The organism is Pedobacter psychroterrae (assembly GCF_004331695.1).
Classification (GTDB): Bacteria; Bacteroidota; Bacteroidia; order Sphingobacteriales; family Sphingobacteriaceae; genus Pedobacter; species Pedobacter psychroterrae.
Map to the genome: position 1 here is coordinate 1 of NZ_SJSL01000008.1, position 115,343 is coordinate 115,343.

Sequence of the window (115,343 nt, forward strand, 5' to 3'; positions counted from 1 at the left end):
TATCGGTGGTGTCCACCTCTTCCCATTCCGAACAGAGAAGTTAAGCCCACCAGAGCCGATGGTACTGCGGTAACACGTGGGAGAGTAGGTCGGTGCCAAATCTTAAAGAAAGCCTGTAGTAGAAATACTACAGGCTTTTCTTGTATATAAAAATCCCCTCCTAAACCCTAAACCAAACAGGGACAATAGAATAAAGACTTAAAGGTAATTCATTGGCACTGCTAAAGACGCTTCAATGGCAAAGTCCAACCACACCGATCCATTCAGACACAACAAAACAATGCAAAGTCTGTAGAAGATGTTTAAAAAAGGGTGATTTAAACATGGGCGTTTATTTGTTAAAATATGCTAAATTTTTAACCTGAAAATAATAAAACCGTATAATTGTATTTTACGTTTATTTTTTATAAAACACACGGGAATGAAACTTAAATATTTAGTTATTGTCATATTTTGCTTTTTTACCAATATTACGTTTGCACAAAGTAAGAAAGTTAAGCTACCTCCAAATTGGTATAATCTTGACCTTATCGAAGATGGATACTTTGGTATAAGTACCGAAAAAGCTTATAAAGAATTGTTAGTTAATCTTCAGCCAAAGCAAAAAGTGATTGTAGCAGTAATTGATGGAGGAGTTGACATCAATCACGAAGATTTAAAAGATATCTTATGGACAAATACCAAGGAAATCGCTGGAAATGGCATTGATGATGATGGCAATGGATTCATAGATGATGTACATGGTTGGAATTTCATTGGATCTAAGGCAGGTAACCTTGAATTCGATAACCTTGAATTAACAAGGATTAGGAGAAAGTTAATTAAATATATATCTACTACTAATTTAACAGTACTGGATAGTACGCAGAAGGAAGAATATGCATTGTATCAGCGCGTAACGAGAGAATTTGGTGAAAAGTATGATAATGCTCACGCTGCCTTTGGATTTATTTCCACAGTTACGAAAATTTTAGACTCTGTTGCATTAGTGAATAGTAAGTCTATTCCATCAGCAGACGATATTGAGAGGTATAAAGCTGATAGTGATGAGGAGGGATATTATGTTAAATATATAAAAAATGGAATTAAAGAAAACGGAAGCGTTGAGAAATTCTATAAAGAGATGAAGGATGCATACAAGCAATATGATGTAATGCTAAAGTACAACTTAAATATGAAATATGATCTAAGACAAGAATTGGTAGGAGATAATTACAGTGATGCTAAAGAGCGAATATATGGCAACAATGACGTAGTTGGCCCAAATGCAGATCATGGCTCCCATGTTTCTGGAATTATTGCGGCTAATAGAAATAATTCATTAGGAATCAACGGAATTGCCAACAATGTAAGTGTAATGGCAATTCGGGTAGTTCCTGAGGGAGACGAGCGAGATAAAGATGTGGCTAATGGTATTAGATATGCAGTTGACAATGGTGCTAAAATTGTTAATATGAGCTTTGGTAAAGGATTTAAGTGGAATAAGGAAATTGTGGATGACGCAGTTCGGTATGCTGAAGAACATGGAGTATTACTTATTCATGCAGCGGGTAATGACAACGAGAATATAGATGTCAAAGAAAATTATCCAAATAAATATTTTGATACTCCAGAGGCCATAGCCTACGCTAAAGAGAGCCGAAGGAAAAGTGTTGAGGCATTGAAAGATTTACTTAAACCTGGATCAGGGCAAATGCAAGGTCAGATGCAGCGTCCTGAAATGAGAAATCAAAGCAGTGCTTTCAAAAAAGCCCAGATTGATACAGCAAAATTTAATTTACCTCATGCCAATAACTGGATTGAAGTAGGTGCGAGTACGTATGCTAATGACAGTGAATTAAAGGCTTCCTTTTCAAATTATGGTAAATATAGTGTTGACGTGTTTGCACCTGGTTTTATGATAAATTCCACTGTGCCAGGATCGAAGTATGAAGAATTTGATGGAACCAGTATGGCAGCTCCTGTTGTTTCCGGGCTATCAGCACTTTTACTAAGTTATTATCCCGATTTAAAGCCTTACCAAGTGCGGGAAATTATTATGAAATCTGTAACTAAAGTCCAGCAAAAAGTGAAGTACAAGAATGAGAAGAACGAGACTGTAAGATCTTCATTCTCGGATATTTCTATAAGCGGTGGAATTGTAAATGCCTACAATGCACTAAAAATGGCGGCTTCATATTCCGTTAAATAATTACAAATTACTTTGGCAACTATTACTAATGTAAAATATGGAGAGGTTTACTAAAACAAAAAAAGCCCATCAACAGATGGGCTTTTAAGTAGCGGGGAGCAGGATCGAACTGCCGACCTCAGGGTTATGAATCCTGCGCTCTAACCATCTGAGCTACCCCGCCGGAATTCTTATTTTTAAAGAGTTGCAAATATAGAATAAATTACTTTTCTTTAGAAACAAATAATAAAAAATAGTCTAATAATTCAAGATATAAGTGTTTATCGATGTCAGAAAAGAAAAAGTTTACATTGGAATATGAATTGAGATCGTCTCCACGCATTTTGTTTAGTTTTATTAGTGAGCCAAATGGTCTTTCGCAATGGTTCGCAGATGATGTGATTTTTCGTGATCAAGTATATACCTTTACATGGGATGATGAAATCCAGAAGGCAAAACTATTAAGCATTAAGGAAAACAGATCAGTAAAGTTTAAGTGGGTAGATGACGAACCGCATTGTTATTTTGAAATGGAGATTGTCCAGGATGAATTAACCAATGATGTGGCGCTATCAATAACAGATTTTGCTACAGATGAAACCAGAGCAGAAAGAACATTAATTTGGGATAATCAGATAAACTATTTGCACAGTGTAATTGGTGCATAGTTTTTCCATAGCTTTGCCTACATTTGTACATTGAAAAAGATTCATTTACTTTTACTCAAAGCATTCATCCGGCCTTTCTTCGTCACATTTTTTATTGTGATGTTTATTTTGCTTATGCTTTTTCTATTTAAATATGTTGATGATTTAATAGGAAAAGGGTTCGAATGGTATATTATACTTGAACTGATGTATTATGCATCTGCAGCAAATGTATCCATGGCTTTGCCTTTGTCCGTATTGCTGTCTTCTATCATGACTTTTGGTACACTTGGAGAGAACTACGAACTAGTAGCTATAAAGTCAGCAGGGCTGTCTTTACAGAAGGCTATGATGCCGCTTCTGATGCTCATTATTTTTATTTCAATCAGTTCTTTTGTGTTTTCTGATTACATGCTCCCAAAAGCAAACCTTAAATATGGTTCGCTGCTTTGGGACATTACTAATAAGAAGCTGTCATTTTTAATAAAAGAAGGTGTATTCAACAATAGTATTCCCGGATATTCTATAAGGGTGAATAAAAAGGGCGAAGACGGAACGCTCCAGGATGTTATGATCTATGACCATACAAGTACAAGCGGCATAGCAAAAATTATCATTGCCAAAGAAGGTCATATGTCTAGCGATGAGAAGTACCTTCTCTTGAAGCTAAAAAATGGTGTCAGGTATGAAGAATCTTCAGGCAGAAACACTTATACCAACCAAAGGCAGGAACTCACAAGGATGAGGTTTTCAGAGACTGATCAAAAATTTGATATTTCAAGCTTTAAGATGAACAGGACTGATGAGCAAGATTTTAGCGGTAATACGCAAATGCTGAACCTAAAAGGTTTAGTTAAAAAACAGGATTCTCTTTCAAAAGATCTCGATAGCATAAACAAATTTTCTACTGCAAATATCAACAGCTATTACAAGCAGAGTAATTATGTTAAAGGCTATTCTAAAATACAAACGGAACCCAGGAAGTTCAAATCTGATGTGTTAAATTCCTTTCCGAAACACGACAGACTTACGATAGTACAAAGTGCACTGGATCTTGCCACCTCTGTTAAGCAAACTGTATCTGCCAGAATGGTTGATCACGAGGATAGGGTCAAGAACATTATTAAAGTCCAAATGGAATATCAAAGGAAATTTACACTGGCTGTGTCTTGTTTGCTTTTGTTTTTCATCGGGGCTCCGCTAGGTGCGATTATACGAAAGGGCGGATTGGGTTTGCCAGTTGTAATGGCAATTATTTTCTTCCTTTTATACCATATAATTGCCACAGTTTCAGAGAAATCAGCTTCAACAGGCTCACTTCTTCCTTTTTTCGGTATGTGGCTGGCAATAATTGTCCTATCGCCATTAGGTGCATTTTTAACTTACAAAGCAACTGTAGATTCAGCTTTGTTTGATGTCAATTATTTTAAGCAGTTACTCACAAATCTTTTCAAAAAGCAAGACAAGACAAATACCTCACCATAAAATTTGCTTATCTGGCATCCTAATAATATTGATTACTTATTTATGATAATATAATTTAATGATATTGAGCCTTTAGGTTGTAACTTTGTAATTCAACATTAAAGATCAAACTGCTTATTACGCAATTCGATTATTGACATATTCATAAAATGGAAATCAAGCTCAATGAGATAGAAGAAGCCATTGCTGAGATAAAGGCTGGAAAGGCCATTATTGTGGTGGACGATGAAGATAGGGAGAATGAAGGTGATTTTGTCACCGCAGCACGGAATGCGACTCCTGAAATGATAAATTTCATGGCAACGTATGGAAGAGGTTTGATTTGTGCTCCTTTGACAGAACAGAGATGCGATGACTTGGGGTTGGATGCGATGGTTGGAAAAAATACAGCAGTCTATGAAACAAATTTTACAGTTTCTGTTGACCTCCAGGGATATGGCTGTACTACCGGAATATCTGCATCTGACAGATCTAAAACTATTCTTGCATTAATTAACCATGAAATAGATCCGGCCGAGCTGGGCAGGCCCGGACACATCTTTCCGTTGAGAGCTAAGGATGGTGGTGTGCTGAGACGTTCAGGCCATACAGAGGCAGCTGTTGATCTTGCCAGGATGGCTGGAATGGAGCCGGCAGGGGTTTTAGTCGAAATATTGAAGGAAGACGGTGAAATGGCCAGACTTCCGGATTTGATGATCATTGCTGCTCAGCATAAACTAAAGATTATATCCATTAAGGACCTGATTTCTTACAGATTAAGCAAAGAAAGCCTAATTAAGCCAGAGGTGACTGTAAATCTTCCTACTCAATGGGGAGACTTTAAGATGACAGCATATACCCAACTTGATACAGGCGCTACACATCTGGCAATTAGTAAAGGTGAATGGTCGGAAGATGAACCTGTATTAGCAAGGGTTCACAGTTCATGTGTTACTGGCGACATATTTGGATCGTGCAGGTGTGACTGTGGTCCGCAATTGCATAAGGCGATGGAGATGATAGACAAAGAAGGTAAAGGTGTGATCGTTTACATGAATCAGGAGGGAAGAGGGATAGGTCTGGTCAATAAATTAAGATCCTATAATCTTCAGGATGCTGGTTTCGATACCGTTGAAGCCAATATTAAACTGGGATTCAAAGGTGATGAGCGTGATTATGGTGTTGGTGCACAAATATTAAGGGCTCAGGGTGTCACCAAAATGCGGCTGATGTCCAATAACCCCACAAAAAGAGCTGGTTTAATTGGATATGGTCTGCAGATAGTAGAAAATATTCCTATTGAAATTCAAAGTAATGTTCATAATGAGCTATATCTTAGAACTAAAAGAGATAAAATGGGACATCAGATCATGAAGGGGTAAGGAACCCACTATTTTTTCTTATTCTTTTTCTCAGTAATTACGGCTTCCTTATTTTTGGAAACTACAGCAGGTGCTGGTTTTTCTTCTTTAGCTTTATTTTGTTGATTCCGTCGGTATTCGCCTGTGATCTTTTGAAGAAACTCCCTGAAACTATCAAACTGCTGAGTATAGATTAAGCCAAGAGAAGTAACATTGGTATTCGGGTTAATTCCTCCAATGTTAAAGAAGGTGCTTTGCTGTGTAGGGGGTTTATTTGCCAGCTTACCAACCAGGGTGCCATCCTTTTTAATGAGCGTGAGTACCTCTACTTCGCCTCCTACATCATTTTTAGTAAATGAGAGATCGTTGGTGCTTCTTCGGTCAACAATACCGGCATTCAGAATTACCCTGTCGTTGAACAGCCTGAACGAGGCATTTGCTTCATTTAATGACCGGATGTTTATATCAACAAAGTCCAGATTTAATGATGAAAGCACATTGTTAAACTGGTTGAATAAGAGTTCAGTTACCGTACTTGCTACCCCCGATGTCAGCTGCTTTCCGAGTGCTTCCTTACCAGTTCCCGGAGCAAAGCTTCTTCGGATTATTAAACTAAGTGCTTGTAAGTTACGATTGTTGTCATCATTAAAATAAGACTGCAGGTCTTCTTTAATAGCCGGATTAGAAGGAAATAAGATATCCAGCTTAGGGTCTGGTTTTAATAAAGCACCTGTTAATCCCATCTCTACTTCAGTAAGCACCCTATCGTCAGAATTACTAGCCTCCCTGTTAGCTGCAGTATACAGATCGCTTAAGCTTGCTCTTAAAGAATAAATAGCTTTAAGATTAATTTGTGCATTAGTTGGATTGCCTGTCCATCTTATTGTTCCCCCTTGCCTGATATTAAATTTCTTATTGATAATCTCCTGAGCAGTGAAATCAAAGCTTCCGCTTTCAATAATATAATCTCCGGACATTTCAAAATCACCAAGGCTATTTATATTTAATGACAGATTTTTGGAATATCCCCTGCCGCTCAGGTTTCCAAGAGTAGTAAAGATATTAGCTGTACTATTGGCATCTACCACTAGTTTCAAGCTCATGGTAAGGCCATCAAAGTTTGTTTGCTTTTTGATTGAATTAGCCACTGTGTCTTTACTCACAAATGTGATAAAGTCTTTTTTAGAGACTGTTTCTGAACTATTTAGCGGCAGGTTAAAAACAGTTCCTTTTTCTGTACTAGCATCAATATCAATAAACATCTTATTGGTTGGTCCCTTAAACTTAAAAGTGCCCGTACCGTATGCTCTTCCAAAGTAGAGACTGTTGTCTTTTTCGGTAGTATTGAGCGCCATGAAATTTTTAGCTTCAATGGTAATATCTAGCGTTGGGGTGCTTATTTTATTTAGATCTACCGTACCATTTGCAATGGCCTCATTACCTTCAACATCTACTAGCTTAAGGTCATTGATGTCAATAACGCTGTTATTAACCGTAACTTCATCATTCAGAATGTAAGAGGTTTTCAAATAGTTGATTGTCACCTGGCCTTTATCAAACGATACCTCTCCGTTAATTCCTGGTTTTGTAAAAGATCCTTTAACGGTCAAATCTGCCGAAATCCGACCTTTAAGATCCGACACCAATACCTTTACAAAAGGTTCCAGTACCGCAAGTTCACTTTGATCTAATTTAATACCCAGATCAACCTCTTTCTTCTCCAGGTCAAGATTTCCGGATATATTTAGCGTCTCTTTATTGCCAGAAACTATAGTTGTATAGATGTTGGCTGCATTGTTTATTCGGTCATAAGAGGATGTATCTATCAAATTGCCAATAATTGTGTTATTAAAGGTAAGTGAGTCGATCTTAATATTATCCGAAATTCTTGGAGATTTTAAAATGTTATATAGCTTTGTATTACCATTTACCTTCCCTGATAATTTAATCCCGAGTGTTTTTACAAATGGATTCAGTGTCGTGAGGCTAAAATTCTTGAACCCAATCACCAATAAATCTTCTGGGTTGCTTGAAAGCACACCATCTACAGTAAGTAGCTGCTGTCCATTGCTCAGATCAAAATTGTTTATTTCAGTTTTGCCATTGTTAAAGTTGATATTCACTTTTTCCTGGATTTTCCATTCTTCATTGTTCACTTTCAGAATTGACGGCAAGATACTTACACGAACAGAAGTGTCACTGCCAAATTCCATCAGACCATTCAGATCCAGTTGATTTAAGTCATCTGAATTAGCGAGTTTTATGTTTAATGCAAGACTATCATTTCGCAGGATATTAGAAATGTTGACGTTTTTAATGTAGAGACTGTCATTTAAATCTATGCGGTCGGAAGTTATGATTGCCTGTAGTTGATTGGCAGATGTATTCTCATCTACGATCACATTATTTACAATTATGCCTTTGTAAGTTAGTTTCTTAACAAAGCCGTTCAAAGTTGCAATATTGTTTGGTGAATCGAAATTTCCGATGAAAACTGCTTCATCCTCGATTGCCAGTCCAGGCACCAACAACTCCGCTATAGGTTCAAACCTCTTTACCTTGAGGTCGAATTGAAAAATCTGATCATTGAACTTTACACCTGATGTTTTTAAAGATGGGATATATCTTTTAGCCAGTGCTTTATAATAAGATGGAATGGTGTTTAAATCATATTGCCCCTTAATACTTGCGTCTAAAATATCTGAATTTATAGTCAGACTTCTATTCCTTCCAATTCCGCCAGCTACTAGCTTAACAGAATCAATATTATATATTCCTTTAACATTGTCTAGTCTGATCTGCTGTATTGACAAACTTCCCTGAATATTGTTTAGGTTGTTTCCTGAAAAATTTGTGCTGAAAGTAGCGTCTATCATTAATGAATCTTTAAATAGATTCAGTTCCTTTAGTTTTGCCTTTTTGATGGATGCGTTAAAGTTAAACACCGGCAGCTTAGTATTTAAATTGACCCCACCGTCAAAAGCTAATTCAACATTTTTATCATGTATCTGGAGGCTTCCATCAAAATTTTTCTTTTCAAAAATTCCATCTATCTTAACGTTTCTATACCGGTAATTATTGAAATCAATATAATCTATTTTGCCGTTGAGCTGCTCAGACAGACTTTTTATTTCAGTTCCACGACCCTTTATATACAATGATGCGGATATTTTCCCCAGGGTTTTCTCATTGATCAGCGTGCCCAGATTAAAGTCAAAAGTCTTGATATTTCCCGAATAGGAGGGGATTCCCTGGTTATTGATCTTCATATTTACATCCGAAACCAATCTGCCAAGTTTTGTTTTGAACTCGCCATAAGCAATGAAATCATTTTGAAAGCCTGTAAAAGAGCCATTGAAGTTGATATTGCCAAACTTTGAGATCACTACTGGTATTAGCTTAGATTTTTTCCCTGTTATATCACTTAGTATTTCATCCAGATCTGTTTTATTTGTTCCGGCTATTTCAATCTTTAGGTCCATGAATGTCTCTTTGATATTTGGTAGCCCCTTCAAATTAAAATCTCCTTTTATATAAGTAGCTTTTCCTGTTTTTAGAGAAAGCTTTTTAGCTTTTAAATTATTTACCAGGCCTGAGAGCTGTCCGTCAACTTCAAGATCTAGCTTCATGTTATCCAGTTTTGATGTAAAGAAGGCGATGTCCTCAGAAGAAAGAAAGCTGTTTTTAAAATTCGCCTTCATGCGTACCTTATTAATGTAATCATTAAAGTCCTTGTAGCTCGCAAACCGCATCTGAAAATAATCTGATAATTTGCTTTTATTGGTTTCAAGCATCAGGTTCTTTAGCTCTATGCTGTTGGAGTCGACCGTAGTAAAGGCTGTAAGGTTTTTCAGGAAAAACCCACTCTTTTCCCTAAAGGTGAGGTTTTTGATGTCAGCCTGAAGTAGGTGGTCTTTTGTATTTAGCTTTTCAAATATTCCGTTTAGGTTACTTATGTGCAAGTCATCAAAGTTGACACCTTTTATTACAGTGTCCTTCCTTAAATTTTTATATCTGAAATTGAGGTTGTTTAATATTACTCTTCCGAATGAAATATGGGACGGTTTTCTTTTCTTTTTAACGGTTGTTCCAGGGTCAAAATAGTTAATAATGAAGCTGAGATTTGTTGATTTATCCTTGTAGGATTTTAAATTGAAAGTCCCGTTGTTAATTTGAACGGTGTTTATATCGATTATTCGTTGTTTTACAGATAGTTTATTGATATCTACCAAAAACTTTGGGGTACTTAGCAACGTGTCTTTTTGAAGATCAAGAACAAGGAGATCTTCTATTACCAGAGATTTAAATGGCTTGAAGTAAATGCCACTCAGAGAGATAGTTGTATTAAGTTCTCTTGAGAGATATGCAGATGCTTTTTTTGCAATGAAAGTCTGTACGGGTCTGAATTGAAGAGAAAATAGTATTACTGCAACAAGTAATATTACTGATGCAACAATCCAAAGAAGTATTTTTAATAGTTTTTTAATAGTTTTGCAGCTTAATAATAATGTACGTGTCAGTAATACTTGCTATAGAATCCTCTTGCGATGAAACCTCAGTTGCCATATGTAATAACGGCAAAATTACGGCCAATGTTATTGCAAACCAAACAATTCATGAAAATTATGGTGGTGTTATACCTGAACTAGCTTCAAGGGTACATCAGCAAAACATTGTTCCGGTAATTCAACAGGCACTGGTTGATGCTAAAGTTAACAAAAAAGAACTGGATGCTATCGCTTTTACCCGCGGACCGGGCTTACTAGGTTCGTTGCTTGTGGGTGTATCGTTCGCCAAGTCTTTTGCATTAGCATTAGACTTGCCACTCATCTCGGTCAATCATATGCATGCACACATTCTTGCTCATTTCATTGACGATCCTAAACCTGGATTTCCTTTTATTTGTCTTACCGTTTCCGGCGGGCATACACAGATCGTGCTGGTAGAGGACTATTTTGACATGACTATCATTGGCGAAACCCTTGATGATGCGGCAGGAGAGGCATTTGATAAAACAGCAAAGATTCTAAATCTACCTTACCCAGGAGGGCCATTAATAGATAGACACGCAAAAATGGGGAATCCATTGGCTTTCAAATTTGGCGAACCTCAGATTAAGGATTTAAATTATAGTTTTAGCGGATTGAAAACATCAATCCTCTATTTTATTCGCGACCAGGAAAAGGTCAATCCCAACTTCGTTACTGAACAGCTCAATGATATCTGTGCATCGGTGCAGCACAGTATAGTTACTATATTACTCGCTAAGCTAAAGAAAGCAGCAAAACAATACGGGATTAGTGAAGTTGCCATCGCTGGGGGTGTCTCTGCCAATAGCGGCTTAAGAAATGCATTAAATGCCCTGGCAGAAGAATTAAAATGGAATGTGTATATTCCTGCTTTTGAGTATTGTACCGACAATGCTGCGATGATAGCAATCGCAGGTCATTATAAATATATAAATAAGGACTTTGAGCACCAAGACGTTGCGCCCTTATCCAGAATGGAATTTTAAATTATAGATTGATTATGGTTACAATGAGCTTAGTTTTTTTTGGATTGATGCTAATTCCCTTGATAATTTTTCTGGTATGGATTATACGAAAGGATAAGCATAAAAGCTATTTGGGATTAATTATTTTAGCGATAATGATTGTCATAACAGCTTATATAATCGTTAATTTTGATAAAAAATTCATGGAGGCAAGGTCAGATGTCCCTGCCAAATCACATGCACCAAGCTACAGATAGCATAAAAATAAAGCGGTATAAATTAATTAACCGCTTTATTTTATTTATAATTTCTCTTCCAATTTATCACCAGTAACCTCAGCCCTGATCTTGCCTTCAATTTCTTCAGATAGCTCTGGATTATCCATCAGTAATTGTTTTACAGCATCCCTTCCCTGTCCCAGTTTTGTGTCGCCATAAGAAAACCATGATCCGGCTTTTTTAATGATATTAAAATCAACACCCAAATCAATTATTTCACCAGTTTTAGAGATTCCTTCTCCAAACATGATGTCAAATTCTGCTATTCTGAAAGGAGGAGCTACCTTGTTCTTTACAATTTTTACCTTAACCCTGTTTCCCGAAACTTCATCAGAGTCCTTTATTTGAGATGTCCTGCGGATATCTAAACGGACAGATGCATAAAATTTCAATGCATTACCGCCTGTTGTAGTCTCAGGATTACCGAACATCACCCCGATCTTTTCACGCAACTGATTGATAAATATACAGCAACATCCTGTTTTAGAAATTGTTCCTGTTAATTTACGCAATGCCTGAGACATTAAGCGGGCCTGCAATCCCATCCTCGAATCTCCCATCTCACCTTCTATTTCCGCTTTGGGAACTAATGCCGCAACAGAGTCAATCACAATTACGTCAATCGCACCAGATCTTATCAGATTGTCTGCTATTTCCAGGGCCTGCTCACCGTTATCAGGTTGAGATATCAATAAATTATCTACATCTACACCAAGCTTTTTCGCATATCCTTTGTCAAAAGCATGCTCTGCATCGATAAAAGCCGCCAGTCCGCCTTTTTTTTGGGCTTCTGCGATGATATGAGTGGCTAGAGTAGTTTTTCCTGATGATTCCGGGCCGTAGATCTCAATTACTCTTCCTTTAGGCACACCGCCAATCCCTAAGGCAATATCCAAACTTATAGATCCGGTAGATATGGATTCGATAGGTTCTACCGCACTATCTCCCAATTTCATGACCGTTCCCTTGCCGTATGATTTTTCCAGTTTATCCAGCGTTAACTGCAATGCTTTTAATTTGTCTGCGTTTGTGCTCATATTTATGTTTGTCAGTAACTACTCCTTTAAGATGATTTGATATACTAATTATATTAGCAAATATAAATAATATTTATAATCCAACCAATATTTAATCAAATATTTTTTATTTCTGTTGGCATATCACTAAATATTTTAGTTAATTTTTCATTTTTATGAAAGAATCTACAAAAGCTTGTGATCTCACAAATATTGCACTTAGGTGATCTTGCTACGCAAACATATCTGCCGTGCAATATTAGCCAATGATGGGCTACATGTATTGTATCCTGGGGTAAATGTCTAACCAGTTCCTTTTCTACTGCCAATGGAGTTTTACCATCGCTTAGGCCGATCCTGTTTGATACCCTGAATACATGCGTATCCACCGCCATTGCAGGTGCATTATAAATTACTGAAGCGATTACATTGGCCGTCTTTCTGCCCACACCGGGCATTTTTTGTAGCTCATCCACGTCAGCAGGTACCACGTTGTCAAAATCATTCATCAGCATATTGGCCATACCCACCAGATGTTTGGCCTTATTATTAGGGTAGCTTACGCTTCTTATATAATCAAACACAATATCAGGGGTGGCTTCTGCCAATGCTTTTGGGGTAGGAAAACGCTGAAACAGTGCAGGGGTAACCTGATTTATGCGCTTGTCGGTACATTGGGCAGATAGGATCACTGCTACCAGCAACTGAAACGGATTATTATAATGGAGTTCTGTTTCAGCATCAGGCTGCTTTGCAGAAAAATGAGACACAAAACGTTTATACCTTTCTTTTTTAAGCATACGCAAACTTAGATATAAACCCTATGAAATAAAAAAAAGCTGTCAGATTTTGACAGCTTTAATTCTTTGTAAATTACCTGGCCTTTGAATACGCTAAAATCTTGGAAATCGTTTCATCCGAAGGATTTTTTGACAAGCTATCCAGTTGTGATTTAATGGTGTCGTAAAAAACCAAATCACAAGACTCTAAATCTTCAGCAGGCATATTTTCCTGTTTTGATTGTGGATAATTTAATTTGTTAAATGAAGTAGAGGTTTCTATCATAAGCAATAACTGTGAATTAGTTTCCTAATAAACGTCATTGTTATAATTTTATTTTAACCCTAACAACAATTTTTTTGTTTTTTTAAATTCGCTATAAATTCGCCTGTAATTAAGATATCTCCTTGACTTTCATCATCTTCCTCAAGTTGCTCAGCGCATACCTCATTCTACCCAGTGCGGTGTTGATACTTACACCCGTCAGGTCTGCAATTTCTTTAAAACTGAGGTCTGCATAGTGTCGCATGATCAGCACTTCTTTCTGGTCATTAGGCAGTAAATGGATCATGGCCCGCAGATCTACATGCGTCTGCTCTCTCAAAATCCTGTCTTCCGCACTTTCTTCATGAAACTGCAGCATGTTAAATACATCAGTACCATCCGAACTCGTAATCACAGGTCCGCGTTTTTCACGCCTGAAATAATCGATTACCAGGTTATGCGCTATCCGCATTACCCAGGGTAAAAATTTGCCTTCTTCATTGTACCTGCCCGACCTCAGTGTATTGATCACCTTAATAAATGCATCCTGAAAAATATCTTCTGCAAGATATTGATCCTTAACCAATAAATAGATAGAAGTATAAATTTTCGACTTATGTCTGCGGAGAAGTTCTTCCAGAACGGATTCGTTTCCGGTAAGATATAACTTAACCAAATCTTGATCACTGTATTGTTGTAATTTCATAGGAGTATCCTTACTAATTTCCCTTGCCCTTGTTGCTAAAAAAATACTTAGTAGATGTTGTTTCTATATTTTTTCTCCTATTCGTTTTTAAGATGATGGTTTTATTTGTCAGTTAATATTTCAAAAGAAGCATTTTTTTATTACAATACAATATAAAAAATGTTAAAAAAATTTAAAAGTGGATTTAGAGCCTTATTTTTGCAGTTCCCGGGAAAAACCAATGTTGTCTTTTTTGGGTTATATTAGCAGCATTCTATCCAGAAATCAATGAATAAGGAAATCGATAAAGATCCACACAAAAATATTATCATAAAAGGTGCCAGAGTTCATAACCTCAAAAATATTGATGTAGCAATTCCCAAAAATAAACTGGTAGTAATCACCGGGATGTCCGGTTCGGGCAAGTCATCACTAGCATTTGACACACTATATGCAGAGGGACAGCGCAGATATGTAGAGAGCTTGTCTTCCTATGCCAGACAATTTATGGGAAGGATGAATAAGCCTGATGTAGATTATATTAAAGGCATAGCGCCTGCTATAGCGATAGAACAAAAGGTGATCACTTCCAATCCCCGTTCTACAGTAGGCACCTCTACGGAAATTTATGATTACCTCAAATTATTGTTTTCCCGTATAGGCAAGACCTATTCCCCCGTCACAGGCAAAATCGTAAAAAAAGATACGGTCTCCACTGTCGTAGATTTCATTTCTGAATTGGGCAGTGAAAGTGTAGTAACTATTTTTTGTCCGCTTTTCCCGCACAATAACCGTTCTATCAAGGAGGAACTTGCAGTCTTATTGCAAAAAGGATTTTTAAGGATCTCTTATCAGGATAAAATCCAAAAGATAGAAACCATACTGGAAGATGAGACCTTCAAAGACTTCGAGCTTACCGATGAAAACGCCGTACAGGTCCTCATAGACCGTATTGTGGTCAATACAGATGAAGAAACTTTAAGCCGTATAGCAGATTCTGTGCAGACCGCATTTTTCGAGGGAAAAGGTGATTGCTACGTAGATTATGAAGGCAAGCTTACCCATTTCTGTGATCGTTTTGAACTGGATGGTATCCGGTTTGAAGAGCCAACACCAAATTTCTTTAGCTTCAACAATCCATACGGTGCCTGCAAGCGCTGCGAGGGTTACGGCAATGTGATCGGTATAGACGAAGACCTCGTTATCCCGGATAAAAGTAAAAGCGTTTTTGACAATGCCATAGCTCCCTGGCGCGGAGAAAAAATGCGCGAATGGTTAAACAGGCTCATCAAACATGCTGCTAAGTTTAATTTTCCCATCCACAGGCCATTTAGCGAACTGACAGAGCAGGAACAGCAGCTCATATGGACAGGTAACGAATATTTCGAAGGCTTAGATGCCTTTTTCAAAGAACTGGAAGCGCAAACTTATAAGATTCAGTATAGGGTCATGTTGTCCAGATACAGGGGCAAGACTTCATGTCCGGATTGCAAAGGGTCAAGGCTGCGCAAGGATGCATCCTACGTAAGGATAAACGATAAGTCCATCATAGATATTGTGCTCATGCCATTATCTACCATACTCAGCTTCTTCGAAAACTTAAATCTTTCGGCTAATGATGAAAAGATAGCCAAACGTTTACTCGCCGAGATAGCCAACCGCGTGCTTTATCTGAACAACGTAGGCTTGGGTTACCTAACCTTAAACAGGTTGTCCAATACACTCTCCGGAGGTGAATCCCAAAGGATTAATCTGGCTACCTCATTAGGCAGCAGCCTGGTCGGCTCTGTTTACGTACTGGATGAGCCGAGTATAGGCCTGCACCCAAGGGATACCAATAAGCTGATCGAAGTATTGTTGTCACTCCGGAATGTGGGCAATACGGTGCTGGTAGTCGAGCATGAAGAAGAAATGATGAAGGCCGCAGATCACATCATTGATATTGGCCCAGAGGCGGGTACAAATGGGGGTAGCCTTGTTTTTAGCGGTACTTATGAGCAGATCATCAAAGACAAGAAAAGTCTGACAGGCAGGTACCTGTCTGGTCAGGAACAGATCGCTGTGCCGCAAAAGCGCAGGACATGGAAAGACCATATCCTGATCAAAGGCGCCAGAGAGAACAACCTTAAAAACATTGACGTAAAGTTTCCACTGGGTGTATTTACCGTAGTGAGCGGAGTATCCGGTTCTGGCAAAACGAGCCTGATCAAAAAGATCCTGTACCCTGCACTGCAAAAAGCCATAGGCAATTATTCAGGTGAACAAACCGGCGCTTACGATGGCATCTTCGGCAACTATGATCTGGTCAGCCAGGTAGAGATGGTTGATCAAAACCCCATCGGAAGGTCTTCCCGCTCCAATCCAGTCACCTATGTGAAAGCATGGGATGACATAAGGGCCTTATTTTCAGCCTTGCCTGGCTCCAAGGCCGCAGGTTTAAAACCAGCTGCCTTCTCTTTCAATGTCGAAGGCGGCCGCTGCGATGTATGCCAGGGTGAAGGCGAGGTTAAGATCGAAATGCAGTTCATGGCCGATATCTACCTGCCCTGCGAAACTTGTGGTGGCCGAAGATTTAAGCAGCAGGTACTCGATGTTACTTACCAGGACAAGAACGTAGCTGATATCCTCGATCTTACCATAGAAGAAGCAGTAGCTTTTTTCAGCAAAGAACCCAAAATATTAAATAAACTACAGCCCCTGGTAGATGTAGGACTGGGCTATGTGCATTTAGGGCAGTCGTCCAATACGCTTTCAGGTGGCGAGGCACAGCGCATCAAACTAGCCTCTTTCCTCATCAAAGGAAACAATGCCAGCAAAACACTTTTTATATTTGATGAGCCTACTACCGGCCTTCATTTCCATGACATCAAAAAGTTGCTCATCGCATTAAATACCCTAATAGAGCAGGGCAATACTATCCTCGTGATCGAGCACAACATGGACATGATCAAATCTGCCGACTGGATCATCGACATCGGCCCTGAGGGTGGGGATAAAGGGGGGGGTGTGGTATTTGAGGGTACACCTGAGGCGCTCGCTAAAGCAAATACCACTTCCTATACTGCGAAGTACTTAAAAGCACATATGAAATAATTGTATCTTCGCGCATGCTTTTTTTAACTCTGTTTCTTGGCATATTTTTAAATGCCCTGGGTTACATACCCCCGGGAAATATAAACCTAACGGTTGCACAGCTTAGCATCAACAAGGGGATGCGTCAGGCATGGTCATTTATCCTCTCTTTTTCCTGCGTTGAAGTTTTTTTTACTTTTGGAATGATGCGCTTTGCGCGGTGGCTTTCCAGCGATGTAAATCTCGATGCCAATTTTAATCAAGTTAGAATTGGTACATATATAGACGCTTTTATGGTGATGTTGTTCCTAATAATGGGAACCCTTACCTGGATAAATCGAAATAAACTTCCAAAAGCCAAAGATAACAATAGCAGTAAAAAAGGCAGCGTGCTGTATGGTATGTTGTTGGGTATTTTAAATCCTGTACAAATCCCCTTTTGGCTATTTTTTGGTAATTATGTTATTTTACACGAATGGATACAAACAGATTATCTTTCGCTTGTTGTTTTTAGTTTAGGCTCCGGTATGGGTTCGGGGTTGGCCTTGTATGGTTATTCATACTTTGCGCGTTATATTCAGGAAAAATTTGCCTTAAGCAGCCATTTGATCAATAAGTCCATTGCCATCTTTCTTTGGGCGCTGGCATTGTACCTGATCATCAAACAAGTGGTTCTTTATTTAAGATAGTCCATCAAGGGTTTTATCCTTCTTTCTTTAAAAACTCCAGGTTCCAGATCTTTTCTGCCTTACGGCCGATTAGCCAAAACGAAGTAGCCAGTACCACAAAAAATAATGTTTTATGCCAGGTATCCCAAAAGTATTCAAAATAGCGGGTGTATAGATTGATGAACAGAAATGTAATGCCAAATTCCCTTGCCACATCATCCCTGTATTTCAAACCTATGTAGATGCTCAGCACACAAAAAGCCGCAGATATCAGCCCCCAGTAAAACAGGTTGAGCTGCTTTACAGTATACCAGTCTTCCAGCGTACCAAAATTCCCAAACACCGAAAGCAGCCATAAAGAGATAAAAAGATAGACCATCCCGCAGAGGTAATTCGTCTGAAAGAACAGGCCCAGCTGTTTCTTGTTTCTAATAAAAAACGAAAATCCGGTGATCAGCAATCCAAACAGTACAAATCTGAGGGGATAGTTCATGCCAAGGAAATACCAGTTCCAGCGCGACAGATAACCTGTTTCCGTCCCAAACCAAGCACCCAAAGAGATCAGCATAAATGCCCAGATCAGTCTTGATTTAAAAATATAGGCCAATACGGCATAGATCAGTACTGAAGCCAAAATAAGCAATGAGAAATGCGAACTCCCATTGTCAAGCGCCTTACCCAGATAGGCCACTGCATTGGCAGTCAGCATTACTGCTATAAACACCATTGCTTCATTGCTAAATACCAGGTGCGACTGATGTTTTTTCCTCCTGAATCCAATTATATAAAGCGCCACAGCAGCAAATGCAGAAAATATACTGATCATCAAATCCGAAGCATCAAATAGGCTTTCCAGGTATTTCAGGATCTGGTCATCTATCAGTAATGCACCCAATGAGATCACTCCGCAGGCCATCGCTATCCAAAAGGAATATTGGGCCAGTCTGCGCCAGTCAAAACTTTTAGTCTCATAACTGCTGCGCAAGCGGCTTACTTCAGCATCGGTCAGCAGTTGCTCATCCCGCCAGTGGTTTAGCATATCATCCAAAAAATCGCTCTTTTCCTGATCTATCTTCATTGGCTTTTATTGAAGTAGCAATTTAGGGATTTGTACTTGGCTTTAGCAAATTAGGCACCTTTTTGTTGTTGCCCACTATCCATACTACATCGCCGTTCTCAAATACCAGTGTGGAGTCGGGATTAAGGATGCGCTCTCCTTTTCGTTCTATACCCACCACCAGGCCCTGTGTCGTCTCTCTTATTCCCGAATTCCGGATACTTTGACCAAATACCGGCGAACTGCTGTTGATCACTATCTTTTGCAAAGACATATCTTCCTTTGGAAAACTAATCTCCGCATGCTCATTAACGGAGCCTTCAAACATCTCTTTTACAGCGGCCAGCTGATCGTCAGTACCGATCAGCATCACTTTGTCATGCGGGTATAGCCGTTCATCCCTGTTGGGCGTAGGGATCATGATCTTGCCTCTTTCTATCATGGCTATATTTACACCGTATTTCTCTCTTACAGATAGCGCTATCAGTGTCTGGCCTACCAACTTGGATTCGGGCGCTACCGTAAGTTCCGCAAGGTGGGTATCCCATGGAAGTATTTCCGGCTGTTCATTTTGTGCCTCTCTGGCATTCAGGTTCAATAAAAATCTGCTTTCCAGCTTGTTATAAAAACTTTGAAGTTTTCTGGAGAAAATAAACATACCCGACACCATCAGGAACAGTCCAATGGTAAGGGCCACCCAGGTACTGTAAAACTGATAGATCAAAAAGCCAACAAAGAAGATGGCCAGTGCAATACGTAAAAACTCAATGGCAACCAAAGGCCCCCGCGTATATTTTTTATTCAGCCACAGATGCGTATAAGCTTTCCTTTCAATCCTCCTGATGGCCAGTGCCCATAAGAAAGGGGTCATAAATATCAAACTTGCCACCAGGCTGATAATAATTCCCTTGTGCCCGTTTATCAGTTTTTCAGTGACAAAAGGCTGGAGGTAGCGCGAACTTAACATCACAATTGCGGTGAGGATTACAGAGTGGATAATGGTATTGAAAGCATAAGATTTAAGTAATACCTTCCAGTCGCTCAGTGTGGTAATGCCTTGTGTTCCAGAACTGTACCTTCCAATAGCGTCAAGCCATTTTTTAGGAAGTATCTTTATAAGGAAATTATGAAAAGGATCAGAAAGTCTTATTAGATAGGGGGTGGTAAAGGTAGTAATTGCCGCTGCGACAACAGCGATTGGATACAGGAAATCACTAGTAACTTTTAATGTTGCTCCAAGGGTAGCGATGATAAAAGAAAACTCACCAATTTGGGCCAAACTCATCCCGGTCTGTACAGATGTTTTTAACGGTTGTCCGGCCAGTAATGCACCCAATATGGTAAAAATAATCTTACCTAAGATTATAACAAGGGTAACCAAAATGATGGGTGTGGCGTATTTGGTTAGCATAGCAGGATCTATCAGCATACCAACAGATACAAAAAAGACAGCGGAAAACAAATCCTTAACGGATTTAGTAAGATGTTCAATTCTTTCTGCCTGAGTCGTTTCAGCAAGAATAGATCCCATGATAAAGGCACCAAGCGCCGGAGAAAAACCTACTTCTACTGCGATCATCACCATTACTAAGCATAATGCCAATGATACAACCAGCATGGTTTCATCGTTCATCAACTTTTTGGTTGCTTTAAGGAATGTAGGAATGAGGAATATCCCGCCAAGAAACCAAAGCACTAAAAAGAAGCCGAGTTTTAGTATAGATAGCAGCATTTCATTTGCAGCAGATTGCTGGCTTACCGCTAAAGTGGAAAAAAGTACCAGAAGTAAAATCGCTACCAAATCTTCCACTATAAGAACCCCAAAAACCAGACCGGCAAATTTTTTATGTTTAATGCCTAGTTCTTCAAAGGCCTTCAAAGTGATCATAGTAGAAGAAATAGACAAAATTCCCCCCAGGAATAGGCTGTCCATATCAGCCCATCCCATCATCTTCCCAACACCATAACCTGCCAGGATCAAAAAAACGACCTTAACGACAGCGGTAATGGAAGCTGATCCACCTACCTTAACTAGCTTTTTAAAGCTGAATTCCAGGCCCAGACTAAAAAGCAGGAAAATTACACCTATTTCTCCCCAGATTTCAATACTTTTGCTGTCACTTATCGTAGGCAGGAAATCAAGATAAGGCCCGACAAGTATCCCGGCTAATATATAGCCCAGAACCAGCGGTTGTTTTATCTTTTTAAATACGAGGGTTGTAAATCCGGCAGCTGCAAGTATAAGTCCTAAATCGGCTATTAAATCTGGAAGATGTATCATGCAAAAGGGTTTTGCGGTAATATACAAAAAAAGAGGTTTTTTTTATCCCGAAAATGACAGGGACTAAGGGTTAGGGTGCTTTTTCGAAGTAACTCAATGTAGCTTCTTTATCTTTATGAAGCTGCTCTTTCAAAGCTTCCAGACCTGTAAATTTTACATCTTCCCTCAGAAACTGCAAAAAATTCATGGTAATGTCCTGTCCATAGATCTCCTGGCTAAAATCAAATATATTCACTTCTATGTTCCTGGTCATTCCGTTTATAGTAGGCCGCTGACCAATATAAGCCATTCCCTTATACAAGCCGCCATTTAATGCTACCGTTACCGCGTAGATGCCGTCCGAAGGGATCAGCTTATACGTTTCCTCAATAAAGATATTAGCCGTAGGAAAGCCGATGGTCCTGCCTATCTTATCTCCTTTTATTACCCTTCCGCTCAGCGAAAAATGATAACCCAGGTATTCCGCCGCCAAAGCAACCTTACCATTCAACAGTGCCTGCCTGATTTTGGTCGAACTGACTGCTACATCATTGATGTCCTGTTCCGGTATCTGCTCTATTTCAAAACCATACCTACCAGAGAATGCTTCCAGCTCTGTCAGACCTCCCTTCCTGTCCTTCCCAAACCGATGGTCATAACCCACAATCAGTTGTTTTATCCCAATCGTTTCTACCAGGATCTCCTTTATATAGTCCTGCGGGGTCAAATTGGAAAAGTCACGCGTAAACGGCGTAATGATCAAATGGTCTACACCCAAGCCCGCTAATATCTTTGCCTTTTCATTGATTGTATTGATCATTTTCATATCCTGGTTTTCCGGATCTATGATCAACCGCGGATGCGGAAAAAAGGTAAGGATCACACTTTCTCCGCCAGTAGATTTAGCCAGTTCACACAGTCTATTTATGATCTTCTGGTGTCCGTAATGCACCCCGTCAAACGTACCTATTGTGGCCACTGCATTTGACAGCCTTTTAAATTCGGAAAAGTGATTGTATATTTTCAAAAGATAATCTTATTAAGAATGATCGTGTCAGGTTTAATGTAGCGACGGGCGTTTTACCACGCCGCCTTTTATATCAGCTATCTGCTGCTGTACCACAAAAGCATCGGGGTCTATCTGTCTTATTTCGCCCTGCAGCTTACTCATTTCCAGTTTGGTCACTACCGTATACAAAATGTCTATGTCCTTCTTTATCCCGTATCCGCCCTCGCCTTTATAAATAGTCACCCCACGTTTCATATTGTCTATGATATAGGATTTTATCTCTTCGCTTTTATCCGAAATGATGGTGACCCCGGTATATTGCTCCAGACCGTTGACTACAAAATCAATGGTATTTGAGGCAGAAAGATAGGTCAGGATGGCATACATAGCCGTCTCGATATTTAAAAAATAAGCAGCAAATGCAAAGATCACAATGTTGAGGATCAGTATGATATTACCCACCGTCAGCATGCTGTTCCTGCTGATGTACAATGCCAGCACCTCCGTGCCGTCAATGACACATCCTCCGCGCATGGCCAGTCCGATGCCGCCACCCAAAAACAATCCCCCAAAAAAGGCAATCAGCAATTTATCGTGCGTAATCGGCTCAAACGGCACCGTCACCAGCATCACGGCAAGTACCGTAATCGCGATAGAAGTCTTAATGGCAAAGCCTTTACCGATCTGTTTGTAACCCAGAATCACGAAAGGGATATTGATGATGACAATCAGGTAAGAGAGTTTCAAACCTGTCAGGGTACTTGTCAGCAGGGAGATGCCCGTTACCCCGCCATCAATAAAGCCGTTGGGCATCAGGAAACTCTTCAGTCCAAAACAAGCCGAAATGATACCACAGGTAATCAGAAATATATCTTTGGTAAACCTAATGTTTCTGTTTTTGAAGTGAGTATGCATACTATTCTATGGCTGAATTAAGCGATTCCCGGTTATTCCTGAGGTAATTTACTAAATCTGCCACTTCATAGGCATTTTCCAGTAAAAAATTACCGCTTCTTGTTCTTGTTAGTTTAGAAAGATATGCCCCGTTGTTCAGCTGTTTTCCAAAATCTGATACCAGCGAACGGATATAGGTGCCTTTGCTGCAGACAATTCTAAAGTCTACCTCCGGCAATGCGACCCTTGTGATCTCATATACGCTGACTGTTACGTCACGCAACCTGAGTTCAGTTTCCTCGCCTCTTCTGGCCTTTACATATAGCCGCTCCCCATTTACCTTTACTGCCGAATGAGCAGGTGGATATTGTTGTATAGCCCCGGTAAAGGCTGCAGTGGCCGCGTAAATATCGGCTTCAGTAATGCCTTCCAGTGCAAATTCCTGGTCTGTCACCGTTTCCATGTCAAATGAAGGAGTCGTAGCGCCCAGTACCATTGTGCCTGTATATTCTTTTTCCTCTGCCTGAAAAGTATCGATCTGTTTGGTCAGTTTGCCTGTGCAAATGATCAGCAGTCCGGTAGCCAGTGGGTCTAAAGTCCCGGCATGGCCTACTTTAAGTTTCAGCGGTTTCAGCGAATTCCTGATCTTGCCAACCACATCAAAACTGGTCCATTTATAGGGCTTGTTGATCAGCAATAACTCACCTTCGGCAAAATTAAATTCTCTCTCTATCATTACATCACATTCATTTCTACACCTGCAAAGTACAGTCCCAGCAGCACTATGCCCAGCACGATCCGGTACCAGCCGAAAATGCGGAAGCCATGTTTGGACAAGAAGCCTATGAAAGATTTTATGGCGATAATGGCTACGATGAATGCAACTACATTTCCGAACAGCAGCAGCTTGATATTTTCAGCATTCAGCAGTTCATACCCTTTCAGTAGCTTATATCCTGTGGCAGCACACATAGTAGGTACTGCCAGGAAGAATGAAAATTCCGCTGCAGCATGCCTTGTCAGCTTTTGCTGCATACCACCAATGATGGTTGCCGCACTTCTGCTCAGACCCGGAAATACTACCGCAAGTACCTGAAAACAACCAATCTTAAAGGCAGAGAGGTTGCTGATATCACTTTCCTTCTCTATCTGCGGGTTTTTGAAAAACTTGTCTATAAACAACAGTACTATACCACCCAGCAGCAAAACTACTGCAATAAATATCGGATTGCCCAGTGTATTGTCAATAAAATCATTGAGTAAAAACCCGAAGAACAAAGCAGGGATCACGGCAATGATCAGTTTTACATAAAACTGCCATTTGCTGAAATCAAAGAATTTTTTCCAGTAAAGGACCACCACAGCAAGTATGGCACCCAACTGGATGGCTACTTCAAAAAGTTTCACAAAATCATCATGGCCTATTCCCATAAAGGAACTGGCAATCACCATATGGCCTGTAGAAGAAACAGGCAAAAACTCAGTCAGGCCCTCTATTACAGCGAGAATAAAGGCTTGTAAATAATCCATTAAACCTGCTTATTTCTTTAAGATGGCATACACTCCGAATCCAAAACCTGCCAGCACCGTCATAGGGGCAAGGGTAGTTTTTCTGAAATCATAGATGTCTGTAGTTCCGATCATCAAGGCAAAGCCTACCACCACTATCGCAATGCTGATTAGCAATAACTGGTAGTTTTTCTTTGTAAATACAAGTTCTGTTTTAGTTTCCTGCGTTGCAGGGTTTGATCTTTTTTCTGCCATTATCTGTAAAGGTCGTAAATTTTTAAACGTAAATACCGGCTCACTGCAAATGAAGTGCTGATGGCCGTAATAAATATCCCCAGGCCAACCAGACCAAGCAGTACAATGCCAAATTCAGTATAATTTCTAAGGATCACAATTTCAGGGATCTCTTTTTGTGCATAATACAATATGCCCAGCAAGATCAGTATTGCAATAAACGCTGCAATCAGTCCGTGCAATGCCGCCAGTAAAATAAATGGCTTACGGATAAATGCCCTTGTAGCGCCCACCAGCTGCATGCTTTTTATTAAAAACCGCTGAGAATAAATGGCCAGCCTGATCGTATTGTTGATCAGTGCTATCGAGATCACCAACAGGATCACTGCAAAACCCAGAATGATCAGTCCGATGGTGTTGATGTTCTTGTTCACCATGTCGATTAAAGAACTTTGATAGATCACTTCCTTAACCAGGGGGTTTTGTGCAATGCCAGCTTTAAGTGTGTCAATGCTTTTGTTATTTGCATAATCTGCTTTCAGATAGACATCAAAAGTAGAGCGTAGCGGGTTGTAACCTAAGAAATTAACGAAATCTTCGCCCAGGTCTTTGGTAAGGTTCCTTGCGGCCATTTCCTTGTTTACATACTGCGTGGTTTTTATGGCAGGGTTTGCATTCAGTTCTTTCTGAAACTGCAGTACATCTGTTTCTTTCGCACCCTCATCTACTATGATGTTCAGTACAATGTTCTCTTTCACGTAATTGGAAAGGTTCTTTGCATGCACTAGTATTAAGCCCAGCATGCCCAGCATTAATAAAACCAAAGCTATACTAAAGATGGTAGAAATATAAATGGTTTTAGTCTTTTTAGAAGCATCGCTTACTTCAAATTCTTCCATATACTTGTTTTTATATCTGCGAAAATAAAAAATATAAGCCAGTAAATTAAATTATATGGCTTTTATCGAGTTAATATGTAAATTTGCCTTACAGCCCGTCTCCTTAATAACGGTTCATTCCGTGATTTATTTATCCCTCTGCGTTTTTATTATTTCATTGGCATTGCAAGGCAGTAGTGGGAGTGTTGTATCAAGGTTGTATATGAGTCCCGTGTAATTAAGCTATACCTCCGGTGTGAGTCCGGTTTTTACTTGAAAAAACCGGACTCACACCGGACTCACTCGGCACTCAGACCGGACTCACATACAACTCTGGTAAAGCGCATGTCGAGCGCTGTCTCATCCGTCTATAGCTATACAAATTTAGCTTATAATACTTTTTTTGCTGCATACTAAATTACGCATTTTTGATGAAAAACACATCCCGAATATTTTTATTCAATTGCGGATGTAATATCAATTATCTAAGTTTGAAATCCTTACTATCCGGATGCAAAATTTAAATACCTATTTCTTTACGCTCTTTAAGTGGATTGTGCTGTTACTCCTAACCGGAATCGCTGCGGGAACATTGTCTGCGTTGTTTCTGGAATCTCTTAATTGGGTTACCGACTACCGCGAAGCACATAAATGGTTGATTTATTTATTGCCTTTAGGCGGACTGATCATTGGACTGGCCTACCATTACAAGGGGGTAAGTGTGGTTCGTGGCAATAACCTCGTTTTTGATACAGTTCACAATCCCAAAGATGTGATCCCTTTCAGGATGGTACCATTGGTCCTGGCCGGTACGCTGGTTACACATTTGTTTGGCGGTTCCGCAGGCAGGGAAGGTACGGCTTTGCAGATGTCGGCCGCTGCCGCAGATCAATTGCACAAGCCCTTTAAATTAACGTCAGAAGAGCGTACCATACTGCTGAAAGCTGGCTTAAGTGCCGGTTTCGCTTCTGTGTTTGGAACCCCGCTGGCAGGTGCAATTTTTGGGATAGAAGTGCTGCTGATCAATAAATTTCCTTATAAGGCAGTTGTTCCTGCGGTTATTGCGGCTTACCTGGCGGCCTATGTTACCGGGCTTTGGGGAGTGGGGCATACGCATTACCACATTGATGTTGTGCCTAAAGTTAGCTTTATGGGTTTGGGTTCGAGCACCTTGGCAGGTGTTCTTTTCGGAATAGCGGCTATTTTATTTGTAAGGACTACAGAGCAGGTTTCAGGCTTGGCTAAGAAAATTAAATATCCGCCACTGCGGCCGGTAGTCGGGGGTATACTGATTTTGGTTTTGGTGCTGCTGCTGGACACGCATAAGTACATAGGCTTGGGTATTCCTGTTATCCTTGATGCTTTTACTGTGCCTGCCGCTCCGCAGGATTTTATGATCAAAATATTGCTGACTGCTATCACGCTCGGCATGGGATTTAAAGGGGGAGAAGTGACACCGCTGTTTTTTATCGGGGCTGTTTTGGGTAGCGCATTGGCTGCGGTATTGCCATTACCCGTTGGCCTGCTGGCAGGAATGGGCTTCGTTGCTGTATTTGCCGGAGCTGCAAAAACGCCGCTTGCCTGTATGGTGATGGGGGCTGAGCTGTTTGGTATTTCAGGTTGTTTATACATCACGGTTGCTTGTATAGTTGCTTATTTTATTTCCGGGAAGCATAGTATTTATAATGCGCCGGAAAATAAAGCGCCAGGACACTTTCTGTTTAATTTTAAGTTGAATAAATAAATTTTGTTGTTTGGCAGCAAACACTTTTGTTGTCTGCCTGCAAACACTTTTACTAATCCCTTCCAAACCAGTCGATAATTACCTATTTTTGCCCATTAAATTTTTTTAAGAAAGATAAATCACGCTGTGCAGCGTAAATATAATATAATCATCAATGGATTACCAATTTAGAGAAATAGAGCAGAAGTGGCAAAAACACTGGGCTCAAAACCAGACGTTTAAAGCAGAGAAAGATACTACAAAGCCTAAATTTTATGTGCTGGATATGTTCCCTTATCCGTCAGGTGCGGGACTGCATGTGGGCCATCCGTTGGGGTACATTGCTTCTGATATATTTGCAAGGTATAAAAGATTGAAAGGGTTCAATGTGTTGCACCCGATGGGATATGATTCATTCGGATTGCCGGCTGAGCAGTATGCGATACAGACAGGCCAGCATCCGGCATTGACTACTGAAACAAACATCAATACGTACCGGACACAGCTGGATAAGATTGGGTTTTCGTTCGACTGGAGCCGCGAAGTGCGCACCAGCGATGCGGGATATTATAAATGGACGCAGTGGATCTTTATGCAGTTGTTCAACTCCTGGTATAACCTGGAGACTGACCGTGCAGAAGATATTACCACTTTGATAGAGAAGTTCAATGCATCAGGCAGTGCCGATGTAAGGGCGGTATGTGATGAAGAAGTAAAATCTTTTATGCCGAGCGACTGGGCGACCATGACGGATGAAGAGCGGCAGGAAGAGTTGTTGAAATACCGGCTGACTTATCTGCGTGAGAGTACGGTGAACTGGTGCGCGGCACTGGGTACCGTACTGGCCAATGATGAGGTGAAGGACGGATACTCTGAGCGTGGCGGGCATCCGGTAGAGCAAAAGAAAATGATGCAGTGGAGCATGCGGATCTCGGCTTATGCAGAGCGCTTATTGCAGGGGTTGAACACGATAGACTGGCCTGAGCCGGTTAAGGAGATGCAGCGCAACTGGATCGGTAAGAGTGTGGGTGCTTCGGTTAGGTTTAAAATAGACAATGCTGATGCGGACAGGGTTTTGTCTGCAGATTATATAGAGGTGTTTACCACCCGTGTAGATACCATATTTGGGGTTTCTTATTTGGTGTTGGCCCCAGAGCATGAGCTGGTTACGGCATTGACTACGCCGGCGCAGCTGGAAGCAGTGAATGGGTATATAGCACAGACTAAGAAGAAATCTGAGCTTGACCGTATGGCCGATATCAAAACAGTATCAGGTGCTTTTACGGGCAGTTATGTGATCAATCCGGTTAGCGGCGAGCGTGTGCAGCTTTGGATAGCAGATTACGTACTGGCGGGTTATGGTACCGGTGCGGTGATGGGTGTGCCAAGTGGCGACCAGCGCGACTGGTTGTTTGCTACGCATTTTGGCTTGCAGATCGTGCAGATCCTGGATGGGCAGAAGGATATTGAAGTTCAGGCTGATGCTACTAAAGAAGGTTTGTATATCAATTCCGGTTTTATCAATGGGATGACTTATGCGGAAGCTACAGCTACGCTAAATGCATGGCTGGAAGAGCAGGGTGTGGGTAAAGCAAAAGTAAATTACCGCATGCGCGATGCTATTTTTGGTCGCCAGCGTTATTGGGGAGAGCCAATTCCTGTATATTTTAAAGATGGCTTGCCTTATTTGGTGAAGGAAGAGGAATTGCCTTTGGTGCTTCCGGAAATAGATAAATATTTGCCAACCGAGACGGGAGAGCCGCCATTGGGAAGGGCAGAAGACTGGAGTTACGATGATCAGTATGAGTATGAACTGAGCACCATGCCAGGTTGGGCAGGTTCCAGCTGGTACTGGTACAGGTATATGGATGCACAGAATTCATCGGATTTTGCGTCGAAAGATGCCATCGCGTACTGGAAGGATGTGGATCTGTATATAGGTGGTGCGGAGCATGCTACGGGTCACTTATTGTACAGCCGCTTCTGGAATAAGTTTTTGAAAGATTTGGGTTATGTGCAGGAAGAAGAGCCGTTCAAGAAGCTGATCAACCAGGGAATGATACAGGGCAGGAGTAATTTTGTCTATCGTGTGGTGGATGAGGAAGGCAGAGGTACCAATACGCTTGTGTCCCAGGGACTGAAAAAAGAATATAAAACATCTGCATTACATGTGGATGTAAACATAGTAGAGAATGAGGTGCTGAACATAGAGAAATTCAAATTGTTCAGACCGGAGTTTGCCGCCGCAGAGTTTATTCTTGAAAATGGTAAGTATATCTGTGGAGTGGAGGTTGAAAAGATGTCCAAGTCTAAATTCAACGTAGTAAATCCTGATGTGCTGATCGAGAATTATGGTGCTGATACCTTGAGGATGTACGAAATGTTCCTTGGTCCGCTGGAACAGAGCAAGCCATGGAATACCAATGGTATTGAAGGGGTGTTTAAGTTCCTGCGTAAATTTTGGAGATTGTTCCACAATGATCAATGGGTGTTTAATGTGGAAGACGATATTCCTGCTAAAGCCGAACTGAAAGCCTTGCATAAGATCATTAAAAAGGTACAGGATGACATTGACAGGTTTTCTTTCAATACTTCTGTGTCGAGTTTTATGATCGCGGTAAATGAGTTAACGGATCTGAAGTGTAAGAACCGTCAGGTACTGGAAGATTTGGTGATTGTACTTTCGTCTTATGCACCGCACATTTGTGAAGAGCTTTGGTCGTTATTGGGGAATGAAGCGGGAAGTTTGTCGTTTGCGAAATATCCGGTATTTAATCCGGAATACATGGTAGAGGATGAGTTTAGTTACCCGGTTTCGGTAAATGGCAAGACTAGGCTGAACCTGAATTTGAGTCTTTCACTGGAAGCTGCGGAGATTGAAGCTGCTGTGCTTTCTAACGAGGATGTGCAGAAATACCTGGAAGGCAAGGCACCGAAGAAGGTGATTGTGGTGAAGGGGAGGATTGTGAATATCGTAATTTAAAATTGAAAAATAAGTGATCTCTTCGAAGACTGGATATCGCGCGTTGAAGGAGCGCGCAATTTCCTATGTCTTCTCTGAGACACTGATTTTTCTTTGAGCAGGGTGGATATAGCAGTGTGGATATATATTCATTCTGTAACTTATGGGCTTATCGGACATCAAAAGCTCAACATGAACTGGACACGGCGCAAATTTATCCTGAGCGGAATGCTTACTGCATTTGTACTGATCGTTTTAGATGCTTTCTGGTTTGAGAAAGCTTTTATTGAGTTCAAGGAATATAGCTTAACGCCTAAGTCGGGTCGGGAAGGCAGGCTTAAAATTATGCAAATATCGGACTTGCACCTTAATTCAGTGAATAGGCAATTGAAGCGGTTGGCTCGTAAAGTGAACAAGGTGAAGCCCGATTTGCTGTTTATAACGGGCGACTCGGTTGATAATGCAGCTAATCTCCATATTCTTGAAGAATTTATGCAGCTGCTATCCCCGGCCATTAAAAAGGCCGCGATCGTAGGAAACTGGGAGCATTGGAGTGGAATAGATCTGACTGAACTTAAATCGCTTTACAAAAGACATAACTGTGATCTTTTAGTTAATGAGGCAGTCCAATATCAGGTATCAGGAATAACGGTTCTCGTGTCAGGCATAGATGATTTTATCAGCGGCAGTGCAGATATCACTAAAACCTTGCTGCAATACAAGCCAAGTGATTATCATATTGTATTGAACCATTGCCCTGAATATTCCGCTGATATAATTGCAGGCTTAGATAGCTACCCCGCACCTGATTTAATTCTGTCCGGACATACCCATGGTGGTCAGATAAATGTACTGGGATTTGTACCATTCAAGCCCCAGGGAAGTGGCAGGTATTTAAAAGGATGGTATGATCTAGGCCGGACTAAAATGTATGTTTCCAAAGGAGTCGGGACAAGCATTGTTCCAATAAGATTTGGTGCGCGGGCTGAAGTAGCTATTTTCAATATTTAGGTTAACAGGATTTAGCCAGAGCGGGTTCGCAGAAGTAGCCAGCGCATGGTTGTAAGTTTAGCGTCATATCCTTAAATCGACAGTGTTTTGATTGGAATAGGCAGTAATTTTGTTGCGTTGTCATAACATTGAAGTTGACAATTACCTCATGAAGAAATCACTCAGCACTACACCCTATTCCTTATTAGATCTTGCTACTGTTATACAGGGCAAGAAACCCGCAGATACATTTAAGACGAGTTTAGACCTGGCACAGCATGTGGAGGGCTGGGGTTATAACCGGTATTGGCTGGCTGAGCATCATAATATGATCAGTGTGGCGAGTTCGGCTACATCAGTAGTGATTGGGCATATTGCTGCAGGTACGAAAACCATGAGGGTTGGTTCAGGAGGGATTATGCTGCCCAATCATTCTCCTCTTGTGATTGCCGAACAGTTTGGTACACTTGAGTCGCTGTTTCCCGGTCGTATTGATCTGGGACTGGGCAGGGCACCAGGTACGGACCAGGTAACCGCAATGGCCATCAGGGGTGAGCCGCGGTTGCAGTCGGCCATGAGTTTTCCGCAGGATGTAAAAAAGCTTCAGCAGTATTTTTCTGCAGAAAACAGCAGCAGTAGCGTGCGGGCTGTTCCGGGTGAAGGGTTGGATATTCCTATCTGGATATTGGGTTCGAGTACAGATAGTGCGCATCTGGCTGCATCAATGGGTTTGCCCTATGCATTTGCCAGTCATTTTGCTCCTGCACAGTTTATTACTGCCATTAACATATATAGACAAAACTTCCGCCCATCCCAATATCTGGACAAACCCTACGTATTGGCATGTGTCAATGTAGTGGCGGCGGATACGGATGGCGAAGCAAATAAATTGGCCACTTCACTTTATCAGCTGTTTAAGGGCGTGATTACCGGAAAACGGGAACTGTTGCCGCCTCCGGTAGACAGCATGGAAGGGATCTTGTCAGACTATGAAGAAGAACAACTGAACCAAATGCTGGCATGCACTTTCATTGGCAGTAAAGCGACCGTTCAGCAGGATCTTCAACAATTTCTGGAGCAGACCCAGGTAGACGAGATCATGGCTTCATCGCATATATATGACCATCCGGCCAGGTTACGTTCGTACGAAATACTGGCTGAGGTATTCACCGGTTAATTCCCCGGATTCTGTTATTTGTTGGTATTTGAGCTGATAATTGCTATGCCTACTGATCTGCAAAAGATTTTCCCGATACCTTTTAACATTTGACACCCTATTTCTAATCAATTCAGGTGTATCTAAACAATATTTTTATGACTTCAATTATAGCTAACCAATATAAACATGAGGTCATTCAAATTGCAGCAGCACTTAGTATTGTTTTGCATATTCTTTATCGCAGCTTCTTCCTGTAAGAAATCAAGTACCCCTGCCGAAGAAAAAAAGCCGGTAGTGGTGACAGAACGCTTTAACATAAATGCCACTTTAGTAACTCCCAGTCCTTCATTTGAAGCAAATAAGCTGTATCAGTTTCTTAAAGAAAACTATGGTAAGCAGGTGCTGTCGGGGGTGATGACCTTGAACAGCTTTGATGAGACCAAATGGCTGAAAGACAATACCGGCAAGGAACCCGCCATCATTGGACTGGATTTCATGCACTGCAACAGGAATTATAACTGGTATGATAACAAGGCACCTATCAAAGATGCCAAAGCATATTGGCTCAGAAATGGCATACCGGTTTTCGTATGGCATTGGCGTGACCCCTCCAGAAAGACCGAAGAATTTTATACAGACAAGACTACGTTTGATATCTCTAAGATCAATGACCTTGAGTCGGCGGAATATAAAGCGATGATCGCTGACATTGACTATATTTCAGGACTGTTGAAGGAACTGCAGGCAGATAAGGTGCCGGTGATCTGGAGGCCGTTGCATGAAGCCGCCGGAGGATGGTTTTGGTGGGGTGCCAAAGGTGCCGCAGCCTGCAAAAAGCTGTATCAGGTAATGTACGACCGTATGGTTAACCACCATAAGCTGAACAACTTAATCTGGGTGTGGACCAGGGAACCCAACGACGATGCCTGGTATCCTGGTGATCAGTACGTAGATATCATAGGAAGAGATATTTACAAACAAGGCGATCATGGTTCACAAGTAGCTGAATTTACTGCCCTGAATGCGCTTTATGGCAGTAAAAAAATGGTAGCGATTAGTGAGTGCGGCTCCATGCCGGATGTGGCTAACTTAACCAAAGATGCTGCGGCATGGTCCTGGTTTATGCCCTGGTATGGAGATTTTACGAGAAACAGTGCGCACAATTCCCTCGACCTGTGGAAAAAGATGTTTGCCAGCAGCTATGTGATCACCCTTGATGAAATGCCTTCTTTAAAAAATTAGTAAATTTAATATATGAATGTGAAGTATTTATTGCCGGTAATGATGTTGCTATGTGCCAGTGCAGGATGTGCGCAACAGATGACGTTGACTGATCGCATGGCAACAAAAGAGACAAAAGCACTATTTAAAAACCTACATAAACTGTCAGAAAAACATACCCTGTTTGGGCACCAGCATGCTACAGAATATGGAAAGGGCTGGTCCGGCGAGGCCAACCGCTCTGACGTAAAATCAGTAGTAGGTGATCACCCTGGGGTAATAGGGGTAGACATATCCGGTTTATCGGGACGGTCGCCGGCTGAAATAGCGAAAACAAAAGAGCAGCTGCGAAAAAATGTAACGGATACCTACAACAGGGGCGGTGTGACTACTGTAGCCTGGCATTTTTCTAATCCGGTATCGGGTGGCGCGTTCTATTGGAAAGATTCCATTTCACTGCCCGCGGTAAAGTACATTATACCTGGAGGCGAAGCACATGGGAAATACAAGGCCATTCTGGATGATGTAGCCGGATGGGCAAAGAGCCTGAAAGGAAAAAATGGGGAACTGGTTCCGGTGATCTTCCGTCCTTTTCATGAATTTGACGGCGATTGGTTCTGGTGGGGCCGTTCGCATTGCACAAGTGATGAATTTAAAGCATTGTGGAAATTTACGGTTTCATACCTGAGAGATACTGCCGGGGTGCATAATTTCATCTATGCCTTTTCTCCTGATAACATCTTTGACACGGAAGAAAAATATACGGAGCGCTATCCGGGCAATGAATGGGTAGACATGCTGGGGATGGACAACTATGGCGATATGGGCAGGTACGGCAAATATAATCTGGATGCTGCGGTAAAGAAATTGCAGATTGTATCTGCATTTGCAGAAAAGAACAGGAAGCTGGCCGCCTTTACCGAAACAGGATTGGAGTCACTGGTCAATCCCAACTGGTGGAACGATGTGCTGCTCAAGGTAATGAAAAGCGGAAAGATAAAAATGAGCTATGTGCTCGTATGGCGCAATGACATCAGCAGCCCCACGCACTACTACGCCCCGTACCCCGGCCATCCAAACATACCCGACTTTAAGAAGTTCTACGACGATCCCTATACGCTTTTTGAAAAGGACCTTAAAAACATTTATAAAGAATAACAGAGATGTGATAGCGGTAATTATTTTCGTAAATTGACCAACAGCAGCCAAATAGCAGGAATGAAATCTAGATTGATCACAGGAGTTTGTATATGGATAGTGTGGCTATGCATTGGTCTGCCGGCTGCTGCCCAGTACAATCAATACCAATTCTCCCATCTGGATATCAATAATGGCTTGCCACATAATCAGGTCAATTGCTTTTATAAGGATGTAAGGGGTTTTATCTGGCTGGGTACATTGTCGGGACTGGCACGCTATGACGGCTATAACTTTAAAATATACCGGCATAAGATCAAGGATAAATCTACTATAAGCGATAGTGATGTGCGCAGCATTACAGAAGGGCCGGATAATAAACTGTGGATAGAAACAAGGGCCGGAATGAATATTTATGATCCTGATACAGAGTTGTTTGATCACAATATACAGCCTGAGCTTAAAAAATACGGCATACATGAAAGTGCTGTCAGGATGCTGAAAAAAGGAAAATCAGGTATATTCTGGTTTATCCCTACTGCAACTGGCGTATACCGGTATGACTCCGGGTCGAAAACTACGATCCGGATAGAACATGAGATCAGGCGTGACAACAGCATTGCGGCAAGTCCGGTAATAGACCTCTCTGAAGACCAGGCCGGTAATGTATGGATGATCCATGCCGACGGAACGCTGGAGATGTTCAAAAAGAATACGGGCAACATTACCCAGAGAATAGATCTTTCCAGCAGGTTTTCTAACCGGGAAAGTGATGCCTACCGGATTTTTATAGACCGTCAGGGACTGATCTGGGTGTACGACATCTCTACCTCTACCGGGATCTATTATTTCGACCCGGTCAGAAATATCCTAAAAAAGCTTAGCAGAAATTCAGATGTGGCCAGGCTTAATTCTGATATCGTGACCGGTATCATACAGGACAATAAAGACCGTATCTGGATCAGTACGGATCACGGGGGCATCAACCTGGTAGACAAGAAGGATTTTAGTGTAAAATACATCCTGAACAATGAAGATGACAATAAAAGTCTGAGCCAGAATAACATTTCCAGTATCTACTACGATAACCTGGGGATCGTATGGATCGGTACTTTTAGAAAGGGGATCAGTTTTTATCATCCTGACATCATCAAATTTAACCTGATAAAGCATTCATCAGATCCAAGCAGTTTAATTTACAGTGATGTAAACCGGATGGTAGAAGATAAGCTGGGCAATATCTGGATAGGCACAAATGGAAGGGGGTTGGTTTATTACAACCGTGCCACCAATAAATTTAGCTCTTTCAGGCATGATCCCTCAAATCCCAACAGCCTGTCGCATGATGCCGTGGTTGCTATCTATATTGACCGGTTTGAAAAGCTGTGGATTGGTACTTATACCGGTGGTTTCGACTACCTGGACAATGGTAAGTTCACGCATTACAAATATGACGCCACCGATCCCGAAAGTTTGAGTGACAACAAAGTCTCCGATTTTTTGGAAGACTCATCCAACAGGTTCTGGATAGCTACCATGGGAGGCGGACTCAACCAGTTTGACAGGAAAACAAAGAAATTTAAGAGGTATAACCAGCATCAAAATCTGATCAGTTCAGATTATGTATTCAAGATCATAGAGGATTCGCATCAGAACATCTGGATAGGTACATCCTATGGGATGAATGTAATGCCAAAGGGGAGCCAGAAGTTCATCAGGCTGATAAATGATGCTAACAACGACAACAGTCTGATCAATGACAATATCAATAGTTTTATTGAAGACAGTAAAGGCTACCTGTGGATTGGTACCAGGGATGGGCTCAGTATTTATAATCCGGCCAAAAAAACCTTTCAGAACTACACGTTAGAGAATGGCTTGCCTGACAATAACATTATGGACATTCAGGAGGACAATCAGGGCGCATTTTGGGTGAGTACCTCTAACGGTCTGTCGAAGATCTCCGTGAGGTATGGCAATAAATTGCAATTAGTTTTCAAGAACTTTGATGAAAATGATGGCCTGCAAGGGCGGGAGTTTAACAGGATTGCTTCGATGAAGTTGCGCAGTGGTGAACTGGCATTCGGTGGGCCGGATGGGATCAACATCTTTCAGCCATCCTCAATTAAAACTAATTACCATGCATTTAAATTGTTTATCACCGATTTTCAGCTGTTTAATAAAAGCGTAACAGCCAATTCTGTGGTAGATGGCAGAACGATACTGGAGCAGTCGATCTTCGATACGAAGGACATTACCTTGAATCACGACCAGAATGTGTTTACAATTGAATTCGCATCGCTGAATTATATCGGCCCCCATAAAGTAAAACACCAGTATATGCTGGAGGGATTCGATAAAACCTGGATTTCTTCAGAACACAATGTCAGGAAAGCTACCTATACAAACCTTGATCCGGGCAAGTATATTTTTAAAGTCCGGGCTTCCAATGCAGAAGGGATTGTTCAGGCAGCGCCTGTGATCTTGCACATAACAGTTTTAAACCCCTGGTATACCTCTACATTAGCCTATATTATTTATGTGCTGATCATCGGCGGAGCGCTGTATTATTTCAGACATAGAGGAATTCATAAATTGAAATCACAATTTGCGGCCGAGCAGGAAAAGAAGGAAGCGCAGCGGTTGATAGACAATGAAAGAATGGAAGTGATGCGGTACAGAGAACTGGATGCCATGAAGATCAAATTTCTCACCAATGTAAGCCATGAGTTCAGAACACCGCTTTCGCTAATACTGGCTCCTATAGAGAAGTTGCTGAAAGGGGTCAGCGACAACAACTTGAAGGAGCAGATTTCCCTGATACAAAAGAATGCAAAGCGGCTGCTGAACCTGGTAAACCAATTGCTGGATTTCAGAAAGATGGAACTGAAAGAGATTAAGTTGCAGAAGCGGCCAGGAGACATTATTGCCTTTAGCAGAGACATCACCTATTCTTTTAAGGATATTGCCGAGAAAAAAAATATCCAGCTTACTTTTAATGCTACTTACGAGAAGCTGAAGGTAAACTTTGACCATGATAAAATAGAGCGTATACTGTTTAACCTGCTGTCCAACAGCTTTAAGTTTACGATGGATAACGGGAAAGTAAATGTCTCGCTTGACTGTATCATGATAGACCAGTACATGGTAGAGATCAGGGTAAGGGATACAGGTATCGGCATCCCAAAAGAAAAGCAGGAGAAGATCTTTGAGAGTTTTTTTCAGAACGACATTCCTGATTCCATCATCAACCAGGGAAGCGGGATAGGCCTGGCCATCACCAAGGAATTTGTGAAGCTGCACGGTGGCGAGATTCACCTGGAAAGCGATGAGCATGTGGGCAGTTGCTTTACCATTCTATTGCCTTTTGAAGAACTGCGCAGTCAAAGCCAGTCGCCTGAAAATTTTGTCGATAACCTGATAGCAGATGAAGATGCATCTGCTCTACAGCAAGTTACTATTTCTTCAAAAAAGGCGACCGTGCTGCTTGTGGAAGATGATGTAGACCTGAGGTTCTACCTGAAGGACAACCTGAAAGAAGATTTTAACGTGATAGAGGCAGGGAATGGTAAGGATGGCTGGCAGAAAGCCCTGTTTTATCACCCAAGTATTGTGGTGAGTGACATCTCCATGCCGGAAATGTCAGGCATAGAACTCTGTAAAAAGATTAAGGGTGATTCCAGGACTACGCAGATTCCGGTGATACTCTTGACCGCACTGACGGGTGAAGAGCAGGAACTGACGGGTTTGGAAACAGGGGCCAGTGATTATATGACCAAGCCGTTTAGCTTTGAGATCCTCAATTCAAAGATCCGGAACATATTGGTGCAACAGGAATCGTACAGGAAGCTGTATCAGAAGCAGGTAGAAGTCCACCCGGTAACGGTACAGACAGAAAGTCCGGATGAGCAGTTTCTTCAGCATGTGCTTCAGGAGATAGAAAAGAACATAGACAACAGTAATTTTTCGGTGGATATGCTCAGCAACCTGATGCTGGTAAGCAGGGTAACGCTGTATAAGAGAATTGTGGCGCTGACAGGTAAAACACCATTGGAATTCATCAAATCATATCGGTTAAAAAGAGCAGCTCAGCTGCTGGAACAGGGAAAGCTGACCGTATCCCAGATCTGTTATAAAGTCGGATTTAAGACTACCAAGAATTTTGTCAAGTCTTTTAAAGAAGAGTTTGATATACTCCCTTCAAAATACGCGGAAAACAAGGATACAGTGGAATTATAAGCCTTTTTTATAAGGGTTAACATTTGAGCCCCCCTTTTTTAGCAATCCGATAGTCCTATTTTTCTAGTTTTATATTCCATAAACCCATCCCTTGGGTTTGTCAACAACCTAACCAAATATGACAAGCAAAAATGAAAACGACAAGAACGAGCGCTAATGAATTGATTTTAATTCTATTCATGATTTTTATGCTATTCGGGATTTCCAGTTCCGTCTATGCACAAAGCACTGAACAAAGAATTGTGACCGGAGTTGTAGCCGATGAAAGCGGGACAACCCTGCCCGGTGCAGCAGTATCGGTGAAAGGAACTAAAACTGCCGCATTGACCAATGCAGAAGGTAAGTACTCCATTATGGTTTCCTCCAATGCCAGTGTGCTGGTATTTTCCTATGTAGGGATGACTCCGCGGGAGATTACGGTGGGCAGTAAAGATGTGGTCAATGCCGACCTTGTTTCTTCTACTTCCACATTGTCTGATGTAGTAGTAATAGGCTACGGTACGCTGCGGAAATCTGAACTGACCTCTTCCATTTCTTCGGTATCTCAAAAAGACCTGAAGAATTTGCCGGTAGCAGGTATAGATCAGGCCCTTCAGGGGAAAGTAGCAGGGGTCACGATCGCCAACAATGGCGGTCAGCCCGGAGGCGGTGTTTCGGTACGGATCAGGGGACTGACCAAAGTAGGCGACAACAATGAACCTCTATACGTAATAGACGGGGTGCCGATGGGCGCCAAAAGCACTTCCCTTGAACAGAATTTTCTAGGTGGCGGATCAGGTCAGACGGGACAGAGTGTACTGGCTACGCTGAATCCGGCAGATATAGAAACAATAGATATCTTAAAAGATGCTTCTGCCCAGGCCATTTATGGAGCAAGGGGAGCAAACGGCGTGGTATTGATCAATACCAAACGCGGCAGGGCCAACCAGGGTAAGATCTCTTATGATTCTTATGTGGGGATGGCCGAGATCCCCAAAAAGCTTTCTGTCATGAACCTTCGTCAGAATGCGGAATACATGAATTCGCTGGTAGGGGAAATCAGGGCAGTACCTGGAAGCGGACTGGACAGCATTGGCGAGTTCAGGGACCCTTCTTTGCTGGGCACAGGAACAGACTGGCAGGATGAGATTTATCGCAGAGGATTTACGCAGAGCCATCAGCTGGCATTTTCGGGAGGATCTGAAAAAACGCAGTTCTACTTTTCCGGAGGATACCTTGAACAGGAAGGAACGCTCATCAAAACAGGGTTTGAGCGGGTTACTTTGCGCGCCAATGTAGACCATCAGGCTACGAAATGGCTCAAAACAGGGATTACTACCAGTTTGTCCAGAAGCGATCAGCAGATAGGACTTTCAGACGGCTTTGATGCTGTAACAAGTACGGTGCTGTATAATAGTCCCGCTACTCCTGTTAGAGATATCAACGGCAATTTCATTTCTCAAAATGTAATTGGCGGCAGTACGTTTGGTAATCCAAATAACCCGGTGGCACTGGCCAGCCTGCGCGATGTGACCAACCAGACCTCTAAAGTTTTTGGAACTGTGTATGCAGATATCAACATTATTGACGGACTGGTACTGAGGTCGGAGGGTAACTTTGATTTTAGCTTGAGCAGTGATAAGGCATTCCAGCCATTTGTACAAAATGAAACAACCAATGCAATCATCCTGAGTCCATCAAGATTAAGGGAGCAAAGAAATAACAGCCTTTACTGGGCCCTGAAGAATTATGCCAGTTACAACAAAACTTTTAGCAAACACAATATAGGTGCTACGCTGGGGCATGAGGCGCAACGGTCTAAATACGATTACATCAATGCCAACAGGAATGACCTGGTACTAAACCTGCCGAGCTTAAATGCCGGTGATGCAGGGCTGACCCAGGGAATAGGAGCAGGAGCAGGCGTATGGAGCATGGAATCTGTATTTGCCAGGTTGAACTATACCTATGACAACCGCTATGCGATCAGCGGAACAGTAAGGCGTGATGGATCGTCCACCTTTGGGGATGGACAAAAATGGGGAACATTCCCTGCGGTATCGGCCTCATGGACTGTAAGTAATGAATCGTTCTTGAAAGACAATAAGTACCTGAATTATTTAAAATTCAGAGCAGGATATGGAGAAGTAGGCGGACAGGATGCTGGTGGCGCCAACTTGTATTCGGCCAATATTACACTGTTTGGTACTGCACCTTTTGGTGCAGGCGGACTGCCATCTAACGTGGCCAATCCGTTTATTACCTGGGAATCGATCGTGACTTATAACGGAGGCGTGGATGTCACGACGTGGAATAAGAAACTGGAATTCAGCCTGGATGTGTATAAAAAAGTAACAACAGATATGTTGCTGGCCACACAGGTAGAAGCCTTCTCCGGACTTGGTACGGCATGGAATGACATCCAAACACCAAGAACCAACGACGGGAAGATGACCAATACCGGTTTTGATATAGGGCTGACTTCTTACAACATACAGAAGAACGATTTTAGCTGGAAAACGAACATTGTATTCAGCAGGTATAAAAACGTACTGAATAGTATGAACAAGCCTGAAGCGACCATTACAGGGATGTTTGATGAGTATGGCACCAAATCATTGGTTACACTTTCCCAGCAGGGACGTCCTTTTGGGGCATTCTATGGTTATGTAACTGATGGACTGTTTAGGTCACAGGAAGAGCTGAACAATGGCGTTGATTATGGTCTGTCTATAGCTCCGGGAAGTTTATGGCTGGGTGATGTTAGGTTTAAAGACCTGAATGGCGACAATGTAGTAAATGATCAGGACGTTACCGTGATCGGTAATCCCAACCCTGATTTTACGTATGGGTTTACCAATACTTTCAGCTGGAAAGGAATAGATTTATCTGTGTTCCTGTATGGCAGTCAGGGAGGAAATATCTTCAATTACAGCCGCAGGCAGACTGAATCGCTCAGTTCAGCTTACAACAATCAGTTGACCACTGTGCTGAACAGGTACAGTGCCAACAATCCGGACGGGGACATGCCGCGTTACAACCAATGGCATAATAACAATAGCAGGATCTCTGACCGCTATATAGAAGATGCTTCTTACCTGAGGATACAGAATGTGGCACTAGGCTTTAGTCTGCCGAAATCCCTGATCAATAAGGTGAAGGTGAACAATGCAAGGTTCTATCTTTCTGTGCAGAACCTGTACACATTTACCAATTATTCAGGTTACGATCCGGAGCTGGGTGCGATGAACAACAATGTCCGGTTCATGAATATTGACAATGGACATTATCCGGTTCCGAGAACATTTACGCTGGGCACTAACATCGAATTCTAACCTATTAAAACCAAGGAAATGAAAACCAATTTTACAATCATATTTTTCGCAGCAGCATTACTGGCGGTGTCCTGTAAAAAAAGCTTTTTGGACAACCCCTCTGAAACGGGGCCGACCACGGAAAACTATTATACCAATGCAGCCCAGGTAAACGGGGCGACGGGACTGCTGTACAACTCTGTATGGAACGACTGGTCTGACAAGGCCTTTATCTCTGTAGGAGATGTACTGGGCGGAACAGTAACTGGTGTGCAGGGCAATGCGCAGTACAATTCATTTTATAACTTCAATATCCAGAGTACCGATGGTTTGGTAATGGATACCTGGAAGTCCTGCTATAAGGCGGCGGGACAAGCTTCGGTATTGATCCATACTTTTGAAGACAAAAAAGCAACGGTATCCGACCCGGCTTTTCTGGATGTAGGGATTGCGGAAGCTAAGTTTATCCGCGGATTTGCCTATTTCTATATTGGCCGTGCTTTTGGTGATGCGCCTATAGTAGACAATCCGGTGAACCTGACAAAAGCAGGAACACCACAGACCCCTAAATACCTGCAGAAGGACGTGCTTCGCTTTGCGATAGAAGACCTGAAATTTGCAGAAGAAAACCTGCCGGAGATCGCTGCACAGGATGGCCGCGTAACCAGGTATTCGGCAAAAGGCATGCTGGCCAAGGTATATCTTTATCTGAAAGACTATGAAAACGCAAAGTTGAAAGCCAAAGAGGTAATGGATTATGCTACTTCAACCAACAGAATAGGCCTCAACCCTGATTATCAGGGTATGTTTACCTCTTCTGATATTGCCAATAAAAACAATAAAGAGATGCTGTTTTCTTTGAGATGGCTGGCCTCAATGGGCTGGAACGGTGGGAACAGGTACATGCTGTATGTGGGGCCGCAACCTCTGTTAAAACCTAAACCGACGGGTGGCAATGGCTATTCGGCGGTTGTTCCTTCTTTTGATATGCTGAATGCAGCTACAGGATATGCTATCGGCGATTTAAGAAGAGGCTGGTCTGTCATGCAGCAGGGATTTCATAAGGCGGACTGGGTAAACGAAAACTTTCCTAATGGCTTTACTTATGATACCACAGGCGCGACCAGCGATTTTAAGATCCAGACAGGTACGCGGTCTAACATTCAGAAATATGTAGTTGGGGCAAACAGGAGCTCTGAACTGGTAACGCCAGACAGTCACACCAGTATGTCTACTTATATACTTCGCTACGCAGATGTATTGCTGATCTATGCAGAGTCAGTTTTGGCGGGTGGCGGTGCTACAAGTGATGCTTCAGCCCTTAGTGCCTTCAATGCCGTACACAACCGCGGGGGATTGGTGAGCCTGACCAGCATTACACTCGACAATATTTTGCATGAGCGTAAGGTAGAGTTCGCCTTTGAAGGCGATTATTGGTTTGACATACAAAGACAGGGATTTGCAAAAGCACAACAGATGATAGCCGCACAGGAGCGTGGTACAGTAGGCGGAAATGGTCAGCTGACCAGCTTTAAGGCCGCGCTTACTTCGGCAAAACAACTTTTTCTGCCGGTGCCTCAGCCCGAAACAGTCATCAATCCTTTGTTGCTGGAACCTGCGGTAGCTTATTATAAATAGAAAGACATTTAAATTAAATGGATATGAGAACGATTAAGAATTTAAAGATATTCCTGTTTGCATGTATGGCAGGTGTATTATCAATAACAGCATGTACCAAAGAAGAGCAATCGGCCGGTAAGGCCTCTAATAGTCCGGTAGCGAATAAGCTAGATCCTGAAAAGGCGAGCGGCAATACGGTGCTGACCATTACCGGCAGCGGACTGGGAGATATGACAAGTATTGTTTTTGAAAAGGGAAATGTACCTGCTTCATTCAATCCTGTGCTGAATACAGACAATGCGATTCTTTTTAGGGTACCGGATACCGCAAATGGCGGTGCTCAGAATATCATACTGACCAACAGGCTGGGTGTGCAGCTTAAAGTGCCGTTTAATGTAGTAGCGCTGCCGCTGGTAAACACGGCTTCAAACTATAATTTTACAAACGGGACAGAGATTACCCTGGTGGGAAATAACCTCGATGATGTGACTACAGTAGCCCTGGATGGGACTACTGCCACGGCAACGATTGTATCTAAAACAAAAAAGGAACTGGTGCTGAAAATGCCTGCAACTACTGCCAATAGTGCGAAGCTGGTGATTACCAATGCTACGGGGCCATATACAACCAGCCAGGTTTTCGTAAACCTGGACAACGCGTACAAGATCTTTACAGAAGGGTTTAATAGTGGCTTTGAAAATGGGTCATGGGGCCCGGCATCTGTGTCGACCGCCTTTGCAAAGTCGGGCACTACCTCCTTTAAGGCTGGATATAACAAGGGCAACTGGAGTGCAGATGGTTTTGCCAACTGGAACGGTATAGCGCCTATGCCGGAATACAATTATCTTTCATTCTGGGTGAAGGGTGCTTCTGCAGATTATACGCTGTACGTAACCGGAGATGCAAGGGCAGGGGGATATGGCAATTCGGACAGGAGTGTGCCTATAACAGTGCCTGCTAGTGTCTGGACTTATTTTAAAATCCCAATGACGACCCTTGAGCTTTGGAAAAAAGGGCCTATGAAACAGCTGGGATTTTGGATAGAAGGCCCGGAGAAACAGGATGAAGCTTTTTACTTTGATGATGTAATACTGGTAAAGTAATGTGATTTGATATAGTGCTAAATTAGCAGGGGTTGGATATAGCTAGGCTTAGGTTATTCCAGCCCCTTATTTTTACCGATGAAATACCTCTTTTCACCGTCATTTCTTTGCCTGCCAGCTAAATTTTGTAGGAATGTATTGTAACAAAAATGACCTTTGTGCAGACTAATTGAAGAAATAACGATTTATGAAGAGAATTATACTAATACTGGCTGGTTTGGGAATTATGGTTGGCGCACATGCGCAGTTTCCTATGGCGGGCGGTCCGGCAAAACCAAAGGTGACAGGAAGGATCACTGCCCTGATACTGGATTCACTAACAAAAAAACCGGTTGATTATGCCACCATATCGCTGATAAAAGCAACAGATAGTAAGGCCGTAAATGGCGGAGTAACAGATGAAAAAGGTAAGGTGGTACTTCAGAATGTAGCACCGGATCAATATAAGCTCTCCATTGGTTTTATGGGTTACAAGAGCAAGACTATTTTGGTGAAGACCACACCTGAAAAACCAGACTTGAATGCGGGGACTATTTATGTAGTGCCCAGCCAGAGCAACCTGAAAGAAGTAGAAATCGTAGGACAGCAGGCATTGATAGAGAACAAGGTTGATAAGCTGGTATACAATGCGGAGGCCGATATTACCAATGCCGGCGGTGACGCTACAGATGTGATGCGCAAGGTGCCGATGCTTTCTGTAGATATCAATGGAAATGTGCAGCTGCGGGGCAGTGCGGTGCGCGTACTGATCAATGGAAAGCCCTCAGGTACGATGGCCAGCAGCGTAGCTGACGCACTGAAAATGATCCCTGCGGAGCAGATAAAAAGTGTAGAAGTGATCACGAGCCCATCGGCTAAATATGATGCGGAAGGCTCAGGCGGGATTATTAATATCATCACCAAGAAAAAAACTTCAGAAGGAACCAGCGGAAGCGTGAATGCATCGGCAGGTACAAGATCCAATAACGGGGCCTTTAACTTTAATGTGAAGACCGGGCGACTGGCAGTGACCACCAGCCTTGGGGTAAACCATGCGTATCCTCAAAACTCACGCGTGGACGTGTTTAATACTGCAGTTATAAACGGAGTGACCAATACGGTAAGTCAGAATGGATTTTCGAAATGGTCGAGGGTGGGATACAATGGCAGTGCCGGACTGGATTACGACCTGAACGGTTACAATAACTTCAGCACCAATGTGAAGCTAAATAGCTTCTCCAATGGCGGTCCGGGAAGTTCAGACATCTATACCAACCAGGTATTTTCTCAGAATATTCGGGATATGGACATGAGTTTTAACAACATGGACTGGAACGTTGACTACAGAAAAACGAGTAAAAAAGAAGGTGAAGAATTTAGTTTGTCTGCACAGTTGTCGACAGGCAGGAACGGTAGTGATTTTACCAATAGATTTGTAACAGCCGGTATTCCTGATTTTAGCATTATTGGTCATAATACAGGAAAGAACAATGAATATACTGTTCAAAGTGATTATACCTATCCTTTCAGTAAAACCACTGTTCTGGAAACCGGCGTAAAAGGAATTGTAAGGGATATTATCAGTGATTATGATGCCTCGGCCCAGGATTTTGATTATAGTCAGAATGTAGCCTCCGCCTATGGTGTAATGGGATTTAAGCTGAGCAAAAAGATCACTGCAAAAGCAGGTTTGAGAGCAGAGTATACCAAAATCAATGGTGTGGCGGGCAACATTACAGGCTTTGATAACGATTATTTTAACCTTTTTCCAAGTGTAGTGGTGTCACAGAACCTGAGCCAGATGACTACGGTAAAGCTGAGCTATAACCGCAGGATTCAAAGGCCGAGTTTGTTTTACCTGAACCCTTTTAGAAATGAAAGTGATATTTATAATCCTATGGAAGGAAATCCAAAGCTGGACCCTGAACTGGCTGATAACATTGAGCTTGGCTATTCCACTTTTATCAAAGGATCTATCATCAATGCCTCCGTGTTTTACCGCAATACCGGAAATGTAATCGAAAGTTCGATCAGGCCAATTACAGAAGACGGGATAAATAAAAACCTGACTACTTATATCAATGTCGGCACCAGTCAGTCCTACGGTTTGAACGTATTCGGGTCTTATAACCCCAAGCCTAAATGGACCCTGATGGCCAATTTTGGATTGAATACTTATGATGTGAGCAGCACGCAGAACAATGTAAATACAGGTACTTTCTTAAATTATACCGCATTTATGCGTTCGGCATATGCGCTTTCAGGAGGCTGGAATACAGAAGTTTGGGGGGTGATCAATTCGCCTAAACGTACATTTCAGGGACAGACTGACGCCATGTATTTTTATGGTGGCGCTGTTAAAAAGGAGATCTTAAATAAGATGGCTACTATAGGTGTAAATGTATTGAACCCTTTTAGCCGCGATTTGAATATCAAAACCGTTAACAATACGGCGACTTCAAGTCAGAAAACAGACATACACTATCCGTTGCGTTCATTCGGGCTGAACTTTAGTTATAAGTTTGGTAAATTGAAGTTCACGCAAAAGAAATCGATTAAAAATGATGACCTTAAGAAAGAAGAAGAGCAAGGCGGTGGTGGTATGGGCGGCGGCCAGGGGAAATAGGATTATTCCTTCTTCACGGTTTTTAAGATCATCAGGCTCTGAGGATTTATCGCATAACCGCTAATGTTGTTTTGCGTCATGGTGACAGACTGGTCATAGAATATGGGAATCATGTTTCCGTATTCCATGACCATTCTGTCCATTTGCTGGTACATTTCGTAGCGTTTTTTTGGATTGCTAATGTAAAAGCTCTGTTCGAATAACCTGTCAAATTCGTCGTTGTAGTAAGCGGTATAGTTGGGTCCTGTAGGGACTTTATTTTTGGAATAAAATACGGCCAGGTAATTCTCCCCATCAGGATAATCGGCGATCCATGAGCCACGGAAGAAGTTGACCTCATTCTTGGACATCAGGTCTCTCAGACTGGCACTGTGGCTTACATCTACCTTTACCCGGATGCCAAGGTCTCCAAGTTCACCTTGCACAAATTCTATCAGGTCTTTGTACGTAGTGGAGGTGCTCAATGTCAGCACAGGCAATCCCCTGCCATTGGGGAAGCCAGCTTCGGCCAGTAAAGCTGCGGCTTTGTGGGGATTGTAATGATAGCCTTTTACAGCGGTGCTGTCAAAACCAGGCATACCCTGGGGGATGAAGCCTGAAGTAGCAGGGATGCCAACCCCATTGCGGAGGTACTTGATGAGTTTTGGTTTATCTATGGCATAATTGATGGCCTGGCGTACTTTTTTATGCCTTAAAGGAGAGTTTTTAGTGATTGCGGCATTGGTGTCTACCATGATGCCTATATATTCCGTGCAGAGATAAGGGCGTTTTCTGAGATTGAATTTGCCTTTATATTTTGCAGTCATATTCCCGCTTTTGGTCAGGATATCGTCGCGGTAACTGCCATCAACCTTATCAAAGAAGTCCAGTTCTTTTTTAATGAAATTCATAAAGGCACTTTGCTTGTCGCTGATGAAGGTCACTTTTACTGCATCCAGGTAGGGGAGCTGCTGATCGCCTGCTTTTTCCCAGTAGTGTTCGTTTTTTAGGAGCACGAGGATTTCGTCTTCTTTCCAGTATTTGAATTTGAAGGGTCCTGTGCCAATCGGGTGACTGCGAAAGTCTTTGCCATAGTGAGCTACCACTTCCCGGGGTACGACAGAACAATATTGCGTAGTAAGCATATTCATAAACGCAGGAATGGGCTTGATGAGGCTGATCTGAAAAGTAGTGTCGTTTATGGCCTTAAAACTGGTGCTGTCCTTTACTTTATCGCTAAATATCCATCCCCCTGATGAGGCGATCTTTGGGTCTATGAGGCGGTAAAAGCTGTAGACAAAATCTGCTGCGGTGACTTTCCGTCCTTTGCCCTTTTCAGTGTGCTTAAAAAGCGTGTCAGCATGAAAATAGACGTCATTGCGCAGGATAAAAGTATAGATGAGGCCATCAGGCGAGGTAGTCCATGTTTTGGCGATACAGGGAAGCGTATTGAGATTGCTGTCTATCTGCACCAACCCGTTAAAGATCTGGTTGGTCATCCACATGGCATTCTGGTTGCGCGAAAATGCCGGATCAAGAGAAGTCAGGTTCTGGTCCAGGTTCATATTGAATACTTTTTTGCCATTGTAAGAAGAACTGCCACCGCAGGAGAAGAGGGCGAGGCCGAAAAGGGCGCAAAAAATATAGATTATACTACGGTGCATCAGATTAGAATACTAATTTTGCACAAAGTAATAAATAAATCGATATGTCTTTTTTAAATGCTGTTATAAATAAAGTTGAGGATGGAGCGCTAAGGGAACGGCTTCAGGAGCGGGTAGATTTAGTTCAGCATAAGATAAAGTTTATGGACAAGGTAGCAGTGGCCTGCCTTGATACCGGCAATGTGCTGGTAAAAGATCTGGAGGGACTGATTAATGATGCAGGTGGAGTACTCCAGGATGATGCAGCTACAGCCAGGGTAGTGATTTATTATGAAAATGGCAGCAGTATGCTGCAGCTGATGGGCCTGGTACCAGCTTTGCTGGATGCAGCATGGCCTTCTGTTGAATACAGCAGGGTATACCTTTGGGATGACCAGGCTGCGGTAGCAGGTAATGCAGCAATAGCGGTAGACGCGCTGGAAGATCTTGCCGAGATGCTCTATCCCGGTTATTTTGTTTTCGGTAATGAGGGCAAAACCTGGATCAGTTTTAAAACGAAATAAATTTGTCCATCTGCTCGTGGCAGAACTTCAGTGTATCTTCTTTGTACAGATCCCCGGTTTCATTTAGTTCGGTCTTAATGCTGGCAATGTGGATCCTTAAGGGCAATACATGCAGGTGTAGGTAGCTGCATACCCCGCCAAAATGGTCCACTCCGCGAATGTTTCCATACTTGCCGGAAGATACACCCACTAAAGCCGCTTTCTTGTCATAAAAGCTATCGGGAAAGTTGCAGGCATCGATAAAGGTTTTTAAGACGCCCGGAAAGCTGCCATTGTATTCGGGGATGATGAAAAGAAACTTTGTGGTTTTATTGACCAGCTCCTGGATGACTGCAAATTCCGGACTTCTCTGTCCATACAGATCGGAAGCAATCAGGTTATCCGGCAGATCTTCCAGGCTAAAGACGGTAGATTCTAATCCTTTTAACATCAATGTTTTCTGGTAATATTTGGCAACTTTAATGGTATTACTGGAAGGTCTGTTTGTGCCCGAAATGATGGTTATCATGAATGAATTGTTAATAAGATGTGTAAAACACTTATGGCTTTAATACTGATTTTGCTATTTAGTTCGTATCTTAGCTACTCTTAAAATATGCCTGAATCATTGCAAAAATAGCATTTTTTATAGATTACCCCAGGTAAAAAACAAGCCTCAGGAGGATAATAGTAATTATTAATAAGATAAATGAGTAAAATTATCGCATTGGCAAATCAGAAAGGTGGGGTTGGTAAGACCACTTCATCCATCAATCTGGCCGCAAGTTTAGCCGTATTAGAATATAGAACATTATTGGTTGATGCTGACCCTCAGGCTAACTCTACATCTGGTATTGGTTTTGATCCGAGAAGCATAAAGAACAGTATTTACGAGTGTATCATTAATGATATTGAGCCTTCCGAAGCGATACAGAAGACAGAAACCCCTAACCTGGACCTGTTGCCTGCCCATATTGACCTGGTTGGTGCCGAGATAGAGATGATCAACCTGAACAACAGGGAGTATAAAATGAAGGCGGTTCTTGAAAAGATTAAGGACCAGTATGATTTTATCATCGTCGATTGTTCGCCTTCTCTCGGCCTGATCACCATCAATGCTTTGACTGCTGCTGATTCGGTGATCATTCCGGTTCAATGTGAGTATTTTGCACTGGAAGGATTGGGTAAATTGCTAAACACAATTAAAATAGTACAAAACCGTTTAAATCCTGAACTGGAGATCGAAGGTATTTTGCTGACCATGTATGATGTGCGTTTACGTTTGTCCAACCAGGTGGTAGAAGAAGTGAAAACACATTTTCAGGAACTTGTTTTTGATACGATCATTCAGCGCAATACCAGGTTAAGCGAAGCTCCCAGCTATGGTGTGTCTGTAATTATGCATGATGCGAACTGCAAAGGGGCGATCAATTATCTGAACCTGGCGCGTGAGATTGTAAAAAAGAATGGGTTGGTTAAGGAAGTACAGGACATAACTACAGCAATTATATAAATTATTTTTCATGACATCTTTTCAGCGAAAAACAGGTTTAGGTAGAGGATTAAGTGCGCTTTTGGATGACACAGATAATGTGAACCCGCCAAAGAACGGGATCAGCAACATAACTGAAACCAGAACAGAGGCAAATGTTACTGCTGGTCCCGCAAATAATAATATTGGCCACATCAACATCAGTGAGGTAGAAACAAACCCCTATCAGCCGCGTACTGAATTTGATCAGATGGCTTTGAACGAGCTTGCAGATTCTATAAAGATACAGGGGCTGATCCAGCCTATTACTGTAAGGAAGCAGCCTGGTGGCAAGTATCAGCTGATATCAGGGGAGCGGAGGCTAAGGGCTTCTAAACTTGCGGGGCTGACGCAGATTCCCGCTTATGTGCGTACTGCCAATGATCAGCAGATGCTGGAAATGGCGCTTATTGAAAACATACAGCGTGAGAACCTGAATGCCATAGAGATTGCACTGAGTTTTCAGCAAATGCTGGATGAATGTAACCTGAAGCAGGAACAACTAGGGGAAAGGGTAGGTAAGAACCGGACTACGGTGACCAATTACCTGCGCCTGCTGAAACTGCCTCCGGCAATTCAGGTCTCCATCAGGGACCAGAAGATTTCGATGGGTCATGCCCGTGCATTAATTAGTGTAGAGCAGGCCGACAAACAGCTTTTCATTCATAATGAAATTATAGAAAAGGGTCTTTCTGTTAGAAAGGTAGAAGAGCTGGTAAGAAACATCAATACTGTGGAGGTAAAGCCCAAAGCTAAACAGCCGGCGGGAACCAGGTTTGAACATCAGAAATTGCAGCGTGACCTTGCTGCCAAGTTTGCCACCAGGGTAAAACTGAAGGTAGGCGAAAATGGCAAGGGCGCGATAGAGATACCCTTTGTTTCGGAGGATGATCTGAACAGGATTTTAGAACTTTTAGATTGGTAATGTATAGGATATTGCTGTTATCGGTCCTGATTTTTGTTTCTGCGCTAACAGTAACTGCGCAGGAGCTGATAGAAAGTAAAAAAGATACTGCTGTAGTTCAGCCTCAGGGACTTGATAGCATCAGGCCTGCCCAAAGGCTTGACAATGTTAAACCTAAATACATCAATCAGGGTAAGATTGCCGGAAGAAAGGCTATTTTTAGCTCATTGATGGTACCTGGTCTGGGTCAGCTCAGAAATGGGATCACCGTTTACAGGCTGGCAAAGGTGGGTGCGATCTACGTAGGTGGTACCATGCTTACACTTTCTTACATCGACAACAATAAAAACTACCATTTTTTTCTGAAAGAGTTAATTTATGTAAGGGAGCATGAGGGCAAACATCCTGATGGCAGCCTCTATGTCAACGTAGATGAGCAGGGTCTGATCTCTGCTAAAGACCTTTTTAGAAGAAACCGGGAGGTGGTTATTTTCTCATTGGTAGGGTTATATCTGCTCAATGCCGTGGAGGCTTATGTAGATGCACGTCTTAAATATTTTAATGTTGACGATGTTAGTATCAAATTCTCTCCCGACCTCATAAATACAAACACCATGTACGGCTTTAATAAGATGACCCCGGGCATTAAATTAACTTTGACATTCTAAAAATATAATAATACAGACTAAAATGAAGATAGCGTTACTTGGTTATGGTAAAATGGGCCAGATCATTGAGCATTTTGCTTTAGAAAGAGGCCATGAGATCGTATTGAAGATCAATATAGATAATCAGGAAGACCTGACTGTTGCTAATCTGCGAAAAGCAGATGTAGCGATAGATTTTAGTACCCCTGACGCGGCAATAGATAATATATATGCTTGTTTTGATGCGAATTTACCCGTTGTGGTAGGGACCACTGGCTGGTACGGACAATTGCAGGAAGTTAAAAATGACTGCCTTGAACGTAACAATGCTTTGCTTTATGGGTCAAACTTTAGTATAGGTGTTAATCTCTTCTTTCATGTAAACAAGGTATTGGCACAGGTTATGAATAATTTTCCGGCATATGAGGTTCAGGTAGAAGAAATACATCATACACAAAAACTGGATTCACCTAGTGGGACTGCGATGACACTAGCTGAGGGCATTATTGATAATCTGGACAGGAAATCGGAATGGGTGAATGAACTGGTGGGAACCCCTTTTGAGGATGTAATAAAGAAGGAGCAATTACTGATAGAGTCGCACAGGATTGAAAATATTCCGGGCACACATACGGTGGTTTACAGCAGTGAGGTAGATGAGATTGAGTTTAAGCATACTGCACATAGCCGCTCAGGATTTGCTTTGGGTGCAGTAGTTGCAGCAGAATGGCTGGAGAAGCGGCAGGGCTTTTATAATATAACTGATATATTTGATTTTAAATAACATATAAATATGAACTGGAAATTCTGGGAAAAGGATAAAAGTGCTGAGCCAAGAAAGAAAAAGACCAAAACGCGTGAATGGGTAGATGCTATCCTGTTTGCGGTAATAGCGGCAACAATTATCAGGGTATTTTTTATCGAAGCGTATACTATCCCAACCGGATCAATGGAAAGATCGTTGCTAATCGGCGATTTTTTATTCGTGAGTAAGGTAAATTACGGCCCGAGGATACCTATGACGCCAGTGGCATTCCCTTTTGCCCATCATACCATGCCGATAACCGGCACTAAAGCTTATTGGGATGGTGTGCAGTGGAAATATAGAAGATTACCCGGGCTTTCCGATATCAAGAGAAATGATGTAGTCGTGTTCAACTATCCACAGGGCGATACTGTGGCACTGGAAATGCAAGATCAGGATTATTACAGGATGGTCAGAAACATGGGCTGGAATACGGTAAACAGCCAGTACACCATTGTAACCCGTCCGGTAGATAAAAGAGAGAACTACATCAAAAGATGTATCGGTATTGGCGGCGATGTGATCAGCATGAAAAATGGCCTGGTCTCTGTAAACGGTAAACCAGAAAAACTAAAGAATACCGGACAGATTAAATATGAGGTAGCCTTTAAGACCCCTGATGTGAATTTCGCCATTTTTAAGGATATGGGTTTCAACATCGATGAAGATATTTCCCGTCAGGATGAACTTAGCTGCGTGTTTAATGGCACGGAAGAAATGATGAACAAGGTAAAAGGCCTTGATTTTGTAGCTTCGGTGAAAGAGCAGACACAGCCGGAAGGGCAGCGAGAGTCTGATGTATTTCCTTTTGATGAAAAAAGAAACTGGAATGCGGACAACTTTGGCCCGATTACCATTCCTAAAACGGGATGGACAGTTACCCTGGACAGTGCTTCCATGCCGCTTTATGAAAGGTGCATCAGAATTTACGAAGGCAATAAGCTGGAGAAATCAGGGGATGGCTGGCTGATCAATGGTAAGCCCGCTACAACGTATACCTTCAAAATGGATTACTACTGGATGATGGGCGATAACAGACATAATTCATTGGATTCCAGATACTGGGGCTTTGTTCCGGATGACCACATTGTGGGTAAGGCATTGTTTATCTGGATGAGTTACGATACCAATGGTTCGTTTTTCAGTAAGATCAGGTGGAGCAGGTTACTTAATGGAATCCATTAGTTTTAAGACAACTGGGCGATAGCTAGTTTCCTGGCCAGCTCATTCAAATCATTTACAACGGCATCTATTAAAGGGATGCCGTTTTTTTTGCGCTCAGCTTCGTAGTTATATTCAGGCTCTCCGGGAATGATCACCTGTTTGCCGGGGTCAATGGTTTTGGCACTTTTAAAGCGGGCTATCCAATTATCCAGATGATCTTTAAAATCTTGTGCCGGGCGAAACCCGTCTATCCGCATGGCACCGAAAAAGTGCCCGATGCCCTCGCCTACAGGATCATTAGGGGGTTCCAGAAAAGATACAAAAGGAGGCACCCAGGGACCATAATTGGCGCCGGACAGTACGGCAGATAAAATATCTACTGTAGCACTCAACCCATAGCCTTTGTGACTGCCATGGTCTTTATCACTACCCAATGGCAACAGTGACCCTCCCTCTTTCAGCTGATGGGGGTTGGTAGATGCATTGCCGGAAGCATCCTGCGCCCATCCTTCAGGGATAGGTAAGTTTGCCCGCTGTGCTATTTCGAGTTTGCCGTTTGCTGCTGCTGCGGTAGCCATGTCTACTACCACAGGAGGGTATTTTCCTGCCGGAAAAGCATAACACATCGGGTTGGTGCCCAATAGCCGCTCACTGGAGTAGGTAGGGGCTACCAGGGGACTGGCATTGGTCATGCTGATGCCGACCATATCCTCTGCTACCGCCATCAATGCATGGTATCCGGCTATTCCGAAGTGGTTAGAATTTTTAACGGCCACCCAGCCACTTCCGTAGGTACGGGCTTTCTCTATTGCAATCTTCATGGCAAAAGGAGCTACAACCAGCCCTAAACCTCTATCGCCGTCCACAGTTGCCGTAGTTGCGGTTTCATGCACGATCTTTATATCTGGAGTAGCATTGATGCGTTCTTTTTTCCAGAGGCGTACATAGCCGCTTAAACGGGCTACACCATGGGAGTCGATGCCTCTTAAATCAGATCTTAATAAAACATCAGCCGCAAGCTGCGCATCAGCAGGAGGGCATCCCATTTTAAGAAACACATTTTCAGTAAAATGACGTAGGTTATGCTCGGTAAAAGTGTAAAAATTCATGTTGATCAGGCAAATAGGATGGTGAACTGATGATCGAGCGGTTTGAAATACGCTACTAAAGAGTCAATAAATTCATCTCCATACAAGACATAGAATGGCGCTATATTTAACACGCGTTCCTGCAACACCCCATTCGGAAATAGTTTATCCTTTAGATTTTCTATTTGTGCCAGTGAGGTTTCATGCTTACGCTTCTCAGCCCTTAGCATTTTCTTCTCGAAATTGGAAATTAGCTTAAGCGCTTTAGTTTTGGCTGAATCGGAAGATTGTGAGAGTGTCTTATCTATTTTATAAGCATTGAGCTTTATCTGATCGAAGATGGCCTGTATGCCCCTTACCTCGTCGTCTAGCGTCAGTTTGATAGATACATGTTCTTTGATCCACTCATTTTTAAGTGTTTCTATGTCATTAAAAATGTTTTTGTGATTGATGCCTAGTATGTGCATCCGGGTTTCACTTCTGCTGTCAATTACCAGTGCCGAGTTGCGCAGCAGCAGTACAGGGAAAGCTACCTGATAATGGTCGAAATTTGCTTTTAGCTGCAGCCAGTAGGTAAGTTCCGCTCCGCCGCCAATATAGGCCAGGTTGGGTAAAATCACTTCCTGGTATAACGGCCGCATCACTACATTCGGACTAAAGCGCTCAGGATACTGATCAATCTCGGCTTTTAACTGCGCAGCGGTAAAGCTGGTTTCAGTATTTACTACTTTGTATTCCCCTGTTTCATAGATGATTCTTTCCCTCAAGCCATCAATCATGTAAAAAAAATTGATCTCCCTGGGGTTAACCTGTGGTTTGTGCCCCAGTTCTTCCAGTTTTACATTACTTTCGTTGATCAGCTTAAAGCTATTCTGTTCCGTGATGTCCCGGTGTATAATTTCCTTAAACTGGTTTTTCAGTTTGGGGTTGTCGGCATCTACACAGACCAGTCCATATTCACCAAACAGTGCATCTACCAGTTCGCGTGTGGCATCACTCAGTTTAGTGTTGTCGGTATATGCAGCCTCCACCAGTCGTGACAACATCAGGCCTTTTTTGCCGATGCCCAGGTAGCCTTTATAGGCGGTCAGTGTTTCTACAATGTCTTTGATGTCCAGTCTCCCGGTTGCACCTGCCGCCTGTTTATTCCAGGTCAGCACTTTGTCTTCCACCTTCAGGTGGTTAATCTCTTCAAAATCGTGGTCTTCAGTCGCCATCCAGTACACCGGTACAAAGTTATAATCCGGAAATTCCTGCTTTAATGTCCTGGCCAGGTTAATGGCCGTTACAATCTTATAGATGAAATACAGCGGACCGGTAAAAATATTGAGTTGGTGGCCGGTGGTAATGGTAAAAGTGCGGTTATCTCCCAGGCGTTTGATATACTCAGTAACCATAGGCGTTGTCTTCACAGCAGCGTATTGCTGCTTCAAGGTGTCCACCAATACGGACCTGTCGCCATTAAAACGGCGATTTTCTATGGCCTCAGCGAAGCCCTTCAGATCCACGGAATAGTTATAAAAAGACTTAAGTTCGTCTTTTCCGCTGATGTAATCCAGTACTACCGCCGAGAAGGCGTTCGTGTCCTGATAAGAGATGTATTTAGCATGCATTGCCACGAATTTAAGTTAATAAACCATAATTCCTGATTTGAAGCTTTTATTTTACAATTCGTCCATACAGGTCGAAGTCTTCCGCACGGTCGATGGCTACATTTACAAAACTGCCATTGGCAGCATAACCGGTAGCAGCATCTATCAGTACCTCATTGTCCACCTCCGGAGAGTCATATTGCGTACGTCCGATAAAGAAATCACCTTCTTTTCTGTCTACCAGGACCTTAAAGGTTTTACCCACTTTTTCCTGGTTGATGTCAAATGAAATACCTTGCTGCAGTTCCATAATTGCATCTACGCGCGCTTGTTTTACTTCATCAGGCACATCGTCTACTAAGATGTGTGCATGGGTTTTCTCTTCGTGCGAATAAGTAAAGCAACCCAGTCTGTCAAAACGGGTTTCCTCCACCCAGTTCATCATCTCTTCAAAATCCTGCTCAGTTTCACCAGGGTATCCACAGATTAAAGTGGTACGCATTGCGATGCCGGGTACTTTGTCCCTGATCTGGTTGACGATATCGATAGTTTTCTGCTTGGTGATGCCACGGCGCATGGACTTAAGCATATTGTCTGTAATGTGTTGCAAAGGCATATCCAGGTACTTGCAGATATTTTCCCTTTCATTCATTGCATCGAGAATTTCCATAGGGAAGCCCGAAGGATAAGCATACTGCAGCCTGATCCATTCTATGCCGGGTATGTCAGAAAGCCTGCGCAATAACTCGTGGAGGTTACGTTTACCATAAATATCCAAGCCATAATAGGTAAGGTCCTGCGCTATTAATATTAGTTCCTTAGTGCCATTAGCGGCCAGTATTTTTGCTTCGTTTACCAGTTCGGCCATATCGCGCGACACATGTTTTCCACGCATCAGCGGAATCGCGCAAAAGGAACAGGGGCGGTTACAACCTTCCGCGATCTTGAAATAAGCATAATGTGAAGGGGTAGTCAGCAGGCGCTCTCCAATTAACTCGTGCTTATAGTTCGCACCCAATGAATGGAGCAGGTTGTTCAGATCGTTGGTGCCAAAGTAAGCATCAACGTTAGTTATTTCAGCTTCCAGTTCCGGTTTATACCGTTCAGACAAGCATCCGGTCACGATTACCTTTCCAATTTTTCCAGCTTCTTTAAGTTCACTGTATTGCAATATGGTATCGATAGATTCCTGTTTGGCATTGTCAATGAAACCGCAGGTATTGATGACAACTATGTCGTCTTTTCCCATTGTATTGGCTTCATGAACCACATTCATACTGTTGCCGCGCAACTGGCCCATTAAGACTTCTGAGTCATAGGTGTTCTTGGAACAGCCCAGGGTGATGACGTTAATTTTGGGTTTTTTAACAGGTATAATAGTGGATTTTATTTTTGTATTCATGTGTTTTATTTAAACAAGCTATCAACGAAAGCTTTTTTATCAAATAATTGCAGGTCGTTCATGCTTTCGCCTACGCCTATGTACTTTAATGGGATTTTGAACTGGTCAGAAATCCCGATCACTACACCACCTTTGGCGGTACCGTCCAGTTTGGTTATGGCCAATGCATTTACGTCAGTCGCTTCAGTAAACTGCTTACATTGTTCAAATGCATTTTGACCTGTAGAGCCATCCAGTACCAATAGTATTTCATGCGGTGCTCCAGGCACGACCCTGTTCATGACGTTTTTAATCTTGCCCAGTTCATTCATGAGGCCTACTTTATTGTGCAGACGTCCGGCGGTATCAATAATAACGACATCTTCTCCATTAGCCACAGCAGACTGAAGTGTGTCAAAAGCCACAGATGCGGGATCAGATCCCATGGCTTGTGCCACTACACGTACGTCTACGCGCTGGCCCCAAAGCTGGATCTGCTCTACAGCCGCTGCCCTGAAGGTATCAGCTGCACCCAAAACTACTTTAAGGCCTTCTGCTTTTAGCTTATGGGCCAGTTTGCCAATGGTAGTGGTCTTCCCTACGCCATTTACACCTACCACCATAATTACATACGGTTTATGCTCAGTGCCATATTCGAAGCTGCTGAAATCATTACTGTTGTTTTCTGCAAGCAGCAATTGTATTTCATCGCGCAACAAGCCGTTCAGTTCAGATGTAGAAAGATATTTGTCCTTTGCTACACGATTTTGTATACGGTCTATGATCTTCAATGTAGTGGTTACACCAACGTCAGAGGTTACCAGGACTTCTTCCAGGTTATCCAGTACTTCGTCATCCACGGTAGATTTTCCGGCTACCGCCTTGGTGATCTTACTAAAAAACCCTTCTTTAGTTTTCTCTAATCCTTTGTCCAGCGCTTCCTGCGATTCCGGTGCAGTTTCCTTTTTCTTGAAAAAATCGAATAAACCCATAAGAATGTATAACAAAACAAAAAAAGCCCTCCCACAATAAAGGGACGGCTTTAATATTATTTAATATTAAAATTATTTTTTGGATGCAGAAATAGCATCTTGAACGTGATCGTTATGAACAATAACTTCTTTGAAAGAATAAGCACCTTTAGGTGATTTAGTCATTGTAATAACTTTCGAATATTCTTTTCCTTTACCCGTTTTCAGGGTTGCAACTACCTTTTTTGCCATGATCTAAATAGATTGTATTTAGTTAAATACTAAATGTTATTACTTAATTTCTTTGTGTACAGTTACTTTTCTCAATACAGGGTTGAATTTTTTCAATTCCAAACGCTCAGTAGTGTTCTTACGGTTTTTAGTAGTGATATATCTAGACGCACCAGGCATGCCGCTTGCTCTATGTTCTGTACACTCTAGAATAACTTGTACTCTGTTACCTTTTTTTGCCATTTTCTTAATATTACGGTTGATTCACATCAACCAATGTTTTTTCTATAAATATCCTTTTTTCATGAAACGGTTGATCGCTTCAGAGATACCAATTTTGTTAATGGTTTTGATAGCTGAAGTAGATACTTTCAGTGTTATCCAACGATCCTCTTCAGGAATATAAAATTTCTGAAGTTGTAAGTTGGGATAAAACTTACGCTTAGTTTTAACGTTTGAGTGAGAAACATTAAAACCTGTCATCGCCATTTTTCCGGTTAAATCACAAACTCTTGACATGCCTTGTTATATATTGTTAATAGTTCTTCGCTTAATTTTTTTAAGAGTGTGCAAATATCAATATAATATTTGTAATCATCAAGCCGACAGGGAAAATATTTTCAATATAATCAAATAGCTGTAAGATTGCCTGATAGGACAGTGCTGTATAATCATCTATGTAGAGATCACAGGGCGGTAATTCTTCTTTGGTATGAGAACTGAGTACCCCCACCACTTTCATTCCTGCATTCAGTGCTGCAGTGACACCCGAGAAGGAATCTTCAAAGACAACGCAGTCCCTTGGCATCACACCAAGATTTTTGGCTGAGGTCAGGTATACTTCGGGATCAGGCTTATGTTTTTTAACATCTTCGCTTGCCATAATAGACCCCATAGTTTCGCGTATTGGTACTTTACTCAGTATCAGTTCCAGATTTGCATAAGGGGCTGATGTGGCTACGCCAAGCCTTACATTATTCTCGTTCAAATTAGCTATAAACTCCACAATGCCTTTTATTGGTGATACATGCGGCTCATATATTTTTCTGAAAAGGCCTTCTTTCTCCTCCTCAAGTTGTAAAAATTCTTCACCTTCTACAGGTCTTTTCAGAAAATGTGTCAGTATATATTTGTTGCTTTTCCCAAACATGTGTTCGGCAAACTCGTCATCTGTCGGGGCCAGGTTGCGTGTGGAAAAGAATTCACGGAATGCCATTGAATGGTATGGATTGGTGTGGCAGATTACGCCGTCCATGTCAAAAATGACTGCTATATCTCTATTCATCCGGCAAAATTAAGAAAACCAATCCGGCAGTATCTCTGTTGTGTGTAAAAAATGGCCGTTTATGAAAAAAGAAAAAGTTACTTTCAAAGGAGCATGGGAAATATTAAAGACATCATTCATGGGCTTTAGTGACCATAAAGTCACCAAGCTTAGTGGCTCACTGGCATATTATACGGTCTTTTCAATGGCGCCATTATTGGTGGTGATTATTTCATTGTGTGGCATCTTTTTAGGGCAGGAGGCTGCCCAGGGACAAGTTTACAATCAGTTGGCCGGCTTCCTCGGAAAAGAAACAGCATTGTCGCTGCAGGAGATGATCCAGAAAGCAGCAATCGGCGACAAGGGCACTGTTGCTTTTATCATTGGTGCGGTTACATTGTTGGTCGGTGCTACCACCGTTTTTGCCGATATTCAGGATTCTATTAACATGATCTGGGGTTTAAAGCCAAAGCCAAAAAGAGGTTGGTTAAAGATGTTACAAAACAGGTTCCTTTCTTTTTCAGTGATCATAAGTCTGGGGTTTTTACTACTTGTCTCCCTGGGGGTGACTTCTGTTTTAGACGGATTTAGTGAGCGTCTGCAAGCGAGGTTCAATGATGTTTCCGTTGTGGTGTTCTATATCCTAAACCAAGTTGTTACGCTCGCTGTGATTTCAACGATATTTGGTGTGATCTTTAAAGTTCTGCCTGATGCGATCATAAAATGGCGTGACGTGGCGCTCGGTTCTATGGTGACAGCCGTATTATTCATGCTCGGTAAGTTTGGTATTTCATTTTACATCGGCAGCAGTGACGTTGGGAGTACTTATGGTGCGGCGGGCTCGTTGATTGTTGTTTTGCTCTGGACCTATTATTCGTCCATCATTTTATATTTTGGTGCTGAGTTTACTAAAGCGTATGCCGTTAAATATGGTTCTGAGATACATCCTTCACATTATGCGGTCACAACGAAGGAAGTAGAAATCGAAACGGAAGGTAATTCAATCCAGGATAACGAGAAATAGCCATTAAATAGTATGCCGGATGTAGCAGCAAAGATAACAAAACCCCTGCCCACACACTTTTACTCACGCTTTGTTTATCGTTGGCATAAAATTTCGCTATCTTTATATCTATAAATACACCCATGATAAAATGGATTAGATTGGTTAAAATTAAAGCTGTATGCTGTCTTTTGTTCCAAGTGCTTGTTGTGCCATCCATGGCGCAGATCAAATGGCCGGCTGGTCAGTTGCTGCCATCGTTTCCGGCCACTGCGCCGGTTCTGGATCTAATCAAACTCCGTCAAAACTCTCCTGACGCTGCAGCAGAAATGTATCTGTTCGCTTCGCTAAAGGGTCTGGTAAACAGGACAAAGCCACGCATTTTCTCCTATGAGGGTAATGCTTCAGGTGAAGGACCGTATACCTGGCTGCAGTCCCTTGATTTGAAGTGGTCTGAACCTGCAGACAAATGGGATTTGATCACTAAATACAGGAAAGAAGTTTCAGGTTTGATCGTTTATGATACCGCTCAAATCCATACGGTAAATCTGGCCACGGTACTTGCAAAAAGCAAAGGAGCACTGATTGCCTCGCCCTTATTGCTGTCTAAATTAACTGCTCCTCCGTATAATTTACCGGTCTTAGTCGATCTTCGGGGAAAATTTGTCAGCAAGCTGGAAGTTTATCAGTTACTATATGATACTTATTGGCCACAGGTTGATCACCGTTTGTTAATTGGTCTAAACCCCAATGCGCACAAAGCAGCCCTTCGTGAATATGCGGTAGCCCTGGGTGCAGCGGTGGTATGGCTTGATCCTAAAGTAAGCGGGGAAAGTGAACTGTTGGACAAATTTTTATCTTCCATGTCGCCCGGTGCAAGCTTTATGGGCTGGTGGCCAGAGGAAGCGCCAGGGATCACAAGAGCTTCAAAGTATGGCATTGCAACCATCGCCAGCGATTGGTGTTTTAACTTAACGGTATTTAGCGGTACCTCAAGGATCATCCATATAAAGCCCATCCCCCCTAAACCGGTACTGCGAAATAAGATATATGTTGCCTTTATATTGAGTGACGGAGACAATTTACAGTTCACAGAACACCTGATGCGTAAACTTTGGAATAATCCGGACCGGGGTAAAGTTCCAATGGGATGGACCGTATCACCTGCTATGCTGGATGCAATGCCTGGCGTGCTCAACTATTATTCTCAAACGTCAACCACCAATGATAACCTGATCTCGGGACCTTCCGGTTATGGTTATACTTATCCAAATACCTGGTCTGATGAAAATCTGCTAAAAAAGTTCATCTCTAAAACTGAGGATTATAATAACCGTGCCGGGTTACGGGTGATCACGATCTGGAACACGGTCACTGGCGGTATTGACCCTAATGTCGGGAAGATTTATGCCGGTCAGGCAAAATCCCTGCTTGGTGTAACTGCCCAGAACACAGGTGGCGGGCTTACTATCTACAACAACAGCTTACCGGGAATGGCACTTGCCTGTAACTACTGTACAAATGAACAGGCAATGAAAGATCATATCACCAGAGCTGCCGCCGGTTGGGGCAGCACCTCGCCACGGTTTGTGATCATACAGGCGCAGCCTTGGCAGGGTGTATCGCCAACAAGTTTTAAGAATGTGGCTAATTCACTAAATGAAGATTATGTCGTCGTTCGCCCTGACCATCTTTTTCAGCTTATCCGCGAAGAAAAAGGCCTTGTAATTAATCCCTGATAATATAATAGACAGGGACACTGATACCCTGAGTGAGTTAAAAAGTTATCTTCTCTCTTCGTGCTCAGCAAATGCTCTTATGAAACGGGTATTATTGGTGTGCCTGCTGTTTGCAGGGACTGGTGGAGTTAAGGTATCTGAAAGAAACAGGCCTGCCCATTTCCTTTGGCCTGTCGGTTGGGATTGTGCCGAACTATCGTTGTCTATTAATTTCGATTTTTTTCGTAGTGAAGTGCAATCACTCCGCATGAAAAGGTTTTGGATTCTATGAGTTTTAGCTGAGTGGTTTCAACCACATTTTTGAATAGGGGTATTCCTTGTCCAAGTAAAACTGGATTTACAAATAACCAAAACTCATCAATTAAACCCTGACCCAGTAAGGAATGGGATGCCCTTGGACTTCCAAAGATTAAAATATTCTTCCCGTCCTGGTTTTTTATTTCATTGATGTTGTCTGCGAGCTGGCCGCTAATGATTGTGGTGTTGTCAAGTCCTTTTTCGTTCATTGTCTTTGATAAAACAATTTTGGAAACTTTGCTGTACCAGGCCGAATGTTCTTTATCGTGTTTTGATGCATTTGGTTGTTCAGCGGCAGTTGGCCAATAGCTCTGCATCATTTCATAAGTTACCCGTCCGTAAAGAGCTGTGTCAGCTTTGTCCGTCATAGTGCCAACAAAGTCAAATAACTCATCGTCAAATTTTATCCAGTTCATTTCTCCATTAAGCCCAGCTACAAAACCGTCAAGCGAAGTGTGCATAAAAAAAATTAAATTTCTCATTTTACTAAGTTACGGTGTTAAAATAAGAGACCAGCGGTGTATCTGCGACATTTTAACGGTCAATTTGCGACTTGTGGGATAAGATAAAAAAAATAAAAAGTTTTATTAACTTTTTAATAAACTTATATTTACGGTCTTACAATAAACCAAATATGCAAATTAAATCATTTGAAGAATATCAGAAGACCTATCAGTATAGTGTAGATTATCCGGAACAGTTTTGGGAAGGGATTGCCAATAATTTTCAGTGGCGGAAGAAATGGAATAAAGTATTGTCATGGAATTTTTCTGAGCCGAATATCAAGTGGTTTGAGGGCGCTAAGCTAAATATTACCGAAAACTGCTTAGACCGTCACCTGGCAGAGAACGGGGATAAGCCGGCCATTATCTGGGAGCCAAATGACCCGCAAAAAGAAAGCGTTACTTTAAGCTATAAAATACTGCACGAACAGGTTTGTCGTTTCGGGAATGTGCTAAAAAAGAACGGTGTGAAGAAAGGTGACAGAGTCTGCATCTATATGCCGATGGTGCCCGAACTGGCGGTAGCAGTTTTGGCATGCGCACGTATCGGAGCTGTTCACTCTGTAGTGTTTGGTGGATTTTCTGCCAAGTCAATAGCCGACCGGATCAATGACGCGGCCTGCAAGATTGTGATTACTGCTGATGGTGCTTTTAGAGGAAGCAAGCAGATCCAGTTGAAAGAAGTAATTGATGATGCGCTTATCGGATGCCCAACGGTAGAAAAGGTGGTCGTTTTAACTCATACCCGTACACCTGTATCTATGCTAAAAGGCAGGGATCTTTGGTGGGAAGACGAGATAAAACAGGTAGATACCAATTGTCCTGCCGAAGAAATGGATGCTGAAGATCTGCTGTTCATTCTGTATACTTCCGGTTCTACCGGCAAGCCTAAAGGAGTAGTGCATACCATCGGGGGTTATATGGTGTATGCGGGTTATACTTTTTCCAATGTATTTAACTATCAGCCTGACGAGGTATTCTTCTGTACTGCGGATATCGGCTGGATTACCGGTCATTCTTACATTGTGTATGGCCCGCTTTCGCAGGGTGCTACCACGTTAATGTTTGAGGGTATCCCTACATATCCTGATGCCTCGAGAATGTGGCGGGTAGTAGAAAAGCATAAAGTAAATATTCTATATACAGCCCCAACAGCTATACGCTCGCTGATGAGCTTTGGGCTGGAGCCTCTTGAAGGCGTAGATCTTAGTTCGCTAAGGGTGCTGGGATCGGTAGGTGAGCCCATCAATGAAGAGGCATGGCATTGGTTTAATGAAAATGTTGGTAAAAGTAAAGCGCCTATTGTAGACACCTGGTGGCAAACAGAAACCGGCGGCATCATGATTTCGCCCATTGCTTTTGTCACGCCAACCAAACCTAGCTTTGCTACTTTGCCATTGCCTGGTATACAGCCGATCCTGGTAGATGAGCAGGGACATGAAATTGATGGCAATGGTGTGAACGGTAACTTGTGTATCAAATTTCCATGGCCGGGTATGCTCCGCACTACTTACGGTGATCATGAGCGCTGTAAGCTGACCTATTTCTCTACTTATAAAGATTTGTATTTCACTGGAGATGGCTGCTTGAGGGATGAGGACGGCTACTATAGAATAACGGGTAGGGTAGATGATGTGATTAATGTATCAGGCCACAGAATAGGTACTGCTGAGGTGGAAAATGCAATAAACATGCATGCAGGTGTGGTAGAAAGTGCCGTAGTAGGCTTTCCTCATGAAGTAAAAGGACAGGGGATTTATGCTTTTGTGATCAACCCGAATGTGCACAATGATGAGGACCTGACCAGAAAAGACATTCTTCAAACCGTAACCAGGGTGATCGGGGCAATTGCAAAGCCTGATAAAATATTGTTTGTTTCAGGATTGCCTAAAACAAGATCCGGTAAGATTATGCGCCGTATTCTGCGGAAAATAGCAGAAGGTGATACGGCAAATCTTGGAGATATTTCAACCTTGTTAGATCCTTCTGTTGTTGAAGAAATCATAGAAAGATCTAAACAATAAAACATTTTGTAGCCTTCTCCTGTTCTTTAATTTACATAACCGATTGTAAACATAAAATTAAAGATCATGGATAAGTTAGAGTTAAAAGGAAAATGGAACGAGATCAAGGGTAAAGTTAAGCAGGCATATGGCGACCTGACCGATGATGACTTGAAATACGAAGAAGGAAAAGACGATGAATTGTATGGAAGACTGCAACAAAAAACTGGCAAAACCAGGGATGAAGTGGTTGACTGGATAAAGTCACTATAAGATCATCAAGTTTATATAACAGGAAACCCTGACTAATCATCAGGGTTTTTTTTATGGCTTAGGGTTGCTTTGAACTTCAATAAAGTGCTCATGGTAGGCTACATCATCATTTACCATTCCTTGTACCACAATCCTGAATTTGCCTGTTATATCACCTGTGTAAAATATAAACTCTTTTTCTGCTGGATCAAACAGATCTCCGTGGTTCCAATATAAGGTAGATACGAATGCAGGCTCCAGAGGTTCGGTATAATCATCAATATAGAATTCTTTTTTCGTGTAGATCCCCGGCAATGGGACAATGAAAAGGTCCCTGTCTTCAGACTTACAGTCGCGGTATACGATGGTTCCACCTTCTGATCCATTTCTATAAGTCCTGCCTGCAACCGGATGTCGGTTTCCATAGTCTGAAATATGGTTCCTGCAATTTAATACATTATAACTGCAAACATAGTCGCCGCATGCATTTACGCCTCTTTTATAATGTACGTTGGAGCCTGCAGTGATTTTTACTTCGCTAAGCCTGTTGATCTTTTCATTGGGTTTTAACGACAATTCGTTGTTGTTTTGCACTGTTGAAGGAACTGAAGTACGGTCCGCATGGATTAGTTTCAGGTAAGTTTTGTTGAGCTGTCTGTACGGGTCGTCTACTTTTACAGAGTAGAGGTCCTGGTTTTTCCCCAATGCAATCACCTGAATCTTAGTATCCGCAGGGATTACCAATTCTTCGTTCTTAAATACGGTTTGTCCGGCACTGTCCGTTTTTATCACGCCTACAGTTGTGCCAATCATAATGCCCAGGTCTATCGGAACTTTGAGGGGCTTGTTGTATTGTGCAACTTTGATCTTCAACGCTAGCGGGTCATATGTTTTTATGGTGTCTGTTGATTCTGCCTTCAGAATGTTTTGCCAGGTATATCTGCTCCAGCCCCTTACGAGCAACATGTTTTCAACAAAATCCTTGTCGCTGAACCCATTGCCAGCTGGGGCCATCGGCAGCGTAGTTAATTGTTGTCTTAGGTTAATGTAGCTTTCTATGTCATTGCTAAGTTTGCCTGGAAAACGGTTATTCTGAACACAGGCGATGGAAAGAAAGCCTATGGTGTCCGGTTCTATTAGCTTCACTTTCAATACAACTTTTTCCCTCTGGTTATAAATAGATTTGTCTGTAGTAATAATAATCTTTTGCTGCGGATCGTACCTGGCGAAAAACATTCGCTCAGATAAGGGTCTGCCGATACTGTCTGATACCGTAATTGTTTTTAGGCCTTTAGGGATCTCGCTAAGAGGCACCTTAAAGATTTTGTGTGCCGCACTTAAAGTCATTTCTGAAATAAAGAAGGTCTCATTAAAATCATGTATTCTTACATACACCTTTTGAGCGGTTTTATTTATTATTCTGACCTTTAATGTATCTTTGACGGCTGCATCAGCAAAGTATAAATTTACGCCCTCCGCTATTGCAGGGGGTAGGCGGTAGGTAGTATCCGTAAATCCTGAATGAAGCAATTTAATTTGATATATGCTGTTGATTTCAGGTGTCAGCATAAACTTACCAATCCCATAGCTATTGGTTTCTATGGTGTCAAGTAGTTTTTTGTCTTTAAACAGTAAGGCTTTTGCAGATACCATATTCAACTGTTGGTCTTTAACCTCCCATGCTACCCTGCCCGGTAGATTGTCGATCAGATTTCCTCCTTCCGGATAGAACCTCACAATTGCGTTTCTTCTGGTAACTGGTAATGTTAAGTTTATGAAGCTACTGTCCTTGCCATATTTTAATTTTGCATATACATTAGGATCAGAAATGCCCTCTTGTTCAGGTAACATCAGCACGAGCTCCCCCGACTTACTTGTCTTTTCTGTTTTAAATAAATTCCCGTATCGGTAACTTACATCAATGGGCTTGGGTAAAAACCGGAAGTCTCTTGTAGTTGCGGAGATCAGTACTTCATTTGGGGTTTTGCCATGATTCCCTGCTTTTAGCAGCTTAATACTTGCGCTAAATGCGGGCTCGATATTGGTCTTTATAACGATAGGCTGCGTAAACACAGCATCAGGAATGCCACTGCTGACCCGATTGGTGGAAACCTGAAAATGGTAATTGCCTGTTAGCATAGAATCAGGAAGTATCATGCTTCCAAAAGAGAGCGTATTGCTCATTACATATTTACCTTGTTTAATGATAGCACTGTCTATATCCCTGACGAGTGCTACAGATAATACCTGATGCTTAGAAAGGTTGTTGCTGTTGTCCTTAATTAAATATCCTGTGAACCAGACTGTTTCGTTATTTGTATAAATGGTTTTGTCGAAGTGTACAAACAGCGAAGCAGACGGATTTGCCAGATTGTAATACTGCATCTTTTCTGTAATCGCACTTTGAGTAAGCCGTTGTGCCTTTAATGCGGTTACTGACGCAAATGAAATTAGAAGATACCATAAAAGCGATAGGAGAACACTGCGCATACATTAAAGATAAAGTATAGCAGTCAATTTTCGTGCTATGTAACAAAATACATAGAAGCAGCCGAACTAAAAATTGTAACAATATCCCTCAGTGGTGGAATCATAATCAAGGTAGTCGAGCTTTGCACTCAGCAGGGTAGTGTTTATCTCCATGTTTCGAAATTGTAGGTTTCCGAATATGCTTGCCAAAGCGGTATCGGTTGCATCAACTCCTGTCGCTATTTTAATGAGTCCGTTAACAGGCACCAGCTTTGTTGCGTCTATGATGATCCAGTATCCGCCCAGATAGGCTTCAAAACAGGCATGGAAGTCCTGTGGGTTTAGCTGATAAGCGTAGCCGGTGAAATACCTGGCGGGTATTGTTAATGCCCTGCACAATGCAATTCCCAGGTGTGCAAAATCACGGCAAACGCCTGTCTGTTCCGTAATGGTGTCAAATGCTGAGGTTTGGGGAGTGGTGTATCCGCTGCTGTATTCTACATTGTTGTAGATCCATTCCCGGATAGCCATTACCTTTTGAAAAGCATGTTCAATTTTTCCAAACTTATTGTAAGCGAATTTATAGAGCTTGTCCGACTGGCAATATCTGCTTGGGTTAAGGTAAGATAAAGCGGAAGCGGTCATTCTGCTAATGGTTACGTCGTCGAGCTGTTGGGCTGGAATTACCTTTACCTGGTTTTCTATTACTGCTTTGTAAGCTAGTGAAATATAGCCCGGATTTGGTATATCTATGGTTTTAAATCTCTTCTCCCCGGCGATCGAATACAATTCATTCATTTTTAATTCGGGCTCTGAAGTAAATGCTTCCTGGATAATGTTCTGGTTCAAAGATTTAAAAGGCTGCACACTTAACAATAAGGTCGAGGGAACCAAAGCTTCGTAGTCTATTTTTGTGGATATTTCAAATCTCATAGTTATGTATTAGAATTTATGTATGATTTCGTATTTTTTAATAAAAGTGCGTACTTTTTTGGCTTAATTATTATTTATTTGAATTAAAATTCATTATTTGTTGTTGATTTTCATATATTCCGATTATTTAACAGTTCATTTTAGGTTATGATAAAAAATAAGTATTCAGAATCATATGTTTTGCCGGAAAATACTTGGGATGAGATGTTTGATCAGTCTAAGCAAGTCCGTGACGAGTATAAAAGAGTGATGGATTATCTGAATTTAGAGTCTACGGATGAGCTTAATAAAAAAGAAGAGCTTTCTAAAGTGCTTTTTATGAGTCAGGGTATTACGTTTACAGTTTATAACAGCGGGGAAGGAATAGAGAAAATATTTCCGTTTGACATTATCCCAAGGATCATCACCTCAGAGGAATGGGCGTTCATAGAGAAAGGGATCAAACAGCGTGTTATGGCATTAAATCTTTTTCTTAAGGATGTATATAGTGATCAGTTTATCATCAAAGATGGAATTGTTCCAATAGACATCATTTATTCCTGTCCCCATTTTCTTAGAGAAATGGTCAATGTAAAAGTTCCGCACGATATTTATATTCATATTGCGGGGATCGACCTCATCAGGGACAATGATGGTACCTATTATATACTGGAGGACAATGTTCGCACACCTTCAGGTGTAAGTTACATGCTCGAAAACAGGGAAATTACTAAACGATTATTTCCGGATCTTTTGCCTCAATGCAAGGTTAGGAGTGTAATAGAATATCCCAACGTATTGTACAACAATCTGCAGTCCCTCTCTCCAAGACAAATAGCTAATCCAACCATCGTGCTTTTAAGTCCTGGAAGCTTTAATTCTGCGTATTTTGAGCACACCACTCTGGCGCGCCTAATGGGTATCGAATTGGTAGAGGGACCTGATCTGATTGTTGATGACAATAAAGTATATATGAAAACTACTGCAGGTTTGCAGCAGGTGGACGTCATTTATCGAAGGGTAGATGATGAATATCTGGATCCGCTGGTATTTAATTCAAGCAGCTTACTTGGAGTAGCAGGTTTGATGAATGCATACAGAAACGGCAATGTTACCATTGTTAATGCTGTGGGCAATGGAGTGGCGGATGATAAAGCGATCTATGTTTACGTGCCAGATATGATAAAGTATTACCTGAATGAAGAGCCTTTGCTTAAAAACGTGCCTACCTACCAGCTTGGCAATAAAGATGAAAGAGCTTATGTGTTTGAAAATATATCAAAAATGGTGGTTAAGCAAACCAATGGCAGCGGGGGTTACGGAATGCTGATGGGCCATGCGGCTACCCCAGAAGAGATTGAATCCTATAAGACAGAGATCATGAAAGACCCCCGCGCTTTTATTGCTCAGCCAACCATTAGCCTATCTTCCGCACCATGTTATATGCAAGGTGTATTGCAGCCACGAAGGGTGGATTTTAGGCCGTTTGCCTTGTGTGGTCCTAATGGTATAGAAATTATACCGGGTGGATTGACAAGGGTGGCCTTAAAAGAAGGCTCACTTGTGGTAAATAGTTCACAGGGTGGTGGAAGTAAAGATACATGGGTACTTTCTTAATATTTTAAATGATAGAATCAATATGTTAAGCAGGGTTGCAGAAAGTTTATATTGGATAAGCCGTTACGTTGAAAGAACAGATGGCATGCTTCGCATGCTCAAAATAAATTATGCCGCTTCACAAGATTCACTTACAGAATTTTCATGGGCGCCGGTTATTAAAATCTTTTGCGGCCCGGATCCAGAGGGCCTTATTGAAGAATTCAACAGCCGCGTGATCTTGCAGTTTATGGTAACAGACAGGGACAACCCAAATTCCATTATCAATATCATCACGCAGGTTCGTGAAAATGCCAGAAGCGTACAAGACCACATTACAAAGGATGTATGGCAATGTCTTAACGAATATTACCATACGATCAAAGATTCCAAACTAAATGCCATGCTGAAGAAGGATGATCCCATTTCGGTGCTGGATATACTGATTAAACAAGGGATGCTTTTTTATGGAACCACTGAGATTACGATGGCGCGAAATGAAGGAAGCAGCTTTATGCGTATAGGTAAATATCTGGAGCGCAGTATTCAATCAGTAAATATATTGGATATCAAATTTGGTTCAGTAGACCATAACCCGGATTTGCTGACCAATACCAGCTATTGGAAGCATTTGCTGTTATCCATTGGTGGGTATGAGCTTTACCTTAAAACCTACCGTCAGGGTTTTGAAGCAGAAAACGTACTGGCCCAGGTCGTATTAAACAACGAGTTTCCAAGGTCTGTAATTTATTCGCTGAATCAGCTAATCAAGTATTTTGACAGACTAAAGAACGATGGGCATATCAATCCGGGAGACCTTTCTTTTTTAATAGGACGGCTGCAAAGTAAAGTAAAGTATGGTTCTATAAAGGGATTGAAGCAGGGCGATCTGCATCTTTATCTGACCGAAATTAAGAGTGAGCTCTATGGGATTGGTAATGCCTTTAATCAAACATGTTTCTCACTGAGTTAATATTATTTAACATATCACAGATGCCAAAGTTTAATATTAAACACATTACAAAATATACATACGAATCGTTGGTTAGGGACAGTGTTAACCACATTATCCTGTATCCAAAAGAGCACGAACACCAACAGGTGATGAAGCACGATTTACAGATTTCAGGCAATCCTAAAGTAGATACCTTTGTGGATTATTATGGCAATCAGATTGGTTTTTTTACTTATAGCGAACGTCACCGGCAACTGGAAATTTATTCAGAGCTCACTGTGGTTACCTCTGCCAGGGAGCTTCCGGCAGAAACTATGTTTAGTGAGTTTCAGTGGGAAGAGCTGCAAGCGCTACGGTATCACGTACCTTATATAGATTATTTAAAATGGGAAGCATTTGATGGTTTGCGGGAACTAAAAGAGGTGATCACTGCAAGTAAGGAATCGGAAGCTGCACCTTACCACGTGGCATTAAACTTTTGTACTTACGTTTACAAACACTTCAAATACATTCAGGGAGTCACTACGGCGCAGACCCAGTTAAATGAGATCTGGCAATTGAAAGCGGGGGTATGCCAGGATTTTGCGCACATCCTTTGTCAGATGTTAAGAATGGCAAATATTCCCGCTAAGTACGTAAGTGGCTATATCTGTCCAAATAAAAACGGTATGCGTGGTGAGGGTGCTACTCATGCATGGGTAGAGGCCTATATTCCATCGTTTGGATGGCTGGGCCTGGATCCTACCAATAATTGTATTGCAAATGAAACCTATGTAATTCTGGCTTATGGCAGAAGCTTTAACGATTGCTCTCCGGTAAAAGGCGTTTACAAAGGCCCTTCAGATCACAAACTAACTGTTCAGGTAATTGTGAGCTACGACGATGGAACAGTGGAACAGCATGAGCCCGTAGAAGAAATGCCGGTGACAGAACCTGAAGTGCCTGTTGTTTTTAAAGGCAACAGTTACCGCAGGAACCTGCAGCTAATGCAGCAGATCCAACAGCAACAGTAATAAGATGGAGCTTCAGTAGAAGCCCATCTTATTACAATGATCAATATCCGAAGATCTGTTCTAAACTTAGTTTGGTAAGCGCACCAAATTTTTGCAGTTCTTCAGGTTTCACTTTCTTTTCAGAAGCCACAATGCAGTAGTTGTATGGCTTGTTTGCGATATTATTTTCATGAAAAGCTTTGATGTCTGCAAAGGTCAGTGGTTTCAGTCCGTTGTATTCATCAATTCTTGAATCATGGTCTATCCCTAATCTCTGATCTGCAAAATAACTTTGAATGATGTCGTCTTTAATCACCCTGCTGGTTTCCAGGCTATTCAAAGCATTGTTTTTAGATGCTTCAAAGGAGTCATTTGCTTGCGGAAGATTATTGAGTAATTCATTCATGCCTATTACTGCATCATTCATTTTATCAGCCTGGCTACCTACATATGCCATCATTGAATATTCTCTTCCTTCTCTGGCTGGAGGGGCGTAATAGGCGTAAGTAGAATAGGCAAGGGCTTTCGATTCACGAATGGTCTGGAATACGATTGAACCCATACCACCACCAAAATAACTGTTGAACAAATTAATTTTAGCAGTAAGCTTTGGGTCGTATATCCCGGTATTCCTAACCCAGCGCACCTCTGATTGTACCATGTCATAGTCGGCAAAGTATACCTGGTTGGCAGCATTATGGAGATAAGTAAACATTTTGGCCGGTGCGCCCGGTGTAAATTCTGAAGGCAGGGGGTGCAGCTTTACAATATCTGTTGTAAACTCTTTCAGGGTTTTTGGTCCATAATAGGTGATGGTATGCTTATAGTTATTGATGTTCCGGAAAATGTAGATCAGATCATCCGATTTAATATGCTTCACCTCCTCGTTGCTCATGGTAAAGTTGAACGGGTTTTCTGCACCATGCTGGGCATAAGACATCAGCCCATCCAGGATAGCGTCTTTGTTTAGCTTATTGTTTTCCCTTCTCTTCAGAATGGTGTTCTTTAGTTCTGCCAGTGCCGGTTCATTTGCTTTGCAATTGGAAAGAATGTGTTCTACCAGGCGAACTGCTTTGTCGAAGTTTTCCTGTAATCCGCTGATGTTAATTGCCGCAGTCTCACTGGATACGTTCAGACTGTATGTGCAGGCAATGTTGTAAAACTCCTTGCTGATCTGCTCCGCAGAATATTTATCTGTGGCTAAAAAAGTAAGATACTGAGCTGCATAAGGCAGTAATTTATAATTCCAGGCACCGATGTCAAAACGGTACGACAAACGGAAAATGCTATTTTCTTTGTTTTTTACCGTGATCACGTCAGCTATACCAGCTTTGCCAAAGTTCAGGGCTTTTTTATAATCCAGAAAGCTTGGCGCAATTGGTATTGTTGGCCCGGCAATCAGGTTTTTTGTAAATTGAGAAGTAGAATCAGCATTTGCATTTATAGGGGTTATCATAGGCTTCTCTACTTTTAATACATTTTTATCTTCACCTTTGTGTTTAAATCCCACTACGTAATTGTCTCTAAAAAACTGATTGGCAAAATTAACGACCTGTTGTTTAGTAATTTTGGCCATATCATCTGGCGTACTTAATGACTTGTCCCAATTGAGCCCTCTATTTTGAATAAACTCAGTGGTAGCAGACTCCACCCGATAGGCATTGCCGTCAAATGCCTGAAGAAGCCTTAATCTTGAATTAGCTACTATTGCGCTGATCAAGCTTTCGTCAAACGCTCCGGTTTTCAGCAGTTTGATCTGATCCAATAACAATTGTCGGGCTTGCTCCAGCGACTGACCTGCTTTAGGTTGCGCAGAAATGCTAAATACACCATAATCTTTCATTTGCTGAGCGTACGCATTTGCCTTTAATACTTTTTGCTGTTTGTTTAAGTTGATGTCAAACAAGCCTGCCTTTCCGTTGGACAGGATACTGGAGATTAGGTCAAGCATCAGGCTTTCTCTGCTATTTTGAGGATATCCTCGGTAATATAACTCTACACTTTCTGCACTGGGTCCGTAGACATCCACTTGCTGAATAGCTGTTAAAGGCTTTTCAGGAGCGGGATTGTACAATTCAAGTGGTTTGGGTTTCATATAGGCAAATGATTGATCCACCTTTTTAATCATTTCATCCGGGTTGAAATCTCCCGACAGGATCACGGCCATATTATTGGGCACATAATATTTATGGTAGTATTTTTTGATCTCGACCAGTGATGGGTTTTTCAGGTGAGCTATAGTCCCGATAGTGGTTTGTTGACCATAATTGTGGGTCGGGAACAACAATTCAGACATCATCTCATCGAGTTTCCATCCATCATTATCCAGTCCGCGGTTCTTTTCTTCATAGACAGCCTCCAGTTCGGTATGGAATATACGGAAAATGGGCGCCCGGAACCGCTCTGCCTGCAAGGCAAGGAATTTATCGGTTGCATTGGCAGGAAAGTCTTCATTGTAGACAGTTTCCTCATACCAGGTATGTGCATTGCTGGATTGTCCGCCAATGGCCTTGATCATTTTGTCGTATTCATTGGCTATCGAAAAGTTTGATGCCTCGCCTGAAGTTTTGTCAATCTCAGCATAGATCTCTTTGCGTTTTGCAGGGTCAGTAGTGATATTGTACTGCTCGTATAGTGCATCAATCTTATCCAGCAAAGGCTTTTCTTTGGCGAAATCCAGTGTGCCAAACTTGTCTGTTCCCTTAAACAGCATGTGCTCCAGGTAATGTGCCAGTCCTGTTGCATTGCGCGGATCGGTATTGCTACCTGCCCTTACAGCTAAACGGAATTCAATGATTGGTTCTTTTGTGTTTTGGGAAAGTATGGCTGTTAAACCGTTTTTAAGCGTATAAAATCTTGATTTTGTCGGGTCGTTTGTTACGTACTTATAGGTGTATCCTCCAGCGCTTGCAGTTTTCCATTTGTAGGTTGACTGCGCCATTATGCCTTGTCCGGCAAAGAGGAGCGAGACTATCAGCAATAGTTTTGTTTTCATGTTATGAATAAGTTATAGCGCAAACTTAGATATAATAGCCACAATAAGCAATTCTATAAAATGCTGAGCTTTATTATCTGAATTCTTGTATTTTTACCGGTATGAAGAAGCAAGGTTCAAGGCCTAACATTTTGGTCGTAAATGACGATGGCATTACTGCACCAGGAATTAAAAACCTGATTGAAGTAGCACAGGAATTGGGAAATGTGGTAGTCGTAGCTCCCGACGGCCCACAATCAGGTATGGGTCATGCCATTACCATTGGCAAGCCCCTTAGGTTTGACAGGGTAGACCTGTATCCGGGGGTGGAGATGTATAAGTGTTCGGGAACGCCGGTCGACTGTGTAAAGCTTGCTGTCAATAAAATATTTAAAGGTAAAAAGCCTGACCTTTGTGTGTCGGGCATAAATCATGGCTTAAACAACTCCATCAATGTAATCTATTCAGGAACAATGTCGGCCGCCGTAGAAGGAGCTATTGAAGGCATTCCCTCCATTGGTTTCTCACTTGATGATTTTTCGCAGGAAGCAGACTTTAGCCATTGCAAAAAATTCATCAAATCTATAGCCGAACAAGTGCTTGAGCATGGCTTGCCTGCAGCTACATTGCTGAATGTCAATTTCCCAAAAGGGGATAGCCTAAAGGGGATTAAGATCTGCAGACAGGCCAATGCGAAATGGGCAGAAGAATTTGATGAACGCAAAGATCCTTATCAGCGGTCATATTACTGGCTGACTGGTGTTTTTGAGAATTATGATAAAGGTGAGGATACGGATGTATGGGCATTGGAACACGGGTTTGTATCGGTAGTTCCTGTACAGTTTGACCTGACGGCGCACCATGCCATACCACTGCTCAATTCATGGGATTTCGGAAATCTGGGTGGAACAGGAAAGCCCGCAGGCGATGCACATAAACTATCCGGACCTGACGGATCGTCGCTGGGTTAAATTACAAAGAAGATGAATAAATATTTGCAGCGTACAAAGAATAATGTGTGGATAGGCCTGGCAATCGGAATTTTAATTCCAGGTGTGCTGCTGATAGCTGCATGGTATATCATTCATCATCAAAATCTGAAAAAGGTTGATCTGCTTTACATCGCCTGTATTGCAGTCAATGCCTATGCCATGCAGGTCTATTTTCGTTTAAATAGGGAACAGGTAGGCAGGGGTATTCTGTCAGCCACCTTTCTCTGGGCTTTCGTATTTTTCTTTTATAAAGTAGCATGAGGTATTATTTGGTAGCAGGCGAAGCTTCAGGGGACCTGCATGGTGCCAATTTAATGAAAGCACTTAAACATCAGGATGCCCATGCCGAATTCAGGTATTATGGCGGGGAAAAGATGCAGACGGAAGGTGGTGAACTCAGAAAACACTATGCCGAGATGGCCTTTATGGGTTTTACAGAAGTCCTGTTAAATCTGCGCACCATTCTTAAAAATATGAAGGCATGTAAGGCAGATATATTGGCCTACTGTCCGGATGTTTTAATCCTCATAGACTTTCCGGGCTTCAACCTGAAAATTGCTGAATTTGCCAGTCAGAACGGAATTAAAGTATGTTATTATATCTCCCCTAAAGTTTGGGCCTGGAACCAAAAGCGTGTATTGAAGATCAAAAAAATAGTGGACAGGCTGTTTTGTATACTTCCTTTTGAAGTAGATTTTTATAAAGAATGGGGTATGGAGGTAGACTATGTGGGCAACCCGTTACTGGATGAAATTGCACAGTTTAAGCCCGATCTGGATTTTAAAAATAAGCAGGGTTTGAATGACAAGCAGATCATTGCTTTGCTGCCAGGTAGCCGTAAACAAGAGATAGAACGTTTATTGCCAAATATGCTCAGCGTAACCGACAGCTTTAGTGATTGTCATTTTGTGGTGGCAGCCGCCCCCAACTTTGATGCGTCCTATTATCAGCAGTTTATAGGCGCTAAAAATATAACCCTGGTATTTGGCCAAACGTACGACCTGCTGCATGTGGCAACATCAGCAATAGTGGCATCGGGTACCGCTACCCTGGAAACTGCATTATTTCATGTGCCGCAGGTAGTGGTCTATCGAGGTGGGACTATCTCTATTGCCATAGCAAGAATGCTCGTAAAAATTAAGTTTATATCCCTTGTTAACCTCATCATGGACAGACAGGTAGTGAAAGAGTTGATTCAGGAAGACTGCAATACAGTAAATATTGCAGCTGAGCTAGCGCTGATCACACAAGGTCCATACAGGAAAAAAATGATGGATGACTACCGTCAGCTCTCTGATAAAATGGGATCGGCAGGAGCATCAGAAAGAACAGCCAGCCTGATATTGGATTATCTTAATAATAATTAATACCCGGGAAATTTTAACCTGTTGACCCTCTGAATTTTTCAGGAGAAGTTGATCTTTTTTTGTGTACAGATGAAACATTTGAGTTAGATAAAACGTTTTACTGAAATATATATCCCTATATAATATGAAAACTACAGATATTTTTAACTCAGCCGCGCTCCCTAAAAACCCCAGGATTATTATAAAAGAAAACATCACTTTTCTAATAATTGCCTACGAACAGTAGAAATTTCCCGCCCATTATTATCTAGATTTTTTATCGCTTAAGCTTTTTTAGGATGCATTCATTCTGATGCCTTATGGCAATGGATTTGCATTTTTTAAAATTGCCTGGAGCGTTATTTCATCAAATCAACTAATCATCCATTATAAATTTTAATTAAATCATCCAATGAAAATTAAACTACTATTCAGTGCAGTGATACTTTTTCTCTGTACGCTTGGTTTTCGGGGTTATGCTGCTAATTTCTTTCAGCAGGACACTACGAAAAAAGACACCAGCAAAACACAGGTAGCGGCGCCACCCGCACCGCAAGACACTACCCGGCAAAAAATTATTACAGGTATTGTGGTAGATGAGAAGTCTCTGCCGGTTCCCGGTGTAGGCATCAAATCTGCTTCCGGTAAATCGGCAGTAACTGATGCGGCAGGTAAATTCAGTATTCCGGCAGGCCCCACAGAAATGCTATCTTTTTCTTACCTGGGCTATACTGCGCAAAGCAAGGCTGCAGGAAATGGCAATGCGCCGCTAACCATCCGGCTGGTTCCCTCAGAAGGGGTAAACCTGCAGGATGTAGTGGTGGTGGGTTACGGTACACTTGACAAAAAGGAAGTGACCTCTGCGGTAGCACATGTAGATTCGGCCGATTTCAGGCAGAGTGGTTCTAGAAACGCACTCGACCTGATCCAGGGCAAAGTAGCCGGTCTGCAAATCACACGTACCGGAGGCTCCAACCCAAATTCAGGTGTAGGCATACAGCTGCGGGGGGTGACCTCTGTCACCGGCAGTCAGAGTCCGCTCATTGTTATCGACGGGATACCGGGTGGTAACCTCGATCTTTTGCAGCAGGATGACATTCAGTCTATTGACGTGCTGAAAGACGGATCTGGGGCAGCCATATATGGTACCCGGGCCAATGCAGGAGTAATCCTGATCACCACCAAAAAAGGTAAACCAGGTCCTGCCAAATTCGATTATTCAAGTTATGTTCGCCGTGAGTATCTGTACAGACGCCCGGATTTTATGACTGCATCAGAATTGAGGGCCAGGATTGCATCGGGTGAGTTGGAACGCACCGACTATGGACATACTTCCGATTTTTTCAACGACCTGGTCAACAATAATAATATCAGCCAAAATCACAACCTTGCCTTATCTGGCGGTTCGGATAATACCAGCTACAGAGCCAGTTTAAATTTCCGTGATTTGCAAGGTTTTGCCAAAGAAAACGGCAGGCAAGAGTATGGAATAAGGTTAAACCTAAACCAAAAAGGATTTGACAATAAGTTGTTGGCGCAGATCAATCTGACCACCACATTTAACAAGGCCAATCAATTGGGCGGAGGTGGCTGGGAAGATCAGTTTAAACGCAATCCGACACTTTCCAATTACAATGATGACGGTACATTTTATTTCGAAAATACCAGCACCAATCAATTTGCCAGGTTGCTGCAGGAAACGAACAAAAGACAGCAGCAAACAAGCTCGGTGGATACCAAAGTCGATTACGAAATTGTTCCAGGCTTAAAAGCATCTATCTTCGGGGCAGTTCAAAGAAATAGTTATATCGATGGAGAATACAGGGCTGTCAATGGGGAGTATTCTATAGAAAACGATATTTATAAAGGCGGGGGATATGCTCGTCGCAATACCGTTCTGGAACAGAATTTTTCAGTGGAACCCACACTGGAGTATCGCACCACTTTTGCAGAAGACCATAGCCTGACCGGGATAGCCGGCTACAGTTACCGCTACGAAGTTTTTGAAGGATTTAATGCGAACAACCTTGGATTCCTGAACGATCTGTTTGATGAGAACAATCTAAATGCGGGTAACCAGTTGGCAGCAGGTAAAGCTGGCCTTGGCAGTTATAAAAACGACAATACACTAATCGCCTTTTTTGGAAGGATAAACTATTCTTACAAAGGAAGGTACTTTGTACAGGCTATCTACCGCCGTGAAGGCTCTTCCAGATTTGGTGTCAATAACAAATGGGGAGATTTCCCTGCTTTCTCAGCTGGTTGGACGATCAGTGAAGAGGAATTCATGAAAGACAATAAGTTTATCAATTATCTGAAACTGAGGGCAGGATTTGGGGTGACAGGAAACTCAGGTATCAACAATTATTCTTCACTGGTGACGCTGGGTACAGGAGGGGTTTATCTGTATCCTGATGGACAATACCGCGAAACCTATGGTCCCGACCGTAATCCAAATCCGGATCTGAAATGGGAAAAGAAAAAGGAGTATAATGTTGGTTTGGATTTTGGACTGATCAACAATAAACTCTCCGGTTCCCTTGATGTGTATAACCGTGTTACTCAGGATTTATTGGACAATTACGATTCGCCTCAGCCGCCATATATCAGGGGCAGTATCTACACAAATGTAGGGACCATTTCTGCCAAAGGGATAGAGCTGGCATTAAACTATAAGGCGATCACTAACGATAATTTCACCTGGAGTGTGGACTTTGCAGGAAGTACCACTTCAAATAGGCTCGACTCTTATTCAAATGATACATATAAAAGAGATAACCTGTTTCTGGGCGATATAGGTGGCTACGGGGCATTAGGTACTGCAATCCGTACTTACGAAGGTGGTAAGCTTGGTGAATTCTGGGGCAAGAAATTTGCAGGGTTTACTGAAGACGGTAAATGGTTGTTTTATAACAGGGCAGGAGAGAAAGTTCGTAATGACGACATCAATAATTCGCCAGACAGAGATGTAACCGACTATGGCGTGATCGGTAATGGTATCCCTAAATATTACCTGTCACTGGCCAATAATTTCAGTTACAAGAATTTCGATTTCAGGATATTCCTGAGAGGTAAATTTGACTATCAGATCCTGAATACTACTGCCATTTCCTATGGAAATAAGATCTCGGGTGATAACCTGCTAAACTCAACATTTGACAAATATGCTGAGATCGACGATACGTATATGTACTCCGATTACTACATGGAAAACGGAAGCCATCTAAAAATCGATGAGGTGACGTTGGGATATAGATTTGGCCTTAAATCGAAGTTCATCAGGAATTTCCGGGTATATGCAACCGGACAGAATCTGGCCACCATTACAGGATATACCGGCAACGACCCTGATTTTGTAAGCGATACAGGCCTCGCACCGGGTATTGACGGAAGAGGGCCATACCCAAGCACAAGGTCATTCCTTATGGGATTAACTATTGGATTTTAAGTCAGACAGCATGATAAGCTTTAACAAAATTAAACAGATGAAAATACTACATAAAACACTAATAATAGCAGGACTTGCCGGAGCGGCAGCCCTGTTCGATTCCTGTACAAAACTGGATGAGAACCTGTATGATACGCTGGAGAGCAATAATTTTTATAACAATAAGAATGAGATCATTTCGGCAGTATTGAGGCCATATACCCATGCGAATGCCTGGGCTACACCATCAGGACAAAATGGCTGGTGGAGAGCAAATGAACTAACTGCAGATCAGCTGGCATGGCCTACTAAAGGCAGGCACGGAGAGGATGGTGGACAATGGAAAAGATTACATTACCATACCTGGACCAACGATGAAGGTGGATTGAATAATGCCTGGACATTGATGTACTGGGGAGTAGGACTAACCAACGACCCAATTCAAAAAATAGAAAGTAAGGATGCGGCGGCCATTGGCCTCACACAAGTAGAAAAGGATGCCTATGTAGCAGAACTTAAGTTGTTTCGCGCTTTTCACTACCTGAAGCTGATGGACTTGTTTGGAAACATACCGATCGCGACAGAGGTTCCGGTAGGTTCAGTCCCTCGAGATCAGCTCCCTAAGTCATCGACGAGTGCAGAAGTTTTTGCCTTTATTGAAAAGGAAATAAAAGAAAACGTAGAGAAGGCCCCTGCCCTTTCAAAGTCTATGTTGGGAAGGATGTCAAAAGCAGGTGGATATGCCATGTTGGTTGAGCTTTATTTAAATGCAGAAGCATGGACAGGAACCGCCAAATGGGATGAGTGCATTGCCGCCGCCGATAAGTTGATCAACAATGAGGCAGGTGGATTAAACGGTGCGATGGCTCTTGACGTTAATATCACAGATGCATTCAAACCCAACAATGACTTGTCTAAAGAGGCGATTTTTTCTATTGCATACGAGTTTCAGCGCGCGAATTTTCAGCCCTCCTGGACTGGTGATTTTTACCATTTTCAGCAGCAGCACATTTATGGTGGTAGCAGGAACGGTAACGACGGAGTGGTTGTCGTTCCAGGAAATTATACCACTTACAAAGACCAAGATTTAAGGAAATCGGAATGGTTGCTAGAGGGGCCAATGGTTCGTTTTGATAATGGTCAGCCGGTTATTGCATCAGGAGGTAATGAGTATGATGGCAAACAGCTCGTCTTTGTCGATAATATCCAAAGAAATAAAACCGGATCAACCGTATCTAATATGAGCGAAGGTGAAGAAAATAGCGGGGTGAGGTTCAATAAATACAAGCTTGGAAATCAAGTAACGGGCGCAGATGGCACCCCTCCCAATCCAAACTACAATAATACTGACTGGCATATTTACAGATTAACCTGGATCTATTTTGCGAAGGCAGAAGCCATTATGCGGAAAAATGGAGGGGCTGCAAATGCAGAAGCAGTACAGTTAATCAATGATTGTAAGAAACGTGCGTTCAGTGCTGCCAACTGGACCACAAATGCCTACACAACTTCAACCCTGACACTTACAGAACTGCTAGAGGAAAGAGGTCGCGAGTTTATCTTTGAAGGGTTCAGAAGAGATGACTTAATCCGTTTTGACAAGTTTACTACTGGAGCATGGTGGGATCACCAGCCTAGCGCTCCAACCAGAAAATTGTTTGCCATACCGCAACAGCAAAGGGCCTTAAATCCCAACCTGACACAAAATCCGGGTTACAATTAATACTTTCTAAATATCCCTATATAATGAGCGGATGGTTGTTTACAAAACAATCATCCGCTCTTCTTTTATAAGTAATTTTAATTTGCTATTATTGGATACTAAAACGATTTAAACCAAATATCACGCCTTATAGTAGGTCTATAAGGCTACTAAACACACACATGAAACTAAATAAACTTTTCTTCACACTTTTGTTACTCGGCAATGCATCATTTGCCCAGAAAGCAGACCTCGTCAGCTATGTAAATACACTGCAGGGCACCAATTCAAAGCATGAGCTAACCAGGGGAAATACGTACCCGACCACAGCGTTGCCTTTTGGCATGCACACCTGGACACCGCAGACCGGAAAGAACGGCGATGGCTGGAAATACCAGTATTTTAAGGAGCATATCCGTGGCTTTCAGCAGGCCCACCAGTGCAGTTCCTGGACCAGAGATTATGCGGTATTTTCTTTTATGCCAATGACGGCACTCGTGGTAGATGAAGACAAACGCGAAGCCAAATTCAGCCATGCCAATGAAATAGCCAAGCCAAACTATTACAAAGTACAATTCGACAATAAGATCACTACAGAGATATCTCCTTCAGAGCGCGGCGCACACCTCAGGTTTACTTATCCAAAAGGAGAAAAAAGCTTCCTGGTACTGGATGGTTACAATAGAACAAGTGGTGTTAAAATTCATCTGAAAGAGCGTAAGATTACCGGATGGGTGAGTAACGGACAAGGGTTTAGGAATAATTGGAAGAGTTATTTTGTCATTCAGTTTGACCAGCCTATTAAATCTTATGGGACCTGGGAAAACAGGAATAATACCATTTCTGCTGATTCAATAAGCGCAGAAGGACGGGGCAAAGGTGCCTATATTGAGTTTCAGGCAGGTGCTAAGGTGCAAGTTAAAACGGCATCTTCTTACATCAGTATGGAGCAGGCAGAACTAAACCTCAAAACCGAACTGGGTGCAGATAAAACATTGGAACAAACTAAAGCCAACGCTGCTGCGGTATGGAATAAATCGCTGGGCAGGATCGTTGTGGAAGGTGGATCAAAAGCTGATATGGAAACCTTTTACTCTTGCTTTTTCAGAGCAAGCCTGTTCTCCAGAAAATTTTATGAAATCGGACCAGATGGTAAGCCCTATTACTTTAGCCCTTATGATGGTAAGGTACATTCCGGATACATCTATACAGACACAGGTTTTTGGGATACTTTCCGGGCGCAGTTTCCGTTAAATGCATTGATTCACCCCGAAATGCATGGGCGTTACGTAGCATCCATGGTTGATGCCTACAAACAATGCGGATGGCTGCCTTCCTGGTCGTTTCCAAGTGAGGCCGGAAGTATGATCGGTAACCATGCCATTTCCCTCTTTACAGATGCATGGGCAAAGGGCTTAAGAACCTTCGATCCTAAAGAAGCCCTGGATGCTTATCACCATGAAGCGATGAACAAAGGCCCATGGGGACCTGCTAACGGTCGTGATGGGGTCAAAGAATACAACGAATTAGGCTATGTGCCATATCCTAAATACAGGGAGTCTACTGCCAAAACACTGGAATATGCCTACGATGATTATTGCGGATATGAATTGGCAAGGCTAACCGGCGATAAGAAGTACATGGATATTTTCGAAAAGCCGATGTACAACTATAAAAATGTTTACGACCCATCTACCAGGTTCATGAGAGGCAAGGGCATTGACGGAACCTGGACTAAAAACTTCGATCCCATTGAGTGGGGCGGTCCATTTACAGAGGGTAATGCATGGCATTATCACTGGTCGGTATTTCAGGATACAAAAGGACTGATCAATCTAATGGGTGGATATCAAAATTTTACAGCTAAACTGGATTCTGTATTTACTGAGCCTAATAAAGTTAACGTAGGTTCTTATGGTGGGATGATCCATGAAATGACTGAAATGGTGATGGCCAATATGGGACAGTATGCGCATGGTAACCAACCCATCCAGCATATGGTGTATCTGTATAATTACGCCAATCAGCCCTGGAAGTCGCAGTTTCATGCACGTAATGTGATGTCAAAATTATATGATGCTACGGAGAATGGATACCCCGGCGACGAAGACCAGGGACAAACATCGTCCTGGTACGTACTAAGTGCACTAGGGTTTTATAGCGTAACACCCGGCACCGGAGAATATGTGATGGGAAGCCCGATGTTTAAAAAAATAACGCTTAATTTAGAGAACGGTAAGAAGTTCGTGATTGAAGCTTCGGCAAACAGTAAAGACAATGTTTACATTCAGTCGGCATCATTAAATGGAAAAGCATACACTAAGAACTTCCTTATCCATAGCGACCTTACCAAAGGCGGGACACTAAAGTTAGTAATGAGCAATAAACCCAATGAACAAAGAGGTATCTCTGATGAGGACAAACCTTTTTCTTTAACCAAATAACAACATGAAAAGAAGAATTTTTTTACAAAACACAGGGCTTTTAGCAGCGGGAATGATGGCAAGCAAAATGTCATTTGCTGCTGCACCGGATTTTCCGGTAGTAAGGGTAGCCGCATCAAAAAGACATTTTCAAAGTACTGCCGTAGAGGCAGCTATCAAGGAATTTCAAGCAAATGTGAAAAACAAGGAGCTGGCCTGGTTGTTTGAGAACTGCTTTCCAAACACTTTGGATACCACAGTTACCCATAAAACGGTAAATGGTCGTCCTGATACCTATGTTATTACAGGTGATATTGATGCAATGTGGCTTCGTGACAGTACAGCCCAGGTGAGTCCATACCTTTCCCTCGTAAAAGATGATAAGGCCTTACAGCAATTAATTGCAGGCGTTATCAACCATCAGGTAAAATGTGTACTTAAAGATCCATATGCCAATGCTTTCTATGGTGACCCAAGTAAAGTAGGTGAGTGGGCTACCGATAAAACAGATATGAAACCCGGTGTACATGAAAGGAAGTGGGAAATCGATTCGCTATGCTATCCAATTCGCCTGAGCCACCATTATTGGAAACTGACTGGTGATACTTCACCTTTTGATTCAACCTGGAGGGATGCCATCTCAACAATTGTAAAGACCTTTAAAGAACAGCAACGCAAAAATGGCCCCGGACCATACAGGTTCCAGCGCGAAACGATGTTTGCTACAGACACGGTTCCTGTAAGCGGACTGGGCTACCCTGTAAAACCGGTAGGCCTGATCTGTTCAGTATTCAGACCAAGTGATGATGCTACTATTTACAACTTTTTAATTCCATCCAACTTTTTTGCGGTAGTAAGCCTTCGTCAGGCAGCAGAGATCCTGACTACAGTGAATAAAGACAATGAGCTGGCCGAAGAGTGCAGGGCATTGGCTACGGAAGTAGAAAAAGCGATACAGAAATACGGCGTGGTAAACCATCCTGATTTTGGTAAAGTATACGCCTTTGAGGTAAATGGTTTTGGTAGTTTCAATATCATGGACGATGCCAACGTGCCAAGCTTGCTGTCACTTCCATACCTTGGCGCGGTAAAAGAAAATGACCCTATCTATAAAAATACCCGCAAACTGATCCTTTCTTCTGAAAACCCGTTCTATTTCGAAGGGACAGCTGCAAAAGGAATAGGCAGTCCACATACCGGAATGCACAAAATCTGGCCGATTGCGCTTACCATGCAGGGATTGACCAGTAAAACGGATGCGGAAATTAAATCATGCCTGGAGTTATTGCAAAAAAGCCATGCAGGTACCGGGTTTATGCATGAATCTTTCAATATGAACGATCCTAAGGATTTTACCAGATCCTGGTTTGCCTGGTCAAATACGATTTTTGGAGAATTCCTGTGGAAAGTATATAAAGAGCGGCCACATTTATTGGCATAGATAATCTCTTTCAAAAGCGATTGCCATAACGGCAGTCGCTTTTTCTTTAAGACTCGGTGCTCTTTATCAACTTTTCCAGGAGTGCAAATATTCCTTTTAGCGCCTTTTCAGTAGCACTGTTGGCTATGATAATATAAGCGATATTCTTGTCCTTATTGATCAGTGTGTAGGCATAAAAGGTTCCCGCCGATCCGGCATGTTCAGTCAGGCGCTTGCCGCTTTCACTTACATTAAGCCATCCTATTGCGTACTTGTCCAGACCATAGTGCAGGTAGTTGTATGTTGTTGCTTTAAGGAAGTTGTCCTTCCCTTTTAGTCCTGATAAATTCAGCTGGATAAATTTAACGTAATCAGCCAAAGGCATACTAATGTCTCCGGCAGGTTCTATCAGATTCAAATTGTAGCTGGTTGATGAGGGCAGGGGCGTCAGCACATTATTTTCTAACCAATGGCCCCAGGGTTGGTTTTCGTCGTTTCTATTAGGCCAGCCTATTTTATAACTTAATTTCAATTTTTTGCCAAGCACCTCATCTATCATCGCTTCCCAAGTTTTGCCGCTTGCTTTTTCGAGCATCAGTGCGGCTATGCTGTACCCTGCATTGGAATAATTGTATGGCTGATCGTTGGCTCCCACCGGGTCATGGCTCAACAGATACTTTGCAAACTCTTTCCTTTGCTCAGACTTAGTACCTGTGAATTTAGGTAAGGTTTGAAATTCTGCGCCACTATTGTAAGGTTTGATTCTTGCCCTATGGGACAGTAGATCGGCCAATGTGATGTTCAGGTAAACGGGGTTGGCAGTAGCTTTCCACTCTGGAAACAGCTCGTAAAACTTAGTTGTCCAGCTGATCTTCTTTTGCTCTGTTAAATATCCGGCGATGAAGCCTGTAATGGCCTTGGTATTAGATCCTAAATGAAAGAAATCTGTTGGCTTCGCTTTACCTTCTTCGTTTTTAAGATCTGCTCTGTGATAGCCAAGCGTATTGGCGACCAATATGCTGTCGGAAGTAAAAGCGGCATAGGTTATTTCCGGAATTTCACTTGCAATTCTTACGCTGTCTGCAAAGTCTTTAAGTTTTTGCGCTTCTGAGGTGAAAAAAACGAAACATAAAATGAAGACAGCAAACAGTTTTTTCATACTTAAAGTTTGTATGCGAGTCCGAAGGATATATTGCGCTCAACATATTTTTGGTGGCTGTTCTCTTTAAAATAGCGAAGAGCGCGGTGGGCAATTTGAGGATTGACGAAAATGCCTATGTTATTCTTAAAAAAGTAGTTTGCTCCAACACCAACGCTGCCACCTAAGGCAGATTGATTGCGGACACCCGTGTTTTCTACCTCGATATCAATTAAGGCAGCTCCATTAAAGAACAAATATTTTAAAAAATTAACCCTGAAACCTACTGGTATACTCAATAACTTGAATTGATGAGGTGTGATGACTTTTGGTATCTGGGTTCCATTAGGCGAGGACGTGAATTCCAAATCTACGTCCTGAATCAAATAGTGCAAGCCTGTTTCAAGCTGTACACCGTTGAGATCATAAGCGTATTGTATGCCATACTTAGACACAGACTCACCTTCATAAGAAGGGGAAACTAATACCTTTGTTAACTGTACAAAATCCCCTTGCCCAAAGCCATAAGAAATTCCAATGGTATGTCTTTTCAGATTTTCCTGAGCAGTACCAATCAGTGTTGAAAAAAGCAGACAACCTATAATGGAAGCCTTTAATAAGAGCGTTTTATTCATAATGTTTAGAGTTTAGTAATGCCGCCAGAGCCGATTACTTTTTGCTCAATGCTTGCGTATCCGGTATAATATACATGGCCTGAGCCACTGATAGTTGCTTTAATGGAGTCTTCTACATGAGCCGTCACGCTTCCCGAGCCACTGATTCTGGCCGAAAGCAGGTCTATCTTCAGCTCTTTACCGCTCAATTTTCCTGAGCCGCTAACGGTTACATTTGAATCATCCGCTTTGCCGCTTAAGATCAGATTTCCCGATCCGCTGATTACGCCAGTAAATTTATCTGTATTCAACTGAGCTTTAATGCTCCCTGATCCGCTCAAGGTAGCCGTAAACTCACGTGCTGTAAGCACTGATGTGGCCGTGATACTACCGTTTCCGCTCATGGCAAGGCTGGTGATGTCTTTGGCTGTTACGTAAGCCGTAATCTTCTTGTTCTCATATTTTTTTGCCCAGCTCGTCCAGCTGGTTTTGGGGCGGATGATCAGCACCTTACCCTTTACTTCTGTTACCAGTGTCGAAATAGCTTCCTCATCTCCTTCAAATTTTACACCTTCGTTCATGCCTATTTTTACTACAACCTCAATAGGACCACCGGCTACCACACCTGTAAAATCCTTAACTATTCTTTCATCTCTCACAGTAGGTGCTGAAGGAGTATTTAAGGGTAAAACAGCAGTCGCATTTGCACTTGCAAAAAATGATAAGGCAAGAAATAAAACAGGTGTTATTCTTTTCATAATTTAATGATAATTGATAAAGGTAATAAATGAACTTTAAAAAGCGCTTTTATATAAGACGTTTAATTTTTCTAAAAGTTGCAGCAGACACCCGCAATTAAAATAAATAATCTAAGCATTAATAATAGTATATTTGATACAAACCCCTAGTTCATTGCCTTAAAGAGGTTTTCAAAAACCAATGGCCAAAATTGATTCTAATCAGTATATCATTGCCATTGGCGCATCTGCTGGTGGGATTGAAGCCATATCTGAATTTTTTGACCATACCCCACTTGATGCAGTTTCTTATATTCTAATCCAGCACCTCTCTGCCGACTTTAAAAGCCAGATGGCGCAGATATTTGCCCCTCACAGCAAGTTGCAGATAATTGAGGTAACAGACAATATTGAAATCGAACAGAACAAGGTATACCTGATCCCAAGTACCAAATTCATGCAGGTCCAAAACGGCAGGTTGCGTTTAATTGATAAGAAGGGAAAAAAGCCGCCGCACCTGACCATAGATTACTTTTTCTCCTCTCTTGCAGAATTTTGCGGGAAAGGGGCGGTCGGGGTTGTGTTGTCCGGAACGGGGCAGGATGGATCGATAGGCATCCAGGCCATAAAGGATGCCGGCGGAATGGTCATTGTTCAGGATCCGCATACAGCAGCTTTTAATGAAATGCCCCTGTCGGCAATAACTACTGGTTGTGCCGATGTTCTGCTCAGGCCCCGGGATATGCCGCAGGCAATAGAGGACTATGTAAAACAGGGTATACAAGGGCTATATCCGGAGAATGAAAATGATCAGATCAATGAGCCTGAGCTGGAAGGTATCTTTAATTTAATAAAAACACATTCACCTTTTGATTTTACAGATTATAAGCGGCCAACTATTTTGCGCAGGATCACCAGAAGAATGACCCAGCATAATTTTTATGAGGCTGAAAAGTACTATACGTTCCTAAAAGATAATCCGAAGGAAGTATCCTTGCTTGCCAATGATTTTTTAATTAGCGTTACTTCTTTTTTCAGAGATGCTGAAGCGTTTAAGATCATTGAAAAAAAGATCATTCCTGCTATTGTAGCGAAAACACATAACGATGAAATCATCAAGGTATGGGTGCCGGGCTGTGCCACTGGTGAAGAAGCTTTTACCATAGCGATTCTGATAAAGGAATACCTGGACGAAATCCTGCAGGACAGACAAGTTAAAATATATGCGACAGACATCAATAAGTCTGCATTAGCAGTTGCGTCAAAAGGAATATATCCTGAAAGCATTGCTCAAAAGATCACAAAAAAAAGACTGGGGCGTTTTTTTACGAAGCTGGGGCCCTTGTTCAAAGTCAACCATGAGATCAGGGAAATGATCGTATTTGCAGAGCATGATCTGGTGAGAAATGTTCCTTATTGCAACATTGACCTGATCTGCTGCCGCAACCTGCTAATCTATATGAATATTGATCTGCAAAAAAAGGCATTTTCCATGATGCACTTTGGATTAAAAAAAGAAGGTTATCTTTTCCTTGGACCGAGTGAGAATACTTCGACTTTAAAAAGTGACTTCAAAGAGGTAAGTACCAAATGGAACATCTACGAAAATATTTCAGTAGGTAGGTCCGTAAACTTGAATACATTTTCATCACCATTTATGCGAAAAGTAAACACCACGATTGAAGCAATTAACAGGACAGCAAATCCTGCATCCAAAGTGACCCAAAGCGATGAACTTAACTGGGCCATTCTGGAAGAATCAGGATTTAATGGCATTTGTACGAATGAAAGTTTAATGGTGCTGCGTTCTTTTGGGGATACCACCCCATACCTTAAAAATGAAAATTTCAATTTTGACCTCAACGATTTAATCCCCGACAATATTTCTATTCCTTTTCGTGGGGCAGCACATAAAGCACTCAAATTAAATCAAAGGATAACGCTTAAAGGCCTGAAGTTTGAGAGCCCGTCGCCTACTGATACACGCCTGGTAAATGTGGTGTTTAAGCCGTTCTTCATGCCAAAATCAAGCCTGAAGTATCTACTCATCCTTTTTACAGAAAGTAAGGCAAAGTCCGATAGCGCAAGCATCATTAAAGAAGCAGGTTTTAACCAACTTGCGAAAGAGCATTTGGAAAATCTTGAACAGGAGCTAAAGGCATTAAAGATGAGCCTGGAAACTGCCAATGAGCGCCAGGAGTTTTCTGAGGAAAATATGCAGTCTTTTAATGAGGAACAGCAATCTGCCAATGAGGAAATGCAATCTGCCAATGAAGAGCTTCAATCGGTAAATGAGGAGCTTCATACCATCAACAAGGAATACCAGGCTACCAATGCACAGTTGACCGAATTGAATGATGACCTGAACAATTATTTTAGAAGTAATGTAAACGGACAGCTGTTTGTAGACCACGACCTGCTGCTGAAAAAATATTCACCCAGTGCGGTAAAGCACATCAATATCCGTGAAAGTGATATTGGCCGTCCCCTAAGCAATATTACCACCAATATCAAATTTGAAACACTGATTGATGACATTAAACAGGTAATGCTGGACGAGCAGACCATCACCAGGGAAGCTGAAGCATCGAACGGTAAAATATATCAGGTGATGACTGTGCCATATATCAGGAAAAACACAGATAAGCCGGATGGGGCAGTGATCAGTTTTTATGACATAACCGAATTAAAGGAAATATCGCAGGAACTGGACAGTACCAATAAAAAATTAAACAGGATCAATAATGATATAACGGTTGTAAATACCCAGCTGCAGGATCGGAATGAGCAACTTAACAATTCTAAAAAATACATAGAAGAAATATTCAATACCATACATGATCCTTTAGTCATATTGGATAAAGAACTGAAGGTAATCCGTGCTACTGATGGTTTTTATCAGACTTTTAAAGTGAGTGAAGAAGAAACTGAAGGCAACTTTTTGTACAATCTGGGCAACAGGCAATGGGATATTCCTGTGCTGAGACACCAGCTTGAATACATTTTGCCCGAACAGGGCTTTTTCAAGACATTTGAGGTCAATCATGTATTCAATACCATAGGGCATAAGATCATGTTGCTGACAGCCAGGCAATTTGATACTTATACTGATGAAACTTTGACCCTGCTGGCTATACATGATCTGACAGATAAACGAAAAGTAGAAGAAGGCCTGGCGGAGGTAGAACGCTTATTGGCAGAAAGCAAGGAACGGTTGCATTTTGCAATTGAGTCGGCCGGAATAGGATCATGGGATTTTAATGTGTTTACCAAAGAGCTTATTTGGGATAACCGGTGTAAAGAATTGTATGGACTTAAGCCTGAGGATGAGGTCAATTATGCAGTTTTCTTAAATCAAATACATCCTGAAGACCGCCTGAAAACGGAAGATGCGGTAAAAAATGCTTTAAAAGGAGTGAATAAGGGAGAGTTTAATGTGGAATATCGTTCAGTAGGGCTTTATGACCAGAAGTTGCGCTGGATAAAGTCCAAAGGCAAGGCGTATTTTAATGAAGGAAAAAGTGCCACCCGGTTTATTGGAACGGTGCTTGATATTTCTATAGAGAAATCACTGGAGCAAAGTACCAAGGAGTTGCTCCTTAAAAAGGATGAATTTATCAGCATTGCCAGTCATGAGTTGAAAACACCGATCACCAGTCTGAAATTATCCCTTCAGTTGCTGAGCAAGATGAAAGATGACCCTACCAAGGCAATATTTCCAAGGCTGATTGATCAGTCGAACAGAAGTATGGAAAAGATCACCACTCTGATTGACGATCTGCTGAACGTTACGAGGATGAGTGAAGGACAGCTGATGTTAAACAAATCTCCCTTTAATGTTTCGGATATGCTAGGCCAATGCTGCTCACACATTAGGGAACAGGGCAAGCATGAACTGATTGTGCAGGGTGATACAGCTTTGATTATCGATGCAGATGAAAACAGGATTGAGCAGGTGGTGATTAATTTTGTAAATAATGCGGCTAAATATGCCCCTGAATCTAAAAGTATTTATCTAATCGTTGAGCAGGTGGGTGAAATGGCTAAAATATCGGTTAAGGATACTGGTGTTGGTATTCCTCCGGATCAGGTGGCCCACTTGTTTGACAGGTATTTTCGTGCAGATTATACCGGCAAGCAATATTCTGGACTTGGGCTGGGGCTTTATATTTCTTCAGAAATTATCAAACGTCACAGTGGTGAAATTGGTGTCGATAGTGAATTAGGAAAAGGGTCTGTATTTTGGTTTAAAGTTCCGATTTAAGAAACAAGCTCAATTCATGGAATTTTATTGGTACAATGGTTGCTTTTTCGTATATTGACAACAACGCTCGGGTAAGGATACAATAAGTATGAAAACCAGTTGCCGTGCAGGCATCGTCTCACCTCATGCACACCTTGGTCACACTTTGTTCACAAAAAGGTACCTCTTTGTGGCTTTGGTGTGAAGGAGGTGTGAAGAAAGTGTGAAGAAACCCTTATTCTGTGAAGAACTTGCCTGCCGACAAAGCTTAACTGTTACGTACTTTTTTTTATATGTTTTGTTTGATTACTTAGGTTATTGTGTGAAACAGCTACATAGAAATAAAAAAGCCTTTCAGGTTACTGAAAGGCTCTTAGTTATCGTGGAGAATAGCGGAGTCGAACCGCTGACCTGTTGCCTGCCAGAAAAGATAAATATCCAACTCACAGATGTTTCAAGCCTCAATTTCATGTCTTTAAACTCGATGTGCACAAAATTCACACAGCATTTGACCTTGTTTATAATATTTGTTAATTGTTGCAATTTAATATTTCAAGTGGACTTATATCAATCCACTATCAGAAAAACTGTAGTAACCATCGCTACTTATAATTAAATGATCGAGTACGGCGATATCTAATATCTTCCCACCGTCAACCAATCTTTTTGTAAGCTCAATATCTTGCTGACTAGGTTGTACCTCACCACTCGGATGGTTGTGTGCTAACACAATCCCTGATGCACAGGCAGTCAACGCTGCTGCAAATATCACCTTTGAATCCACTACCACTCCGGCAAATCCACCCATTGAAAGATTAATTATCCCTAATGTTCTATTCCTCCTGTTTAGCAGGATGATTTTAAACTCTTCTAAGAACTCTAATCTCCCAACCTCCCAGTAATTCATCAATAATTGATAAGTGTCCTTAGAGGTAGTAATTTTAGGTCTTTCGGTTACCTTGTAATTTGGCTTGTAGGTCAATTCGATCTCAGCCACTTTGAATGTTTGATTTTGTTTCATAGTGATTAATTAATTATAAAACCCAACCAAGCTTTCAACTCAATCTATGTGCAAGAAGCAACGGAATAAATAGGTGGTGTACCGGATCGTGGGTTTATGCCGGAATTTCTTGTCACTTGTTGAGGTGATGAAGCTTAACTTTGTGTATAATTAATTAAATAAGATGATTTTCCTTTTATCCGGCATATTTGATTAGCTTTAGGTATGACGAAGCTGCCTAGAGAACCCCGTATGAAAAAGCAAGATTTAAATCACTAGATGAACATCTTAATGGAAATGGAAGTTTTATCGATGTCGCTATCCAATCGAAATACCTATTATATTTATGCTTGTAATATTAGGAATCGTGATGTTTAAATAGGTAACCAGCTTGGTTTAAACTTACCCACGTTGTGAAGCACCGCACAAATGGTTGGTGTATTAATAGTGGGTTGTCACAACAGCTTTAAGAAAACGGGTTTGAAATGACTGCTACTTTAACAAGCCTTTGAGATCCTTATCTATGCTATCCTTGTCTTTTGCTGCCAACTTGGGGATAATATCAGTTCCTAAACTATCAGTTATCTTATAAGAATCAATGCTGTATAAATTAGGTTCCATCATTCCGATAGCCTTTCTTTCACTGTGTATTAGAATCATTCCAGATTCATATGCTTTTAAGTCACTAGTTGCAAGTATCGTATCTATTTTCCGTTCGAATGCATTGGGAGAATATCTTAAGTCGTTCTTAATTGTTATTTCAACGTTATAAATAGGTATTGTTTTTACGTGGGGATTCTTACAGGAGGTCAATAGTATCATTATAGCCAAGATACCGTTGTTTGCTTTAATGTCCATTGACATGATATATTTAAATTATAGTTTGTTCATATCGACGTTGTAACCAGAACTGCGAAGTTCCCTTGCCACTTTGGTGTGCCAAGCTTCATCATCATCCATTTTCACGTATACAACTCCAGAAATGTCATTAGGAGTTTCTATATCGCCTTTAACTATAGCACAGACATTTTCCCTACCAATCTTACCAATCAGAAAGCCATGTTCAAATACCACATTCTGTCTAGCTCGCGACTTAAGTTCATCTTTAGTTTTTCCACCTACATCGCACGCAGTATAAAGAACTATTGCAAAGCCTACGTTTGAATAATCTTCTATTTTCTCAATTACCGTTCTACTGGAACTTGCTTGTTCATGTAATATGATTGGTTTGAATCCTAAGCGCTCAATAAAACGTGCGGTGCTGATCTTAGCTAATCCATCATGGCCATGTACTATAAAGACATCGGTCTTGTTAACTTCAGATTTCGTTGATGGTACCTGGTTAACACTCGGCAAGATAGTTGACTTTAACAAATCAGCTTTGTTAAGTAGTTTGCGGAGATACGCTAATTTATGTCCTAATGTTTCAATTCTTTCATCAATTGATCCAGACGGATGACTGCTTAATACTCCAATCATTGTGAAGCCAGCATGATCGTAAGCATGACGATATTCGTTATTTGGTTTGTTGAAAGCATGCTTCAAATATTCGTCATTGTAATCCGTCCATTCTATAAATCTTTCTTCAAGCTCATTCCTATCCCCATTTAATAAGAGATTTCCTTCCTTTATTCGGTCTTCTAGCTCTTGCTTAAATATGACTTTATCTTTGATCAATTCTGTTACAGTAGGTTCTATATTTGAGCTTTTCGCCATATGCCTGGTTATAATGTTTCTGTAAAGGTAATCTTTAATGCAGCTCTCGCAACTTTATCTACATCCTAACATGATAGATATTGGAGTTATCAAGAATATTTGTATATGAGTAGTAATGAATAAATTTGCTGCCGAGTAACAGACTGAATTTCTAACCAAGATATACAGTGGTTCATAAGGTTATGTACTAACCCCCTAAACAGCTGGACTAAATTTTAAAAACAATTTAGAACCATTAAATTAGGGAATTATGAAAAAGCAAAGACGTGTTTTCAGTCCTGAGGATCGACTGGCGATTATTCAGGAGGGTCAACGAGAAGGAACCACAGTTACGTGCCGCAAGTATAATTTGGCTCCTTCCTTGTATGGCAAATGGAAGAACAAGTATCTTTCGGGTGGAGTAGAAGGCCTAAAGCCATCGTATCATCGTATAGACCCAGAGCTGCGTGCCCTGGAAGAAGAAAATGAACGTTTAAAACGGATCATAGCAAAGCAGGCACTTGAAATAGAGGTCAAATCAGAGCTTTTAAAAAAAAGTCCTATCCAACCCAGGATAAAAAGATGATTATTTCAGGTTTTAAACATTTAATACCAGCACGCACGCTTTTATCCTGGGTTGATTTACCTTCAAGTGTTTACTATTATAAAAATAAAGGCGGCAGAGGAGGTGTAAAGCCAAGTACACATACGCTGAAGTTGGATGGAACAATGGTGGAAAATCAGGTTGTCATCGAAAAGATAAAAGATGTTTTGTCGCAGGAATTCTGCTGTTATGGGTACGAAAATGTCACTAGTGAATTGCGAAAGGAAGCGTACCACATCAATAAGAAGAAGGTATACAGGCTCATGGATGAACAACACCTATTGCTGGGAAAAGTCATCCGTACCAGCGGTAAGCGTAAATTTGTCCAGCACCGCAAGATAGTGGCCAGTTATCCGATGGAATACCTTTGTCTGGATATCAAATATGTTTATGTACATGCTGATAAGCGTAATTATTACCTGCTGACCATACTGGATGTGTTTTCTCGTAAAACAGTGGATCAGACTTTTCAGAAAAGTATAAAGCAGGTTGATGTAATTAACGCTTTCAGACGCATAAATCAGACATACGGCATCAAAGGAGTAACCATTAGAAATGATAACGGATCCCAGTTTATCGCAAATAATGTTAAACAATATTTACGCGCTGCCGAGGCCAATCAGGAATTTACGCATATCGCAACACCTGAAGAAAATTCCTATATCGAAGCCTTTCACAGCATCGTGCAACGGGAAGTAATCGACCGATTTGAGTTTGACAGCTTTTATCATGCAAAACACACCATTGCTGCGCACAGAAACTGGTATGATAACAGAAGGTTACACCGCGGTATCGAGATGACGCCAAAAGAAAAATGGGAACAAAATATACATCTTACAATCCAAAAAAGAGAAAGCATCGCAGCAATCGGAAAAACCGAAAAAATATCTGGAAATACAGACAATTATTACACAACTAATTCAACATATTTGTCCAACTAATAAGGGGTTAGTACATTTTATACAAAGAACAGTTCCGCCGTTCTCTGAGCTGTAACTATTAAAAGTAAGAAAGTCCCATCCATAAAATTCATCATCCTCAGTACTTACTTCAGGAAATATGATCTTATCAGCCTCATGTATCTTATGAATTGTATTAACAATGGTTTCAGTAACCACCCTATAGCCTCTGGCAATGTTCCATATTGCCAATTCTATTTGTGCCTTCTTACTAAAAATGTTCATCATAGTTATTGTCATTAAGCAATTCCTAATTTAATAAAAAGAGCCACCATAAGTGGCTCCTCGATGCATTATTAAGTATTTAAATGACCAACTCGTCTTTCTTGCTAGCAGTAAATGGGAGCATGGGTAGTTTTAGCATGCTAAGAACATAAATGTGTTGCAAAACTCAGATGGAAATCAAACTGTGTTCTGTGCCTTTCCATATTAGGATAATCTATTGTGTCAATGATACCTCTGCCAGAACCGTCTCTAAATTTAAATCCAAGATAATCGTGTGCATCTGATTGGGATATGACCACTTCCCTAATAGAAGTTGCAGAAATACCGAGACTTGATAATTCTGGGATTCTAAACACACTATTAAGATCAACTTCATATGAAACCGTCTCGAAGTCAGAATCAAAGTCAGTTATTGTCAGTCCCCTTAGGACTTTGTATAAGGTTTCAAATTTTGTCCCCTTAAGGCTACGATAGAATTCATGATCTTCCTTTTGATAATACTTTTCTCGACGCTTTATAATATTGTCTACGTTCTCTCGCAATCTAAACTGCTTGTCGGCTGATTGAATATCTTTAAAGTAACAGGTCTTGATTTTAACAAACTCTTTACCATCAAATCTGTCTATGGCATATTTAAATCCAGAGGTCAACTTCGTCAAGTTAGAAAGTTCAATCAACCTGTATGGTGTGTTATTACGATTTGTGAACACATGTATAACTTTGTCTGACATGGTACTTATTAAAAATAGATGGTTTGCTGTAATCTGCTTATAAATGCCTTTCGCTCAAAGTATTCGGCTAGTGGATTAGTTGGAAGTAACGTTGAAGTTTTAATAGGCTCACTGCTAAGATCAGCCCAGTGATAGTCAGTTAGCCGTTTACATCCTATTATGAAAACACCATATTTATTCTCAACTACTTTCAGTTTGACTTTTACTGGTTTGTTGGTGTAGGTATTTAAGTAGTACGCATCAATGGTAGTTGCAGAATTAGTCAAAGATTTATCAGCGGGTGCTTCTTTTTCACCATATAATGGAATTGGCTTATATTCCATCACTCCTTCTGTTTGAGATTTAGCGATTATCGCTGTGAAACTCATTACGATTGCTGTTAACAACAGTCTTTTCATTTGATTAGATTTTAAATCGGTAGCTCCCAACCCGATGTATATAAACACAATAAGCGATGTGGAACTGGCAACTAAACTGTCATTGGAGCCCCTAGGAAGGCATCGTGAACAGAATAGCACCAGCCCACATCGCTCATAGCGAAATGGGTGGTAACTAACTCTGTCTTGTCACGATTGATGATTTCCTAGGTCTTCCAATGCAAGATCAAATAGCTAAACGCTTATATCTTAATAAAATGTAGTTCTTAGTTTACTGTCTGTTTCTTCTGTTAAAGTTTTAAAGTCTGATGTAAAGATAATCACGTTAAACAAATTAGAGGTATTTCTACCCCTAATTATTTATGCCACTGCTTTCTCTTCTGTAAATATAGAAACAGTGTCAGTTTCACCCTCAACTATCCTGCGATAAAAGAATGGATGAATAGCCGAGGGAATGTAATTCACTCTCATTGCGTATTCAATGCCAGGAGTATTATCCACTGATTCCGTAATTTTAAAGGCATTACGCAGCAATGTGTTTGTAAGTCCGCTACCAAATCTTGTAATACCATCTTGATCTATATCTATAAATATATAGAGTTTGCCATCCTTATTGGCGCTTAGAGTGACATTCCAGAAGTGATTTATATACTCTCTAACGAGATTTACGTTCTGTTCATCCTTTGTGTGGTTAATAAGTATCGTAGTTCTGTATTTAGGCTGGTTAAAGCTTCTAATCAGCTCAGAGGCCACTACTGTGATTTTGTCAAAGGCTTTCTCTACCTCCAAGTTATTAGCTTGCAATTCTGCATTTACCAGAACGAATTGCGTTCTCGGTCTTCTTTGTTTTGTCTGTGTTTTCATTTTAAATTGATTTAAAGGGTTAAAAGGTTGTTAAATAGTAAAGGCACTCCCATTGAAGTGCCTATTTATAAGAGTAAAATATATAAGAATGCGTGCAAACGCCTTTTATTAACAGGGATTTACAGCAGTACTAAGCATCAAAATTCTAGTTCGCTTAAGGATTTGGGCACTTGTATTAAAGGATAAAATACTGGGATTTATGGATATTGGATGTATCAACATTTATCCGGCTAAAAGGCACTTGTCAGTCGCTCTTTACAGATTAGAATAGTAATAATCGGTTAAAGCTCCATCTGGATTTTAAATCTGAATCCGGTATTATAGGTTTGAACGGTATTACAAATTGATTCCCCAACACAAGGACGTCAGGGGTTGATCGTTATAGACCAATAGGTCGGAGTTCAAATACAAGGGGGGGTATGTTTTATAATAGCACCTTATTTATATATATAATAATTTTGGGTTACACATCAATTTGGCTAATTCTTTCAATTATCTCAGATGGGATTTTAAGGATGGCTTTATATCGATCATCAATCCGATTAAAATATCCTAACAGCCACACTAACAAGAAAGTAACTCTTACATTACTGTAAAGTATCTTGTATATAGTAGTGTGGCTGATAGGATAAATCACTGATTTTTCGTATCTTTATGTAACATAAAAGGGGTATTCTTCCCCACTTCCAGATATTTCAATCAGACATCCCCGTCATCAGATACTTCTTTGATAATATGTAAATGAAATAATATGATATTCGTACTAAATAGTGGTACACCAACACCGCAAAGGCGCTTTATTAAGAAGCCTTTGTTCAATTTTCACAACAGTAACCTTAAATATATGGATGTGCTAGTCTACGTAGCCATTAAGTCGTATGACAATAAAGAGGGACTTTGTTTCCCCTCTCACGAGACAATCGGAAAACGTGCAGGCTTAAGCAGCGATTTTGTAATCGATTCGATAAAAAGACTGGAGTCCGAGGGCTGTCTCTCAGTTTATAGGCATGAGAAATTTAGGGAACCTAACAGATCGTATTCAAATAAATACTACTTTCCCGAAGTAGAAGTATTTAATCCTATCCCTTATGAGATATTTGAAGCTACAGATTTAACAGGCAATGAAAAGGCTATGTTGTTACTATTGAGGCAATTTGCTAAATCTTCTATTGATATTTTTGCATCGATGGATGAGTTTGTCAAGGTATTAGGTTTATCAAAGCAGATTATTTATAAGAGATATAACTCCCTTATTAAAAAAGGGTATCTGACCAAAACTAAAACCAAAGGTTGGATAAAGATGCAGAAGATAGACTGGAGTTATCCTGACCAAATCAAGATTAATCATAAAGAAACAACTATGTCGTCAAAGGAATATAATTTCATTGTAACTTAACTAAGTAGGGAGATTTTCTGAACTGTGTATATATTATATATTACTGATCAAAAATCTCCCTGCATATGGTCATCTTAATTGCAGAGACTCTTCTGATATCTTAAACTTCGGACTGTATAAAATATAATATGTCTTATAGACCCCTTCAATCTTCTTTTTACCATTTATGCGTTTACAGTCAAAGTAATCCTCAATATCAGTTGCACTTGCCTTTGCGATCTTCCCTGGCTTTCTTTGAAAGTTAAAAGCTACATATACGTCAGTAAGCTTCTTTTCAATCTCATCAATGTATATCGGGGTTTCCAATCTAAATGACAATAGGATCTCGTCAATCATCCGCATGTTGTTCTTTTGATCTCCTTGTCGAAGATCAAATAGTATATTACGTAGTTTCTTGCGGTTAAAGTTCAATCTCCTGATCTCTTTTGCTCCAATCTTGAAGTAGGCTTCGCAAATTAATGGGTCTGCGGTATATAGCTCACCTAAGTAAACAAAATAGTCTTCGTGATTTATCCCTAGTTGATATGATCCTTGCCCTTTGATCAGATTTTCTAGTTGCTTTAAGACCTCAATCGATTTCTTTTTAGTCTTTAATTTAACAAGTTTGATAAGATCTTCTTCTGTTAAAGGCTCATAAATTTCAGTTAGATATGGTCTAAAGAAGCCGTCTATCCTGTATTGTTTTACCAATGACTGGCTGTTACAATATAAGTTACGAGTAAGAACTGAAAACAGATGATTGTCTCTAAAATAAGAATTAACTGTTCCATCATCTTGAAATACTAGGTTTAGGTCATCTTTGTCCGCAACGTCACTCAACATTTTCTTGGTGGCCTTCTCATATGATTTATCTCTCAATTCCTGTAATTTATTAAGATGATAAATGCTCTTATCAATGTTATGTTTTATTTCCTTTTCATTTTGAATCTCAGTTTCTAAGATAGTAGTAATATGAGTGATAGAACTCACTTTTGCCCGACTTCTGCCATATATTTGAATGGCAGTCACCGTGGGAGAAATGATTGAATGTGGAGCATGTTTAATGTTTGAGATCATTATCACATGGGGTTTATCTTTTTCTGGGATTAAAATGTCTACTCCTGAAAAGAACTTAGAAGTGAAGAAGTTGTATCTAGCATATTGTTGTTCCGCAACAGAGTCAAATACATTCTCCAATCCCTGTTGTTGAAAGAAGTTAGTAAGGGACTTACTACAAAATATCTTGTAGTTTTCATTGATGTTTTCCCGTTTTGCTAGGTATGTTATCGTCTTTTTACAGTTTGTAAATATCAGGATAGGTTTATCATTCAATCGTTTTAAAGAGTCCAACAAATTCCTACAGCTTGCATTTATATTATTTGTCACTACCAAGTGTATGTCTTCTTGAAAGTCATATTTAGGCTCAAACTTTAAATGTTTGAAATCATGGTCTATGAATCTGGTATCAGTAGGGATTAAAGGTGTGGCAGATATCATCGACCGCTTGTTGAATAGAAAGAATTCGTCCATAATGCGTAACATATTCTTTCTGAACAGGGCATCCTCTACCAGAATATTACATTCATCTATTAACATAAAGTATTCGTTTATATATCCTGGTACTTGCTTCGATAAAGCAGCTTTGACTTTATAGAAAGACTCAGGAGTGGTCATTATCTTTTTATGTGGATATCGAGCATCGGCTAGGTATCTTCCTATTTCTTCGATAGCCTCGTCTATATTACTCTGACCATAAATTACACAAAGCCTGTCACCATGCCCAACCTTTTTCACTTCTATTATCGCTGTAAAGGGAACAATTATAATACTGTGTCTTTGAGACATAATCTCATTATATGTTGTGCCTATTCCTGGAATTCGCTTATTTATGATCCAGTTTGCCGGGATCAACCCATTAAACTTGTGGTGGTGAAGTAGATCAGTAAAGTTCATCTGATATGGAATATCAAGTGTTAAAGTTTTCATCTACGTTATCTTTAAAAATCTTCACTTGGTGACTGTTCTTCTACTGCTTCTGCCTCGGTTTCCTGTTCATCTAATTCGTCGAGTAACAGACAGTTTTGCGGGTCATCAGAATGCTCAAGATCCCAGTAGTAGTTCAATATCCCTTCATTCTCAAACCATTTCGCAAACGAATCGTCATCGGTTTGATTATGGATTTCCTCATCATATACCGAAAGAAGCAATTCTTCATCCAGATATTTCTCTTCGGCTTGTAGAACTTGGTCTGATTCGAAATCTGATAATCCAGCTTCCATTTCATAGTAATCAGCTTCAATATTTCCCTCTGACAGATCTACAAATTTATCTATGGATCCCAATATTCGCCAATCGACCTTATATGTCTTTGTAACTTTACCTTCATATAAACCCTCAACTAAGGAAACATCCGTAATATGTATAATCTTATCAGCAAGTTTGCTAAATTGGACTAACTTGTCACCATTAGATGCCCTATTGTAAAGGGGACTAATATTGACTTTTACTTCGATAAACTGCTTAAATTGTGTGTCATTTGTCCAAAATGCCAATGCAACTATTTGTGCCTTTGTGTTTGGTCTCGGTATTTCATTGAATTCTCCTAACGCATAGTAACCAACTCTCGGTATAAGTTCGTTAGCTTGTTGCATTTTAAATAGTCGGTAATCGTTAACAAGTTTCTTTGTCTGGTGGTATTCACTTTTCATATCTAATAATTTAAATCGCTGTTTATTCAGTCGACATGTCAAAAGTGCTGACAAAAGAAAACCCTATCGCATTACCGATAGGGTCAGAAAATTGAAGATTGGTAACCCGATAGATTAAGCGTGGGTCTTAAGGTACTTTTTGTATCGGTGAATGACCTTCTTTAGATAATCGGTCTTTTCTGTACTCGCTATAGTTAGAGGTTTAAATTCTGTTGTAACTTCAAAATACTCTGTATCCTCTTCTTCCACTAAAACAAAAACACCCCAAAGGAAAATCAGATCAAATATGAAGGTATATTGCTTTCTGGATAGCTTTCCATCTACGTTGTCATTTATATAATCTAGCAGATCAAGTACCATTTGTGGTATAAAATAACGGGTGGCGTAGTTCACAATGTAGTCGTTCTCCTTTACCAGTTCGTTTATGACCTTTAATGGAGGTAGTGTATCGTATTCCCTCAATAGTTCTTTTAAAGAGTGGTCATATTGTTCTTTAAACAGTTTATAAATAGCTTTAACAACAAAGTCTGTATTACTAAGTTTAATAGGTGTGGCACTTTTGATAGCTGGTGAGACCACTTCAATGTATCTGGAATTTAGCTTCTTATTTAAAGCGGCTTCGGTCTTGGATGTTCTTTTTATATCCTCAGTCTGTATGATGTAAGATTGAAGAAAACGTAGTGGCTGAAAGCATTCTAATGCATCAATCTTCTGTTCGTCTATTACCTCATAAAGCAAGTATTGTTGCCCGATTATGTAAAGGAAGTAATCAAGGTGTTTGTGGTCTAGCTTGTAATCTGTCAGTAATTGTTTTAAAGATTGAATAAGTCGTTCATGGTACTGTTCTGGAACAAATAGCGCAGCAGTTTTATCAAGAAACGAGGGTGTTTCATTAGTAAGCTTCGTGTACTTACTGGCTATAGTTAAATCTATATTTATGGGTAACAGTTCTGCCATATAATTAAATAGGAGCAGCTATTTGCCACTCCGATTTAAAGATATAAATAAGTTGTTTACTAGCTACCAATTCGCCTACTCAATAAATGCGATAATTCTATCCTGTATTTCACACTTCTTGCCACTTTAATATTCACTTCATCAAGTACTTCTTGATCAAATGAATCCAGGTATATAGCTGTTGTTTTATTACCAAATTCATGACCCATGCATTCGGCTATTAGCTCGTTACTAATCCCAAGCTTCTTGCAGATTGTAGCCCATGAATGCCTAGCGGTGTAAGTAGTTATTGATTCAGCCTTTATAAGGTCAGCAACTCTTGACAGATATTTGTTTGCAAGTCTGTTCCTGTCTTTTATCAGCCTAAGCCTTTCCGTTACTGATTCTGTTTTGCGATTAATGATTGGTAACAAGTGGCCTGAAGAATTATTGCTGTAATGCCTTAAGATCATTCTCGCTTGTGGTAGAAGCTTTATGTCATATTGCTTTCCAGTCTTTTGACGTTTGTAGGTAAGCCGATCACCTTTGACATTCTTGTTTGTAAGCAATGCCAGATCAACGAATGAAATTCCAATGAAATAGAATGAAAGCATAAACCAGTTACGAACATGCCATATAGTGGAACCTTCAGGCAGATCGATCTTCATCATTTCAGTTATAACTTGTTTATCAACTGCTCGCTTCTTGGTCTTTTCTCCTTTAATTGAGAAGTCATAAAATGGGTAGAGATTTCTGTCAACGATTTTATGCTTGATAGCTTTATTGTAAAAGGCTCGCAATGTTCTTATATATAAGAAGGCGGAGTTTTGCTTTATCCCCCTTCTCAATAGGAACTTGTTGTAGCTGTCTAAGAACTTGTAATCTATCTGTTCAAAATATAATTCTTCATCGGGATGGAAGCCTTTTAAAGCATTTACCGTAGCTTCATATACCCAGGCATTACCTATTTTGTTGTCCAATTTAAGTTCCTTTATAAGTTCATAAGCAAAGCTGTATACTGGGACTTTTTGGACTGTTGGTGCAACTGGAATTATTTGTTTAGGTGCTAAGTATTGTTGTATTTGTTCATCGTCAGCAAGAATTAACTTTGACTGTAAATCTGCTAGGTCTTTCCTCAAACGAGTATTTAAAAGACCTGCAGTAGGATGAGTGTTTTTAATCTGCTTCTTCTTTTCATCCCAGTACCTTTCTGCGATGGTGATCCTTGTTGATCGTGTGCTGGCTTTACCTTGATGATATATCCTGAAATTGAGTGGATAGGTGCCATCGTTTTTAACTCTTCTTTTGTCTAAGACAACTGTAATTGTTACCATAAATCTGTTGATTATGGCCGGATGCTGTGCTTAAATTGTGCTCGATTTGTGCACATATTGTGCACATAAATTTATTTTTAATAGTTGAAGCAGATCTTATAGAAACAAAAAAGCCTTTCAGGTTACTGAAAGGCTCTTAGTTATCGTGGAGAATAGCGGAGTCGAACCGCTGACCTCTTGCCTGCCAGGCAAGCGCTCTAGCCAGCTGAGCTAATCCCCCGTGGCTACCGGCTTTTAAAGCGGAGTGGGGCAAAAGTAAGCAAATTTAGAAACCCTGCAAATTAAATTTGAAATAGATGGGTTTAGGGTGTTTTAAGGGGAGATGCGGTGCCGTTGAGGTAACTTTTAAGGTTATATGCATTTCAGATTTCTTTGATGTTTCATTAATATAATTCCATCAGCATATGATAACTCACCGTGTGAGTACCGTGTGAAAACAGCATCTCATTTGTTGAATTAGCTTTACTTACCAACAAGAACATTAAAGGTGATCGGCTCATCTACAAACGACCGCAAAGCTATAGGACATTAAACTGCATGGCAGTATCTACGAATGCGGTTGCCGGTGCGGCAGCCCGGCAACATTTGTTTAGTCTGTCTCGTCCTGCAATAACTATATGTTTCTTATTTTTTATTAAGCGCTCCTTCATCCGTACTTGCATAAAACTCATTAGCAATTTTTCGCAGTTCTTCTGTCGATCCTTTTTGGGATGATTCATAGATCAGTTTCAATAATTCTGGTTGATTGTAAGAATATTTGAAAAGTAATCTTAGTGCTGCAAGTGCTATCCCTTCATTATTTTCAGTAGTAATCAGGTGAAAGATATAGTCTATCGTGGCCTGGTTTGTTTCTCGAAAAAACAATCCGTTAAATATATGCTGTTGTGCATCTTCCGCTACTTCGGTCTTTAGCGAACGCAGATAAATCTCGTCAATAGCTTCTCCGGTTAAAAACCTTAAAGTATAACAGGCATAGCCCCTGAGTGCTGATACCGAATCTGAAAGATAGGGTTGAACATATGGCAATATGGCGTCTGTACCACAATTGCCCATTACACTGAGCATCAGATAGTCATCACTGTCCTTTACCAGTGATATTGCGAGTCTGCTGGTAATGGAGTCTGCTCTTTTTGGGTTATTCTTTCTGATGGAACCTACGATATTGCCTAAGGCAAGTTTAGCAGCCGATGCATTTTGGGTATTTCCAAAAGCAATTTTTTCAAGTGCAAATTGCAATACATGCCCGGTATTTTTCATGAGTCCTGCTGAAGGGATCATTCTTCTCAACCGCATGTCATCGTGCCCAAACCGGTTAAGGTATTCTGCAATTATTTCTTGCGCATATGACGTAGAAGAGGAGGCAATGCCCGCACGGAGTGTTCTAAAATCAAGACTATCGGGTAAAGTGTTCATCAGTGCGTTTTTGAAAAGCCAAAGCGAATCTTTTTCTACTAGGAAAGAAAGCCGGATATTTTCAACTAGCATATCCCTTAAATTTTCATCTTTCTTAATTTGGTTGGCGGCAATACCTTGAAGCAAGGTATTTATATTAATCCTTTTACTTCTGTCTTGCAAGTCGCGCTGTTCCCTTTCTTTCGTTTTTTTTGTATAATTAAGTATTCTTACATACGTGTAGGACTTGATGTTAGGTGTTCTGAACTGACCTTTGTCTTTTTTTATGCCAGATGCTAACCGGCTAAGAGAGATGCTGTTGTCGAGCATAGTCATGGTTTTATGGTTTACCTTTGCTTTCCTGTTTAAACGTCCTTCGAGCTGGAGCAGACTGTTGTCTGTGCCAAAAATCCAGCATAAATCAGTTTCATAGTCAGTATACCTATTGATCATTTCAACTGCTGCAGGATCAGAATTGCTATGCTCCCTCAATTTTGTCAAGTGGACGACACTATTTTTCTTTTCGTCTAATGCTGTAGAATTTGACCAGAAAGCATCAGCAGTACCATCACTGAGTGTGATGGTACTTTTCCAGACTGATGTTCGTTTTTCAGGAATGTTTGACTGGTAGCACTCTAATAATTGTACAATGACACTTTCTGTTTCCTCCAAGATGTCTGGATGAAAGTATATACTGTCCATCCCTCCATTTTTTGATTGCCGAAAGGCAAAACCTTTTTTTAAGTCATTTTTCATCTGTTGTTGCTGCTTGTCTGTCAATGGAAAACTAACTTTGCTAAGCGTATCGAAACTGCAGGAAAATACTGTGTTGTGTTTTCCTTTATTAATCATCGTCATCCTCAGCACTCCTTCCAGTGTCCCTGTTAGTGCGGTGTCTGGTATGTCTGCGCCAATCATACTGAACTGTGTTTTTACGGATGTACTGAAGCGGAGGTGATATAAAACAGACTGTGCTTTTACTTCAGCAATGGCTGTTAGCAACAGGATGAGGCAGATTCTTACCATGGCAATACTTTTCCTTTGTCGTTGTCAAGCAAAGTTCCTTTCATCGCAAAAGCCACTGGAGTTTTGAAAATAGGGAGCGTTTCTTTCTTGATGCAAGGACCCCAGCAAGACCAGTTGGTCAGGTCAGGATAGCGTACGAAGAAATTGACTTCTGCTTCCAACGCTTCCAAAGTGCTCTCAATATATGATTGGTTAACCAGTTTCCATTCGTTGCCATCTTTTTTAACGCCCGCATTTCCACCAAATCCAATCCCTCCTCTAAGCAAGGTTGCAATACCTTCTATTCCACCCTCCAAAACATCTTCATACCCAAAGGAAGCAGATAGGCGTATTCTGGCACTGAAAGTTGGACCAATGTAAGCGTTTACATTGGTTTTGGTCATATCAACTTTATACATGCAACCGACTGAACCAAGATTGGATAGCCTTGTATTAAAGGACATTGAGGGAACCCAGTCCATAAAATTATTGGTATTCATAGCTGGTGCCTGCAAAAGTTCACTCAAGTCTAATTCCTCCTGTTCTTCTTCGCTGAGTACATCCGTATTTACCACAGAGGTTTTATTAAAGAGTGATTTTCCCATTAGGTTCACAATGACTTTTCGACTCAGCTTTTTGTCTTTGTTGGATGGGGCTATGAACTCGCCGTTCATTGTGGCCACAGGGATAGTAAGGGTTATTGGTAAACCGAAAGAACCTTTTACATTGGCGTTAAATTTAACAGCTACCTTATATTCTGAATTGGTATTGAGTAGACTGCTGGGCACTATATCTCCAGTATTTGAGGGCAATGGTGCCTCTGCATATGATTTTACTTGCAGACTGGCATTTAAGATCTCTAGTGTTGCCTGATCGTTATCTACCATTTGGTTAATCTTGTCGGTTAGTGGTTTTAAAAGCGTTGCGATGTTGTGATTTTGTTCTTCCGTCACTGGTGCGATGGCTGGTTTCTTTGGGCCGATAGGAGCAATTTTACCAATTTCTGTTCTTGAAATTTTTCTAAACGCATCCGAAGCTTTATTTTGAAGGAATATTTTGTTCATTCTGGTTTGCACCGTGGCCACTGGTTTCAGGTTTAAATTGTTTAACGTGTTTGCAGATGAAATGGCAGCAGGAGCAAGTATTATCGGTTTAATTTTTAAGGATTTACTCTCAGGTTTGAAGTTTCGCAGGGTATAGCCCTTTTTTGTCATTTCTGATTCCAACGTGTTGATGCGCTTTAGGTATTCGTCTACGGTAATAGATTTTCCCGACAAAGTTTTAACCACGTCTGTAGATTTCAATTGCTTGCCATCTGCTTTGGCTTCGGACAAAGCAATGCTTTTGAAAGCTATAGGTTTGGCGATAACCATATTCGGCTTGCGGAGGTCACGGTTTTCAACAATAACCTTGGGATTCTGTGCATTGGCTACTCCTGAGATTAGTAAGACCATAGCAATGCTGTTCAATAATTTTTTCATAATCGTTTCAATTAGTACTCATGATTTAATGAGGTCTAAATTCACTAAAAAAGGCAATCGTAAAATCAGGATAAACCTTGCTTTTAAAAAATCAGGGGAAACCCTAGTTCGTAGTGTTATGTGACTTTGATTTTTTGGATATAAGTAGTAAACCCAGAAGTAATTAACCCAAGGCTAATAAGTATTGTAGCTTCTGTAGACTAAAGATTAGTCTGAAGATGTTTCATCCGGCAATACAGAACGATTATGATGCCCGCGTGGCTATCAGTTTTAAAACCCGAGTGCGGAAAAAGTAAGCAAATTTAGAAACCCTGCAAATTAAATTTGAAGTAGATCGGGTGGGTGTTTAATGGGGCGTTCTATAACTGGACTTCTACTAGAGGGATGTTAATAAATTCGACATAAAAAGCTAAATAAGTAAATATAATTGCTTGATAAATTCGGGATACTGTCCCTAAATGAGTAATTTTGGGTTTATATTTACTCAAGTCTAAATTTAAGTATGCTGCTGTTCCCCTTTTTTCTATCCGTTACTTTATCGCTACTAGTAGCCATTATCTTTATGACCAGAAGAAGCCGGGATGTCGTAAACCGATGGCTTAGTGCAATCATCATTTTAACCGTCGTATTCCAGAGCATCATTTTCTTCATAATGTCAACGGGAAGGCTGACCGATTTCTGGTATCTATTTAGGATGGGTTGTCCTTTTTACTATTTAACACCTCCTCTCATTTATCTATACATTAGTTTTATTCTTAAAAAAGAACGTAAAGCTTTAAGCCATTATATAATTCACTTTATTCCATTTGCGATCAGTATTGTTGATATAGGGTGGTATTATGCAAGTACAACTGCTGCTTTCCGCATAAGCGAAATTTCAACCATCCGGGAACTTCCTTCCGCAGAGCTTTACCTTGGAGCCGGATTCCTGCCGTCAATTATACATTACTATTCCAGATTAATTCAACGCGTATACTATGTGGCCCTGCAATGGGTCTTTTTAATTAAAGAAAACTCCATTTCCAAAACAAGCCGTGCAGAGCTTAAATGGGCACTCTTATTAACCTCAGCACAGACTATAATTGTTATCGGATATGGATATTTCACAGCACAAATTTTTCTGCTTGTCCAATTTGACAGTGGTAATATTTTTGACACATCAAAACAAATTAGTGTTTCCATAATGCTTTTGGGAATAATAGGGATCTGTCTGTACCTTTTTATTAATCCGGAAATTCTATATGGCACACTTTTGCCCCGCTCCAAATCAAGTTCAAAAACAAAAATAAAAAGTAGCGCAACGGGTCATTACGACTGGTTACCGACTGGGACCAATATTGAGGATTATTGCGGTCATCTGGAAAACTTTATGCAAGTGAAAAAGCCTTTTCTAATGAAAAGAACATCTATTTCTTTTATTGCAAATGAAACAGATATCCCTTCTCACCTCCTGTCAGCATTGCTTAATAAACATTATGGTAAGAGCTTTAGTGACTTTATCAATGAATACAGAATTAGCTATATATTGAACAACATTAAAGAAAATCCAAACTGGGACCAGTTTACAATTGAAGGGATTGCCCTGGAGGCTGGTTTCTCATCCAGAACTGGATTTTATACTGCTTTTAAAAAGTTGACTGGTAAAAGCCCCAAAATTTATCTTTCAGAAATGGCTGAATCAGTTCCGTCTCCGGAAAAAAATGAAGGAGAAATTAAGCTTTCAGAGGCCTAATGATAGCAAAATTGTTCACTATTAGTAAAAGTGGACAGGAAAAATGCTTGAAATAAGAAATAAGTGGTGATGTTTTTAAACCTTCGGGAATTAAAGCCACGACCGATGAACTCCAATTTCTTAAAAGAAAACTTCTGCTTCGATGATTTTTTTGAACTATCGCCTGATTTTATGTGTATTGCAAGTCATGAAGGGTATTTTATTAAAGTTAACTCAGTGCTAATGGACTCGCTGGGTTACAGTTTGGGCGAGTTACTGACCAGACCAATTGACTCTTTCCTCCTATCAGATGAAAAGGCAATAAATTTCTCTAACGCTGATCTAGCGGTAGAAGCTATTCCCTGTCTAAACCGCGAATGTCGTTTTATCACCAAAAGAGGAGAGGTGATCTCGGTTACCTGGACAGCAACCCCATTGGATCAATTTATATTGGCGATTGGTAAAAAGACTATCATAAAAAATAGGGCAACAGAACAGGGAACATCTTCATACACTGCTGCAGATCATTTATGGCTCTCCAGGTTCGAAACGGTAGTTAGAAAATATACACGAAAAATTGACCTCAGTTTAGACATTATATGTGATGAGCTGGCAATTGGAGAAAGGCAGCTGTTCCGGCGTACAAGGACAATTGTGGGAGTCACGCCTAATCAATACGTTCGTAAAATACGCCTTCAAATAGCAATGGAGGCTATTCAGACCGGAAAATACCGTACAATATCTGAAATATCCTACGCTGCGGGATTTCAGACACCCAGCTACTTCAAAAAATTGTTTAAACACAGCTATAATATCGATATTGAGAATCTACTTTGAATAGAATTAAAGGTTTACGTAAGTTAAGTGTATTAAAGGCTGATCCGATATCTGGTGAATCGTTGGATCGATTAGAAAACGAAGCATTATATTACAAAGAATATTGGAATCTTGAGTTTGAGATACGCGGAGTCCAGGAGCCATTTATTCTCATTATTGCGATACAGGGAGAAGTATTGAATCAAAATTATGCGGATCAGGATACCATTATCATGGAGACTAAAAGAATGTTTGGAAAGTTTATTGTAAAAGCCAATATCCACGTTCGTGCGATCATCAATATCCCTTCGCCTCCATCGATTGTTAATAGTGAATGGTTGACTGAAAGCATGCTGGATGCCGGTATTTTGATGTCTGAATTGCAGGCGGCAACGGGAATAGATAAAAAAACTTTACAAGACTGGATTAGTGACAGAATACCTATGAACCGGCCTGTTAAGGCCATGTTTTACTATTACTTGCTATATAGAGAAAAGCTTAGGGACTAAGTTCGGATATCCATCTTGAAATACCACCTTTTAAGCTATACAGTTTTTTAACCTCATGATTTTCTTCGTGCAATAGCTCGGCAGCATACATACTCCTGATCCCGTGCTGGCAAAGCAGGATCACATTGGCCGCTTTGATAGTTCCCATCTCATGATGAAATGCCGACATTGGGATAACGGTATGTTCAAATCCTTTTAATCTGGGTATTTCGCTTTCTTCCCGTACATCGATGACAAGGGTAGATGGCTGAAGACGCAATGCTTTAAACTGCGATGCATTGATTTCAATAATGGCAGGATCATTTATGCTGCATACTTCTTTATAATGCATGTTTAAAAATGCTTCTGTGTCTGCAGGGAGCAGTGCTTGTGATTGTTTTGAAGAGGTA

Annotated in this window: 88 protein-coding genes, 2 tRNA genes and 1 rRNA gene (1 of these 91 running past the window's edge); 46 read left to right on the forward strand and 45 right to left on the reverse strand. The window is 41.2% G+C overall.

The genetic code is table 11. The annotated features are described in order from the left end of the window. Positions 1-101, forward strand: a 5S ribosomal RNA gene (rrf, locus tag EZ437_RS19150); the annotation flags it as partial. 320 nt (positions 102-421) lie between these two features. After that, positions 422-2,191: a S8 family peptidase gene (locus EZ437_RS19155; protein WP_131597688.1), complete on the forward strand. Its 1,770-nt coding sequence runs from the start codon at positions 422-424 to the stop codon at positions 2,189-2,191. A gap of 89 nt (positions 2,192-2,280) precedes the next feature. On the opposite strand, the gene EZ437_RS19160 is transcribed toward EZ437_RS19155, so the two are convergent. Then, positions 2,281-2,354: transfer RNA gene (locus tag EZ437_RS19160), tRNA-Met, on the reverse strand. Positions 2,355-2,457: 103 nt separating this feature from the next. Here EZ437_RS19160 and EZ437_RS19165 point away from each other — a divergent pair. The 3 genes from EZ437_RS19165 to EZ437_RS19175 all read left to right on the forward strand — a co-directional run bounded on the left by EZ437_RS19165 (position 2,458) and on the right by EZ437_RS19175 (position 5,663). After that, positions 2,458-2,838, forward strand: a complete 381-nt coding sequence (locus EZ437_RS19165) for an START-like domain-containing protein (protein ID WP_131597689.1) — start codon at positions 2,458-2,460, stop codon at positions 2,836-2,838. Positions 2,839-2,868: 30 nt separating this feature from the next. Then, on the forward strand, positions 2,869-4,302 hold the full coding sequence (locus tag EZ437_RS19170; protein WP_131597690.1) for an LptF/LptG family permease: 1,434 nt from the start codon (positions 2,869-2,871) through the stop codon (positions 4,300-4,302). Positions 4,303-4,451: 149 nt separating this feature from the next. After that, the gene (locus EZ437_RS19175; protein ID WP_131597691.1) at positions 4,452-5,663 is read left to right on the forward strand and encodes a bifunctional 3,4-dihydroxy-2-butanone-4-phosphate synthase/GTP cyclohydrolase II; all 1,212 of its coding nucleotides are present in this window, start codon (positions 4,452-4,454) and stop codon (positions 5,661-5,663) included. 8 nt (positions 5,664-5,671) lie between these two features. Here EZ437_RS19175 and EZ437_RS19180 read toward each other — a convergent pair whose 3' ends face one another. Next, the gene (locus tag EZ437_RS19180; protein WP_225869628.1) at positions 5,672-9,604 is read right to left on the reverse strand and encodes a translocation/assembly module TamB domain-containing protein; all 3,933 of its coding nucleotides are present in this window, start codon (positions 9,602-9,604) and stop codon (positions 5,672-5,674) included. 551 nt (positions 9,605-10,155) lie between these two features. Here EZ437_RS19180 and tsaD point away from each other — a divergent pair. Continuing rightward, complete coding sequence (gene tsaD / locus EZ437_RS19185; protein ID WP_131597693.1) at positions 10,156-11,157, forward strand: tRNA (adenosine(37)-N6)-threonylcarbamoyltransferase complex transferase subunit TsaD; 1,002 nt, start codon at positions 10,156-10,158, stop codon at positions 11,155-11,157. 280 nt (positions 11,158-11,437) lie between these two features. Here the strand turns inward: tsaD and recA are convergent, their stop codons facing one another. The 4 genes from recA to EZ437_RS19210 all read right to left on the reverse strand — a co-directional run bounded on the left by recA (position 11,438) and on the right by EZ437_RS19210 (position 14,180). Further along, positions 11,438-12,451 carry a recombinase RecA gene (gene recA / locus EZ437_RS19195; RefSeq protein WP_131597695.1) on the reverse strand — a complete coding sequence of 338 codons (1,014 nt, stop codon included), beginning with the start codon at positions 12,449-12,451 and terminating at the stop codon, positions 11,438-11,440. Between the two features lie 95 nt (positions 12,452-12,546). Continuing rightward, the gene (nth, locus tag EZ437_RS19200; protein WP_131597696.1) at positions 12,547-13,230 is read right to left on the reverse strand and encodes an endonuclease III; all 684 of its coding nucleotides are present in this window, start codon (positions 13,228-13,230) and stop codon (positions 12,547-12,549) included. A 73-nt stretch (positions 13,231-13,303) separates the two neighbouring features. Next, entirely contained in the window at positions 13,304-13,495 is a 192-nt protein-coding gene (locus EZ437_RS19205; protein ID WP_131597697.1) for a hypothetical protein, read from the reverse strand. A 109-nt stretch (positions 13,496-13,604) separates the two neighbouring features. Next, complete coding sequence (locus EZ437_RS19210) at positions 13,605-14,180, reverse strand: RNA polymerase sigma factor (protein WP_131597698.1); 576 nt, start codon at positions 14,178-14,180, stop codon at positions 13,605-13,607. 267 nt (positions 14,181-14,447) lie between these two features. Here EZ437_RS19210 and uvrA point away from each other — a divergent pair, with 267 nt between their 5' ends. Further along, the gene (uvrA, locus tag EZ437_RS19215; protein ID WP_131597699.1) at positions 14,448-17,252 is read left to right on the forward strand and encodes an excinuclease ABC subunit UvrA; all 2,805 of its coding nucleotides are present in this window, start codon (positions 14,448-14,450) and stop codon (positions 17,250-17,252) included. 14 nt (positions 17,253-17,266) lie between these two features. Continuing rightward, positions 17,267-17,920, forward strand: coding sequence for a LysE family transporter (locus EZ437_RS19220; protein WP_131597700.1), 654 nt, complete (start codon positions 17,267-17,269; stop codon positions 17,918-17,920). A gap of 13 nt (positions 17,921-17,933) precedes the next feature. On the opposite strand, the gene EZ437_RS19225 is transcribed toward EZ437_RS19220, so the two are convergent. The 8 genes from EZ437_RS19225 to EZ437_RS19260 all read right to left on the reverse strand — a co-directional run bounded on the left by EZ437_RS19225 (position 17,934) and on the right by EZ437_RS19260 (position 25,761). Next, positions 17,934-18,977, reverse strand: coding sequence for a DUF2157 domain-containing protein (locus EZ437_RS19225; protein ID WP_131597701.1), 1,044 nt, complete (start codon positions 18,975-18,977; stop codon positions 17,934-17,936). Positions 18,978-18,999: 22 nt separating this feature from the next. Next, the gene (locus EZ437_RS19230) at positions 19,000-21,237 is read right to left on the reverse strand and encodes a cation:proton antiporter domain-containing protein (RefSeq protein ID WP_131597702.1); all 2,238 of its coding nucleotides are present in this window, start codon (positions 21,235-21,237) and stop codon (positions 19,000-19,002) included. A 70-nt stretch (positions 21,238-21,307) separates the two neighbouring features. Beyond that, entirely contained in the window at positions 21,308-22,243 is a 936-nt protein-coding gene (locus tag EZ437_RS19235) for a bifunctional riboflavin kinase/FAD synthetase (protein ID WP_131597703.1), read from the reverse strand. A 33-nt stretch (positions 22,244-22,276) separates the two neighbouring features. Continuing rightward, positions 22,277-23,140 carry a YitT family protein gene (locus EZ437_RS19240; RefSeq protein ID WP_131597704.1) on the reverse strand — a complete coding sequence of 288 codons (864 nt, stop codon included), beginning with the start codon at positions 23,138-23,140 and terminating at the stop codon, positions 22,277-22,279. Position 23,141: 1 nt separating this feature from the next. Further along, on the reverse strand, positions 23,142-23,855 hold the full coding sequence (gene truB / locus EZ437_RS19245; protein ID WP_131597705.1) for a tRNA pseudouridine(55) synthase TruB: 714 nt from the start codon (positions 23,853-23,855) through the stop codon (positions 23,142-23,144). After that, a complete protein-coding gene (locus tag EZ437_RS19250) occupies positions 23,855-24,649 on the reverse strand; it encodes an undecaprenyl-diphosphate phosphatase (protein ID WP_131597706.1) in 795 nt (264 codons plus the stop codon). The genes truB and EZ437_RS19250 overlap by 1 nt, the downstream gene beginning before the upstream one ends. A gap of 9 nt (positions 24,650-24,658) precedes the next feature. Beyond that, positions 24,659-24,883, reverse strand: a complete 225-nt coding sequence (locus EZ437_RS19255; protein ID WP_131597707.1) for a DUF3098 domain-containing protein — start codon at positions 24,881-24,883, stop codon at positions 24,659-24,661. Further along, positions 24,883-25,761, reverse strand: coding sequence for a cell division protein FtsX (locus tag EZ437_RS19260; RefSeq protein ID WP_131597708.1), 879 nt, complete (start codon positions 25,759-25,761; stop codon positions 24,883-24,885). Before EZ437_RS19260 ends, EZ437_RS19255 begins: the two co-directional genes overlap by 1 nt. Positions 25,762-26,251: 490 nt before the next feature. Between EZ437_RS19260 and EZ437_RS19265 the strand changes: the two genes are divergently transcribed. The 11 genes from EZ437_RS19265 (at position 26,252) to EZ437_RS19315 (ending at position 47,792) form a co-directional block, all read left to right on the forward strand. After that, complete coding sequence (locus tag EZ437_RS19265) at positions 26,252-27,484, forward strand: chloride channel protein (protein ID WP_131597709.1); 1,233 nt, start codon at positions 26,252-26,254, stop codon at positions 27,482-27,484. Between the two features lie 154 nt (positions 27,485-27,638). Next, positions 27,639-30,446, forward strand: coding sequence for a leucine--tRNA ligase (leuS, locus tag EZ437_RS19270; protein WP_131597710.1), 2,808 nt, complete (start codon positions 27,639-27,641; stop codon positions 30,444-30,446). 171 nt (positions 30,447-30,617) lie between these two features. Then, a complete protein-coding gene (locus tag EZ437_RS19275) occupies positions 30,618-31,436 on the forward strand; it encodes a metallophosphoesterase (RefSeq protein ID WP_131597711.1) in 819 nt (272 codons plus the stop codon). 148 nt (positions 31,437-31,584) lie between these two features. After that, the gene (locus tag EZ437_RS19280) at positions 31,585-32,592 is read left to right on the forward strand and encodes an LLM class flavin-dependent oxidoreductase (protein ID WP_131597712.1); all 1,008 of its coding nucleotides are present in this window, start codon (positions 31,585-31,587) and stop codon (positions 32,590-32,592) included. A gap of 168 nt (positions 32,593-32,760) precedes the next feature. Continuing rightward, positions 32,761-33,816 carry a glycosyl hydrolase gene (locus tag EZ437_RS19285; RefSeq protein ID WP_131597713.1) on the forward strand — a complete coding sequence of 352 codons (1,056 nt, stop codon included), beginning with the start codon at positions 32,761-32,763 and terminating at the stop codon, positions 33,814-33,816. Positions 33,817-33,834: 18 nt separating this feature from the next. Next, a complete protein-coding gene (locus tag EZ437_RS19290) occupies positions 33,835-34,953 on the forward strand; it encodes a glycoside hydrolase family 26 protein (RefSeq protein WP_205942766.1) in 1,119 nt (372 codons plus the stop codon). 60 nt (positions 34,954-35,013) lie between these two features. After that, positions 35,014-39,171, forward strand: a complete 4,158-nt coding sequence (locus EZ437_RS19295; protein WP_131597715.1) for a hybrid sensor histidine kinase/response regulator transcription factor — start codon at positions 35,014-35,016, stop codon at positions 39,169-39,171. Between the two features lie 131 nt (positions 39,172-39,302). Continuing rightward, positions 39,303-42,485 (forward strand): SusC/RagA family TonB-linked outer membrane protein, encoded by a 3,183-nt coding sequence (locus EZ437_RS19300; RefSeq protein ID WP_225869629.1) that lies wholly within the window; start codon positions 39,303-39,305, stop codon positions 42,483-42,485. Between the two features lie 18 nt (positions 42,486-42,503). Continuing rightward, positions 42,504-44,102 (forward strand): RagB/SusD family nutrient uptake outer membrane protein, encoded by a 1,599-nt coding sequence (locus tag EZ437_RS19305; protein ID WP_131597716.1) that lies wholly within the window; start codon positions 42,504-42,506, stop codon positions 44,100-44,102. Positions 44,103-44,125: 23 nt separating this feature from the next. Then, positions 44,126-45,187 carry an IPT/TIG domain-containing protein gene (locus EZ437_RS19310; RefSeq protein WP_131597717.1) on the forward strand — a complete coding sequence of 354 codons (1,062 nt, stop codon included), beginning with the start codon at positions 44,126-44,128 and terminating at the stop codon, positions 45,185-45,187. 187 nt (positions 45,188-45,374) lie between these two features. Then, entirely contained in the window at positions 45,375-47,792 is a 2,418-nt protein-coding gene (locus tag EZ437_RS19315; protein ID WP_165500481.1) for a TonB-dependent receptor family protein, read from the forward strand. Positions 47,793-47,794: 2 nt separating this feature from the next. Here the strand turns inward: EZ437_RS19315 and EZ437_RS19320 are convergent, their stop codons facing one another. Beyond that, positions 47,795-49,435, reverse strand: coding sequence for an ABC transporter substrate-binding protein (locus EZ437_RS19320; protein ID WP_131597718.1), 1,641 nt, complete (start codon positions 49,433-49,435; stop codon positions 47,795-47,797). A gap of 44 nt (positions 49,436-49,479) precedes the next feature. On the opposite strand from EZ437_RS19320, the gene EZ437_RS19325 reads away from it, so the two are divergent. Next, complete coding sequence (locus EZ437_RS19325; RefSeq protein ID WP_131597719.1) at positions 49,480-49,938, forward strand: hypothetical protein; 459 nt, start codon at positions 49,480-49,482, stop codon at positions 49,936-49,938. Here EZ437_RS19325 and EZ437_RS19330 read toward each other — a convergent pair. Then, on the reverse strand, positions 49,925-50,446 hold the full coding sequence (locus EZ437_RS19330; RefSeq protein WP_131597720.1) for an NADPH-dependent FMN reductase: 522 nt from the start codon (positions 50,444-50,446) through the stop codon (positions 49,925-49,927). The two genes, EZ437_RS19325 and EZ437_RS19330, sit on opposite strands and share 14 nt — an antisense overlap. A gap of 180 nt (positions 50,447-50,626) precedes the next feature. On the opposite strand from EZ437_RS19330, the gene EZ437_RS19335 reads away from it, so the two are divergent. From EZ437_RS19335 to lepB, 5 genes are read left to right on the forward strand one after another with little or no spacing between them, the layout of a single operon-like run. Continuing rightward, positions 50,627-51,430, forward strand: coding sequence for a ParA family protein (locus EZ437_RS19335; protein ID WP_131597721.1), 804 nt, complete (start codon positions 50,627-50,629; stop codon positions 51,428-51,430). Between the two features lie 10 nt (positions 51,431-51,440). Beyond that, on the forward strand, positions 51,441-52,373 hold the full coding sequence (locus EZ437_RS19340; protein WP_131597722.1) for a ParB/RepB/Spo0J family partition protein: 933 nt from the start codon (positions 51,441-51,443) through the stop codon (positions 52,371-52,373). Then, the gene (locus EZ437_RS19345) at positions 52,373-53,020 is read left to right on the forward strand and encodes a DUF5683 domain-containing protein (protein ID WP_131597723.1); all 648 of its coding nucleotides are present in this window, start codon (positions 52,373-52,375) and stop codon (positions 53,018-53,020) included. The genes EZ437_RS19340 and EZ437_RS19345 overlap by 1 nt, the downstream gene beginning before the upstream one ends. 22 nt (positions 53,021-53,042) lie before the next feature. Continuing rightward, positions 53,043-53,783, forward strand: coding sequence for a 4-hydroxy-tetrahydrodipicolinate reductase (gene dapB / locus EZ437_RS19350; protein ID WP_131597724.1), 741 nt, complete (start codon positions 53,043-53,045; stop codon positions 53,781-53,783). A 9-nt stretch (positions 53,784-53,792) separates the two neighbouring features. Beyond that, on the forward strand, positions 53,793-54,989 hold the full coding sequence (gene lepB / locus EZ437_RS19355; RefSeq protein ID WP_131597725.1) for a signal peptidase I: 1,197 nt from the start codon (positions 53,793-53,795) through the stop codon (positions 54,987-54,989). Positions 54,990-54,991: 2 nt separating this feature from the next. Here lepB and EZ437_RS19360 read toward each other — a convergent pair whose 3' ends face one another. The 8 genes from EZ437_RS19360 to EZ437_RS19395 form a co-directional block, all read right to left on the reverse strand. Then, positions 54,992-56,077 carry an Ldh family oxidoreductase gene (locus tag EZ437_RS19360; protein ID WP_131597726.1) on the reverse strand — a complete coding sequence of 362 codons (1,086 nt, stop codon included), beginning with the start codon at positions 56,075-56,077 and terminating at the stop codon, positions 54,992-54,994. A 5-nt stretch (positions 56,078-56,082) separates the two neighbouring features. Beyond that, on the reverse strand, positions 56,083-57,669 hold the full coding sequence (bshC, locus tag EZ437_RS19365; protein ID WP_131597727.1) for a bacillithiol biosynthesis cysteine-adding enzyme BshC: 1,587 nt from the start codon (positions 57,667-57,669) through the stop codon (positions 56,083-56,085). Positions 57,670-57,715: 46 nt separating this feature from the next. Beyond that, positions 57,716-59,050: a 30S ribosomal protein S12 methylthiotransferase RimO gene (rimO, locus tag EZ437_RS19370; RefSeq protein WP_131597728.1), complete on the reverse strand. Its 1,335-nt coding sequence runs from the start codon at positions 59,048-59,050 to the stop codon at positions 57,716-57,718. A gap of 5 nt (positions 59,051-59,055) precedes the next feature. After that, the gene (ftsY, locus tag EZ437_RS19375; protein ID WP_131597729.1) at positions 59,056-60,021 is read right to left on the reverse strand and encodes a signal recognition particle-docking protein FtsY; all 966 of its coding nucleotides are present in this window, start codon (positions 60,019-60,021) and stop codon (positions 59,056-59,058) included. Positions 60,022-60,093: 72 nt separating this feature from the next. Next, positions 60,094-60,252, reverse strand: coding sequence for a DUF4295 domain-containing protein (locus EZ437_RS19380; protein ID WP_073229713.1), 159 nt, complete (start codon positions 60,250-60,252; stop codon positions 60,094-60,096). 39 nt (positions 60,253-60,291) lie between these two features. Then, positions 60,292-60,474, reverse strand: a complete 183-nt coding sequence (gene rpmG, locus EZ437_RS19385) for a 50S ribosomal protein L33 (RefSeq protein ID WP_048903767.1) — start codon at positions 60,472-60,474, stop codon at positions 60,292-60,294. A 42-nt stretch (positions 60,475-60,516) separates the two neighbouring features. Then, complete coding sequence (gene rpmB / locus EZ437_RS19390; RefSeq protein WP_131597730.1) at positions 60,517-60,750, reverse strand: 50S ribosomal protein L28; 234 nt, start codon at positions 60,748-60,750, stop codon at positions 60,517-60,519. Between the two features lie 40 nt (positions 60,751-60,790). Further along, entirely contained in the window at positions 60,791-61,516 is a 726-nt protein-coding gene (locus tag EZ437_RS19395; protein WP_131597731.1) for an HAD family hydrolase, read from the reverse strand. A 61-nt stretch (positions 61,517-61,577) separates the two neighbouring features. On the opposite strand from EZ437_RS19395, the gene EZ437_RS19400 reads away from it, so the two are divergent. Next, positions 61,578-62,519 carry a YihY/virulence factor BrkB family protein gene (locus EZ437_RS19400; protein WP_131597732.1) on the forward strand — a complete coding sequence of 314 codons (942 nt, stop codon included), beginning with the start codon at positions 61,578-61,580 and terminating at the stop codon, positions 62,517-62,519. 197 nt (positions 62,520-62,716) lie between these two features. Next, positions 62,717-64,237, forward strand: a complete 1,521-nt coding sequence (locus EZ437_RS19405) for a GxGYxYP domain-containing protein (RefSeq protein ID WP_225869630.1) — start codon at positions 62,717-62,719, stop codon at positions 64,235-64,237. Positions 64,238-64,443: 206 nt separating this feature from the next. Here the strand turns inward: EZ437_RS19405 and EZ437_RS19410 are convergent, their stop codons facing one another. Further along, positions 64,444-65,016: a dihydrofolate reductase family protein gene (locus EZ437_RS19410; protein ID WP_131597734.1), complete on the reverse strand. Its 573-nt coding sequence runs from the start codon at positions 65,014-65,016 to the stop codon at positions 64,444-64,446. A gap of 152 nt (positions 65,017-65,168) precedes the next feature. On the opposite strand from EZ437_RS19410, the gene acs reads away from it, so the two are divergent. Both acs and EZ437_RS19420 read left to right on the forward strand, forming a co-directional pair. After that, positions 65,169-67,061 (forward strand): acetate--CoA ligase, encoded by a 1,893-nt coding sequence (acs, locus tag EZ437_RS19415; protein WP_131597735.1) that lies wholly within the window; start codon positions 65,169-65,171, stop codon positions 67,059-67,061. A 66-nt stretch (positions 67,062-67,127) separates the two neighbouring features. Then, on the forward strand, positions 67,128-67,313 hold the full coding sequence (locus tag EZ437_RS19420) for a CsbD family protein (RefSeq protein ID WP_131597736.1): 186 nt from the start codon (positions 67,128-67,130) through the stop codon (positions 67,311-67,313). A 51-nt stretch (positions 67,314-67,364) separates the two neighbouring features. Here EZ437_RS19420 and EZ437_RS19425 read toward each other — a convergent pair whose 3' ends face one another. Beyond that, positions 67,365-69,782, reverse strand: coding sequence for a hypothetical protein (locus EZ437_RS19425; RefSeq protein WP_131597737.1), 2,418 nt, complete (start codon positions 69,780-69,782; stop codon positions 67,365-67,367). Positions 69,783-69,848: 66 nt separating this feature from the next. Further along, positions 69,849-70,694: a transglutaminase-like domain-containing protein gene (locus EZ437_RS19430; RefSeq protein WP_131597738.1), complete on the reverse strand. Its 846-nt coding sequence runs from the start codon at positions 70,692-70,694 to the stop codon at positions 69,849-69,851. 147 nt (positions 70,695-70,841) lie between these two features. On the opposite strand from EZ437_RS19430, the gene EZ437_RS19435 reads away from it, so the two are divergent. Genes EZ437_RS19435 through EZ437_RS19445 form a run of 3 tightly spaced genes read left to right on the forward strand, consistent with a single transcriptional unit; the run spans position 70,842 to position 74,237 of the window. After that, a complete protein-coding gene (locus EZ437_RS19435) occupies positions 70,842-72,290 on the forward strand; it encodes a circularly permuted type 2 ATP-grasp protein (RefSeq protein ID WP_131597739.1) in 1,449 nt (482 codons plus the stop codon). A 22-nt stretch (positions 72,291-72,312) separates the two neighbouring features. Continuing rightward, positions 72,313-73,242 (forward strand): alpha-E domain-containing protein, encoded by a 930-nt coding sequence (locus EZ437_RS19440; RefSeq protein WP_131597740.1) that lies wholly within the window; start codon positions 72,313-72,315, stop codon positions 73,240-73,242. A gap of 20 nt (positions 73,243-73,262) precedes the next feature. Next, positions 73,263-74,237 (forward strand): transglutaminase family protein, encoded by a 975-nt coding sequence (locus EZ437_RS19445; RefSeq protein ID WP_131597741.1) that lies wholly within the window; start codon positions 73,263-73,265, stop codon positions 74,235-74,237. A 40-nt stretch (positions 74,238-74,277) separates the two neighbouring features. On the opposite strand, the gene EZ437_RS19450 is transcribed toward EZ437_RS19445, so the two are convergent. Further along, the gene (locus EZ437_RS19450) at positions 74,278-77,211 is read right to left on the reverse strand and encodes a M16 family metallopeptidase (RefSeq protein WP_131597742.1); all 2,934 of its coding nucleotides are present in this window, start codon (positions 77,209-77,211) and stop codon (positions 74,278-74,280) included. A 101-nt stretch (positions 77,212-77,312) separates the two neighbouring features. Here EZ437_RS19450 and surE point away from each other — a divergent pair, with 101 nt between their 5' ends. The 7 genes from surE (at position 77,313) to EZ437_RS19485 (ending at position 88,521) form a co-directional block, all read left to right on the forward strand. Beyond that, positions 77,313-78,161, forward strand: a complete 849-nt coding sequence (surE, locus tag EZ437_RS19455; protein ID WP_225869631.1) for a 5'/3'-nucleotidase SurE — start codon at positions 77,313-77,315, stop codon at positions 78,159-78,161. Between the two features lie 12 nt (positions 78,162-78,173). Next, positions 78,174-78,443 (forward strand): stationary phase survival protein SurE, encoded by a 270-nt coding sequence (locus EZ437_RS19460; protein WP_131597743.1) that lies wholly within the window; start codon positions 78,174-78,176, stop codon positions 78,441-78,443. Next, complete coding sequence (gene lpxB / locus EZ437_RS19465) at positions 78,440-79,549, forward strand: lipid-A-disaccharide synthase (RefSeq protein ID WP_131597744.1); 1,110 nt, start codon at positions 78,440-78,442, stop codon at positions 79,547-79,549. The genes EZ437_RS19460 and lpxB overlap by 4 nt, the downstream gene beginning before the upstream one ends. Before the next feature lie 391 nt (positions 79,550-79,940). Then, the gene (locus EZ437_RS19470; protein WP_131597745.1) at positions 79,941-82,976 is read left to right on the forward strand and encodes a SusC/RagA family TonB-linked outer membrane protein; all 3,036 of its coding nucleotides are present in this window, start codon (positions 79,941-79,943) and stop codon (positions 82,974-82,976) included. Positions 82,977-83,013: 37 nt separating this feature from the next. Continuing rightward, positions 83,014-84,678, forward strand: a complete 1,665-nt coding sequence (locus tag EZ437_RS19475; protein WP_131597746.1) for a RagB/SusD family nutrient uptake outer membrane protein — start codon at positions 83,014-83,016, stop codon at positions 84,676-84,678. Between the two features lie 161 nt (positions 84,679-84,839). Continuing rightward, positions 84,840-87,101, forward strand: a complete 2,262-nt coding sequence (locus tag EZ437_RS19480; protein WP_131597747.1) for a GH92 family glycosyl hydrolase — start codon at positions 84,840-84,842, stop codon at positions 87,099-87,101. Between the two features lie 4 nt (positions 87,102-87,105). Continuing rightward, the gene (locus tag EZ437_RS19485) at positions 87,106-88,521 is read left to right on the forward strand and encodes a glycoside hydrolase family 125 protein (protein ID WP_131597748.1); all 1,416 of its coding nucleotides are present in this window, start codon (positions 87,106-87,108) and stop codon (positions 88,519-88,521) included. A gap of 46 nt (positions 88,522-88,567) precedes the next feature. Here the strand turns inward: EZ437_RS19485 and EZ437_RS19490 are convergent, their stop codons facing one another. The 3 genes from EZ437_RS19490 to EZ437_RS19500 are packed head-to-tail and all read right to left on the reverse strand — an operon-like array spanning position 88,568 to position 91,010. Then, entirely contained in the window at positions 88,568-89,659 is a 1,092-nt protein-coding gene (locus EZ437_RS19490) for a serine hydrolase domain-containing protein (RefSeq protein WP_131597749.1), read from the reverse strand. Between the two features lie 2 nt (positions 89,660-89,661). Beyond that, positions 89,662-90,273, reverse strand: a complete 612-nt coding sequence (locus EZ437_RS19495) for an outer membrane beta-barrel protein (RefSeq protein ID WP_131597750.1) — start codon at positions 90,271-90,273, stop codon at positions 89,662-89,664. 5 nt (positions 90,274-90,278) lie between these two features. Further along, positions 90,279-91,010 carry a head GIN domain-containing protein gene (locus tag EZ437_RS19500; RefSeq protein ID WP_131597751.1) on the reverse strand — a complete coding sequence of 244 codons (732 nt, stop codon included), beginning with the start codon at positions 91,008-91,010 and terminating at the stop codon, positions 90,279-90,281. A 181-nt stretch (positions 91,011-91,191) separates the two neighbouring features. Between EZ437_RS19500 and EZ437_RS19505 the strand changes: the two genes are divergently transcribed. Beyond that, complete coding sequence (locus EZ437_RS19505; RefSeq protein WP_131597752.1) at positions 91,192-95,253, forward strand: chemotaxis protein CheB; 4,062 nt, start codon at positions 91,192-91,194, stop codon at positions 95,251-95,253. A gap of 541 nt (positions 95,254-95,794) precedes the next feature. On the opposite strand, the gene EZ437_RS19510 is transcribed toward EZ437_RS19505, so the two are convergent. The 3 genes from EZ437_RS19510 to EZ437_RS19520 all read right to left on the reverse strand — a co-directional run bounded on the left by EZ437_RS19510 (position 95,795) and on the right by EZ437_RS19520 (position 97,948). Continuing rightward, positions 95,795-96,229, reverse strand: a complete 435-nt coding sequence (locus EZ437_RS19510; protein WP_317126436.1) for a JAB domain-containing protein — start codon at positions 96,227-96,229, stop codon at positions 95,795-95,797. 495 nt (positions 96,230-96,724) lie between these two features. Beyond that, entirely contained in the window at positions 96,725-97,090 is a 366-nt protein-coding gene (locus EZ437_RS19515) for a hypothetical protein (RefSeq protein ID WP_131597754.1), read from the reverse strand. A gap of 18 nt (positions 97,091-97,108) precedes the next feature. Continuing rightward, on the reverse strand, positions 97,109-97,948 hold the full coding sequence (locus tag EZ437_RS19520; RefSeq protein WP_205942768.1) for a TIR domain-containing protein: 840 nt from the start codon (positions 97,946-97,948) through the stop codon (positions 97,109-97,111). Positions 97,949-98,198: 250 nt separating this feature from the next. Here EZ437_RS19520 and EZ437_RS19525 point away from each other — a divergent pair, with 250 nt between their 5' ends. Both EZ437_RS19525 and EZ437_RS19530 read left to right on the forward strand, forming a co-directional pair. Continuing rightward, positions 98,199-98,513, forward strand: coding sequence for a transposase (locus EZ437_RS19525; RefSeq protein WP_131597755.1), 315 nt, complete (start codon positions 98,199-98,201; stop codon positions 98,511-98,513). Continuing rightward, positions 98,510-99,472 (forward strand): DDE-type integrase/transposase/recombinase, encoded by a 963-nt coding sequence (locus EZ437_RS19530; protein ID WP_205942769.1) that lies wholly within the window; start codon positions 98,510-98,512, stop codon positions 99,470-99,472. Before EZ437_RS19525 ends, EZ437_RS19530 begins: the two co-directional genes overlap by 4 nt. A gap of 383 nt (positions 99,473-99,855) precedes the next feature. Here the strand turns inward: EZ437_RS19530 and EZ437_RS19535 are convergent, their stop codons facing one another. From EZ437_RS19535 to EZ437_RS19545, 3 genes are all read right to left on the reverse strand, one after another. Then, a complete protein-coding gene (locus EZ437_RS19535; RefSeq protein WP_131597756.1) occupies positions 99,856-100,446 on the reverse strand; it encodes a hypothetical protein in 591 nt (196 codons plus the stop codon). A gap of 8 nt (positions 100,447-100,454) precedes the next feature. Next, entirely contained in the window at positions 100,455-100,844 is a 390-nt protein-coding gene (locus EZ437_RS19540; RefSeq protein WP_131597757.1) for a hypothetical protein, read from the reverse strand. Between the two features lie 339 nt (positions 100,845-101,183). Next, positions 101,184-101,687, reverse strand: coding sequence for a hypothetical protein (locus EZ437_RS19545; protein ID WP_131597758.1), 504 nt, complete (start codon positions 101,685-101,687; stop codon positions 101,184-101,186). A gap of 751 nt (positions 101,688-102,438) precedes the next feature. Between EZ437_RS19545 and EZ437_RS19550 the strand changes: the two genes are divergently transcribed. Further along, positions 102,439-103,083 (forward strand): helix-turn-helix domain-containing protein, encoded by a 645-nt coding sequence (locus EZ437_RS19550; RefSeq protein ID WP_131597759.1) that lies wholly within the window; start codon positions 102,439-102,441, stop codon positions 103,081-103,083. A gap of 69 nt (positions 103,084-103,152) precedes the next feature. On the opposite strand, the gene EZ437_RS19555 is transcribed toward EZ437_RS19550, so the two are convergent. The 7 genes from EZ437_RS19555 to EZ437_RS19585 all read right to left on the reverse strand — a co-directional run bounded on the left by EZ437_RS19555 (position 103,153) and on the right by EZ437_RS19585 (position 111,918). Beyond that, a complete protein-coding gene (locus tag EZ437_RS19555) occupies positions 103,153-105,048 on the reverse strand; it encodes a DEAD/DEAH box helicase family protein (RefSeq protein WP_131597760.1) in 1,896 nt (631 codons plus the stop codon). Positions 105,049-105,059: 11 nt separating this feature from the next. Continuing rightward, positions 105,060-105,770, reverse strand: coding sequence for a hypothetical protein (locus EZ437_RS19560; RefSeq protein ID WP_131597761.1), 711 nt, complete (start codon positions 105,768-105,770; stop codon positions 105,060-105,062). A 114-nt stretch (positions 105,771-105,884) separates the two neighbouring features. Then, positions 105,885-106,727, reverse strand: coding sequence for a hypothetical protein (locus EZ437_RS19565; protein WP_131597762.1), 843 nt, complete (start codon positions 106,725-106,727; stop codon positions 105,885-105,887). Positions 106,728-106,786: 59 nt separating this feature from the next. Next, complete coding sequence (locus EZ437_RS19570; RefSeq protein ID WP_131597763.1) at positions 106,787-108,040, reverse strand: site-specific integrase; 1,254 nt, start codon at positions 108,038-108,040, stop codon at positions 106,787-106,789. Between the two features lie 146 nt (positions 108,041-108,186). After that, positions 108,187-108,260: transfer RNA gene (locus EZ437_RS19575), tRNA-Ala, on the reverse strand. A gap of 404 nt (positions 108,261-108,664) precedes the next feature. Beyond that, entirely contained in the window at positions 108,665-110,458 is a 1,794-nt protein-coding gene (locus EZ437_RS19580; RefSeq protein ID WP_131597764.1) for a hypothetical protein, read from the reverse strand. Further along, a complete protein-coding gene (locus tag EZ437_RS19585) occupies positions 110,452-111,918 on the reverse strand; it encodes a hypothetical protein (RefSeq protein WP_131597765.1) in 1,467 nt (488 codons plus the stop codon). Before EZ437_RS19585 ends, EZ437_RS19580 begins: the two co-directional genes overlap by 7 nt. A 562-nt stretch (positions 111,919-112,480) precedes the next feature. On the opposite strand from EZ437_RS19585, the gene EZ437_RS19590 reads away from it, so the two are divergent. The 3 genes from EZ437_RS19590 to EZ437_RS19600 all read left to right on the forward strand — a co-directional run bounded on the left by EZ437_RS19590 (position 112,481) and on the right by EZ437_RS19600 (position 114,954). Further along, positions 112,481-113,650 (forward strand): helix-turn-helix domain-containing protein, encoded by a 1,170-nt coding sequence (locus tag EZ437_RS19590; protein ID WP_165500482.1) that lies wholly within the window; start codon positions 112,481-112,483, stop codon positions 113,648-113,650. Positions 113,651-113,755: 105 nt separating this feature from the next. Next, a complete protein-coding gene (locus tag EZ437_RS19595; RefSeq protein ID WP_165500483.1) occupies positions 113,756-114,466 on the forward strand; it encodes a helix-turn-helix domain-containing protein in 711 nt (236 codons plus the stop codon). Continuing rightward, positions 114,463-114,954 carry a hypothetical protein gene (locus EZ437_RS19600; protein ID WP_131597768.1) on the forward strand — a complete coding sequence of 164 codons (492 nt, stop codon included), beginning with the start codon at positions 114,463-114,465 and terminating at the stop codon, positions 114,952-114,954. The genes EZ437_RS19595 and EZ437_RS19600 overlap by 4 nt, the downstream gene beginning before the upstream one ends. Here EZ437_RS19600 and moeB read toward each other — a convergent pair. Next, on the reverse strand, positions 114,944-115,343 hold the final stretch of the coding sequence (gene moeB, locus EZ437_RS19605) for a HesA/MoeB/ThiF family protein (protein WP_131597769.1). Its footprint extends 722 nt past the window's final position; only the last 400 of its 1,122 coding nucleotides appear in the window; its start codon lies off the right edge, out of view; the stop codon is at positions 114,944-114,946. The two genes, EZ437_RS19600 and moeB, sit on opposite strands and share 11 nt — an antisense overlap.

Coding starts and splice junctions, on each gene's coding strand:
- EZ437_RS19155 (WP_131597688.1), top strand. CDS start 422: ATGAAACTTAAATATTTAGTTATTGTCATATTTTGCTTTTTTACCAAT.
- EZ437_RS19165 (WP_131597689.1), top strand. CDS start 2,458: ATGTCAGAAAAGAAAAAGTTTACATTGGAATATGAATTGAGATCGTCT.
- EZ437_RS19175 (WP_131597691.1), top strand. CDS start 4,452: ATGGAAATCAAGCTCAATGAGATAGAAGAAGCCATTGCTGAGATAAAG.
- recA (WP_131597695.1), bottom strand. CDS start 12,451: ATGAGCACAAACGCAGACAAATTAAAAGCATTGCAGTTAACGCTGGAT.
- nth (WP_131597696.1), bottom strand. CDS start 13,230: ATGCTTAAAAAAGAAAGGTATAAACGTTTTGTGTCTCATTTTTCTGCA.
- EZ437_RS19205 (WP_131597697.1), bottom strand. CDS start 13,495: ATGATAGAAACCTCTACTTCATTTAACAAATTAAATTATCCACAATCA.
- EZ437_RS19210 (WP_131597698.1), bottom strand. CDS start 14,180: ATGAAATTACAACAATACAGTGATCAAGATTTGGTTAAGTTATATCTT.
- uvrA (WP_131597699.1), top strand. CDS start 14,448: ATGAATAAGGAAATCGATAAAGATCCACACAAAAATATTATCATAAAA.
- EZ437_RS19220 (WP_131597700.1), top strand. CDS start 17,267: ATGCTTTTTTTAACTCTGTTTCTTGGCATATTTTTAAATGCCCTGGGT.
- EZ437_RS19225 (WP_131597701.1), bottom strand. CDS start 18,977: ATGAAGATAGATCAGGAAAAGAGCGATTTTTTGGATGATATGCTAAAC.
- EZ437_RS19230 (WP_131597702.1), bottom strand. CDS start 21,237: ATGATACATCTTCCAGATTTAATAGCCGATTTAGGACTTATACTTGCA.
- EZ437_RS19240 (WP_131597704.1), bottom strand. CDS start 23,140: ATGCATACTCACTTCAAAAACAGAAACATTAGGTTTACCAAAGATATA.
- truB (WP_131597705.1), bottom strand. CDS start 23,855: ATGATAGAGAGAGAATTTAATTTTGCCGAAGGTGAGTTATTGCTGATC.
- EZ437_RS19250 (WP_131597706.1), bottom strand. CDS start 24,649: ATGGATTATTTACAAGCCTTTATTCTCGCTGTAATAGAGGGCCTGACT.
- EZ437_RS19255 (WP_131597707.1), bottom strand. CDS start 24,883: ATGGCAGAAAAAAGATCAAACCCTGCAACGCAGGAAACTAAAACAGAA.
- EZ437_RS19260 (WP_131597708.1), bottom strand. CDS start 25,761: ATGGAAGAATTTGAAGTAAGCGATGCTTCTAAAAAGACTAAAACCATT.
- EZ437_RS19265 (WP_131597709.1), top strand. CDS start 26,252: ATGCAAAATTTAAATACCTATTTCTTTACGCTCTTTAAGTGGATTGTG.
- leuS (WP_131597710.1), top strand. CDS start 27,639: ATGGATTACCAATTTAGAGAAATAGAGCAGAAGTGGCAAAAACACTGG.
- EZ437_RS19275 (WP_131597711.1), top strand. CDS start 30,618: ATGAACTGGACACGGCGCAAATTTATCCTGAGCGGAATGCTTACTGCA.
- EZ437_RS19280 (WP_131597712.1), top strand. CDS start 31,585: ATGAAGAAATCACTCAGCACTACACCCTATTCCTTATTAGATCTTGCT.
- EZ437_RS19285 (WP_131597713.1), top strand. CDS start 32,761: ATGAGGTCATTCAAATTGCAGCAGCACTTAGTATTGTTTTGCATATTC.
- EZ437_RS19295 (WP_131597715.1), top strand. CDS start 35,014: ATGAAATCTAGATTGATCACAGGAGTTTGTATATGGATAGTGTGGCTA.
- EZ437_RS19300 (WP_225869629.1), top strand. CDS start 39,303: ATGAAAACGACAAGAACGAGCGCTAATGAATTGATTTTAATTCTATTC.
- EZ437_RS19305 (WP_131597716.1), top strand. CDS start 42,504: ATGAAAACCAATTTTACAATCATATTTTTCGCAGCAGCATTACTGGCG.
- EZ437_RS19310 (WP_131597717.1), top strand. CDS start 44,126: ATGAGAACGATTAAGAATTTAAAGATATTCCTGTTTGCATGTATGGCA.
- EZ437_RS19315 (WP_165500481.1), top strand. CDS start 45,375: ATGAAGAGAATTATACTAATACTGGCTGGTTTGGGAATTATGGTTGGC.
- EZ437_RS19320 (WP_131597718.1), bottom strand. CDS start 49,435: ATGCACCGTAGTATAATCTATATTTTTTGCGCCCTTTTCGGCCTCGCC.
- EZ437_RS19325 (WP_131597719.1), top strand. CDS start 49,480: ATGTCTTTTTTAAATGCTGTTATAAATAAAGTTGAGGATGGAGCGCTA.
- EZ437_RS19330 (WP_131597720.1), bottom strand. CDS start 50,446: ATGATAACCATCATTTCGGGCACAAACAGACCTTCCAGTAATACCATT.
- EZ437_RS19335 (WP_131597721.1), top strand. CDS start 50,627: ATGAGTAAAATTATCGCATTGGCAAATCAGAAAGGTGGGGTTGGTAAG.
- EZ437_RS19340 (WP_131597722.1), top strand. CDS start 51,441: ATGACATCTTTTCAGCGAAAAACAGGTTTAGGTAGAGGATTAAGTGCG.
- EZ437_RS19345 (WP_131597723.1), top strand. CDS start 52,373: ATGTATAGGATATTGCTGTTATCGGTCCTGATTTTTGTTTCTGCGCTA.
- dapB (WP_131597724.1), top strand. CDS start 53,043: ATGAAGATAGCGTTACTTGGTTATGGTAAAATGGGCCAGATCATTGAG.
- lepB (WP_131597725.1), top strand. CDS start 53,793: ATGAACTGGAAATTCTGGGAAAAGGATAAAAGTGCTGAGCCAAGAAAG.
- EZ437_RS19360 (WP_131597726.1), bottom strand. CDS start 56,077: ATGAATTTTTACACTTTTACCGAGCATAACCTACGTCATTTTACTGAA.
- bshC (WP_131597727.1), bottom strand. CDS start 57,669: ATGCATGCTAAATACATCTCTTATCAGGACACGAACGCCTTCTCGGCG.
- rimO (WP_131597728.1), bottom strand. CDS start 59,050: ATGAATACAAAAATAAAATCCACTATTATACCTGTTAAAAAACCCAAA.
- ftsY (WP_131597729.1), bottom strand. CDS start 60,021: ATGGGTTTATTCGATTTTTTCAAGAAAAAGGAAACTGCACCGGAATCG.
- EZ437_RS19380 (WP_073229713.1), bottom strand. CDS start 60,252: ATGGCAAAAAAGGTAGTTGCAACCCTGAAAACGGGTAAAGGAAAAGAA.
- rpmG (WP_048903767.1), bottom strand. CDS start 60,474: ATGGCAAAAAAAGGTAACAGAGTACAAGTTATTCTAGAGTGTACAGAA.
- rpmB (WP_131597730.1), bottom strand. CDS start 60,750: ATGTCAAGAGTTTGTGATTTAACCGGAAAAATGGCGATGACAGGTTTT.
- EZ437_RS19395 (WP_131597731.1), bottom strand. CDS start 61,516: ATGAATAGAGATATAGCAGTCATTTTTGACATGGACGGCGTAATCTGC.
- EZ437_RS19400 (WP_131597732.1), top strand. CDS start 61,578: ATGAAAAAAGAAAAAGTTACTTTCAAAGGAGCATGGGAAATATTAAAG.
- EZ437_RS19405 (WP_225869630.1), top strand. CDS start 62,717: ATGGCGCAGATCAAATGGCCGGCTGGTCAGTTGCTGCCATCGTTTCCG.
- EZ437_RS19410 (WP_131597734.1), bottom strand. CDS start 65,016: ATGAGAAATTTAATTTTTTTTATGCACACTTCGCTTGACGGTTTTGTA.
- acs (WP_131597735.1), top strand. CDS start 65,169: ATGCAAATTAAATCATTTGAAGAATATCAGAAGACCTATCAGTATAGT.
- EZ437_RS19420 (WP_131597736.1), top strand. CDS start 67,128: ATGGATAAGTTAGAGTTAAAAGGAAAATGGAACGAGATCAAGGGTAAA.
- EZ437_RS19425 (WP_131597737.1), bottom strand. CDS start 69,782: ATGCGCAGTGTTCTCCTATCGCTTTTATGGTATCTTCTAATTTCATTT.
- EZ437_RS19430 (WP_131597738.1), bottom strand. CDS start 70,694: ATGAGATTTGAAATATCCACAAAAATAGACTACGAAGCTTTGGTTCCC.
- EZ437_RS19435 (WP_131597739.1), top strand. CDS start 70,842: ATGATAAAAAATAAGTATTCAGAATCATATGTTTTGCCGGAAAATACT.
- EZ437_RS19440 (WP_131597740.1), top strand. CDS start 72,313: ATGTTAAGCAGGGTTGCAGAAAGTTTATATTGGATAAGCCGTTACGTT.
- EZ437_RS19445 (WP_131597741.1), top strand. CDS start 73,263: ATGCCAAAGTTTAATATTAAACACATTACAAAATATACATACGAATCG.
- EZ437_RS19450 (WP_131597742.1), bottom strand. CDS start 77,211: ATGAAAACAAAACTATTGCTGATAGTCTCGCTCCTCTTTGCCGGACAA.
- surE (WP_225869631.1), top strand. CDS start 77,313: ATGAAGAAGCAAGGTTCAAGGCCTAACATTTTGGTCGTAAATGACGAT.
- EZ437_RS19460 (WP_131597743.1), top strand. CDS start 78,174: ATGAATAAATATTTGCAGCGTACAAAGAATAATGTGTGGATAGGCCTG.
- lpxB (WP_131597744.1), top strand. CDS start 78,440: ATGAGGTATTATTTGGTAGCAGGCGAAGCTTCAGGGGACCTGCATGGT.
- EZ437_RS19470 (WP_131597745.1), top strand. CDS start 79,941: ATGAAAATTAAACTACTATTCAGTGCAGTGATACTTTTTCTCTGTACG.
- EZ437_RS19475 (WP_131597746.1), top strand. CDS start 83,014: ATGAAAATACTACATAAAACACTAATAATAGCAGGACTTGCCGGAGCG.
- EZ437_RS19480 (WP_131597747.1), top strand. CDS start 84,840: ATGAAACTAAATAAACTTTTCTTCACACTTTTGTTACTCGGCAATGCA.
- EZ437_RS19485 (WP_131597748.1), top strand. CDS start 87,106: ATGAAAAGAAGAATTTTTTTACAAAACACAGGGCTTTTAGCAGCGGGA.
- EZ437_RS19490 (WP_131597749.1), bottom strand. CDS start 89,659: ATGAAAAAACTGTTTGCTGTCTTCATTTTATGTTTCGTTTTTTTCACC.
- EZ437_RS19495 (WP_131597750.1), bottom strand. CDS start 90,273: ATGAATAAAACGCTCTTATTAAAGGCTTCCATTATAGGTTGTCTGCTT.
- EZ437_RS19500 (WP_131597751.1), bottom strand. CDS start 91,010: ATGAAAAGAATAACACCTGTTTTATTTCTTGCCTTATCATTTTTTGCA.
- EZ437_RS19505 (WP_131597752.1), top strand. CDS start 91,192: ATGGCCAAAATTGATTCTAATCAGTATATCATTGCCATTGGCGCATCT.
- EZ437_RS19515 (WP_131597754.1), bottom strand. CDS start 97,090: ATGGACATTAAAGCAAACAACGGTATCTTGGCTATAATGATACTATTG.
- EZ437_RS19520 (WP_205942768.1), bottom strand. CDS start 97,948: ATGGCGAAAAGCTCAAATATAGAACCTACTGTAACAGAATTGATCAAA.
- EZ437_RS19525 (WP_131597755.1), top strand. CDS start 98,199: ATGAAAAAGCAAAGACGTGTTTTCAGTCCTGAGGATCGACTGGCGATT.
- EZ437_RS19530 (WP_205942769.1), top strand. CDS start 98,510: ATGATTATTTCAGGTTTTAAACATTTAATACCAGCACGCACGCTTTTA.
- EZ437_RS19535 (WP_131597756.1), bottom strand. CDS start 100,446: ATGTCAGACAAAGTTATACATGTGTTCACAAATCGTAATAACACACCA.
- EZ437_RS19540 (WP_131597757.1), bottom strand. CDS start 100,844: ATGAAAAGACTGTTGTTAACAGCAATCGTAATGAGTTTCACAGCGATA.
- EZ437_RS19545 (WP_131597758.1), bottom strand. CDS start 101,687: ATGAAAACACAGACAAAACAAAGAAGACCGAGAACGCAATTCGTTCTG.
- EZ437_RS19550 (WP_131597759.1), top strand. CDS start 102,439: ATGATATTCGTACTAAATAGTGGTACACCAACACCGCAAAGGCGCTTT.
- EZ437_RS19555 (WP_131597760.1), bottom strand. CDS start 105,048: ATGAAAACTTTAACACTTGATATTCCATATCAGATGAACTTTACTGAT.
- EZ437_RS19560 (WP_131597761.1), bottom strand. CDS start 105,770: ATGAAAAGTGAATACCACCAGACAAAGAAACTTGTTAACGATTACCGA.
- EZ437_RS19565 (WP_131597762.1), bottom strand. CDS start 106,727: ATGGCAGAACTGTTACCCATAAATATAGATTTAACTATAGCCAGTAAG.
- EZ437_RS19570 (WP_131597763.1), bottom strand. CDS start 108,040: ATGGTAACAATTACAGTTGTCTTAGACAAAAGAAGAGTTAAAAACGAT.
- EZ437_RS19580 (WP_131597764.1), bottom strand. CDS start 110,458: ATGGTAAGAATCTGCCTCATCCTGTTGCTAACAGCCATTGCTGAAGTA.
- EZ437_RS19585 (WP_131597765.1), bottom strand. CDS start 111,918: ATGAAAAAATTATTGAACAGCATTGCTATGGTCTTACTAATCTCAGGA.
- EZ437_RS19590 (WP_165500482.1), top strand. CDS start 112,481: ATGACCAGAAGAAGCCGGGATGTCGTAAACCGATGGCTTAGTGCAATC.
- EZ437_RS19595 (WP_165500483.1), top strand. CDS start 113,756: ATGAACTCCAATTTCTTAAAAGAAAACTTCTGCTTCGATGATTTTTTT.